The organism is Gordonia insulae (assembly GCF_003855095.1).
Classification (GTDB): Bacteria; Actinomycetota; Actinomycetes; order Mycobacteriales; family Mycobacteriaceae; genus Gordonia; species Gordonia insulae.
Genome location: NZ_CP033972.1, coordinates 5,168,324 through 5,283,666 on the forward strand (window position 1 = coordinate 5,168,324; position 115,343 = coordinate 5,283,666).

Sequence of the window (115,343 nt, forward strand, 5' to 3'; positions counted from 1 at the left end):
AGCGCCAGATAACGGGACAGGATCCCTGCGAACAAGCCGCCGTCGCCGCCGCCGGCGCCCGGGATCACGCCGTCGACGCACATCCGGGTCTCGACGGCGTGCAGCAGTCGGTCGATCCGCTCGGCGTGGATCGAGTCACCGGTGAGCCGCAGCAGTTCGACCTCGGTGCCCAGCACCACGCCCTGGCAATAGGTGTAGATCGCTGGCACGCGTTCCATCTCGCCGCCGCGCGCACCGGGTTTGACGCCGTCGATGATCAGATGCGAGTCAGCGTCGACGAGGACGCGATCCATCCAGTCCGCCATCGCCGCGGCCCGGTCCAGATGGCCGGTGCGGGCGACCAGGATCGCGGCCGGTCCGTTCGCCGGGGCATTGAAGAAGAGGTCCATGGTGCGCCACGGGATGCCGCCGCCGAGGTCGGGGACCCAGGCGTCGATCATCCGCCGGGACAGCGTGCGCAGCCCGGTGCGATGGTCGAGGCCCAGGTGGCGGTCGGCGCGTTCGATCGCCAGCCCCAGCCAGGCCATGTCGTCGTAATAGTTGTTGGTCCATCTGCCGAGGTTGCGCGCCCGGATTCCACGCAGAAGCCGGTTGACGTCGTCGGCGACGTCGGGGTCGAAGCTGCGCTCGTCCGGAGGGCGATGGATGGCGGCGTCGGTCAGCAGGTCCACCAGGTGCGCATGCCACCAGTAGTGCCACATCCCGAACCGGCTCGCGATCGTGCGTGTCGGCCACGCGACGGCCGCCAGCCGCGTGCCGGGGATGCACATCATCCTGCGCAGGTGGCGGCCGGTGACCGCCTCGGCTGCGGCTGCGGCCCGGTCGTTCGCCGACGTCGGTGCAGGTCCGCCGGTCGGCGATTTGGTTGCGTCCACCACGGTCGGGTAGCCTATCTCCTTGGTGTGACACGCATCCGTGTGTCGTATCGGTTCAACCAGAGACCGTCGGTCATCGGGCTTCGTCCCGATCGAAGGTCCTCACCCGAGGTCACAGCAGGTGGCAGCGAGATGAGGCGGCCCGCGCAGGGAGAACGAGGAAGAGTCGGCGCACATACGCGCCAGTTCACGCCCCGTGCCTCTGCGCGCCGGGGCGTTTGTCGTTTGTGCGACAGCTTCTCGCCTTCTCGGCTCCGGTTGGGCCCGACCCAACTCTAGTGATGAGAGAGGAGGCGAAGTATGGCCAAGTCCGAAAAGGTCGCCGCGGTTGCGGAGATCGCTGAGCAGTTCAAGGGAGCTACGGCGACGGTCGTCACGGAATACCGTGGCCTGTCCGTCAAGCAGATCTCCGATCTGCGTCGTTCCCTCGGTGAGGGTGCAACCTACTCCGTCGCCAAGAACACCCTGGTGAAGCGTGCCGCCGCCGAGGCGGGCGTGGAAGGGCTCGACGAGCTGTTCACCGGTCCGACCGCGATCGCCTTCATCGAAGGCGAGCCGGTGGTGGCCGCGAAGGCGATCAAGACGTTCGCCAAGGACAACAAGGCGCTGGTCATCAAGGGCGGCACCATGGACGGCCGTGCGCTGTCCGTGGCGGAGATCGAACAGATCGCCGACCTGGAGACCCGTGAGGTTCTGTTGGCCAAGCTCGCCGGTGCCATGAAGGGCAACTTGGCAAAGGCTGCCGGTCTGTTCAACCAGCCGGCTTCGCAGGTGGCGCGCCTCGCCGCGGCCCTGCAGGAGAAGAAAACCGAAGCCGGCGAGTAATTCGCCGCACCACAGCAATCCCCGAACCGTACGGGGATGAACCACAACCCCGTACGGGGACAACAGGAAGGACGCCACCATGGCGAAGCTCAGCGCTGACGAGCTCATCGATCAGTTCAAGGAACTGACCCTGCTGGAGCTCAGCGATTTCGTGAAGAAGTTCGAAGAGGTCTTCGAGGTCACCGCGGCCGCTCCGGTCGCCGTTGCCGCTGCCGGTGCTCCGGCTGCCGGTGGCGCCGAGGCCGCTGCCGAGCAGGACGAGTTCGACGTCGTGCTCGAGGGCGCAGGCGACAAGAAGATCCAGGTCATCAAGGTGGTCCGTGAGATCGTCTCGGGCCTGGGCCTGAAGGAAGCCAAGGACCTCGTCGAGGGTGCTCCGAAGGCGATCCTCGAGAAGGTCGACAAGGACGCCGCCGAGGCTGCCAAGACCAAGCTCGAAGAGGCCGGCGCTTCGGTGTCCGTCAAGTGACATTCGGTCCCCGACCGAACGTGTGAGACCCGTGATCTCGGTTCCCTGAGGCTCGTTCCCAGGGACCGACCAGCACGCAGCCGATGGCCCGTGGGTGAGATACCCCACGGGCCATTGTTGTGCCTGGACTGTGATGGCCGGCGCACTTTGCCAATCGCGTGGCATGGGCTACGCTCATCCCGCAGGGCAGGTTACCGGCGGGTAGGGAACCCGAAAAGCGCCCCGGAATCGGTTGGGGACCGAGGGGCGCGGACAGGTGTGGGGAGAAGCGGGCGTCCGCTACAGTGACCCCAACCACAAATGTCACCGGGCCGTGTGTGGTCGCACCGACCGCCGCAAGGGGCAGCGAATGTCTGGGAGGATGCAGTGGGCGTAGAGGTCAGTGTTGAGGGGCTCACGAAATCATTCGGTTCACAGAACATCTGGCGTGATGTGTCGTTGACCTTGCCGACGGGTGAGGTGTCGGCGTTGTTGGGGCCGTCGGGTACGGGCAAGTCGGTGTTCTTGAAGACGCTGATCGGGTTGCTGCATCCCGAGCAGGGGTCGGTGGTGATCGACGGTACCGATATCACGCAGTGTTCGGCCAAGGAGCTCTACGAGATCCGCAAGTTGTTCGGGGTGTTGTTCCAGGATGGTGCGTTGTTCGGGTCGATGAGCCTGTTCGACAACATCGCGTTCCCGCTTCGTGAGCACACGAAGAAGAAGGAAGACGAAGTCCGCGACATCGTGATGGAGAAGATCGACCTCGTCGGTCTGACCGGTGCCGAGGACAAACTCCCGGGTGAGATCTCCGGCGGTATGCGCAAGCGTGCCGGGCTGGCCCGTGCGCTGGTGCTCGATCCGCAGATCATCCTGTGCGACGAGCCGGACTCGGGTCTCGATCCCGTGCGCACCGCTTACATCTCGCAGTTGCTGATCGACATCAACGCCCAGATCGACGCGACGATCCTGATCGTCACGCACAACATCAACATCGCCCGCACCATCCCGGACAACATCGGCATGCTCTTCCGCAAGGAACTCGTCATGTTCGGCCCGCGCGAGCAGCTGCTGACCTCTGAGCAGCCCGTCGTCAAGCAGTTCCTCTCCGGTGACCGGTTCGGTCCGATCGGTATGTCGGAGGAGAAGGACTCGGCGGTGCAGGCTGCCGAGGAGGCGATGCAGGCCGCGGGTATCGGCGGCGGCGGCACCAAGGACGACTTCTCCGAGATCATCGCGCAGGTGCAGCCGAATCCGGGGATGCCCGAGCGCAAGGCGGTCGCGCGTCACCGTGAGCGGGTGCACGAGATGCTGCACACCCTGCCGCCGAACGCGCAGGAAGCCATCCGTCGCAGCATGGAGGAAGAAGACCGCATGCGCGCCGAGGCAGACGCCCATGCCGCCGACCAGAACGGCGACAACAACAACGTGCCCGTCGCGGCCGGTCAGCAGTCGGGCGAATGGACCTCCGCCGACGACTACGCGGGCAATGACGCACCGACCCAGAGCTGGTCGACTCCTCCGGGCGCCGGCGCTGCCGACAACACCACCACCCAGCCGATCGACACCGGCCGGCATGTCCAGCAGCCCACCGACGGTCGGAGTCAGTAAGGATGAGCAGTGCCACCACGCGTGGCGTTGATCGGATAGCTCAGGCCGGAACGGGCGCGCTCGCCCAGACCGGCAACATCGTGCAGCTCTTCGTCGATGTCGCGCGTCAAACATTTGTGCGCCCGTTCCAGTGGCGGGAGTTCATTCAGCAGGCGTGGTTCATCGCGAGCGTCACGATTCTGCCGACCGCGCTGATCGCCATCCCGTTCGGCGCGATCGTCTCCCTGCAGACCGGGTCGCTGATCAAGCAGCTCGGCGCCGAGTCCTACACGGGCGCGGCCAGCGTTCTGGTGGTGATCCAGCAGGGCTCACCCCTCGTGACGTCGCTGTTGATCGCCGGCGCCGCCGGGTCGGCGGTCGCCGCCGACCTCGGTTCGCGCACGATCCGCGAGGAGATCGACGCGATGGAGGTGCTGGGCATCAACCCGATCCAGCGTCTCGTCGTGCCGCGTGTGCTGGCCATGGTGCTCGTCGCCATGCTGCTCAACGGACTCGTCGCCGTCGTCGGCATCGGTGGTGGCTACTTCTTCAACGTCGTGGTGCAGGGCGGTACACCGGGCGCCTACCTCGCGTCCTTCGGTGCTCTCGCTCAGCTGCCCGACCTCTATGTCTCCACGCTGAAGGCAGCCATCTTCGGTGTGCTCGCCGGCGTCATCGCCGCGTACAAAGGTCTCAACCCCAAGGGCGGTCCGAAGGGCGTCGGTGACGCGGTCAACCAGAGCGTCGTCATCACGTTCCTGCTGCTTTTCCTGGCCAACCTGATCATCACTGCGGTCTACCTGCAGATCGTCCCGGCGAAGGGAAGCTAGCGATGGCCGGCGGTGTGACGATCGCGAAGTCGCGACCCGAGTACTACCTGTACGAGGCGCGCAAACAGCTGGGCCGACCACTCAAGATGCTCGACGGTGCCGGCGAGCAGATGTCCTTCTACGGGCGGACACTCGCCTGGATCCCGAAGACCCTGGTGCATTACACCCGTGAGGTGCTGCGCCTGCTCGCCGAGGTCGCGTTCGGTTCCGGCGGTCTCGCCGTGATCGGCGGCACGGTCGGCGTGATGGTGCTGATGTCGGGCTTCACCGGCGTCGTCGTCGGCCTGCAGGGCTATGCGGCCCTCGACCAGATCGGGTCGCAGGCACTGACCGGCTTCCTCTCCGCCTACGTGAACACCCGTGAGGTGGCGCCCCTGGTGGCGGGCCTCGCGCTGTCCGCGACGGTCGGTTGCGGGTTCACCGCGCAGCTGGGTGCCATGCGGATCTCCGAGGAGATCGACGCCCTGGAATCGATGGCCGTGCCGTCGATCCCGTTCCTGGTCAGCACCCGCGTCATCGCCGGATTCATCGCCGTCATCCCGCTCTACGTGCTCGGTCTGCTGTCCGCGTATCTCGCCTCCCGGGTGATCACCACCGTGTTCAACGGGCAGTCGGGCGGCTCCTATGACCACTACTTCAATCTCTTCCTGCCACCCGCCGACGTGCTCTGGTCGTTCGGCAAGGTGCTGGTCTTCGCGTTCGTGATCATCCTGGTGCACTGCTACTACGGCTACTACGCCACCGGCGGACCCGCCGGCGTCGGCGTGGCGGTGGGACACGCCGTGCGCGCGGCACTGGTGCTGATCGCCATCCTGGACTTCTTCCTGGGACTCGCCATCTGGGGGACCACCACGACTGTCAGAGTGGGAGGCTGATCGATGTCGATGATCCGTCGCCGGCTGCTCGGGCTGGCGTTCTTCCTCGTGGTCGCACTGTTCCTCGCAGTCACCATCATGAAGTTCAACGATGAGTTCACATCGTTCACCGACGTCACCCTCAAGACCGACTCCACCGGCAACGCCCTGCCCGCCAACGCCGACGTCAAGGCGCGCGGCGTCATCGTCGGCGAGGTCCGCGACGTCGAGCCCGCGCCCGACGGCACCGTCGCGGTCACGCTGGGGCTGAGCCCCGACATGGCGGACAAGTTGCCGGAGAACACTACCGCGCGCATCCTGCCGAAGACGTTGTTCGGTGAGCGCTATGTGGCCCTGCAGGTTCCGACCGACGATCCGTCGGGGGAGACGCTCGCGTCCGGCGGCACGATCTACACCGACCAGAGCGGCAACGCGAAAGAGGTCCAGGACCTCTTCGACAAGCTGCTGCCGGTGCTCGAGGCGATCCCGCCACAGGACCTCAATGTCACCCTGACCTCGTTGTCGCAGGCGCTGTCGGGTCGTGGCGACCAGCTCAACGTCACCTTCCGCGAGCTCAACACGATCTTCGGCCGGTTCAACGACAACATGCCGGAGCTGCAGGGGACGCTGCGCGGTCTGGCCAGCTTCTCGCAGACCTACTCCGAGGCGTTGCCCGACGTCATCGACGCTCTGGACAACCTGCGCACGACGAACAAGACCATCGTCGAGCGGCAGGGTGATCTGCGCACGCTGATCGCGACCGTCGGGGTCGCGGCCACCGACACCACCGCGTTCCTGAAGCAGAACCGGACCGACCTGATCGATCTCGCGGTCGATTCGGAGCCGTTCCTGGTGGGTCTGGCCAAGCAGTCGCCGACCTTCGTGTGCACCTTCCGCAACTTCGCCGGACTCATCCCCGAGTCCCGCAAGATCGTCGGCGAGGGCACCGCGAATCCCGGTGTGCGCGTGAACCTCCAGTTCGTCAACCCGCGTGGGCGTTACCTGCCCAACCAGGACGAGCCGCGACTGCTCGACACCGATCCGCCTGCCGTCTGCTACGAACCCGCCAAGAACGGGCGCCCGTTCCCGCAGTACCCGGGCGGTGGACTCGCCGACGGCTCGTATCAGCCGCCGTCGCGCAACCCCGGTCCGCGGACGATGCCGACCCTGCCGCAGCCGCAGTTCTCGGCCACCCCGGTGGGCTCGATCCAGGCGAATCCGTTCGACGATCCGGACTATGTGAAACAGCTCAAGGTCATCTACGGCGGTGCCAACGGCACCGACCCGGAGAAGGTGCCGACGTGGGTCACCACCATCGGCGGCGCATCGTTGCAGGGAGCGCAGGTCACCATCCGATGAAATCCCTCACCGGACCACTGATCAAGCTGATCATCTTCGCGGTGGTCACCGTGGTCGCGACCAGCCTGCTCGGGCTGACGATCGCCAACGCCGGCGGCGACGGCGACAGCGACTTCAAGGCGGTGTTCTCTGATGCCGCGCTGCTGAACAAGGGCGACGATGTCCGGATCGCGGGCGTCCGCGTCGGGCAGGTCTCCAATGTCGAGGTCTACAACCGGAATCAGGCGCTGGTCTCGTTCAACGTCAACCGTGACCGGCTGCCCGACGGCACCCAGATCTACATTCGCTACCGCAACCTGACCGGCCTGCGCTATCTCGCGCTGGAGAAGGGCGCCGGCGATCCCGATCAGACGGTGGGCACCGGACACACCTTCGGCACCGACCCGCAGAACCCGGACACCCACCCGGCGGTGAACCTGACCGAGTTGTTCAACGGCTTCAAGCCGCTGTTCCGCGAGTTGTCCGCGTCCGACGTGAACAAGCTGTCCGAGCAGATCATCAAGGTCTTCCAGGGCGAGAGCGGGACCATCTCGCAGCTGGTCAGCAGTACCGCCGACCTCACCAACGCGATCGCCGACAAGGACAAGGTGATCGGCACGCTGATCACCAACCTGACCACGGTGCTCGACACGGTCAACCGCAACGACGCGCAGTTCACCGCGCTTCTCGACAACACCGAGCAGTTGGTGACCGGACTTGCCGCGCAACGCGGTTCGGTGGGCTCGGCGATCAGCTCGGTGTCCAACCTGACCGCGGTGACCGCGTCGATCCTCGGACCGACCCGGCCCGCCATCCAGGGCGACATCGCCGGACTGAAGTCGCTGGCCGACCAGATCAACGCCCGCGACGACGACGTCACGAAGATCCTGACGAACCTGCCGGTCAAGCTGCAGAAGATCGGCCGCGCGGCGACGTTCGGTTCGTGGTTCCAGTTCTACCTGTGCGGCATCGACGTGGTCGCCGGCAACGGGAAGTCGACCATGCTGTCGCAGCCCCTGATCCCGTTGCCCGACATCAACCATGTGCTCTACACCAGCGCGGCAACCCGCTGCTGGAAAGACGAGAGGCCGGGGGGCTGACCTGTGGCTGACGAACAGAACCGGCACCAACAGCCGGACGGCGACGACGCCCGAACCGAACAGTTCTCCACCGAGGAGATCCGGAACGCCGCCCGCGCCGACCAGGGCAAGTCCGCGGAAGAGCCTGCGCCCCAGGCCAATCCGCACCGACGGTTCGGTGGACGCCGCAGCCCGGTGAGCATCGGCGCCATCGGCATCCTGGTGCTCCTGATGATGGCGGTGTCGGCGTTCTATCTGAACTCGCTGCCGCTCGTCGGGGCGGCCGCGCGCTACACCGCGAAGTTCACCGAGGCGGCCGGTCTCAAGCCGGGCGCCGAGGTCCGCGTCGCGGGCGTGAAGGTCGGTGAGGTCGACGGGGTGTCCCTCGACGGTAACCGCGTCGACGTCAAGTTCCGGGTCACCAACACCTGGATCGGTGACCAGACGCAGGCGTCCATCCAGATCAAGACGATCCTCGGCCAGAAGTACCTGGCGCTGAACCCGCGGGGCAGTGAGCCCGCCGACCCCGACGTCGCGCTGACCGACACGGTCTCGCCCTACGACGTCGTCGAGGCGTTCTCCGATGCCGCCGACCAGATCGACGATCTCAACACCGACCAGCTCGCGTCGTCGATGGAAACCCTGTCGGAGGCCTTCTCCGGCACCGCGGGTGACATCGGGCCGTCGTTGGACGGTTTGTCGCGACTGTCGGCGACCATCGCCAGCCGCGACCAGGAGGTGCAGCGACTCCTCGCGGCGACCAAGTCGACGTCGAAGATCCTGGCCGACCGCAACGAGGAGTTCGTCCGCCTCATCGCCGGTGCCGGTCAGTTGCTCGACGAACTGAACAACCGCCAGCAGGCCATCTCCACACTGCTCGCGAGCACCACGTCGCTCTCGAGCTCACTGTCGGGGATCGTGCGTGACAACCAGGCACAGATCGGGCCCGCTCTGGACTCGCTGCAGCAGGTCAACGAGCTGCTCACCGCGCAGAACCAGAATCTGCGGCAGACGATCACCTACATGGCGCCGTTCTATCGGCTCTACGCCAACGTGCTCGGTAACGGCCGCTGGTTCGAGTCGGTGGTGACCAACCTGCTGCCGCCCGCGTTGCCGCAGCAGAACACCACGCGTCCGCCCAACAAGCAGAAGCTCCAGAACAACGGTGGAACGGAGGCCGGCTGATGACCACAGCACCCGACCTCACCCGCACCTCCGGACCGGGCCGGTGGTTCACCCCGCGTCACATCGTGATGACCGTGATCGGGCTCATCCTCGCCCTGATCATCGGTGGCGTCCTGTGGTGGGCGTTCTCGTTGATGGGGACCACCAAGATCAACGCGACGTTCGGCCGCAGTGTCGGCATCTACCCGGGCTCCGACGTCCGGGTTCTCGGTGTGCCGGTGGGCAAGGTCGACTCGGTGACCCCGCAGGGGGAGACCGTCAAGGTGACCATGACCGTCGACCGCGGTATCGATCTGCCGGCCGATGTCCGTGCCGTGCAGATCATCCCGTCGGTCGTCGCCGACCGCTACGTGCAGCTGACCCCCGCCTACACCGGTGGCCCCAAGGCGCCGCGTGACATCAACCTCTCGCTGGACCAGACGATGGTCCCGGTGGAGGTCGACCAGATCTATTCGAGTGTGCAGAAGCTGTCCGAGTCGCTCGGGCCGGAGGGTGCCAACAAGAACGGTGCGGTCAGCGATGTCATCGCTACCGGCGCCGACAACCTCCGCGGCAACGGCGCCAAGCTGGGGGAGGCCATCGAGCAGCTCTCCAAGGCGACCACCACGCTGAGCGACTCGCGCAATAACATCGTCGACACCGTCAAGAACCTCGACGTGTTCGTCGGGGCGTTGCGGGAGAACGATTCCCAGGTGCGTCAGTTCAACACCCAGATGGCCTCGTTCAACCAGTTCCTCGCCGGCGAGCGGACGCAGCTGTCGGCGGCGCTGAACAAGTTGTCCATCGCGCTCGGTGACGTCGCGACCTTCGTCGAGGACAACCGCGACCAGCTCGGTCAGACCGTGAAGGATCTGCAGCCGACGACGAAGGCGCTGTTCGACACCAAGGATCATCTGAAGGAGATCCTCACCGTCCTGCCGGTCACCATCAACAACCTGATCAACGCCTACGATGCCGAGTCCGGCACGTTGGCCATGCGGTTGACGATCCCGGATCTGCAGGATCTGATCGGTGCGCAGTGTCGTCTGCTCGATCTCGGAACGCTGCTCCCGGGCAACCCGCAGGCCACCCAGTTCAGCACCACGCTGCGGCCGCTGATCAGCCAATGTGAGGACCTCGGCCAGCAGATCACCAAGGGTGTCCTCGAGCCACTGCTGCCGGTGCTGCCGTTCGGCATCATGAGCAACAACAAGCTCCAGCGGTACCCGTCGCCCGGCACCAGCCAGGGCAACCCGGACCCGGAGCTCGAGACCGGGCCGAGCTCGACGCCCAAGCGGCCGTCGACCACGCCCACCCGGCCTTCCGCACGACCTGGGACGGGTGGGAACTGATGATGCGAGAACTCATGTCCCGCAAGTCGATCCGAGCCATCGTCGGCGCGGCGACGGTGTCGGTGGTGCTCGTGCTCGCCGGCTGTGGCAACGGCATCCAGTCCATTCCGCTCCCCGGTGGGGTGGACACGGGGGAGAACGCCCGGACCTACCAGATCCAGTTCGACGACATCCTCGACCTGGTGCCACAGTCCGTGGTCAAGATGGACGGCATCCCGATCGGTCGGGTGGAGTCGGTCGAGGTCCCGGAGAACCAGTGGTACGCGCAGGTCAAGGTCAAGGTGAAGAACGAGATCGACCTGTCCGACAAGTCGACGGCGGCCGTGCAGCAGACGTCGCTGCTCGGTGAGAAGTTCGTCGCGCTGACCGAACCCAAGGACAGCGAGTCGCTGCCGCGGCAGAACCCGGCCCAGCCGATCCCGCTCGACCGCACCCGGACCGCGACCGACATCGAACAGGTACTCGGCGCGCTGTCGATGCTGCTGAACGGTGGCGGCATCAACCAGCTCCAGCCGATCGTCACCGAGCTCAACAAGGCGCTCGCGGGTTCGGTCAGCCAACCGTGTGAGGTGAGGCGAGCGGGCACCCGGAACACCTGTCCGGTCTTCACCAGCCTGCTCGAACAGACCGAGGGCCTGATCACCGGCCTCAACCGGCAGCGTGACGACATCATCAGCGCCATCGACGGTCTCGCCAAGTTGTCCACGCGGGCGGCGAACCAGAAGACGCAGATCGACCGCATCCTCAAGGAGCTGCCGGCCGGTGTCGCCGTGCTGGAGGAGCAGCGGCCACAGTTCGTCGACCTCCTGAAGAAGCTCGACGAGCTGGGACAGGTGGGCACGGACGTGCTCGGCAAGTCACGGACCGCGCTGATCAACGATCTGAAGGCGTTGCGCCCGGTGCTCACCGAACTGTCCAAGGCTGCCCCGGATCTGATCACGGCGGCGCCGCTGATGCTCACCCACCCGTTCCCCGACTGGCTGCTGCCCGGGGTCAAGGGTGACGCGACCAACCTGTTCATGACGCTCGACCTGCGGCTGCTCAACCAGCTCGAGGCGCTGGGCGTCGGACAGCCGACCCCCAAGTACTCGCCGCCGGCGCGGGTCAAGGTGCCGGTCAACCCGAGCAATCCCTACGTGGGCAGCAATGGCCCGCGGTACGGATGGCCGACGATCACGTTGCTGCCGCCCGGCCCGAACTGGCGGCCGGGGCCCAACACCCCGCCGTCGGGGGTACCTATCCGATGAATCCGGCGGCCGGATCGACTCGCGCGCCGTCGTCGACCACCAAGCCGCGCACCCAGCGCGACGATGATGGTCAGTACACGCTGATGCCGCCGGCGCAACCCGGCCAGCGATTCATCGACGGACCGCTCAGCATGATCGGAGCCGGACGATGAGGCCCGGTCAGGTTGTGGGTGGGGTCGAGGCTCACGATCTCTCTGCCTCACAGATCGGAGCTCGGTGATGTTGTCGAAGGCTGTGCGGATTCAGTTGATCGTCTTCGTCGTTGTCGGGCTGGTCGCCCTCGTCTATGTGGGCGCCAAGTACGCCCGACTCGACCGGCTGGCCGGCGTCGGCCAGTACACCGTGACGGCGTCGATGAAGGAGTCCGGTGGCATTTTCACCAATGCCGAGGTGACGTATCAGGGTGTGCCGGTGGGTCGGGTGGGTGCGTTGACGCTGACGAAGGATGGCGTTGATGTGGCGCTCGAGTTGAATTCGGGTGGTCCGGAGATTCCGGCGTCGGCGGTTGCGGTGGTGGCGAATCGGTCGGCGATCGGTGAGCAGTATGTGGATTTGCAGCCGACGTCGTCGGAGGGTCCGTTTTTGTCGGATGGGTCGGTGATCACGAAGACGTCGGTGCCGCCGCCGTTGGAGGATGTGGTGGCGTCGGCGATTGATTTCACGTCGTCGATTCCGATTGATGATCTGCATACGGTGATCACGGAGTTGGGTAAGGCGTTCAATGGTCAGGGTGAGAATGTGACCCGGCTGGTGGATTCGTTGTCGAAGTTGTCGCGGTCGGGGTATGACTCGTTGGATCAGACGATTTCGTTGATTCAGAATTCGAATGTGGTGTTGGCGACGCAGGCGGATCAGTCGGATGCGATTTTGTCGTGGTCGCGGAATCTGGATCTGATCACGGCGACGTTGGCGGCTTCGGATCCGGATTTGCGGCGGTTGTTGACGACGGGGACGGCGTCGGCGACGCAGATCTCGGCGTTGCTGCAGCAGTACGGCGGCGACATCTCGACCGTCGTCAAACAGCTCGCCGGCACACTGCGGACGATCGAACCCACCTCGTTCGCCACGGCCCCGACCTTCGCGATGCTCTCCGCACTGTCGGCGGGCAGCCACGCGCCGGCGCCCGGCGACGGGCAGATCCATTTCGGTGTGGTGCTGGAGACGAACAATCCGGCGGCCTGTACACGTGGCTATGAGAGTACGAACGCGATGATCCGGGAGATGAAGCGCAAGGACCCGTCGTTCGACATCCATTACGACGAGTTCCCGTTCAACACCAATGCGAAATGCTCGGTGCCCGTCGGCAACCCGACCGGCGTGCGCAGCGCAGACCGGGCGGCCTACGCGAACCCCGAGTTCAAGCAGCCCTGGGACAGCATCCCCAAGAAGGATCCGGACAGGCTCAACCTGAACCCCCTGGCGCAGCAGCTCGCGGCGTTGATGGGTGTCCACCCGCAGTGATCTCACCCGACAGGGGAGGCCGGCGCGAATCCGCGCTTGGCCTCTTCTCAGGTGCCAACAACTACAGTGACGGCCGATGACAAGCAGCAGCACATCCACCTCTTCGACTCCGGACCGCGACACCAAGAACATCGTCGCGCTCTCGCTGGCGGTGATCGCGGTGATCGTCGCCGCGATCTGCGCGGTCTGGTTCGGATACCAGGGCTATCAGGCCTACTTCGTGCAGAAGCCGATCCAGGACGCCCGCGACGGCGCGGTGAACGGCGCCGAACAGGCCATTATCAACGTCACGACCGTGGATCCCGAGGACACCGCGGACTGGAAGCGCCGGGTGGACGGCTCGCTGACCGGGAAGGCTCGTGAGCAGATCACCAGCCAGGACGTCAGCAATCTCAATTCGATGATCACGCAGGCGGGCCCGCAGGCCGCGACGCTGACGTCCCGGTTGATCCGGAGTGCGCCGTCCGAGGTCGACGCCGACGACGGGTCCGCGAAGGTGCTCGTCTACGTCGCCGCGACGTCCAAGCGTGAGAACGAGGCCGGGGTGACCCAGACGATGGGCTTCTCGGTGTCGATGACCAAGGACGGCGACAACTGGAAGGCGAGCGACATCGTGCCGCTGGACTCCCTCGCCTACCAGGATCCGGGGACGGCGGCAGCGGTGCCCGGCGGGGGCGGCGCGAGTTCGCCCGCGCCCTCGGCTCCTGCGCCGTCGACTCCCGGGGGAGGTAACTGATGCCGACCAATCCACGCCCGCCGCGTAAGCGCACCAGCCGGACCTCGACGCCGCGCGTCGCCGGACGTCGGCGACCGACCACCGGTCCGGAGGCCGACACCACGCCGGACACCGACACCACGCCGGACACCGACACCACGCCGGCCGACCGGGCCGCTGCTGCTGCGCCCGCCGACAGCAACCCGGTGCCCTCCGAGAGCGCCGTCGACCCTGCCGAGAGCACCACGGATTCCGCCGAGAGCGTCGTCGAACCCTCCGAGAGCCCGACGGATGCCGCCGAGACCGGCACGGAAGCCGTAGAGAGCGCCACGGATACCGCCGAGAGCACGACGGAGTCCGTCGAGAGCACCACCGAACCAGTCGACGGCACCGACGAGCCCACCGATAAGCCCAAACCCGCCGGCAAGACCCGACCCGTCTCCCGGGTCTCGACGCTCCGACCGGGCGACGGCTCGTCGTCGGCCGCCTCGACGTCGAAGTCGGGCGGCGCCGCATCTTCGAAGACCTCGTCCCGACGACCCGGCACGCGACGGTCCGGAACCATCGTGGCCCTGGTGGTCGCGGCGATCGTCCTCGGCGTGTTCGCGTTGATCGCCGGTTTCCACCCGGGTGCGACGATCGGTGCCAACAAGGCCTTCGTCGACCAGCCGGCCACCACCGAACTGACGTCGCAGGTGCAGAGCAAGGCCTGCGCGCTCACCGTGGACACCGTCGACGTCGACAAATGGGCCAACAAGGCCCGCTCGGTGCTCACCGGGACCGCGCTCGGCGACTTCGACAAGTACCTACCGCAACAGCGGCAGATCCTCGCCCAGACGAAGCAGGTCGCCGACTGTCGCGTCGAGTCGGTCGGCGTCGCCGACCTGTCCGGGGGCGACGACGGCGCCACCGCGCGCGTCGTGGTGAACATGATCGTCAGCCAGCAACAGGCCGGCATCGCCGGGCAGAGCGCCGCGCCGCGCTACCAGTTCGGCATGGTCCGCCGTGGCGACGACTGGCTGATCAGCGAAGTAGAAGCTTTCTGATCCAGAATGACATCTGGAATGTCTTCGATAAATTTCGCGCGTAGCGCTTGACGAACGGGCGTCGTCGGGCCACGCTGTCACCAGTGAATGACGTGCAGGCAGCCATCAGTGCGTACTCACTTTCAGACGTGGCTTGACAAAGTACGTCTATTTTCTGCTACAGTTGGACGTTGCGCTGGCTGCCTCCTGTCCACAACTCGATCCTTCCTCTAGCCACCTTTGCTGTGTGTGCTCGTGGTGATCGCCGAAATCAGGGTGTCACCAGCGAACGGCCCATCAAGCCAAGCACCGAGCTAGGTAGAACACTTCGTGTTGGAAGGACGTATCTTGGCACTCGACCGCCAGTCCACCTCAACCATCCCCGGCGCGCCGAGGCGCGCGTCGTTCGCAAAGATCAGTGAGCCACTGGAGGTACCGGGACTTCTCGACCTCCAGCTCGATTCCTTCGAGTGGCTCGTCGGCTCCCCCGAGTGGCGTGCGAAGGCAATCGCCCGGGGCGACGACAACCCGACAGGTGGCCTCGAGGACATCCTGCACGAACTGTCCCCCATCGAGGACTTCTCCGGCTCGATGTCGCTGTCTTTCTCCGACCCGCACTTCGACGAGGTCAAGGCCTCCGTCGAGGAGTGCAAGGACAAGGACATGACCTACGCGGCGCCGCTGTTCGTCACCGCGGAGTTCATCAACAACAACACCGGTGAGATCAAGTCGCAGACCGTCTTCATGGGCGACTTCCCGATCATGACCGACAAGGGCAGCTTCATCATCAACGGCACCGAGCGTGTCGTGGTGAGCCAGCTCGTCCGTAGTCCCGGCGTCTACTTCGACTCCAACATCGACAAGACCACCGAGAAGACCCTGCACACCGTCAAGGTCATCCCGGGTCGCGGTGCGTGGCTGGAGTTCGACGTCGACAAGCGCGACACCGTCGGCGTGCGTATCGACCGCAAGCGCCGTCAGCCGGTCACCGTGCTGCTCAAGGCCCTCGGCTGGACGAACGAGGAGATCACCGAGCGTTTCGGTTTCTCCGAGATCATGATGTCGACCCTGGAGAAGGACAACACCGCCAACCAGGACGAGGCGCTCCTCGAGGTCTACCGCAAGCTGCGCCCGGGCGAGCCGCCGACCAAGGAGTCCGCGGAGAACCTGCTGGAGAACCTGTTCTTCAAGGAGAAGCGCTACGACCTCGCCCGCGTCGGCCGCTACAAGGTCAACAAGAAGCTCGGTCTGACCGCCAACCCGATGGTCGGCGATTCGGTGCTCACCCGTGAGGACATCGTCGCGACCGTCGAATACCTGGTGCGACTGCACGAGGCCGATCCGCACGTGACCTCGTACATGACCGTCCCCGGCGGCGTCGAGGTGCCGGTCGAGGTGGACGACATCGACCACTTCGGCAACCGTCGTCTGCGTACCGTCGGCGAGCTCATCCAGAACCAGATCCGGGTGGGTCTGTCGCGGATGGAGCGCGTCGTGCGTGAGCGGATGACCACGCAGGACGTCGAGGCGATCACCCCGCAGACCCTGATCAACATCCGTCCCGTCGTGGCGGCGATCAAGGAGTTCTTCGGCACCAGCCAGCTGTCGCAGTTCATGGACCAGAACAACCCGCTGTCGGGTCTGACCCACAAGCGTCGCCTGTCGGCGCTGGGCCCCGGCGGTCTGTCCCGTGAGCGCGCCGGCCTCGAGGTGCGCGACGTCCACCCGTCGCACTACGGCCGTATGTGCCCGATCGAGACCCCGGAAGGCCCGAACATCGGCCTGATCGGTTCGCTGTCGGTGTACGCGCGGGTCAACCCGTTCGGCTTCATCGAGACCCCGTACCGCAAGGTGGTCGAGGGTGTCGTCACCGACGACGTCCAGTACCTGACCGCCGACGAGGAGGACCGCTACCTCGTCGCCCAGGCGAACACCAACTACGCCCTCGACGGTCGTATCACCGACGATCGCGTGCTGGTGCGTAAGAAGGGCTCCGAGGTCGAGTTCGTCGGCGCGAACGAGGTCGATTACCTCGACGTCTCGCCGCGCCAGATGGTGTCGGTCGCGACCGCGATGATCCCGTTCCTCGAGCACGACGACGCCAACCGCGCCCTGATGGGTGCGAACATGCAGCGTCAGGCCGTGCCGCTGGTGCGCAACGAGTCGCCGCTGGTCGGTACCGGCATGGAGCTGCGTGCCGCCGTCGACGCCGGTGACGTGGTCGTGTCCGGCAAGACCGGTGTGGTGGAGGAGGTCTCCGCCGACTACATCACCGTGATGGCCGACGACGGCACCCGCGACACCTACCGGATGCGCAAGTTCGCCCGCTCGAACCACGGCACGTGCGCCAACCAGCGCCCGATCGTGGACGAGGGCCAGCGCGTCGAGACCGGTCAGGTCCTCGCCGACGGTCCGTGCACCGAGAACGGTGAGATGGCCCTGGGCAAGAACCTGCTCGTGGCGATCATGCCGTGGGAGGGCCACAACTACGAGGACGCGATCATCCTGAGCCAGCGGCTCGTGGAGGAGGACGTGCTCACCTCGATCCACATCGAGGAGCACGAGATCGACGCCCGCGACACCAAGCTCGGTGCCGAGGAGATCACCCGGGACATCCCGAACGTCTCCGACGAGGTCCTCGCGGATCTCGACGAGCGCGGCATCGTGCGCATCGGTGCGGAGGTCCGCGACGGCGACATCCTGGTCGGCAAGGTCACCCCGAAGGGCGAGACCGAGCTGACCCCGGAAGAGCGTCTGCTGCGTGCCATCTTCGGTGAGAAGGCCCGCGAGGTGCGCGACACCTCGCTCAAGGTCCCGCACGGTGAGACCGGCAAGGTCATCGGCGTCCGCGTCTTCAGCCGCGACGACGACGACGATCTCGCACCCGGTGTCAACGAGCTGGTCCGCGTCTACGTGGCCCAGAAGCGCAAGATCCAGGACGGCGACAAGCTGGCCGGCCGCCACGGCAACAAGGGCGTCATCGGCAAGATCCTCCCCGCGGAGGACATGCCGTTCCTGCCCGATGGCACCCCGGTCGACATCATCCTGAACACCCACGGTGTGCCGCGTCGTATGAACATCGGCCAGATCCTGGAGACCCACCTCGGGTGGGTCGCCAAGGCCGGTTGGAACATCAACGTGGCCAGCGGTGTGCCGGACTGGGCGTCGAAGCTGCCCGAGGACATGTACTCGGCAGAGCCCAACACCAACACCGCGACCCCGGTGTTCGACGGTGCCCGCGAGGAGGAGCTGACCGGACTGCTGTCCTCGACGCTGCCGAACCGCGACGGCGACGTGATGGTGAACGGTGACGGCAAGGCGACGCTGTTCGACGGTCGTTCCGGCGAGCCGTTCCCGTACCCGGTCTCGGTCGGCTACATGTACATCATCAAGCTGCACCACCTGGTCGACGACAAGATCCACGCGCGTTCGACCGGGCCGTACTCGATGATCACGCAGCAGCCGCTCGGTGGTAAGGCGCAGTTCGGTGGTCAGCGCTTCGGTGAGATGGAGTGCTGGGCCATGCAGGCCTACGGCGCCGCCTACACCCTGCAGGAGTTGCTCACCATCAAGTCGGACGACGTGGTCGGCCGCGTGAAGGTGTACGAGGCGATCGTCAAGGGCGAGAACATCCCCGAGCCGGGTATCCCGGAGTCGTTCAAGGTTCTCCTCAAGGAACTGCAGTCGCTCTGTCTCAACGTCGAGGTGCTCAGCTCGGATGGCGCAGCCATCGAGATGCGCGACACCGACGACGAGGATCTCGAGCGTGCTGCGGCGAATCTGGGGATCAACCTGTCGCGGAACGAGTCCGCGACGGTCGACGACCTCGCCAACTGATCCGACCAAACCCGACGAACTGGGCCCGCTCGCTACCGCTCCCGGCGCCCGCCTGACTAGAAGAGCTCGAAAGGTAACAAGTGCTCGACGTCAACTATTTCGATGAACTGAAGATCGGCCTGGCCACGGCCGACGACATCCACAACTGGTCGTACGGCGAGGTCAAGAAGCCGGAGACGATCAACTACCGCACGCTCAAGCCCGAGAAGGACGGCCTGTTCTGCGAGAAGATCTTCGGACCCACTCGCGACTGGGAGTGCTACTGCGGCAAGTACAAGCGCGTGCGCTTCAAGGGCATCATCTGTGAGCGCTGCGGCGTCGAGGTGACCCGCGCCAAGGTGCGTCGTGAGCGGATGGGCCACATCGAGCTGGCCGCTCCGGTCACCCACATCTGGTACTTCAAGGGTGTGCCGAGCCGGCTGGGCTACCTGCTCGACCTGGCGCCGAAGGATCTCGAGAAGATCATCTACTTCGCCGCCTACGTCATCACCTCGGTGGACGACGAGCTGCGCCATGCGGAGCTGTCGACCCGTGAGGCGGAGATCGAGGTCGAGAAGAAGGCGCTCGCCGATCAGCGCGACGTGGACCTGAACGAGCGTCAGCAGAAGCTCGAGCAGGATCTCGCCGAGCTGGAGGCCGAGGGTGCCAAGGCCGACGTGCGCCGCAAGGTGCGCGACGGTGCCGAGCGCGAGATGCGTCGTATGCGCGATCACGCACAGCGTGCGCTCGACGATCTCGAGGAGATCTGGGACCGCTTCGTGAAGCTGAGCCCGGGCGAGCTGATCATCGACGAGAAGCTCTACCGCCAGCTCGACGAGCGCTTCGGTGAGTACTTCACCGGGGCGATGGGTGCCGAGGCGATCAAGAAGCTCCTGGAGAGCTTCGACATCGACGCCGAGGCCGACTCGCTGCGCGAGACCATCCGCAGTGGCAAGGGCCAGAAGAAGCTGCGCGCGCTGAAGCGACTCAAGGTCGTCGCGGCGTTCCAGCAGTCCGGCAACTCGCCGCTGGGCATGGTGCTCGACGCCGTGCCGGTGATCCCGCCGGAGCTTCGTCCGATGGTGCAGCTCGACGGTGGCCGCTTCGCGACCTCCGACCTCAACGATCTGTACCGCCGTGTCATCAACCGCAACAACCGACTCAAGCGACTGATCGACCTCGGCGCCCCCGAGATCATCGTCAACAACGAGAAGCGGATGCTGCAGGAGTCGGTCGACGCCCTGTTCGACAACGGTCGTCGTGGCCGTCCGGTCACCGGACCGGGCAACCGTCCGCTGAAGTCGCTGAGCGATCTGCTCAAGGGCAAGCAGGGCCGGTTCCGTCAGAACCTGCTCGGCAAGCGCGTCGACTACTCGGGCCGTTCGGTCATCGTCGTCGGTCCGCAGCTCAAGCTGCACCAGTGTGGTCTGCCGAAGCTGATGGCCCTCGAGCTGTTCAAGCCGTTCGTGATGAAGCGTCTGGTCGACCTGAACCAGGCACAGAACATCAAGTCGGCCAAGCGCATGGTCGAGCGTCAGCGCCCCGCGGTGTGGGACGTCCTCGAAGAGGTCATCGCCGAGCACCCGGTGTTGCTGAACCGTGCACCGACGCTGCACCGCCTCGGTATCCAGGCCTTCGAGCCGCAGCTGGTGGAGGGTAAGGCCATCCAGCTGCACCCGTTGGTGTGTGAGGCGTTCAACGCCGACTTCGACGGTGACCAGATGGCCGTGCACCTGCCGCTGTCGGCAGAGGCGCAGGCCGAGGCCCGCGTGCTGATGCTGTCGTCGAACAACATCCTGTCGCCGGCCTCGGGTCGTCCGCTGGCCATGCCGCGACTGGACATGGTGACCGGTCTGTACTACCTGACCACCCTCAAGGAGGGCGCGGCAGGCGAGTACACGAAGGCGAGCAACGACGACGTCGAGCGCGGTGTCTACTCGACCCCGGCCGAGGCCATCATGGCCGTCGACCGTGGTGCGCTCACCGTGCAGTCCGCCATCAAGGTGCGGCTGACCGATCAGCGTCCGCCCGCCGACATCGAGGGCGAGCAGTTCCCCGATGGTTGGAAGTACGGACAGCCGTGGGAGATCGAGACCACGCTGGGTCGCGTCCTGTTCAACGAGCTGCTCCCCGTGGAGTACCCGTTCGTCAACGAGCAGATGCCGAAGAAGCGTCAGGCCGTGATCATCAACGATCTGGCCGAGCGGTACCCGATGATCGTCGTGGCGCAGACCGTCGACAAGCTCAAGGACGTCGGCTTCCACTGGGCCACGCGTTCCGGTGTGACCGTGTCCATGGCCGACGTGCTGGTTCCGCCGGCCAAGGCGGAGATCCTCGACAAGTACGAGGAGCGGGCCGACGGCCTGGAGCGCAAGTTCCAGCGTGGTGCCCTCACCCCGGAGGAGCGTCGCGACGCTCTGGTCGAGATCTGGAAGCAGGCCACCGAAGAGGTCGGCCAGGCGATGGAGGCTCACTACCCGGATGACAACCCGATCCCGATGATCGTCAAGTCGGGTGCGGCGGGCAACATGACCCAGATCCGCTCGCTGGCGGGCATGAAGGGTCTGGTGACCAACCCGAAGGGTGAGTTCATCCCGCGTCCGATCAAGTCCTCGTTCCGCGAGGGCCTGACCGTTGCGGAGTACTTCATCAACACCCACGGTGCCCGTAAGGGTCTGGCCGACACCGCGCTGCGTACCGCCGACTCGGGTTACCTGACCCGTCGTCTGGTGGACGTGTCGCAGGACGTCATCGTCCGCGAGACCGATTGCGGTACCGAGCGGGGCATCCTCACGACCATCGCCGAGAAGCAGGCCGACGGCTCGCTGATCCGCGATGCGCACGTGGAGACCTCCACCTACGCCCGGACCCTGGCCCAGGATGCGGTCGACGAGAACGGTGCGGTGATCGTCGAGCGCGGACACGATCTCGGCGATCCCGCGATCGAGGCTCTGCTCGGCGCCGGCATCACGCACGTCAAGGTGCGGTCGGTGCTGACCTGTGGCACGGGCACCGGTGTGTGTGCGATGTGCTACGGCCGTTCGATGGCGACCGGCAAGCTCGTCGACATCGGCGAGGCCGTCGGTATCATCGCGGCCCAGTCGATCGGTGAGCCCGGTACCCAGCTGACGATGCGTACGTTCCACCAGGGTGGCGTCGGTGACGACATCACCGGTGGTCTGCCGCGAGTCCAGGAACTCTTCGAGGCGCGCGTGCCCAAGGGTGTCGCGCCCATCGCCGAGGTCTCCGGCCGCATCCGTCTCGAGGACGACGACCGCTTCTACAAGATCACGGTCATCCCCGATGACGGATCGGAAGAGGTCGTCTACGACAAGATCTCCAAGCGTCAGCGTCTGCGCGTGTTCAAGCACGACGACGGCAGCGAGCGTCTGCTCGCCGACGGCGACCACGTGGAGGTGGGCCAGCAGCTCATGGAGGGCTCGGCCAACCCGCACGAGGTGCTGCGCGTGATGGGACCCCGTCAGGTGCAGGTGCACCTGGTCAACGAGGTCCAGGAGGTCTACCGCAGCCAGGGTGTGTCGATCCACGACAAGCACATCGAGACCATCGTGCGTCAGATGCTGCGTCGCGTGACGATCATCGATTCGGGTTCGACCGAGTTCCTGCCCGGTTCGCTCACCGAGCGCGCGGACTTCGAGAACGCGAACCGTCGTGTGGTGACCGAAGGTGGCGAGCCCGCCGCCGGACGTCCCGTGCTCATGGGTATCACCAAGGCATCGCTGGCCACCGAGTCGTGGCTGTCGGCGGCGTCGTTCCAGGAGACCACTCGCGTGCTCACCGATGCGGCCATCAACAGCCGCAGCGACAAGCTGATCGGTCTCAAGGAGAACGTGATCATCGGTAAGTTGATCCCGGCCGGTACCGGTATCAACAAGTACCGCAACATCCAGGTTCAGCCGACCGAGGAAGCGCGTGCCGCGGCCTACGCGGTGCCGTCCTACGACGACACCTACTACAGCCCGGACGGCACCTTCGGTGCCCCTGCCGGCGCTGCGGTGCCGCTGGACGACTACGGGTTCTCCAACGATTACCGCTGACCGCTCACTGCTGATCGATCTCGATACGCCACTCACTCCGTTCGCGGCTACTCGATCCGAGGAGTAGTCCGAGGCGCTAGCCGGGGACGTATCGAGATCACGTAAGCCGCACGCGAACGGCCCCCGCACTCTCACGAGTGCGGGGGCCGTTGCAGTTTCTGGCCGCTGTTTCAGCTTCCGGCCTGGGGCGGTATCCGCGGCCAGACACTGGAGGCGCGGCCAGAACCCATGCCGGCCGGAACCCATGCCGGCCGGAAACTACGGTGCGGCTTCCGCCTCGATCCGGATCCCGTCCAGCAGCAGCTCGAGTCCGGCGCGGAACTGGTCGATGTCCTCGTGGCCGTCGAACTCGTCGACGATGTAATGCATGAACGGGTACTCGTCCCGGTCGAGCGCACGCCACTGGTCCGCGATCCCGTGCAGGTAGTCGGCTGCGGCGACCTCGCCGTCGACGACCTCCTTCGGTGGTTCCTGTCCGAGGTCTGCGGCGACCCCGATGACGTATCCGAGGACCGCCGACACCGCGTGAAAGGTCTTGCGGGGGGACAGTTGCAACCGCATCATCTGTTCCCCGAGCCGCTCGTAGAAGACGAGTCCGTTGGCCTGGATGGTCGTGTTCCGCATGAAGTAGGCGGCGAGCCAAGGTCGTTCGGCGACGGTGGTGAACAGTGACAGCGCGAGGGTGCGGACGTTGTCGAGTGGGTCGGCGTCGGTCTCGGCGGCGAGGTCGGCGGTGTCCTCCAGTACCGCGGCGATGACGTGGTCGGTCGCGAGGTTGAGGAGTTCGTCCTTGTTCGACACGTACCAGTAGATACTCCCGACGCCACCGCCGAGCCGGGCCGCCAGGGCCCGGAACGTCAGGGCCGGCTCGCCCGCCTCGTCGAGCAGCTCGACCGCTGCGTCCACGACGGCCTCGAGTGAATGGGAGACGCGCCGCCGAGTGCCGCGTCGTTCAGGTGCCATGCCGTCTATCCCATCACATCGGCACATCAGGCCTTGCGCCGGATCGAACGGCGTTCTATTCTCGAACCATGTTCGAAACTCGAACAACGTTCGATGAAAGGAGGTGCAGCGATGACCTCGATGACTGAATCGCTTCCCGGCCGGACCTATACGTCCCTGCGCGCCGCATGGATTCCTCTCGCTGCCCTGTGCTTGGCCTTCTTCGTGGAGATGGTCGACAACACACTGCTCACCATCGCCCTGCCGACGATCGGTCGCGATCTCGGCAGCGGCACGACTGCCCTGCAATGGGTGACCGGGGCCTACTCGCTCACCTTCGGCGGGCTGTTGCTCACGGCGGGATCGGCCGCCGACCGTCTCGGCCGACGGCGGGTACTACTCGTCGGCCTCGCCGCCTTCGGGCTGATCAGCCTGCTGGTGATCTGGGTTCACTCGCCTGGCGAGCTGATTGCCCTGCGTGCCGCTCTCGGTGTCGCCGCCGCGGCGATGGCACCGATCACGAACTCCCTGGTGTTCCGCCTGTTCGAGGCGGAGGAACTGCGCATGCGCGCGATGACACTGATGATCGTCGTCGGCATGAGCGGATTCATCCTGGGTCCGCTGCTCGGCGGAACCGCTCTCGCACATGTGAGTTGGGAGTGGCTGCTGGTCGTCAACGCGCCGATCGCGCTCATCGCATGGATCGGGGTGCGGATGGGCGTTGCCGCCGACCGCCCCGAGGATCTGACGGGTGATCGGCTCGACCTACCCGGCGCGGTTCTGAGTATCGCAACGATCGGGTTGGCCTGCTACACGCTGACCAGCGGTGTCGAACACGGCTGGGCGTCGATCCTCACCGTGGGATGTGCCCTGGGCGCCGTCCTCGCGCTGGTCGTCTTCGTCTGGCACGAGCGTCGGACCTCGCAGCCGATGCTGGATCTGACGATCTTCACCTCCGGCACGGTGCGTGGCGCCGCCATCGCCCAGGTCGGGACCTCGATCGCGATGGCCGGGGTGATGTTCGGGCTGATCCTGCATTTCCAGTACGCCTACGGGTGGAGTCCGGTGAAGGCCGGACTCGCCAACCTGCCGATGATCATCACGATGATCGCGGCGACGCCGATCTCGGAAGGCCTGGCGAAGAAGTTCGGTCACCGGATCGCGTGCCTCGTCGGTGCCGTGTTGCTCGCCGGCTCGTTGGCCGGCCTCGCCTGGGGCGTCGACCACGGTTACCTGGCGATCGCGGTGTTCATGGTCACCCTGACCATCGGCCTGCGGACGGTCATGACGATCTGCGCGGTCGCTCTCGTCGCTGCGATGCCCGAGAACCGGACCTCGATCGGCGCGGCGCTCAACGACACCGCACAGGAAGTGGGTACCAGTGTCGGCACGGCCGTGGTCGGGACCCTCATCGCCGCGCTGGTGACCGTCAGCCTGCCGGCCGGTGTGTGGAGCAGCGACCTGGTCACGTCGTTCTTCCACGGGGAGCGGATCACGTATGCCGCACTCGCGGTGGTCGTCGGGCTGATCGCCGGGTGGGGTGCGTTGACGCTCACCGACTCGCACTCGGCCGAAGAGCCCCACTGAGTCGAATCGGCCCGAGGCCGGACCGCCTGGTCCGTCGCCTCGGGCCGAATCGACGGCCCCGTCACCGCTCGACGGCGACTCGGACCACTGCCCGGAACTGTGCCGCCGCGGCAGCGCCCGCGCCGAGCGGCCAGCGGTTCATGACGTAATCCGCCGCCTGATCGACGGTCAGCTGCCGGGTGGAGTTGCCGGTGCGGACCCAGAACTCCGGAGAGGCGCTCTTGCCCGGCCGAAGGTAGACCGGACGCGGCGACGGCGCGCAGTTGATGCGACAGACGGGTAACGTGCGACCTCCGTCGGCGGTGGCGTCCTCGATGGTGACGCCCACGGCGGCCGCTGCGTTCTGGCCCAGCGTCGTCGTCAGCAGGTCCCGCAACCAGAGTTCGAATCGGTCGGCATCCGGAACCTTGAGGGTTGCGTAGTCACGGTCGAGGCCCAGCGGCGTCCCGTCGTCGTCCACACCGACGAGCAATGTCCCGCCGCTCGCGTTGAGGAACGCCGAGATCGTCTTCACGATCACGTGCTCCATGCGCGGATCCTTGTCTCCCGTACGCATGTTCACGCGTGCGGTCGACTTGAACTCGACCCGATCGGACTCGCCCGCGGCCAGCAGGTCGGTGAGGCCGACGTGCTGTTGGCGCTGGAAGTGTGCTGCCACCGCGCCGTAGACGGCGATGGTGACGATCGAGCTGATCAGCGTCACGGCCACCGTCAGCACACTCCACAGTCGCAGGTCCCGATCGATGGCGCCCGCGATGAACAGTCCGATCGCGGACCCCAGGATCGACAGCACGATGCACGTGGTGATGTCGAGCCGGGCGTACCTGCGGAGCAGCCACCGCGACACCGCACCGAAGACCAGCGCGACCAGCAGGACGACCAGCAACGCTCCGGCCGTCACCCACACGGGGACGCCGAACTCATACGCTCCGACGTCCACACCTGAACCCTCATCTCGCACGGGGACAGTATGGCGAACCTCCCCGTCTCAGACGACGGGTGCCTCCACCCTCAGCCCTGATACCGATACGGCAGATACTGCACGTTCCAGTGGTTCCCGTCCGGGTCGTCGAAGTAGACGAAGTGTCCCCACGCCTGCTCGTCGACCTCGCTGGCCTCGACGCCGACATCGATGAGTTGCTTTCGCGCGACGTTGATGTCGGAGACACACAGCATCAGGGTGCCGGGATTCGGCGGGCCTCCGTCGACGATGCCCTTGCCGAACGCGATCGAGCAGTTCGATCCCGGGGGAGTCATCTGCACGAACCGGATGTCGTCGGTCGGCGACTGATCGTGATCAGGGTTGAACCCGATCCTCGTGTAGAACTCCTTGGCCCGATCGACGTCGCTGACGGGGAGAAACGCGACCTCGAGTGTCCAGTCCATGATGCTGCCTCTCTGTGATGTGATGCGGTGATGTGATGCCGTACGAATCTCGACAGCACCCAGTGTGCTCCCCAATGCGGACAATTTCGGTCCGCAATGTCGATCGTGTTCGGATTCGCCGCGCCGTCGGAGAACCGGGCGGCGTTCGTCGTTCGGCAATACGCTGAGGCGATGCAGCCCGACCGGCCGGTGACCATCTTCGGTCCCGACTTCCCGTTCGCCTACGACGACTGGATCACCCATCCGGCCGGGATCGGTTCGGTGCCGACCGATGCGCTGGGCTCGGAGGTCGCCGTGATCGGCGCGGGAATGGCCGGGATGGTCGCCGCCTACGAGTTGATGAAGGTCGGTCTGCGTCCGGTCGTGTACGAGCCGGAGCGGATCGGGGGCCGACTCCGATCGGAACATTTCGTACCGGGTGAGCCCGAGGTCGCCGAGCTCGGTGGCATGCGGTTCCCGGCCTCGTCGTCGACGTTCTTCCATTACGTCGACACCTTCGGCCTGCGCAGCCGTCCGTTTCCCAACCCGCTCACCGAGGCGGCCGGCAGTACCGTCATCGACCTGGGCGGCGAGACGCTCTACGCACGCACGCTCGAGGACCTGCCGCCGATCTACACCGAGATCGAGACCGCCTGGGACAGTGCGCTCGAGCGGGTCGCCGGGTTCTCCGCCCTCCAGGACGCCATCCGCGACCGCGACATCGCGCACCTCAAGGCCCTGTGGAATCGGCTGGTCGTGGACTGGGATGACCGCAGCTTCTACGACTTCCTCGCCACCTCGGACGAGTTCGGATCGCTGTCGTTCCGTCATCGCGAACTGTTCGGTCAGGTCGGATTCGGCACCGGCGGTTGGGATTCCGACTTCGCGAACTCGATGCTGGAGATCCTTCGAGTGGTGGTGACCAATTGCGACACCGAGCAGCACCTCATCGTCGGTGGCGCCGAGCAGGTACCGCGCAAACTCTGGTCCGACAGCCCGGCGAACATCCGGTACTGGCCGGTCGGCACGAGCCTGTCGTCACTGCACAGCGGCGTGCCCCGCGCCGGCGTGGCCGCACTTCGTCGGCTGGGACCCAACCGTATCGAAGTCGTCGACCGGTGGGGTGACTCGCGCGAGTTCCCGGCCGTCGTGGCGACCTGTCAGGCGTGGCTGCTTTCCACCGAGATCGAGTGCGACGAGGCTCTGTTCAGCCAGGACCTGTGGATGGCGCTGGACCGGACCCGCTACATGCAGTCGTCGAAGACCTTCGTCATGGTCGACCGGCCGTTCTGGACCGACCGGGACCCGGTCACGGGTCGTGACGTGCTCAGCATGACGCTGACCGATCGGTTGACAAGGGGCACATACCTTTTCGACAACGGTCCAGATCGCCCGGGGGTCATCTGCCTCAGCTACACCTGGATGAGCGATGCGCTCAAGGTGTTGCCGCACTCGGTGGAGCGTCGAGTCTCGTTGGCGCTGGACGCATTACGCAAGATCTATCCCGACGTCGACATCGCTGAGCACATCGTCGGCCGGCCTCTGACGGTCTCCTGGGAGGCCGAACCGCATTTCCTCGGCGCGTTCAAGGGTGCGTTGCCCGGCCATTATCGTTACAACACCCGCATGTACGGGCACTTCCACGACCAGCACAAGCTGCCCGACGACGAACGCGGCATCTTCATCGCCGGCGACGACGTCTCGTTCATGCCGGCCTGGGTCGAGGGGGCGGTCCAGACCGCCCTCAATGCGGTGTGGGGCGTGATCGACCACTTCGGCGGCACCTCCCACCCCGATAACCCCGGCCCTGGCGATCGATACGCCGAACTCGGCCCCATCGACATCGGGCCGTGAACGAATTGTCTTCGGACGGTGGGCAACTCCGGGTGGCACTCTGGCAGTGCGAATCCGCGCCCGGTCGTGTCGAGGACAACCTCGCGCGGCTCGAGTCGGCGATCGCCGCCGCCGCCCGGCAGTCGGCGGATCTGCTGGTGACGCCGGAGATGATGATCACCGGCTATGACATCGGCGCCGAAGACGCGCGCCGCCTCGCCGATCCGGTGGGCGGACCGGTCGGCGTCAGGGTGGCCCGGATGGCGCGCCGGCACGATGTCGCGGTGCTGTACGGGTGCGCGGAGTCGACGCCCGACGGGCTGGTGTACAACGCCATCCGCCTCGTCGGGCGGGACGGGACGTCGCTGGCCACCCATCACAAGACCCATCTGTTCGGTGAACTGGACCGGCGGATGGTCGCGGCGGGCCAGACGGCACCACCTGTCATCGACTGTGCGGGCTGGCGGCTCGGTCTGCTGACGTGCTACGAGGTGGAGTTCCCCGAACTCGTCCGGGGCCTCGCGCTGCGCGGCGCCGATCTCGTGTGCGTGCCGACGGCGAACATGATCGAGTACGACGTCGTGCAGGATGTGCTAGTGCCCGCGCGCGCCCTGGAGAGCCAGGTCTATGTGGCTTACGCGAATTACTGTGGTGCCGAGGGCGACTTGGTGTATGGCGGCCGCAGCGAGATGGCCGCACCGACCGGGCTGGTCGTCGCCGCGGCCGGTCGCGGGCCGGAACTGATCGTCGTGGACATCGACCGCCGCACGCTCGATGAGACGCGGGAGCGCTATCCGTATCTTAACGATCGGCGGCCGGAGATTTACTGACACAACGGCGTTCGACCGAACGATCGATCACCACATGCCGCGGCAATTCCCGTGATTCACGTCTGGACAGGATGCGGCGCGTACCCTACGGTAGCGTTACGCGCCCGAAAGTTACCGGTCGGTAAGACGGCGCTGGGGGGTCGGTTGCACCTCGGTCGGTACCGTCCTGTACGGGATACCGGATCGAAGTGTCATCTCCGACAAGGGGTTTCAGAAGTACGACTTTGCGATCCCGGCCGGTAGGGAAGCCGGCGGGCTGGAACGTCATGCGTCACGTGTCGGGGGCGTAGGTCATGGCGCCAGATCTCACGCAGCCACTCGAGGGGGAACTCATGACCGACACACTCACCTTCCGTATGCGCACCCGGAGCGGCGACGCACTGAGGCGACCCATGGCGTTGCTCGAGGCCATCGAGGTCGAAGAACTCATCGTCATCCCCGGACTCGACGCGTTGCTCGACTCGCCTCAGGAGTTCTCGCTGAGCTTCGACGCCTCCATCTCGCTGTCCGGCATGTTGCGCAAACACGCACAACGGGTCGGTATCCTCAAGCAGATGGCCGCCGAGGCATTCGCTGAGAATGACTGTGGCCCTGAAGATCTCGACCACGTGCCGGCGGCGCTGCCGGTGCGTGCACTCCGCTTCATCGCGGGCCAACCCCGATGGGAGGGCGACGCCGGTGGGCTGGACGTCGTACGGGTCGCGTTCGCCTTCGTCGCGGTCCACGCGCTGACCGACCCGACCGATTGCCGGACGGCTTCGCGTGCACTGCATCTGCGACCCCGTCCGCTCCATGATGATCGGGCGCTGCTGCGCCGCGTCCTCGTCGATGCGATGCCCGGTCTCGATCCCAGCGCCGCCCAGCTCCTGCCGATCTACGTCAGCAAGGCGAGCGCCTATTTCGCCGACCCCGACGCGATCCGATGGTCGGTCCCGTTCGGCGGTGGCACGCGCGACGGAGCGACGCCGTCCTCATCGTTGCTCGCCTACAACCCGCACGCCTTGCACGAGGCGTGCCGGACGATCGGGCTGAACGATCGGGCTCTTCGGATCGCGCCGCGACATTAGGGATCGGGTCGGGCCGGCGGCCGCCGTACCAGCGAGTTCGTGCGATGGATCACATCAGCGAACAATCATGACCTAGACCACTGGACAACGCCAGAATCGTACTCTACGGTAGCTTACGCACCGGTAAGCTACTCCAGCGTAACCCGCCGGTGCGGCAGGTTTCGGCACGTCAGAGGGGTTGTGCGATGCGCAGAACGCACCGGATCGCGCCTCTTCGACGCATGTCACCAGGCCACGTCGACGCAGGGGAGGGCGTCGCTGCGGGGTCGGGTCGGATCGGTCGTCGGCGCAGCCGGCACGGCCGATCCGACCCGGGGGTCCGGGTGCCCTGCCAGCGTCGATCAACTCTGTCGGATCGCTCGACGCAGTACGCTGAGCTGCGTGGCAGACACACCACTTCGGTACCGGTGGCTGATTCACGTCGACCTGGATCAGTTCCAGGTGTCGGTCGAGCGGCTGCGCAGCCCGGAGCTCGTCGGGGTGCCGGTGATCGTCGGTGGAAACGGCGACCCGACCGAGGCGCGCAAGGTGGTCACGTGTGCCTCGTACGAGGCGAGAGACGTCGGCGTGCGCGCGGGGATGCCGTTGCGGGCCGCCTATCGGAAGATGCCCGACGCGGTGTATCTCCCGCTCGACGTCCCGGCGTACGACGTGGCATCGGCGGACGTGATGAACGCGCTTCGCAGCTTCGGACACCCCGTCGAGGTGTGGGGCTGGGATGAGGCCTACATCGGGGTGGAACCTCTTGACGGTTCCGGCGACGACGTCGTCGAGCCGGCGGAAGCCTTCGACCGCACGACAATCGGCCGATTCGCGGAGCGGATCCGCGCGAAGGTGTTCTCCCGAACCGGCCTGCATTGCTCGATCGGCATCTCCGACAACAAGCAGCGGGCAAAGATGGCGACCGGCTTCGCGAAGAAACCCGACCCGGAATCGGCGGCCCTGGCTCCGTTCCGGATCGAGAAGGTCTTCGAACTCGACGAGCAGAACTGGTTGCCGCTCATGGGAGATCGTCCCTGTCGCGACCTGTGGAGCGTCGGGCCGAGGACCGCGGCGAAACTCGCCGCTCATGGTGTCGACACCGTTCATCAGTTGATCGCGACGCCCCGCGACGATCTGATCGAGGTCTTCGGTCCGCATCAGGGCAACTGGCTGTATGTGTTGTGCCGCGGGGGTGGGGATTCGACGATCACCCCCGAGCCGTGGCTCGCCCGCTCGCATTCCAAATCGCGGACCTATCCGACCGACATGACCGATCGTGACGAGATGCGCTCGGCGGCATTCGAACTCACCGAGGAGCTGGTGAACCAGGTACTCGCCGAGGAGCGGGAGGTGTTCCGCGTCGCGGTCACCGTCCGCACCACCACCTTCTACACGCGGACCAAGTCCCGGAAGCTGCCGGCCCCGACGACGCGCTATGACGACATCGCTCCCGTCATCGGCGAACTCCTCGGCAACTTCGAGATCGACCGTCCCGTACGGCTGCTCGGGGTGCGCTGCGACCTGGTGACACCGGAGGACGAATGATGCGCGCAGTCCGGCGGGCCCTCGTCGCGCTGCTGGCCGCTGCGGCGGTTCTCGCCCTCGGCGCACCGGCCCTGGCCTCACCGACCCGACCGCTACCGGTCGTCTACGACTTCACCGAGGGCATCCGCGCCGAGCTCGCACATCCCGGCGGTTCGCTGCCCGGCACCAACGACTTCGCGTGCCGCCCGACCCGGCAGCATCCACGACCGGTGATCCTGGTCCACGGCAGTGGTGGTGGCCGCCAGACGAACTGGGCGACGCTTGCGCCGGTCCTCGCCAACGCCGGCTACTGCGTGTACGCGCCGACGTACGGGGCGTTGACGACGGTGTGGCCGGCGTCCGCGCTCGGCGGTCTCGGACCGAAGGTCGACAGTGCGTGGCAGATCAAGACCTTTGTCGACCGGGTCATGGCGGCCACCGGCGCGGCCAGGGTGGACATCGTCGGTCACTCGCTCGGCACCGAGATCCCCACGTACTGGATGAAGTACCTCGGCGGGCGCGGCAAGGTGGAGCACTACGTCTCACTCGCCCCGTACTGGCGGCAGGGACCCGACTCCGACGACGACCGGGGCGAGTCGATCGCGATGTTCCGTCATGCGCTCGGCATCCCCGAATCGCCCCGACCGCCGTGTCCTGAGTGCGTGCCCGCCCCGCGCGATCTGTCGTTCAACGAAGCGGTGCGCCAACCGACGCCATACCTGCCCGGCGTGGCCTACACCAACATCGTCACCCGCCACGACGAGATCGTCACCCCGTACTCGAGCGGCATCCTGGACGGCCCGCCCGGTACCGACGTACGCAACATCGTTGTGCAGGACGGCTGCCCGGCGGACCGGTCCGATCACGCATCGATCACGTCCAACCGACGGAGCGCGGCGCTGGTGCTCGGCGCACTCGACCCCGCACACGCGCCGCCGGTGCCGTGCGTCGCGGTGCCGCCCTACACCGGCGGTTGAGTCGGCGATCCGACCGGCTCCGCCCTTGTGATCCGGAGAGCGCGCGGAGTCACTCCCGCGGAATTCGGGTCCCGACCAACCGGGCGTCCGGATCGACGTCGAGCCCGAGCCGATCCCACGGGACGCCGACGGTCACCACCGCATAGGCGGAGGTGGGGAAGCGTTCGATGTGGCCGTCGGAGTCGAGGGTCAATGCCGTGGTCGGCATTCCCGGCGAGTGACCGACCACCATCACCGTGCCCGCGTCGGCGGGCGCGTGTACGCGCAGTGCCTCGAGGATCTCGTGGGGAGCGCCACCGTAGATGTCGTCGACGTAGACCGCGGGCGCATCGATGCCGGTGCGTTCCAGGGTCTCGCGCGTCCTGGTGGCGGTCGAGCACACCACGGCGTCGATGCGCAGACCCTCATCGGCCATCCATCGCCCGGCCAGGGCTGCCTCCCGACGGCCCCGATCGGCCAGTGGCCGACCGTGATCGCCGACGCCGGGCGGATAGCCCGACTTCCCGTGCCGCATCAGGACCAGGGTGCGGGTCACGCGGCTCCCGCCTGACGGCGTTCGTCGCGGGTGTCGGCCGCCATCAGGCGCAGTAGCGAGGCCGTCGCACGCCAGGCCGCGGCCTCCTGCCGGCAGAACGCCGCGTCGTCGCGGGCCTCGGATGCGAGATGGTCGTCGGCGAGTTCGTCGTACTCGATGCACTCGTCGACGGCGTCGTCGATGAGTTCGGTCAGGGCCGCCGGCGACGAACACACGTGGACGATCGTGTCGGCATCGAGGGTTGCGAGACGTTCGAGTTCGGACTGGAACCGCATGTACCCAACCTACGACGCCGATCGGACAAGATGGTGGATCCACACCGTGAGCACGGTGGATCCCGGCGCCGATGTCGGATTCGCGGCTTTCCGGGCCGAGGGTCTGTCCGCGCGGCCAGGTTGTCGTGCGCCCGGCAACCGATAGCCTGGAATGTGTGCACTCCTGGGTTCCCGCGCTGCTGTCGGTGCTGGCGGCGCTTCTGATCGCCGGCGGCACGGTGATGCGTCAGCGCGCATCCCATGCCAGCGGCGCGATAGCCCGGGGGTGGTGGATCGGCGCGATCATCGCGCTGTGCGGCTTTGCGTCCCAGGTCGCCGCGCTCGGCCTCGGGTCGATCCTGCTGGTGCAGCCGCTGGTGGTCCTGGCGATCCTGTTCGCGTTGCCGATGGAGGCGTGGGCCGATCGTCGTCGGCCACTCCGCATCGAGTGGGCGTGGGGCGCAGTGCTCGTGGTCTGCGTGACCCTCTTCCTGGCCATCTCACGACCCGAGCCGTCGCAGCGTCGACCGGAGAATCTGCTGATGGTCGCGACGATCGGCGTCGTGATCTTCGTGCTCGTCTGCTGTGTGATCGCGGCCGAACGCTCGAATCAGCACTACAAGGCGCTGCTCTACGGCGTCACCGCGGGCGCGTTGTTCGGGATGTCGGCACTGCTGGTGAAGTCCGTCGCGTACCAGGTGATCAACGATTTCGGGCGGACGTTCACGCAGCCCGAGATCTATCTGTTCGTCATCGTCGCGGGTAGCGGGATCATCGCGCAGCAGCGCGCCTTCGGTGCCGGCGAGCTGCAGACCTCGTTCCCGGCGCTGACCGTGGTGGAGCTGGCCGTGTCGATGGGACTCGGCGTTGCGCTGCTCGGCGAGAACCTCAGTGTCTCCGTGCCCACGGCCCTGTTCCTCGGTGTGGTGCTGGCGGTGATGGTGCGGGCGGTTCTCGAACTCGCCAAACTGGCTGCGGTGCGCGCGGAGGCGATCAGTTGTCACACACGGCAGTCGGTCGCGACCAGCGACGTCACTGCGCCCTGACGGCGATCAGCGTGCGTTGACCGGCACGATGACGCCGGCGATCCCCTCGGCCCATTCGGTGGCCTGCGTGGCCGGTTTGACCGGCGACGAGTTGTCGTGCCGGGCGTGCTCGCCCACCTGCACGGCTCCGCGCCCGGTCAGCTTCTCGGCGATGATCTCGCCGCCACGGTTGAAGGTCTCGCCGTACACGGTGTCGCCGAGTCCGAAGACTGCGAATCGCAATCGGGTGAGGTCGGGGGCGACCTCGTCGAGTTCCTCGGCGAACGGTTCGGCGCCGGTCGGCAGCTCGCCCTCGCCGTAGGTCGAGCACACCACCACCAGGAAGTCGGCGGGATCGAGATCCTCGACGGCGAACTCGCCCATGTCATAGATCGACGGATCGTGATCCACCGCCAGGACATCGGAGATGGCATCGGCGACCAGCTCACAGTTGCCGGTTTCCGTGCCGTACAGGATGACGACCGACATGACAGAACCCCTTTCGACGTCGCGCATCGGGTGCGTGACCGGACAGCGCGAGCAAGGCTACCCTAACTTCTGCGGTGGTGGCCACCTCGCTGGTGGGAGGGGGTTGCAAAAATACTTGCATGTCCTAGTATATGGGTAACGGAAGCCACACGACCGGCCCGTCCCCAACTGTGAATCAAGGTGATCTCCCCGTGTCCACTACCGACGCCGTCCGTTCCATCCCGCATTTCCTGAACGGTGCTGCGGTGACCCCCACCGAGGGCCGCTTCGCCGACGTCTTCAATCCGAGCACCGGTGCCGTCGCCGCCACGGTGCCGCTGGCCTCGACCGCCGAGGTCGACGCCGCGGTCGCCACCGCCGTCGAGGCGCAGCGTGAGTGGGCGGCATGGAATCCGCAGCGTCGCGCTCGCGTGCTGATGCGCTTCGTGGACCTCGTCAACCAGAACTCCGATGAGCTCGCCACCCTGCTGTCGCTCGAACACGGCAAGACCCACGCCGACGCGAAGGGCGACATCCAGCGCGGCATCGAGGTCATCGAGTTCGCGATCGGGATTCCCCACCTGCTCAAGGGCGAGTTCACCGAGGGCGCCGGCGGCGGCATCGACGTGCACTCCGTCCGTCAGCCGCTCGGCGTCGTCGCGGGCATCACCCCGTTCAACTTCCCCGCGATGATCCCTCTCTGGAAGGCGGGCCCGGCGCTCGCGTGCGGCAACGCGTTCATCCTCAAGCCCAGCGAGCGCGATCCCTCGGTGCCGGTCCGGCTGGCCGAGCTGTTCAGCCAGGCCGGTCTGCCCGACGGCGTCTTCCAGGTGGTGCACGGGGACAAGGAGTCGGTCGACGCGCTGCTGAACCACCCCGAGGTGAAGGCGCTCGGCTTCGTCGGCAGCTCCGACATCGCGCAGTACATCTACTCGACCGCGGCGGCCAACGGGAAGCGTTCACAGTGCTTCGGCGGCGCCAAGAACCACATGATCATCATGCCCGACGCGAACCTGGATCAGGCCGCTGACGCGCTCATCGGCGCGGGCTACGGTAGCGCCGGTGAGCGCTGCATGGCGATCAGTGTCGCCGTCCCGGTGGGGGAGCAGACCGCAGAACGCCTGCGCGCCAAGCTCGTCGACAAGGTCAACGCGCTGCGCGTCGGTCACAGCCTCGACCCGAAGGCGGACTACGGGCCGCTGGTGACCGCGGCGGCGCTCGAGCGCGTGAAGGGTTACATCGCCAAGGGCGTCGAAGAGGGTGCGGAACTGGTCATCGACGGCCGTGAGCGCACCAGTGACGAGCAGTCCTATGGCGACGAGGACATCTCCGGCGGGTTCTTCATCGGACCGACGCTGTTCGATCACGTGACCAAGGGCATGACGTCCTACACCGACGAGATCTTCGGCCCGGTGCTGCAGATCGTGCGGGCCGCCGACTACGAGGAGGCGCTCGCGCTGGCCTCGGATCACCAGTACGGCAACGGTGTCGCGATCTTCACCCAGGACGGCGACGCCGCCCGCGACTTCACCTCCCGGGTCAACGTCGGCATGGTCGGCGTGAATGTCCCGATCCCGGTTCCGGTGGCCTACTACACGTTTGGTGGTTGGAAGCGTTCCGGGTTCGGCGACCTCAATCAGCATGGGCCCGCGTCGATCCAGTTCTACACCAAGACCAAGACCATCACGTCGCGCTGGCCGTCGGGGATCAAGGACGGCGCCGAGTTCGTCATCCCGACGATGAACTGAACCCGGGACCGGCGAGCAGAGAGAGAACACCCCCGATGACCATCATCACCGACAGCGGTCTCGACGCGGACGAGCGCGTCATCGTCGAGACCGCGGCCGGTTCGCGGCCAAGAAGTTGGCACCCTTCGCGCTGGAATGGGATGAGAGCAAACATTTTCCGGTAGAGGAACTGCGCGAGGCGGCCGAACTCGGCATGGGTGCGATCTACTGCTCGGAGGATGTCGGCGGGAGCGGCCTGCGCCGACTCGACGGCGTGCGCATCTTCGAACAACTCGCCTATGCCGACCCCGCGGTGGCCGCCTTCCTCTCCATCCACAACATGTGTACCTGGATGGTGGATCACTACGGCACCGACGAACAGCGTGCCGAGTGGGTGCCCCGACTGGCGTCGATGGAGACGGTGGCCAGCTACTGCCTCACCGAGCCCGGTGCGGGCTCTGATGCGGCGGCGCTGTCCACCAAGGCGGTCCGTTCGGGCGACGACTACGTGCTGACCGGGGTGAAGCAGTTCATCTCCGGTGCGGGCTCCAGTGATCTGTACGTGCTGATGGCACGTACGGGCGACACCGGAGCGCGCGGCATCTCCACCTTTCTGGTGGAGAGGGACCGTCCGGGGCTGAGTTTCGGCGCACAGGAACGCAAGATGGGCTGGCATGCGCAACCCACCGCGCAAGTCATCCTCGACGAGGTCCGGGTGCCGGCGGCGAACCTGCTGGGCGCACAGGAGGGCATCGGTTTCGGCATCGCGATGAACGGTCTGAACGGCGGTCGGCTCAACATCGCCGCATCGTCGCTCGGCGGGGCGCAGGCGGCCTTCGATCGTGCGGCCTCGTATGTCGCGTCGCGGAAGGCGTTCGGCGGTGCGCTGATCGACGAGCCGACGATCCGCTTCACGCTCGCCGACATGGCGACGTCGTTGCAGGCGTCGCGGCTGATGCTGTGGCAAGCGGCCGCGGCGCTCGACGCCGACGCTCCGGACAAGGTGGAGCAGTGTGCGATGGCGAAACGATTCGTCACCGACAGCTGTTTCACGGTGGCCGACCAGGCGCTGCAATTACACGGCGGCTACGGCTATCTGAGCGAGTACGGTCTGGAGAAGATCGTCCGCGATCTCCGGGTGCATCGGATACTGGAGGGCACCAACGAGATCATGCGCGTGGTGGTCGGGCGGTCGATCGCGTCGCGTTACCGGGAGAGCTGACCGCCGCGTGATCACACGAGCTGTTCTGGGACAACTGAACTCACGACATCAGGAGATTCGACAATGACGACGATCGCCTTTCTGGGACTGGGCAACATGGGTGGCCCGATGGCCGCCAATCTGGTGCAGGCGGGTCATACCGTCCACGGGTTCGACCCGGTTCCCGAGGCGGTGAAAGCCGCCCAGCAGAACGGAGTGGAGACCTTCCCGACCGCCGTCGAGGCCGTCGCGGTCGCCGAAGTGGTGATCACGATGCTGCCCAGCGGTGCGATCGTGAAGAACCTCTATGCGGAGATCCTGCCGGCCTCGCGCACCGGGGCGCTCTTCATCGACAGCTCGACCATCTCCGTCGACGATGCCCGCGCCATCCATCAGCAGGCCGGCGAGCACGGGTTCGCCCAACTCGATGCGCCCGTGTCGGGTGGGGTCAAGGGTGCCGCGGCCGGGACGCTCGCGTTCATGGTCGGTGGCGACGACGACGCGTTCGCCGCCGCACGGTCGACATTGGATCCTATGGCGGGCAAGGTGATCCATTGTGGTGCCGCGGGTGCCGGGCAGGCGGCCAAGGTGTGCAACAACATGGTTCTCGCCGTCCAGCAGATCGCCGTGGGTGAGGCGTTCGTGCTCGCCGAGAAACTCGGATTGTCCGATCAGGCACTCTACGACGTGATCACCGGTGCGACCGGCAACTGCTGGGCCGTGCAGACCAACTGTCCGGTCCCGGGACCCGTCCCGACGTCGCCGGCGAACAACGAGTTCACGCCCGGCTTCGCCACCGCGCTGATGAACAAGGATCTGGGACTCGCGATGGATGCGGTCGCCAGCACCGGTTCACGCGCGCCGCTCGGCACCCATGCGGCACAGCTCTACAAGTCGTTCGCCGAACAGCACGCGGGCCTCGATTTCAGCGCAATCATCACCTCGTTGCACTGATCGCGCTGCACTGATCGGGTTGCACTGATCGGGTTGCACTGGCAGGGCTGATTATTCGGCGGTCAGACCCACACCGTCGCGAGCCATACGGTCACCGCGGCGACGGCGACCAGCCCCACGTTGAGTCCGATCTGTCGTGTCTCGCCCCGCGACAGGTGGAACCCGGCCGCCAGCACCTGCAGGATGACGAAACCGATTGCGGCCCAGAGCGCCAGTGCCGGCGCTATCCCGGTGATTGGAGGCAGGATCAGGCCGATCGCGCCGAGGACCTCGATGGCACCGATGGCGCGCACGCCCGGCATCGGGATCGTGGTTCCGGCCCAGGCCATCATCGGCTGCAGCTGTTCCGACGTGCGCAGGACCTTCATTCCGCCGGAGTAGAGGTAGAACACCGCGAGCACGGCGGCGACGATCCAATAGGCGACGGTCATGATTGTCCATCCGAGAAGTCGCCGGAGTTACGGCGAAGGGATTGAATCGCTTTCACCATGGAGGCCATCTCGTCGTCGTCCATGCCGACCTGGGAGAACACCTCCTGGTTGAGTGTCGCGGTCGCATCCTCGACCGTGGATCGACCGAGGTCGGTGATCTCCACCAGGGTGGTCCGTCCATCGGTCGGGTGCGGCACACGCCGCACCAGATCTGCCTCCTCGAGGCGCCGGATAGCGTGCGTCACACTGGTCACGTGCACCTGCAGGCGGTCGCTCGCCTTGGTGATCGGCAGTGCCCCTGGCGTGAGAATGCCAGCAGGCGAAGCAGTTCGAAGCGGGAGAAGGTGAGATCGTACGGGCGTAGCGCACCCTCGACCCGGGCAAGCAGGATCTGGTGTGCCCGCATGACCGAGGTGACCGCGACCATACCGTCGGCCACATCGCCCCAGCCCGCCTCCGACCAGTTCTGTCGCGCCTGCGCGATCGGGTCGAAACGCATACTCCGGCCTGCCATGCTGATCACCTTAGCGAGTGGTTCGGCCGCCGGGGTCGTCGTGGCGCGGGCGGTCGGATTCCCGCCGACTCCAGCGCCGATCGGCGCGAACCCCGATCACGCCCGCCAGCCGTCGATCACCGCCATCGCCGCGGCCACCGGATCGGCGGCCGCCGGAAAGTGACCCGACAGCAGCAGCATCGCCATCCCGTGCACCTGCGACCAGAGCGAGGCGACCACGGTGTCGACCTCGGCGACCCGGAACACGTTGGCCTCCATCGCCTGTGCGACACCCCGACGTAATGGTGCGATGGCACGCGCGGCGGCCGCCTCGGTCTCCGCGGTCGGCGCGAGGCCGGCCAGCGCTTCGCCGAACATGATCTCGTACAGGCGCGGATGCTCCAGGGCCCAGCCGACGTAGTGCACCCCGAGTCCGGCGAGGTCGGCATCTGTCGCCGACTCCTGCGCGGCCGCGAATGATTCGAATGCGCGGACGAGGACCCCGCGGGTCAGATCGTCCTTGCTACCGAACAGCGTGTAGACCGCGCTGGTGGACGTGCCGGCGGCCTTCGCGACGGCACGCACCGACAACGCGGCCAGTCCATCGGCCCCGACGATGCGCTCCGCTTCGTCGAGCAGGCGATCACGGAGGTCGTCGGTGTGCACCCTGGGTCTTGCCATAGCGGGCATTGTTTCATAACGTTGTTTCGTAACAACGTTACGAAACGATTCGGAGATCGGCCATGGCACGTCCCGACGCTCGGCGCATGACCAATGTGGCACCGCCGGAGGGCACCACGCTCTTCCTCATCGGTATGCGGGTGACCAAACCCTGGCGGGTGCGGGCGTGGGTGGGCGTGTTCGCCGCGATGGCCCGCATCCTCGGTCACCTCCGCGCGAACCGCGGTGCGGGCATGCTGAGCCACCGCCTCTATCTCGGGTCGTCGGCGATGGTGGTCTCGTACTGGAGTTCGGCCGACGATCTGCGACGGTTCGCCGCGGCCGCCGATGCCCCGCACCTGCCGGCCTGGCGGTGGTTCACCAGGAACTTCGCCGACACGAACTCGGTGGGCATCTGGCACGAGACGTACGTGATCGGCGAGCACGAGACGATCAGCAGCGGGATGGGCGCGTGGGGTCTCGCCGAGGCCGTCGGTGCGGAGCCGATCGGGTCCGGTCAGGCGACCGCCGCTGCGCGATTGGCGCACAACGGGTGTCCTGCGGCACGGCGCGTGCCGTAGACGACTCTGCGGCCGATCACCGGGTGGGCGTGTGCTCCAACAACATCTCGATCGCACCCACGATGGTGTCGACGAGGCCGGTGACGGTGTGGTCGCCGAGTTCGCCGCGCTGTTCGTCGGAGCGCATCATGATCACCGACTCGACGAGCCGGAACGGAAGGAGCCGTCGGGTGTCCGACGTGGCGCCCAGTACGTCCGCTGCGAGGGCGTCGTATGCGCCGGACAGTTCCAGGCGCGCCGCGCGGAACTCGGCGAACCGGTCGTCCGCGAGTTCCGGCAGCAGGTAGAGCGCTCCGAGGTTCCATCGGGCCGCGGCGAGTTGGGTGACGTCGTAGCGGGCGAGGTCGAGCAGGCGTTGCAGCGGCGGTCCGTCGGCGGCGAGCAATTCGCGCGCCCGATCCAGGGACGGGTCGACGGTGGTGGCCAGGAGGGCGGCCAGGATGTCGTCCTTGGTCGTGAAGTAGTGGTAGAGCGACGCCTGCCGCACACCCACCGCGTCCGCGATCATCCGCGTCGATGTGCCGGTGTAGCCGTGGCGGGTGAAGAGTTCGGCGGAGGCGTCGAGGATCTCGTCCCGGGCGGTCTCCCCGCGACGTCTCGGTTTGACGAGCCGTGGTCGTCCCGGAGAGGCGGCCCTGGGCTCGCTCGCCCCGCTCCCGGCGGCCGAGGCGGCCCGGGATGCGGACGGCCGAGTCGCCATGACAACCCCGATCCTCGTAGAAGTACTTGTCGCTGAACAGGTTCACCATAGCCCACCTCGGATGGCCACTTCGGCCGCTGACCTGCGCGGTGTAACACAGTTGTTGCCCGCGTTTCCGTACTCGAAACATTTCTGTCACTCGACAGAAATACCCACACGGTTATCTATCACTTGACAGATAAACCGCTCACCGTGGAGCCGTTACCCTCAGCAGAGAGAACCGACCATGACCTCCACCGCCATCAAGCCCTCCGCAGAAGAGCCGAAGCCCTCGGGCGACGCCGACGACCTGTCCGAGTTCGGGTACGACCAGCAGCTACACCGCTCGCTCGGCAAGTTCGCATCGTTCGCCGCGGGCTTCTCCTTCGTGTCCATCCTCACCACGATCTTCCAGCTGTTCGGCCTCGGTTTCGGGTTCGGCGGTCCGGCATTCTTCTGGACATGGCCGATCGTCTACGCCGGCCAGTTCCTGGTCGCCCTCTGTTTCGCGGAGATCGCCGCGCGCTACCCGATCTCGGGAGCCATCTATCAGTGGTCACGCCGCATGGGCGGCGAGGTGATCGGCTGGTTCGGTGGCTGGTTCATGATGATCGCGCAGATCGTCACCGCCTCGGCCGCGGCCATCGCACTGCAGGTGGTCCTGCCGTCGGTGTGGAGCGGTTTCCAGATCATCGGCGACGATCCGACGTTGACCAGCACCAGCGGTGCCGCCAACGCCGTGCTGCTCGGCTCGATCCTGCTGGTGATCGTCACCGCCATCAACTGTGTCGGCATCTCGTGGATGAGCCGCATCAACAACATCGGCGTCACCTGCGAACTCGTGGGTGTGGTCGCGGTGGTTCTCGCACTGTTCACCCACGCCCAGCGTGGACCCGACGTCGTGTTCGACACCGGCATCCCCGGCCAACAGCCCGGGTACATCTGGGCATTCATCGTCTCCGGTCTGATGGCCGCATACGTCATGGTCGGGTTCGGATCGGCCGGCGAGCTCGCCGAGGAGACCCGCAACCCGCGACGGGTCGCCCCTCGCACCATCCGACTCGCGCTGACCGTCTCCGCCATCGGCGGCGGACTCATGCTGCTCGGCGCGCTGATGGCCGCACCGACCCTCGACGAGCAACTCGCCACCGGTGGCCTGCCCTACGTCCTCGACTCCGTCCTGGGCAGCTTCTGGGGCAAGGTGCTGCTGTGCGATGTCGCGGTGGCGATCTTCATCTGCACGCTGGCGATCCAGACCGCCTGCTCGCGCCTGATGTTCTCGATGGCCCGCGACGGCCGCTTGCCGTTCTCCAAGACCCTCTCGCATGTCAATTCGCGCACCGGCACACCCATCGCGCCGGCCGTGCTGATCGGCGTGCTGTGCGTGGCGATCCTGGTGGTGAACGTCGGCAACTCGGCGATCTTCGCCACCCTCGCCAGCGTCTGCATCATCCTGATCTACCTCGCCTACCTCGCGGTCACCGGCCCGATGCTTTATCGCCGGTTCCAGGGCTGGCCCTCCGGTGGCGTCGCGGTCGACGCCGAGGGCAAGAAGCTGTTCTCGCTGGGCCGTCTCGGCATCGTCGTCAATATCCTGGCCGTGCTCTACGGCGCGCTCATGGTGGTCAACCTGTCGTGGCCGCGTGCCGAGGTCTTCGATCCCGCCGGTGAGATGCCGATCCTGCGCTGGGCAGGCCCGATCTGCATCGCCGTGACCGTGCTCGTCGGCATCGCCTGCTACCCGCGGGGCAAGGAACACCCCAAGCCGGTGACCGTCGGCGCGTAGGCGACCCCACCGTTCTCTGAACCGCTGATCGAGTAGCCACCGAGCGCCGCCGCGAGGCGACGTATCGAGATCACCCTCGACGCACATCCACCCTCCCAAGGAGTTTCCTCAGCATGTCCGCCACCGCCACCTCCACGACCACCGCGAACACCGCCGGTGCCCGCGAACACGCCCGGTCGCAGGCCGGCACCATCACCGATGCGATGCCGGTGGTGCCCGCCGCCGACTGGCCGCATCCACCCGCCGATGTCGACCCCACTCAATTGACCTGGGCTGAAACGATTCCCGGGGGTCGCTACTCCAGCAAGGTGCTGGCCCGCGGCACCCGGTTGCGTCTGCGCGACGTCACCGGCGACGCCTGCGCCCACCTGCTGCTCTGGCGCGCGGACGCACCGTGGGAGCGGCTCAACGTCGCCGACACGGTGAAGGTGCCGTGGCAGGCCTACGTGACCATCGGTCACCCGTTGCTCAGTGACCAGGGTCGCGTGCTGGCCACGGTCGTCGCCGACGACAGCAGTCACCATGACGCGCTCTGCGGCACCAGCACCCTGGCCCAGAACACCGCCAGATACGGTGCCGGAGCGGCTCATTCGGACAGCCCGGCGGGACGGGAGCTGTTCACCCTGGCCGCCGCGAAGAACGGCCTGGGAGTCGCCGACGTGGCGCCGTCACTCTCGTTCTTCCACGGTGTCGTCGTGGAAGAGGACGGCACGCTCACGTCCAAGGGGTCGGCCGGTCTCGACAAAGCGGTCGACCTGATCCTGCACCTGCCGTGCATCGTGGCCATCGTCAACACCGCGCATCCCCTCGACCCGGCACCGGTCTTCACGACCGGTCCGCTCGAGGTCCTCGCGTGGCGGGCCGGCGACGACCTCGACGATCTGTTGGCCGGAGTCGACGACCGCGATCCCGAGTACCGGCGTGCCGTCGCCAACAGTGAAGACGTCCACGGCGCCATCGCCTTCTGATCGACCCGTGACCCACCGCTGGTCGACCTGTGACCCCACCGCTGGTCGAACCCGCGACCCCACCGCTGACCGAACCCGCGACCCCACCGCTGACCGAGTCGCGATCCCACCGCTGACCGAGTCGCGATCCCACCGCTGACCGAGTAACGATCCCACCGTTGGTCGAACCCGCGACCCCACCGCTGACCGAGTAACGATCCCACCGCTGGTCGAGTAGCGCGAGCGAGCGTAGCGAGCCCGCGCGTATCGAGACCACCCACACGACAAGAGAAATCATGACCAACACACTCAGCGACCACACCACCACCCCGGCCGCCGATCTGGCCCTGGTGCCCGGACAGATCATCGACGACGCGATCATCGGCGAACGCGGCCCGTGGTCGGGCATCGTCGCCGCCGGCGATGTGCTGACCATCGTCGATCTGCACGGCAACCAGGCCGTCGACACCCTGTTCTACGGCGGGCACGACCACACCGTCCGCTACTCGGCACAGGCGACCATCGCGGCGGCCGGCAACATCTTCCTGACCACCGGCACGGTGATCCGCGACCAGGAGTCGAATCCGCTGATGACCATCGTCGGCGACGAGGTCGGCAACCACGACACCCTCGGCGGCGCCTGTTCGCAGGAGTCCAACACGCTGCGTTACGGCCACCACACCAAGCATCAGCACGCGTGTGTGGAGAACTTTCTGATCGGCGGGGCCAGGCACGGACTGGGCAAGCGCGATCTCGTCGGCAACGTGAACTTCTTCATGAACGTGCCGGTCGACGCGGACGGCTCACTGGGAATCGTCGACGGACTGTCCGCACCGGGCAAGCGCCTCGCCCTGCGGGCTGATGTCGACACGCTGGTGCTGATCTCTAACTGCCCGCAGATCAACAACCCCTGCAACGGTTTCGACCCGACCGCGGTCCGGGTCATCGTCACCCGTCCCGCCGGCTGACCCGGCCGCCACCAGACCATCTCGAGGAGCTTCGACACCATGGCCACGATCACCGTCCTCCGCGCGGGGCCGCTCACCACGATCCAGGACTGGCCCGGCCGGATCGGTTACTGGAAGGTCGGCGTGCCGCCGTCCGGTCCGATGGACGACCTGTCGTTCCGCCTGGCCAACAAGGCCGTCGGCAATCCGGCGCACGCCGCGGGCCTGGAGGCCACCATGATGGGGCCGTCCCTGCGTTTCGACGAACCCTCCGTCGTCGCGGTCACCGGCGCACCGGCAACGGTCACGGTGTCCGGAAAGACCGTGCCGCAATGGGTTCCGATCACCGTCGGTGCCGGCGACACCCTCGACGTCGCGGCCGCCGCCGACTTCGGCATGCGGATCTACATCGCGGTGTCCGGAGGTATCGAGGCCGAGGACTACCTGGGCAGTCGATCCACGTTCACCATGGGTCGTTTCGGCGGCCACGGCGGCCGCAAACTGACCGACGGTGATCAGCTCGCGACTGCGGGTGAGCGGGCGGGGACACCGCGGCGCATCCTCGGGGATGAGCAGCCCGCGTTCACCAGCGCATGGCAGCTCGGTGTGACTGTCGGCCCCCATTCCGCACCCGAGTTCTTCACCGACGAGGACATCGCGGACGTGTTCGGGACGGCCTACGAAGTGCATTTCAACTCCGACCGCACCGGCATCCGACTGATCGGCCCGCAGCCGCGGTGGGCCCGCAACGACGGTGGCGAGGCCGGACTGCATCCGTCCAACATCCACGACAACGCCTATTCGGTCGGTGCGCTGGACTTCACCGGCGACACCCCGATCCTCTTGGGGCCGGACGGCCCGAGCCTCGGCGGGTTCGTCTGCCCGGTCACGGTGGTCACCGCGCAGCGCTGGAAGCTCGGACAACTCAAGCCCGGCGACACCGTCCGGTTCGTCGCGGTGCGCAGCGATCAGACGGCGTCGCCATCGGAGACCGGATTGGGCAGGCGTGCCAGCTTCGTCGACGTCCTCTCCGGCGGCGGCGATCCAGACGACGGCATCCTGGGGGCCACCACCACCGCCGATGGCACCACCGCAGTCACCTATCGACGCAGCGGTGACGACAACATCCTGGTCGAATACGGCGACATGCGACTGGATCTGGCGCTTCGCGCTCGTGTCCACGCGCTGAGTGAACGGATCAACGCGGAGCTGCCTGCCGGGCTGATCGATCTCACCCCCGGTATCCGGTCGCTCCAGGTCAAAGCCGATCCGGATGTCTGGTCGCAGGGCCGGATGCTGTCCTGGCTCAACGAATGCGAGAGTCAGCTGCCGGCGGCGGAAGCGCTCGTCGTGCCGAGCCGCACAGTGCACCTGCCCCTCTCCTGGGACGACCCGGCCACCCGGGAGGCGATCGAACGCTACATGCTCGGGGTGCGCTCGGATGCACCGTGGTGCCCCTGGAACATCGAGTTCATCCGACGGATGAACGGCCTCGACTCGGTCGACGACGTGTTCCGGGTGGTCTTCGACGCGAGCTACCTCGTGCTCGGTCTCGGGGACGTCTACCTCGGTGCGCCGGTGGCGGTTCCACTCGATCCGCGACATCGGCTCGTGACCACCAAGTACAACCCGGCGCGGACATGGACCCCGGAGAACGCCGTCGGTATCGGCGGCGCCTACCTCTGCATCTACGGCATGGAAGGGCCGGGCGGATATCAGTTCGTCGGACGCACCACCCAGGTCTGGAATCATCGGCATCCGTTGCCTGCACCGGGTTTCGACCCGGAACACCCGTGGCTGCTGCGCTTCTTCGATCAGATCCGCTGGTATCCGGTGGAGGCGGAGGAACTACTCGACATGCGTGCCGACGTCGCGGCCGGACGCGGTGACAGCATGCGGATCACCGACGGGACCTTCTCCCTGGCCGAACACCAGCGGTTCCTCGACGAGAATGCCGCCGACATCGCGGTACGACGCGGGTTCATGGAGGCCGCGCGGGCCGAAGAACGTGAGCGCTGGTCGCAGCAGGGCGAATTCGCCGGTGCGTCTGCGACAGTCATGGATGATGAGATCGAGCAGGGGAGAGTCGCATGAACCGGATCGCCGACATCTACCGCCGGATCGAGGCCGCGGATCGTCCGGAGGTGTTCATCACGCTGCGTCCGCACGACGACGTCGAGGCCGACTATCGGAACTCGATCGCCGCCGGCGGGCCGCTGGCCGGGGTCGTGCTCGCGGTCAAGGACAACGTCGACGTCGCCGGGTTGCCGACGACCGCGGCGTGCCCGGGTTTCGCCTCCGTGCCGTCGGCGGACGCGGCGTCCGTCGCCGCGTTGCGCGCCGCCGGTGCGGTGGTGATCGGCAAGACCAACCTCGACCAGTTCGCGACCGGACTCGTCGGCACACGCAGTCCCTATGGTGCGGTGCGTGATTCACGACGTCCCGACCACATCTCCGGTGGCTCGAGTTCCGGCTCGGCGGTCGCGGTGGCGCTCGGCTTCGCCGACATCGCGATCGGCACCGACACCGCCGGCTCGGGCCGGGTGCCGGCCGGTCTGCAGGGCATCGTCGGGATCAAACCGACTCTCGGGGTGGTCTCCACCGACGGGGTGCTACCCGCGTGCGCGAGCTACGACGCCGTGACGATCTTCGCCGAATCACTCGAGATGGCCGACCGGGCCATGGCCGCGATGGCGCAGGCAGCCGGTCCCCGACCGTTCGGACCGGCGAGCCGACTCGGCGCGCCCGAACAGCCGACGGTGGCGATCCCCGCGGAGCTCCCCGAACTTGATGACTCCTGGCGCGCTGCCTTCGGTGCGGCGGTGGCGCAGGCCGAGGCGGCCGGGCTCCGGATCAAACCGATCGACATGTCGGCATTCCTGGCGGCGGCCAAGCTGCTCTACGAGGACGCCCTGGTCGCGGAGCGTCACGATGCGGTCGGTGAGTTCATCGCCGGTGCCGATCCGGCGGACGGTCTCGATCCGACGGTCGCCGGGATCATCGGTCCCGCCGGTCGATTCGGCGCCACGGAACTCCTGCGTGCCCGACGCCGACTCGAGGTGCTGCGGGCCGAGGCGATGGCCGAACTCGGCGACGCCGATGCGCTGATGGTGCCGACCGCGCCGTGTCATCCCACGCTGGCCGACGTCGCCACCGACCCGGTCGGCGTCAATTCCCGGATGGGGACCTACACGAACTTCTGCAACCTCTTCGATCTGAGCGCGGTCGCCGTACCGGCCGGTGAGGTCGTCGAGACAGACGACACGCGAGCACAATTCGGTGTCACGTTGCTGGGTCGCGGGCACGACGATGCGATGCTGGTCGACCTCGCCCGACGATTCACCGGCAGGAATGCCGGTCCGGCCCCGGCGTGGCCCGAGGCCGGTGCTGCGCCGTCGGTGGAGCTCGCCGTCTTCGGTGCGCACATGCAGGGCGGGCCGCTCACCCACGAACTCTCGGAGCGTGGCGCCCGGTGGGCCGGCGAGATCGCCACCGCCGCCACCTATCGGCTGGTCGCGCTGGACACGGTGCCGCCGAAGCCCGGACTGGTACGGGATCCCGCATCGGGACGGTCCATCGCCGGCGAACTCTGGGTGTTGTCGCCGAATGCCCTGGGCGAGTTCCTGGCCGCGCTGCCGTCGCCGATGATGCTCGGCAGTGTCGAGCTCGCGGACGGTCGGTGGGTCGTCGGTTTCGGGTGTGCCGCAGACGCGGCCGACCGGGGGGAGGCTCTCGACCGGGCCCGGTGGTGACCACCGCCATCCACCCACCGGCCACCCGCTCTGAACTGGGACGACCGCTCAACTTCACGCCATTTGACCATTTCTTTGAAATGTCACACAACGCCCCGACCACGTGATTCAATGAGCCCGCTTGAATCGGTGGGACAGGGGAGTGGGACGCATGACCGACGTGGGGCGCAACGCAATTCGGCGATCGCGAAAACAGGATCGACGCCTGAACCGGAAGCAGAAGCGCCACCGCGTCGCAGCCGGCGTGGCCGCGATGGCGACGGTCGCGGCCGTGGGAGCCGGGCAGGCGATGACCCCGCAGGCGGCCGAGGCGGCGTCCATCAGTGACATCCTCGCCGGCGTCACCAGTGGCGCGCTCGGTGGCAACAGTGGGCTGGGACAACTCGGCGCGTTGAAGGACGGCCTGATGGAGGTCGTCAACGGTGGCGGCGCCGACATCGCCGAGCAGTGGCGGATCCAGCTGTGCGGCTCCGGCGGATCCAACGGCGGTGCAGACTGTTCGAGGTCCACCGGCGTTGGTCTCGCGATCGTCGCGCCCGGGCGTATCGAACTCGTTCCGGTCGCCGCCTGGGACACCGCGGCCGGTGTGTACAACTTCTTCGATGCCATCGACAACGTGCTGCCCGAGAATTGGCAGATCATCCCCGACCTGCGCGATCCCGAAGAGCCCTTCGGCAATGCCACGATCATCGGGGACGGCTTTCAGTTCGCGTTCGCATCGACGGGCGGGCAGGCCACGGCGATCTCGTTCCTTCCGGTCAGCCTCGCCACCGCGGGCGCGAGTGACGGCCGTACCGCCTACGCCTTCGCCCTCGTCGGCATGGCCAATGCCTGGACCACGGACGACATCACCACCTCGCTGGTGGGCATCGACCTGCCGATCACCATTCCCGGGATCGAGCACGTCAGCTGCTACGGCGGGCTGACCGGCGCCTACGCCGAGGGAGTCGGTGCATGCGCAAACGTGTTGGGTACCTTCGACTTCCGATGGAAGGCGGCCAACGAGGTTCAGTTCGGTCTGACGGACCCGACGGGCGTGCTCTTCGATCCGCAGACCGTCCTGACCAACCTCATCACCGCGGTGCTGACGAATGTGACCGGCAACGGTGATCTGCCCATCACGCTCAGCAAGGATTTCGGACGACTGAGCTTCGGTGGCGACTACGACCTCCTCAGCGGAAACTTCGTCCGGTTCACCAGCGACTACGGTTCGCAGGCGCCCACCACCATCAAGTGGCTCGGGCAGCAGATCACGCTGAACCCGATGGTGACGGTCAACGGGCAACAGCGGCCGAACCACATCGGCGCCCCGGTCATCGTGTGGGGCGAACTCGACACCGGCGAGATCATCCCGATCTACTACAAGCCGGAGATCGACCTGCCGTTCGGTCTGGCACCGATCGGGCCGGTCACATTCCCGCCCGCGTCGTCGACGACGCTCACCACGTCGACGCTCCGAGCGGCGCCGGACGACGTCGATGAGAGCGCCCCGGCGGTGACCTCCGCGCGGACCGACGCGGCCACGAGCGACGACACATCGACTGAGCCCGAGGCGATCTCCGGCACGGACACGTCGACGTCCGGTGTGGAGGCGACCGGGTCCTACGTCGGCAAGCACCGCGCCGACGATTCGGCCGGCGGATATGTCGGCAAGCACCGCGACGACGACTCGGCGTCCGGCACCGGTGCGCAGGGATCGGGGAGCGGCGAGCCTGCCTCGGGCGGCTCTGCGACCGACTCGACCGATTCCGGCTCCAGTGATTCCGGCTCGAGTGATTCCGGCTCGAGTGATTCCGGCTCGAGTGACTCGAGCTCCAGCGATTCCGGCTCGAGCGACTCAAGTTCCGCCGACTCCTCGTCCAGCGCGACCGACTCGGGCGCCACCGACTCGGGCTCGACCTCGGGCTCGGGTTCCTCCGGATCGACCTCCACCGGATCGGGCTCGTCGTCGAGCACGTCCGGCTCGGACAGCGGCGACTGATCCGGGCACCGTCGCCCCGACACCCCGCGTGATCGCCTCCCGACGATCACGCGGGGTGTCCGTTTCTCTTGGCTACAGTGGAGACCACGATCAGTTGCATCCGTTCGACCTCGCCCGTTCAGTTCTCACCCCGAGGAGGAGTCATGGCGGTAGACAAGGCGAAGAGCAAGGCCGTGTCAGAAGTCGTCCGTCAACATCCGGGCATGAGTCTGGCCGCCGTCTCCCCGGGGATCGCGCTGTTCCTCATCGTCGGGGTCCTGGTGAACTGGCCGCTGGCCATCCTGTTGGGCCTGGTGGGTGCCGGCGCCGGCTATTACTTCCTGACCCGGCAGAAGTAGTAGCCAGCGGAGAGATGACCACGCGCGTCGACAGTTGGATCTGGGCGATCCGGCTCACCAAGACCCGGTCTGCGGCCGGTGCGGCATGCCGCGGTGGACACGTCCGTGTCAACGGCGTCACCGCGAAACCCGCGCAACCCGTCTCCGTCGGCGACGAGGTGCGGGTCCGGTTGCACGGGCACGAACGCATCGTCGAGGTCACCAAGCTCATCAGCAAGCGTGTGTCGGCGCCGATTGCGGCCGAATGTTTCATCGACAACAGCCCACCCCCGCCGCCGCGGGAAGTGCTCGCCAGTCAACCGCGTCGCGATCGCGGCGCAGGCCGGCCCACCAAACGCGAACGGCGCGAACTCGACCGACTCCGCATGCACGGCGGTCTGCTCATCGGCATGCTGGCGATGGTCGCCCTCGTCCTCACCGGTTGCGGTGGCGATGCCGACGACCCCGCCGCGCCGAAGACCCCCGAGGCGCCGGCCAACGCTGGAGCCGGACCGTTCTTCGGAGCGTGCGGTGGGCTGAGCACCGAGGAGGTCAGCTCGATCACCAAATTCGCAGGTCTGACCAACACGGTGAACAATGCCTCGGTCTGTGAATGGGACAGCAGCAACGACCGCACCGGACCGGTCGCGTCGTTCAACTGGTATCGCGGGTCCCCGATCGGACGCGAGCGCGCCACCGAACAGCTGTCGCGTGAGACCACCAAGGACATCGACATCGACGGGCACAAGGGCTTCATCGCGTCCGATGTGGGCATCTGCGAGATCGGCATCGCCTTCGGCGCCGACTTCTTCGAATGGTCGGTCAGCGCCGGGACCCAAGCGCTGACGGGTGAGCAGCCGCCCCCGACCGACCAGATCTGCGACGCGACCCGCGAGATGTCCCGACTCTCGATCGAGCGGTCGTCATGAGGCGGCTGATCTCGGTGATCGCGGTGATGATGCTGCTCGTCGGCGTCGGATCCGCCTGCGCGCGAAGTGTCGACGGCGAACCGGTCGCGGTCGGGGCCGCCGACAACGAGCAGGAGGGCAACGTCGACACCGACCAGTTCGACAAGTTGCTCCTGGAGTGCGAGGTGCTGTCGTCGGCGCAGATCGCCGAGGTCGTCGGCGGAACCGCCGCGCGCGGCACCTTCAACGGCGCCATCTGCCGCTGGATCGTCGAAGGGGCGACGACGGCCTCGGTCACCTTCAACTGGTTCGAATGGGGCAACCCGACCGTGGAGAAGGAGACCGCCAAGAAGCTCGGCTACGAGACCGAGAACATCAAGATCGCCAGTCAGGCCGCGTTCACCCAGCGCGACCCGAAGCGGCCGGCGGTCTGCGGGGTCACCGCCCGTGCACCCAGTCGCGGCGTCTACACCTGGTGGGTCGAGCCGCGTTCGAGCGCCGTCGCCGCCGACCCGTGTGCCGCCCCGATCAAACTGATGGAGCTGCTGCTCACCGGCGGTCAGTGATCAGGATGTCGGCAGTTTCGACACCGACACCGTCGCCGCGACCACCTGGTCGTCCCCGTCACCGGGGATCAACATCCAGACCAGCAGACGGTCCGCGTCCCGTACACGTCGCAGCGTGATCGGGACGCCGGGCACGATCGGGCGCAGATACTCGATGACCGCACGGTGTGGACCGGCGACCAGCTCCGGATGATCGACGAGCTCGTCCTCGATCGCCTCGAGGTAGGCGGCGTTGTTGAGGTGCTTGAACGGATCGAAGTCGGTGATCCGTAGAACGTGCTCCCGATCGGGGAGGGCGACCTCGGACAGTTCCGGCGCCTTGTCCGGGTTCATCGACTTCCAGCGCAGGCGGTGCTCGTCGGTCATCGACGAGAGCATCTCGAACATCTCGTCACTGATCCGCGACGGCATGCCCTGATCGTTCACGTTGATCCAGAAGGCCTCGGTCTCGATCAGTCCGGACTCCCGCTCGTCCGGGTTGAACCGATTGGTCTCGTGATCGGCGGTCAGTCGCACCCGCATGTTCGTCCAGCGTGTGGACAGCGCGCCGCACCACCGTTGCGCGGTGACCGCGGCCGGCCAGGAGAAGGGCCGGATCACGTCGATCACCGTTCGCCGGACGATCCAGAACGGGTCGCTGTGCCCGTAATCGGTGGCCTCGATGTTGTCGTTGGCCACGTCCTGCAGGTACCGCGCGACCGCGTCGAGCCGGACCCGCATCTCCTGGTCGACGTCACCGGTGCGTACCCGATAACCCGCTTCGAAGTACCGGGCACCCTCCTTGCGCTCGTGTAATGCTTCGGTCGACGTTCCCGCTGTTGGCGAGGTGCTCACTCAGTCCCTGCTTTCGGCCACCGGTACCTTTAGGAGTTAAGATACTCAGGACGACAAAACTAGAACACGTTCCACGTGTCGGATTTCGAGGAAACAGCAGATGGCGCATGTGATCACCCGACCATGTTGCAACGACGCCAGTTGTGTCAGCGTGTGTCCGGTCAATTGCATTCATCCCACTCCGGACGAGCCGGAGTTCTTCACGGCCGAGATGTTGTTCATCGACCCAGAGACATGCATCGACTGCGGCGCATGCATCGACGAGTGCCCGGTCGAGGCGATCCTCCCGGACGATCAGCTCGAGGAGCGCGACGAGCCGTATCTACAGATCAATGCGGACTATTACAAGGACCATGACGTCGAGGGTGGCCTGGTTCCGCCCAAGAAGGCGCCGCAGCTGCCCGAGGGCGAGCTGCACGTCGCGATCATCGGCGCCGGTCCGGCCGCGTTCTATGCCGCCGAGGAACTGGTGCGCAAGCCGCAGGTGAAGGTGGACATGTTCGACCGCCTGCCCACCCCGTACGGACTCGTCCGGGCCGGGGTCGCCCCCGACCACGCTCCCACCAAGGGCGTGGAGAAGACGTTCGCGGCGACCGCGGCCAAGCGCAATTTCCAGTACTTCCTCAATGTCGAGGTGGGTAAGCACATCACTCACGCCGAGCTCGTCGACCGCTACCAGGCGGTCGTCTACGCGGTCGGCGCCGCGACCGACAAACGGCTGGGCATCGAGGGCGAGGATCTGCCCGGTTCGATACCGGCCACCGAGTTCGTCGCCTGGTACAACGGGCACCCCGACTACGCGGATCTCGACTTCGACCTCACCGGTGAGCGCGCGGTGGTGGTCGGCAACGGCAACGTCGCGCTCGACGTGGCACGCATCCTGGTCAGCGACCCCGACGATCTGGCCACCACCGACATCGCCGACCATGCGCTGGCCCGCCTGCGTGAATCCAACATCACCGAGGTCGTGCTCCTGGCGCGGCGCGGCATCGCGCAGGCCGCATACACCAACAGCGAGTTCCTGGCGCTCGGCGACGTCGCCGGTGTCGACGTGGTCATCGACCCGGACGAACTGGCGCTCGATCCGGCCACCGAGTCCGCACTCGAGGACGACACCCTGGATTCGACGATCGCCACCAAGATCCGGCTGGCGCGGGAGTTCGCCGCACGCCCTGCCACGGATGGCAACCGGCGCATCGTGTTCCGCTTCCTGGTGTCCCCGGTCGAGCTCGCCGGCGACGGTCAGGTCGAGCGACTCACCTGCGTCCGCAACGCGTATGCCGCAGGCACCGAACGCATCGCGGTGACGCCGACCGACGACCGGTTCGAACTCGAGACCGGGCTGGTCCTGCGGGCCATCGGATACCGTGGCGTTCCGGTCATCGATCTGCCGTTCGACGACGTGAAGAGCGTGGTGCCGAACACCGACGGCCGGGTACAGGCCACGGCTGACGGCGATGTCATGCCGGGGCTCTATGTGACCGGATGGATCAAACGGGGTGCGACCGGGGGATCGGGATGAATCGAATATGTGGTCAGGAGACCGCCGAGGCGGTCCTGCGGGACTATGTGGACGGTGCGCTCACCGCGCCTGCCACGAGCCGCGATGATGTCGGCGCCATCGTGACCGATCGCGGCGCCCGCCGCATCGACCTCGACGGTTGGAAGGCCATCGACGCCGCCGAGAAGACCGCGGGCAAGAGTGCGGGTCGGCGCCGGGTCAAGTTCGTCTCGATCACCGAGTTCGAAGCGGCCGCCGGCATGGAATCGGTGCAATAGATGCGGGTGGCGCTGCTGTCGTATCGCAGCAAACCGCATTGTGGTGGCCAGGGTGTCTACGTCCGGCATCTGTCCCGGGAACTCGCACTCCTCGGTCACCAGGTCGAGATCTTCTCCGGCCAGCCATATCCCGAGCTCGACCAGGTCGCCATCGATGCCGGTGTGACGATCACCAAGGTGCCGAGCATGGGGCTCTACGACGAGCCCGACCCGTTCCGGACGCCGCGTCCGGGTGAGTACCGCGACTGGATCGACGTGCTCGAGGTCGGGTCCATGTGGACGGCGAGTTTCGGCGAGCCGCTGACGTTCAGTCTGCGCGTCGCCCGTCTGCTCAAAGAGCGTCGCGACGATTTCGACATCGTGCACGACAACCAGTGCCTCGGTTACGGTTTGCTCGACATCCAGAAGGCCGGGTTCCCGCTGATCGCGACGATCCATCATCCGATCACCCGCGATCGGACACTGGCGGTCAAGGCCGCCAAGGGATGGCGCAAGATCACCGCGTGGCGCTGGCATTCCTTCCTGCGTATGCAGGGTCGGGTGTCGCGTCGAATCCCGGAGCTCCTCACCGTGTCCCGGAGCAGCGAGGTCGACATCCGCAAGGCGTTCGACATCCCGTCGGGTCGCATCACGACGATTCCGCTCGGCGTGAACACCGAGGTGTTCCGGCCGGGCGTGGAGCGCGTCCCCGGCCGCGTGGTCTGCGTCGCGAGTGCCGACGCCCCCCTCAAGGGGGTCTCGTACCTGCTCGAAGCGGTTGCGAAGCTGAGTGCGGAACGTCAGGTCGAACTGGTTCTGGTGTCCAAGCTCGACCCGAACGGTCCGTCCGCCAAGATGATCGACGAGCTCGCCATCGGCGACAAGGTCCGGGTGGTCTCCGGACTCGAGGACGACGAGATGGCCGAGCTGCTCGCCTCGGCCGAGGTCGCTTGTGTGCCTTCGCTGTACGAGGGTTTCTCGTTGCCCGCAGTCGAGGCGATGAGCTGTGCGACCCCGCTGGTGGCCACACGAGCGGGGGCGATCCCCGAGGTCGTCGGCACCGAACAGGAGGCGGCACTGCTGGTTCCGCCGCGCGACTCGGAGAAACTCGCGCAGTCCATCGGGAGGCTTCTCGACGACGCGGAACTGCGCGGCCGTCTCGGCGAGGGTGGGCGACGTCGGGTCGAGGAGCGATACAGCTGGGCAGCCGTGGCGGCCAAGACCGCCGCGCATTACGAGACCGTGCTTGATCGGGTGGCTCGCGCAACCGCGAGCTGACCGGATGGATCGACGAAGGGAACACGCGTGCTGACAGTTGATTTCGACCGCCTGGGGGTGGGTCCGCAGACCAAGGCGATCGATATCGGGGCCGGGCAGGGGCGACACTCGTTCGAGATGTTCCGTCGGGGGGCCGACGTCATCGCCTTCGACCAGTCCGAGCAGGACATGGCCGACGTCGGCGAGATGTTCGACGCGATGATGGCCGAGGGGCACGTCCCGGCCGATGCCAAGGCCCGTGCGGAGGTCGGGGATGCGTTGCGACTTCCGTACGCCGACAACAGCTTCGACGTGGTCCTCATGTCCGAGATCCTGGAACACATCCCGGGTGACGAGGCGGCGATGGCCGAGATGGTCCGGATCCTCAAGCCGGGCGGGGTCGCCGCGGTCACCGTTCCGCGGTACTGGCCGGAGAAGGTCTGCTGGGCCCTGTCGGACGAGTATCACGAGGTCGAGGGCGGGCACGTACGCATCTACAAGGCGTCCGAACTCGCCGACAAGCTGACCCGGGCCGGCCTCGAGGTGACCGGTACCGATCACTCGCACGCCCTGCACGCCCCCTACTGGTGGCTGAAATGTGCTGTGGGCGTGGAGAACAACGACAATGTCCTGGTGAAGGGTTACCACCAGCTGCTGGTGTGGGACATGATGAGCAAGCCGTGGCTGACCCGGGTCGGGGAGCAGGCGCTCAACCCGTTCATCGGCAAGTCCGTGGCGCTCTACCTCCGTAAGCCGGCCGACGGCGTCAGCCCGGCTCCCGACACCGTGTCGGAGTGACGGTCGGTCCCGCGATCGCGGGGGTGCTGTCCGCTCAGCAGGTCGACGCGACCGGGGCCGCGATCGCCGCGATGCAAGAGGATTCCGGGGCGCTGCCATGGTTTCCGGGCGGGCAGACCGATCCGTGGGATCACGTCGAATCCGCGATGGCGCTGTCGGTGACCGGCCGGGTCGCCGAGGCGGAGGCCGCTTACGACTGGTCTCGACGCCACCAACGTGCGGACGGCTCCTGGCCCATCCGCACACTGGTGGGGCAGGTCAAGGATGCCAACGTGGACAGCAACTTCTGCGCATACATCGCGGTCGGCGTCTGGCATCACTTTCTGGTCACCGGCGACTCCGCGTTCTTGAACCGGATGTGGCCGACGGTCTGGTCGGCGATCGATCTGGTGATGAGATTCCGGCGTCCCGACGGCGCCTTCCGCTGGGGCGGTGACCACCACACCGGCGCGATGTTCGACCAGGCCCAGATCACCGGCAATGCGAGCATCTTCCAGGCGATCGACTGCGCCATCCGCCTCGCTGACGAGATGGGTCAGCCGGAGGACGAATGGATCCGCGCGCACGGTGCCCTCGGTGACGCGCTTCGCGAGCGTCCGGAGATCTTCGAACCGCCGTCGGATCACTCGATGGACTGGTACTACCCGATCCTCGGTGGGGCGGTCCGCGGGCGCGCCGGACAGGAACACATCGCGGAGCGCTGGGATGAATTCGTGGTGGAGGGCATGGGAATCCGTTGTGTCGACCACCGGCCGTGGGTCACCGGTGCGGAGACCTGTGAGCTCGCCCTTGCGGTGGACGCGCTCGGCGACACCGACGACGCGATCAGGCTCGTCGAATCCATTCAGCACCTGCGGGATCCGGACGGTTCGTACTGGACCGGACTGGTCTTCGAAGACGGCAAACGGTGGCCGGTGGAGAAGAGTTGCTGGACATCGGCGACGGTGGTCCTTGCGGCCGATGCCATCAGCCGGGCCACGGCGGGCAACGGGATCTTCCGCGACGTCCGGCAAACCCTGGCCCTGGGGCGCTGAATCACCTAGACTAGTGTCCAGTCAGTCGTCCAGAGTCGGGACGGCGGGATTCGCGACGTCGCGTTGGAGGGTTCATGGAGTTCGGAATCGTGCAGTTCACCAGTGACCGAGGGCTCAAACCCCACGTGCTGGCGCCGCTCATCGAAGAGGCCGGTTTCGCGTCGTATTTCGTGCCCGAACACGGGCACATCCCGACCCGTCGCGATGCCGCCCACCCGCAGACCGGCGATTCATCGCTGCCCGACGATCGCTACATGCGGACGCTGGACCCGTGGACGTCGCTGGCTGCCGCAGCCGCGGTGACCGAACGTATCCGCTTGGCGACCGCGGTCGCGCTGCCGGTGCAGTCGGACCCGATCACCCTGGCCAAGACGCTCGCGACCGTCGACCACATCTCAGCCGGGCGGGTCACGCTCGGCGTCGGATTCGGTTGGAATCTGGACGAATTGGCCGATCACTCGGTGCCGCCGAAGCGTCGTCGGACGATGCTTCGCGAGTACCTCGAGGCGATGCGTGCCCTGTGGACCCAGGAGGAGGCCGAGTACCACGGCGAGTTCGTCGACTTCGGTCCGAGCTGGGCGTGGCCGAAGTCGACTCAGGCGCACATCCCGGTACTGGTCGGCGCCGCCGGCAACGAGAAGAACTTCACGTGGATCGCCCGCAGTGCCGACGGGTGGATCACCACTCCCGGCGAGGAGGACATCGAGGGTTCGGTGTCGTTGCTGAAGCGGATCTGGGCCGACGCCGGGCGCGATGGTGCGCCGGAGATCGTCGTCCTCGATTTCAAGCCGGTCGCCGAGAAGCTGGACAGCTGGCGCGAGATCGGAGTGACGCAGGTGCTCTACGGTCTGCCCGACGACAGCGTCGAACGGGCGAGCGGCTACCTCGCCAAGCTGGCCGGAAAGCTCGGTCTGGCCCCCGCGGTGGTGTGAGGTACCGCCGGCGCAACCCTCAGGGGGCGGTGTGGGGTACCGGCGCCGTCCGTAACCCCGGCATCACATAGCGCTGCACGTGCCGCAGCACCGCATCGGCGTCGTCGGGATCGACCGTGTCGCCGGGTACGGTGCCCAGGCTGATCAATACGCGCGCAACCCATTCGGCGACCTCGCCGAGATCGTGCGCCGGGTGGATCTCGCCGCGCACCGCCGCGGCGTCGACAAACGGGCGCCAGAACAGCGCGAGGTCCGGGACGAGCCCGGTCACGCCCGCGCCGGCGCACGCCGCGAACTCGTCGGGTTCGGTGGTGCGTAACCGCATCAACAGCGTGCCGGGATCGTCGTAGGCTCCTCGGCCGATGCGCACGCCCGCGGCGACCTGCCGGTCGAAACCGTCGATGGCATCGAGTTCGCCGCGCGCATCACTCCAGAAGGCCTCGTTCAGTCGCACGATGGCGGCCCCGACGAGGGTCGATTTGTCCGGAAAGTGACGATAGAGCCACGCTCTGGACACGCCGGCGACCTCGGCGACCTCCTGCATCGTGGTTGCGCGGATCCCCTTGTCCGCGAGCAGCTTCTCGGTCGCGCCGAGCAGCCGGGCGGTGACAGTGCCGGTCGGCTGTCGATCGGTCGTTGCCTCACTCACGTCCGAACCCTAGCAAATCCGTAGACAAATCCCGGATTCTGTTTACCTCGCCGACGGATTGCGGTAGACAGAATGTGCAATCTGTCTACCGCCCGGGCTGCGGGCCAGTCGGTGAGGAACCATGAGCTCATATCTGCCGCGTACCGCGGTCATCGGGGCCGGCATCAGCGGCCTCACCTCCGGGAAGATGCTCGCCGACTACGGCGTGCCGTACACCTGCTTCGAGTCGTCGGATCGGATCGGGGGGAACTGGGCGTTCGGCAACCCGAACGGTCACAGCAGTGCCTACCGGTCGCTGCACATCGACACATCGAAGCATCAGCTGTCGTTCCGCGACTTCCCGATGCCGCCCGACTATCCGGACTTCCCGCATCACACGCAGATCAAGACCTACCTCGATTCCTATGCGGAGGCGTTCGGGCTCCTCGACAACATCGAGTTCCGCAACGGGATCACGCATGCCCGACGGCTCGACGGTGGGGGATGGGAGCTGCAGACGGAGCGCGGCGAGCGCCGTCTGTTCGACCTCCTGGTCGTGGCGAACGGACACCACTGGGATCCGCGCTTCCCCGATTTCCCCGGACAGTTCGACGGCATCACCATGCACGCCCACCACTACATCGACCCGAAGACGCCGCATGACTTCTCGGGAAAGCGAATCCTGGTGGTCGGACTCGGCAACAGCGCCGCCGACATCGCCGTCGAACTGTCTTCCAAGGCTCTCGACAACACGCTCACCCTGTCGACGCGGTCGGGCGCCTGGATCGTGCCGAAGTACTTCGCCGGCAAGCCCGCCGACAAGTACTACCGCACCTCGCCGCACATTCCGTATTCGTGGCAGCGCAAGTTCGTCCAGGTGCTCCAACCACTCTCGGCGGGACGTCCCGAGGACTACGGCCTGCCCACCCCGAATCACAAGTTCTTCGAAGCGCATCCGACGCAGTCCGTCGAACTCCCGCTGCGGCTCGGATCGGGGGACGTGATCCCCAAGCCGGACATCGAGCGGTTCGACGGATCGACCGTGCATTTCACCGACGGCACCGCTGATGACTTCGACATCATCATCTACGCAACGGGATACAACATCACCTTCCCGTTCTTCGACCCCGACTTCATCAGCGCGCCCGACAATCGCATCGACCTGTACAAGCGCATGTTCTATCCCGGCATCGACGATCTGGTCTTCGCCGGATTCGCACAGGCGACGCCCACGCTGTTCCCCTTCGTCGAATGCCAGGCGCGGCTGCTGGGCGCGTACGCGGTCGGCCGCTACCGGCTGCCGTCGGAGTCCGAGATGCACGAGACGATCGTCGCCGACCAGGAATTCTTCACCGGGCACATGCTCGATCGGCCGCGGCACACCCAGCAACTCGACCACTATCTGTACGAGCACAGGATGCGGACCGGTGAGCTCCCGGCCGGCGCGCGGCGCGCACGACAACAGGGCCCGCCGGTCTGGGCGCAGGTCGACGAGCGGACAGGCGATCTGGCCGTGGCGGTCTCGGGAACGCAGGAGTGACGATGAACAAGCAGAACGTGACCTTCGATTCGCACGGAACCGACTGTGATGCCTGGTTTTTCCCCGGCGCCGAGGGTTCGCCCTTCGACACCGCGGACGGTCGCCCGGTCGTGGTCATGGCGCATGGCTTCGCGGGTACCAAGGACTCCGGCCTCGCACCGTACGCACGGCGCTTCGCCGATGCGGGGATCGCAGTGCTGGCCTTCGACTATCGCGGTTTCGGTTTGTCCGGTGGGCAACCGCGGCAACGGATCTCGATGAAGGGTCAGGCCGACGACTACCGTGCCGCGATACGGGCGGCGCAACGGCAGCCCGGGGTCGACCCGCAGCGGGTGATCCTCTGGGGCATCTCCCAATCGGGTGGGCACGCGCTGATCGTCGCCGCGGAACGGACCGACATCTGTGCGGTGATCACCATGGTGCCGTTGGTGAACGGGCTCGCGGCGGGCGTCCATCACTACCCGCAGGTCGGTGCCGCGGCGATGGCCCGATCCACCGTTGTCGGGATCGGCAGCGCCTTGGCCGGTCGGGCCGGTCGTCCCGCGACGATGATGCCGGTCGTCGGTCGGCCGGGCGAGCGGGCCGCACTCACCTCGCCGGGGTTCTACGACGACTACCTCGCGATTGCGGGGCCGTCATGGCGCAACGAGGTGGACGCATCGGTCGGTCTGGAACTGGGTGGCTTCCGCGCCGACAAGGACGCCGACAAGATCTCCGCTCCCGTGTTGATGCAGATCGCCGATTTCGACCAGGGCGCGCCGCCGCAGGCAGCCGCCAAGGCGGCCTTCAAGGCGCGTGCGGAGGTACGGCATTACCCGTGTGATCACTTCGACGTCTTCGAGGGCAAGGAGTGGTTCGAACCCGCTGTCACGCACCAGCTCTCGTTTCTGACGAGGCACCTCGTCGGTGATCGCGCGGGCTCCGGATCAGCGGCGGCGGCACGATGACCGCGACGGCCGTCGTGGTGGGCGGGGCGTCGGGGATCGGTCTGGCAACCGCACATGCGCTCGCCGCCGACGGATACGACGTCGTGGTGGCCGACGTGAACGGCGACGCGGCGATCGCGGCCGCCGACGGCATCGGCGGTACGACGCGCGCCGTGACCATGGATGTGACCGACGAGGAGTCGGTCGCCGCGGGCTTCGCGTCCGTCGACAACCTGGCAGTGGTGGTCAGCTGTGCCGGACTGACGATTCCCGGTGCGATCGTCGACCTCGAACTCGAGCACTGGCAGACCACCATCGACGTGTGCCTGACCGGGTCCTTCCTGGTGCTCAAACATGCCGGCCGGCAGGTTGTGGACGGCGGGAGCATCATCGTCATCTCGTCGCTCAACGGGCGCCAGCCGGGTGCGGGCGTGGGCGCCTACTGCGCGTCGAAGGCCGGTGTCACCATGCTGGTCGAGGTGGCCGCTCTCGAGTTGGCGCCTCGCAGGATCCGGGTGAACTCGATTCAGCCGGGGCTCGTGGACACTCCGCTGACCGCCGGCACGTCGATGATCCCGGGGCTCACCGAGGAGTACCTCGAGAACACGCCGCTCGGGCGCAGCGGCCGTCCGGAGGAGATCGCCGACGTCGCGGTGTTCCTGGCCTCCGACAAGGCCTCCTGGGTCACCGGCGCCGCGTTCGACATCAACGGCGGCGCGCACCTGCAGCGCTACCCCGACGTCCTCGGCAAGGTCCGCGCCCTGATGGCCTGACGGTTCCTGTTGACCTGACCGGGGGAAGAATCCGGGGCTACCGAACCGGATCCGCACCCTGTGGATGGATTCGGGGCGCCGGGCGGTGTCGGCGGCATGATGTCGGGTCATGGACGACTTCGACATCGGCGCCGAACATCTCGTGTTCCGGGCCGACGCGGTGGGTAAGGGGATGTCCGACGCCGCGCTGCGTCGTGACGTCAGGACCGGGGCCAAGGAGCGGGTCTGGCACGGCGCCTACCTACCGACATCCCCACCCACGTCGGACGAACCCGGCGACAGCTACCCCGCCGAGCTCGAGCGGTACCGCGCGACGGTCGTCGCCGCGTCGCTCAACGGAGGACCCAAGCGCACCGCGAGCCATGTCTCGGCGGCCGCGATGCACCGCATCCCCCTGTTGCGGCCTGACCTCACGACTGTCCACTTCACCTCTGTCACAACGGGAAAGACCATCAAACGGGGAGTCGTTCACCAGGCGGCGCTGCGTGACTCCGACATCGAGATCGTCGGTGACATCCCGGTCACCTCGCGTGCCCGATCGATCTGCGACGTCGCCCGGACCGGCACGTTCGCCCAGGGTGTCTGCGTCCTTGATTCGGGTCTACACCTCGGCGTGCCGATGTACGAGATCGCCGAGCAGGTCGAACACCTCCGACGACATCACGGGATCGCGATGCTGCGCTCGGCCCTGGCGTCCGCGAACGGACTGTCGGAAAGCATCGGCGAGACCGTGAGCAGGCTCGTGCTCGGCGACAATCCGCTGATCCCGTCGCCCGATCTGCAGGTCGCGATCCCGCTTGACGTCGACGGGACACGGATGACGGCGCGAGGTGACTTCGGCTGGCGGGACGTCGACGGGGTGCTTCGGGTCGTCGGGGAGTTCGACGGGCGCATCAAATATCACCGATCGAATCCGTTCGGGGATCGGCTACCGGAGGAGGTGATCTACGAGGAGAAGGTGCGTGAGGATGCGATCCGCGCGACGGGACCGCTGGTCGTCCGATGGACGTGGTCGGATTCGATGCGTCCGAAAGTTCTCCACACCAAGGTGATCGCAGCCCTCCGGGCGGCGAACCTCCTCCGCTGACGGTTCTTCCCCCGGGTATCGCTTCGTCCCCCGCCTGCATGCGGAGGACAAAGCGATACCCGGGGGAAGAACCCTGGGGCCCGGAGGGCTGCCGGTGGGCCGGGTGGCCGGGGCCGGTCCGGAGGGCCTGGTCAGCCGAGGGGTGTGCCCACCTCACCGCCGTCGCGGCGCAGAACGCGTAGCGAGCCTTCGGCGCGCACCTCGGTGAACTGGCCGGTGGCCAGCGCCTGACAGTAGATCTCGTAGGGCGGGCGGCCACCGTCGGCCGGATCGGGGAACACGTCGTGGATGAGCAGCGCACCACCGATGCGCACCCAGGGCGCCCAGCCGTCGAGGTCGTTCTGCGCCGCCTGCATGCTGTGTCCACCGTCGATGAACACGAAGTCGGCGGGCTTGCCCCACACCTTCGCGGCGGTAGTCGAGCCCGCCAGCACGCCGACGACGGTGCCGTCGAGGGCAGCGTCGTACATGGTCCGGCGGAATCGCGCCGAGGTGTCGAGCTTGCCGGTGTGCGGGTCGACGAGCGTCTCGTCGTGGTACTCCCAGCCGGGTTGGTGCTCCTCGGATCCGCGATGATGATCGACCGTCACGATGGTCGCCCCGTACGGCTCGGCGGCCGCACCGAGGAAGACGGTGGACTTGCCGCAGTAGGTGCCGATCTCGATGCCGACCCGGGTCGAATTCGGCTGCGCCAGATACTCTCCCGCGATCTCGAACAGCGTCTGGGCCTCATCGAGTGGCATGAAACCGGGGGTTTCCTCGGCGACCTTGAGGCGCTCCGGCGATGGTGCGTTCGGCGTCCTTGCCGACGATGCAGTCATACCGCAGATCCTATCCGGTCGTCATCGGCGGCCGCGTAGGGTGAGCCGTATGAAAGCACAAGTGCTCACCGCCGAGACGGGCCCCGCTGGACTGGAACTGACCGACGTCGACGACCTCACGCCGGCCGACGGCCAGGTCCTCGTCGACATCAAGTCGTGTGGTGTGTGTTTCCCCGATCTCCTGATGAGTCAGGGCAAATATCAGCTGCGGATGCCCACTCCGTTCACGCCGGGTACCGAGGTGGCGGGGGTCGTCCGTCAGGCGCCGGAGGGTTCCTCGGTCAAGGCAGGCGACAAGGTGCTCGTCGCGTCGATCGTCGGCGGCTTCGCCGAGCAGGTCACCGCGGCCCCGGAGCAGTTGCTGCCGCTGCCCGACGGCCTGACCTTCGACGAAGGCGCGGCGATGGGGATCAACTATCAGACGGCGTTGTTCGCCCTGAAGCTCCGCGCGCAGACCGCCCCGGGTGAGATCGTCGGCGTCCTCGGCGCTGCAGGCGGTGTCGGGACGGCGTCGATCATGGTGGCAAAGGCCATGGGCGCGAAGGTGATCGCCATCGTCCACCGCAAGGGTGCAGAGGACCTGCTGCGCAGTGCCGGGGCGGACGAGATCGTGCAACTCGAGGACGGCTGGGGCGCCGAGCTCAAGAAGATCGCGCCCGAGGGTGTCGACGTGATGATCGATCCGTCCGGCGGCGACGTGTTCGACGAGGCGTTGCGGCAGGTCGCGCCCGACGGCCGCTATGTGGTGATCGGGTTCGCCGCCGGCGGCATCCCGACGGTGAAGCTGAACCGGGTGCTCTTCCGCAACATCGCCGTCGTCGGGGCCGCGTGGGGCGAGTACGTCCGCACCCACCCGGGCGTCCCGGAACTGCTGCACGACGAGCTGGGCGAGATGATCGCCGCAGGCATGCGACCGCTGGTCAACGTCACCTATTCCCTCGACGAACTGCCCCAGGCGTTGACCGACCTGGCCGAAGGGCGGATCCTGGGGAAAGCGGTCGTCAAGATCGCCGACTGAGCGATTCCTCCGCTGGTTGAGTGGTCGACGAGCGGAGCGAGGAGACGTATCGAAACCGAGGGAGCACCATGTGCCGCAACATCACCGAACTGCGCGGTCTCGAGCCCGCGGCCACCGATGAGGAGATCGAGGCCGCGGCCCGTCAATATGTCCGCAAGGTGAGTGGGGTCCGCCATCCTTCCGCCGCCAACGTCGAGGCATTCGAGGAGGCGGTGCGCAAGGTCACCGAGGCCACGCATGTCCTTCTCGACGCCCTGCCGGAGCGTCGGCAGCCACCCAAGACCGTGCCTCCGCTGCGGCGTCCCGAGGTGCGGGCCCGCATCGCGGCGCGGGGCTGACAGATCGCGGCGCGGGGCCGACAGATCGGAACTTACGCGCACCGGTGAGGGAAACGTTTGGCTGTCCGGTGGCGGTGCTCGATAGTGTGCTGAGGTGACCGCACCCAGATCGATCCGTCTCCTGGTGCTCGCGGTGGTCGCCGCGATGCTCGGCATGGTGGCCCTCTTCGGCGCCCCGATGCCGCGGGCGAACGCCGCCCCGGCCGACAGTTGCGCGCCCGCCGGAGTCGAATCGGCGTCCGCGGCGCCGGTCAATCTGGCGGCCGCCGAACAGGGCGGCGAGGACCGCTACACCACCGCCACCACCACGCCGATCGATCAGATCGACGTCACCAGGCTCGGGCTGCTCAAGCCGGGGACGATCTCCGTCGGCACCCTGTCGGATGCCGGTCCCAGCATCTGTGTGAACAGCCAGGGCGACTTCACCGGGTTCGACAACGAACTGCTCAAGGCGGTCGCCGCAAAACTCGGCCTGCAGATCGAGTTCTCCGGAACCGAGTTCGCCGGGCTGCTCTCGCAGGTGGCCAACAACCGTTTCGACGTCGGGTCGTCGTCGATCACCACCACCGACGAACGACGCCAGACCGTCGACTTCACCAACGGCTACGACTTCGGTTACTTCTCGCTGGTCGCGCCGACCGACGGCCCGATCAAGGGGTTTTCGAACCTGAGTGCCGACACCCGGATCGGTGTCGTGCAGGGCACCGTCCAGGACGACTATGTCGTCAACACCCTCAAGCTCGATCCGGTGAAGTTCCCCGACTACGCGACCGCGTACGCCAACCTCAAGAGCGGCCAGATCGACGCCTGGGTCGCGCCGTCCCAGCAGGCCGAGGGAGCGGTGCGCGACGGCGACGGCACCGCCATCGTCGAGAACACCTTCAGCGTCAACAACTTCGTCGCCTGGGCGGTCGGCAAGAACAAGCCGGCGCTCGTCGGTGCGCTGAACTCCGGCCTCGACGCCATCATCGCCGACGGCACGTACGCGAAGCTCTACTCCGACTGGGTGCCGCGTGAGCTGCCGGACGGATGGAAGCCGGGCAGCAAGGCCGCGCCGGAACCGGAACTGCCCGACTTCGCCGCGATCGCCGAGGAGAACGCCGCGAAGGACACCGACGCAGCGACGGACACACAGCCCAAGGGCACCTTCGCCCAACTGGGCAGCACCTTCTTCAACTGGGATCTCTACAAGGAGTCGTTCCCCGACCTCATCAAGACGGGACTGGTCAACACACTGATCCTGTCCCTGGTGTCGGGTGTGCTGGGCACCATCCTCGGCATGGTGCTGGCGGTCGCCGGTATCTCCCGGTCGCGGTGGCTGCGCTGGCCGGCCCGCGTGTACACCGACATCTTCCGCGGTCTGCCCGCCGTCGTGGTGATCCTGATCGTCGGGCTCGGGGTGGGCCCGATCGTGAAGAACCTGACCGGCAACAATCCGTACTGGCTGGGTGCCGTCGCGCTGGCGTTGCTCGCGGCCGCCTACATCGGCGAGATCTTCCGATCGGGCATCCAGAGCGTCGACGACGGCCAGATGGAGGCGTCGCGGGCGATCGGGTTCAGCTATCGGCAGTCGATGCGGCTGGTCGTGGTCCCGCAGGGTGTACGCCGCGTGCTGCCCGCGCTGATGAATCAGTTCATCAGCCTGATCAAGGACAGTTCGCTGGTCTACTTCCTCGGTCTCCTCGCCAGTCAGCGGGAGCTGTTCGCGGTCGGTCGAGACCTCAACGCGCAGACCGGTAATCTCTCGCCGCTGGTGGCCGCGGGCATCGTGTACCTCATTCTGACCATCCCGCTGACACACCTCGTGAACTACATCGACAACCGTCTGCGCAGGGGCCGCCCGGCCGACGTCGAGGATGATCCGTTGCCCGTGACCGCCGTCGAGAAGGGATGAGGGACGTGGCCGACACCATCACCGCACGCGAGGCGGTCTCCTTGACCGGCACCGATCTGCACCTGTCGTTCGGCAAGAACCACGTACTGCGTGGCGTCGACATCCAGGTCGACGCCGGGACCACGACGACCGTGATCGGTCCGTCCGGGTCGGGCAAGTCGACGCTGCTCCGGGTGCTCAACCGGCTCCACGAACCCGATCAGGGAGACATCCTGCTCGATGGTCGGTCCGTCCTGCAGGACAATCCCGATGAACTCCGGCGCCGTATCGGCATGGTGTTCCAGCATTTCAACCTGTTCCCGCACAAGACGGTCGCCGACAACATCGCGCTCGGGCCGCGAAAACTGCGTGGCCTGGACAAGGACGAGGCGCGCGCCGTCGCGATGCGCCAGCTCGAGATCGTCGGGCTGACGAACAAGGCCGACGCCCGGCCCGGCAGCCTGTCCGGCGGACAGCAGCAACGCGTGGCGATCGCTCGGGCGCTGGCGATGGAACCGCAGGTGATGTTCTTCGACGAGGCGACGTCGGCGCTCGACCCCGAACTCGTGAAGGGGGTGCTGGCACTGATGGCCGACCTCGCGCAGGAGGGGATGACGATGGTCGTCGTCACCCACGAGATGGGCTACGCCCGCAACGTGTCCGACAACGTGCTGTTCATGGACCACGGCGTCGTCGTCGAGACCGGCAAGCCGGAACAGATCTTCGACTCGGCCGAGTCCGAGCGGCTGCGCGCGTTCCTGTCCCAGGTGTTGTGAGGCCGGCCGGATCTCAGCCGACGCCGAACAACCGGGAGGCGTTGCCGTACAGCACGCCGCGTACCCAGTCGTCGCCGAGGTCGAGGCGTTCGATGGCCTCGAGGGCGTGTGCGTAGGGGTGGGGGATGTTGGGGAAATCGCTGCCGAACAGAATGCGGTCGCCGAGGTCGCGCAACCGCGGCAGCGCATCTTTCGGGTACGGGGCGTCTGCCTCGGCGAAGTCGGTGAACGACATGGTGGTGTCGAGGCGGACGTTCGGGTAGCGGTCCGCGAGATCGAGGAACTCGACGTATTCGGGCGTACCCATGTGCGCGACGATCAGCGGCAACGACGGAAACCGGTGCAGGAGTGCGGCGATCGGCTCGGGTCCGGTGTGCGTGCCGGGGGCCGGACCGGAACCGCAGTGGATGATGACCGGGACCTGGCTGTCGGCGATCTGGGACCAGACGCCGTCGAGTAGTGAGTCCATCGGTGAGAAGTCGCCGACCTGGATGTGGCACTTGAACACCCGTGTCCCACGCTGGATCGCCGTCGAGACGTAGTCGGTGGCCGACTCCTCCGGGTAGAACGTCGCGGTGTGCAGGCAGTCCGGGTGAGAGGCCGCGAAGTCCGCCGCCCAGCCGTTCAGCCACTCCGCCATGTCCGGCTTGTGCGGATAGACCAGCGAGGAATACGCGCGCACCCCGAAATCCTGCAGTGCCGCCGCCCGGACATCCTCGTCGGCGCGGTAGGTGATCGGCCACTCCCGGCCGATCAACGGTCCGGCCGAGTCGAAGTAGGCCCACACCTTGTCCATCACCGGCTTCGGCATGAAGTGGGTGTGCACGTCGATCAGACCGGGCAAGCCGAGACCTTGCCACAGTGCTCGTACCCGCTCGGCCTCGTCCGAACTGAAGGGGTCGGGCAGAACGGTTGCCGGGTCAGGCCCGTCGGGAACATCGCTGCTCACCTTCGCCACGCTACTCCGGCCGATTCTCGTCGGAGTTGTCGCCCGGTCTCTCGAGAGACCCACCCGGCGGCCACGCGTCCCGGAGGTGGCCCACCGGCGGCCGGGACGACACGGACGCGGGCACAGCGGCCGCCTAAACATGTTGGGCGAGTGTCCAACTTGGTCGACTTGGCCACTGTGTCGGGTTTCTCCAATGCGTGTAGATCGGCAACTGGAACGCGTTACAGTTCTGCCGGAAGCGGCGTGCGAGCGCGAGCTTCGGCCGGCGGCTCCACCTGCGGCTTGTGAACCGTCCGGGTTCGTCGTTCACCTCTGAAGGGACCAGCAGTGAAACCATCGCATTCGGTCAAGCATGCCCTGCGCACGGCGGCGACGGTCGGCGCCGTCGCGGTACTCGCCGTCGGGGGGCTGTCGGCATGCGCCGACGACAGTTCGTCGGGATCTGGCGATTCGGCCGGTGCCACTTCGGCTTTGCCGTCGAATGCGGCTACCGGGGACCCGATCAAGGTCGGCTTCATCACTCCGGAGGGTGGTCCGATCACCGTGCCGATGGTCCGCGAAGGTGGTGAGGCCGCCACCGAATACCTGAACAACAACGGCGGCGGGATCGGCGGCCACAAGATCGACCTGGTCGTCTGCAAAGAGCAGGAGGACCCCGCGTCGGCCACGAGTTGCGCCAACCAGATGGTCGAACAGAAGGTGTCCGTCGTCGTGGCGCCGTTCGGCTCACAGGGTGCGGTCATGTTGCCGATCGTCGCGGGCGCGGGCATTCCCTATGTCGCTCAGGCGCCCGTCTCGATGGTCGAGATGATGACTCCGGGCGCGTTCATGCTCTCCGGCGGCATCCTCGCCGTATTCGCAGGTCAGGCTGCCACTGCAGCCAAAGAAGGGGTCAAGAAGGTGGCCGTCGTGATCTCGGATGCGGGCGACGCCGCCTCCTCGGTCAAGGCGATCGGAGAGCCGACATTCAAGGCGGCGGGCGTGGAGATGGACGTCATCACCATCCCGGCGTCGGCCGCGGATCCGACCCCGCAGATCACTGCCGGTCTGGCCGACAATCCAGGCGCGGTCACCGTACTGGGCGAGACCAGTCAGTGCATCTCGACGATCAAGGCGTTGCAGACCGCGGCGCCGACGGTGAAGAAGTACCTCATCGCCAGTTGCCTGGACAAGCAGGTCATCGACAGCGTGGGGGCCGACGCGGTGACTGGCGCCAAGGCGTTCACCACGGTCAAACTCGACTCGGACGACCCGTCTTCCGAGCTGTACCGCAGTGTTATGGCCACCTATGCCCCCGATACCGATCCGGCGGGCCTTGCCTACCTCGGCTATCAGGTGATGATGTCGCTCGGCGAGGTCGGCAAATCGCTGACCGGCCCGGTGACCCCGCAGGACTTCATGACGGCGTTGTCGTCGGCCAAGGATGTCCCGCTGCCCGCCGCTCCCGGCCTCACCTTCACCTGTGACGGCTCGGCCGTTCCGCAGCTGAAGACGCTGTGCAGCAAGTCGATTCTGGTCAGTGACGTCAACGCTGATACCAAACTCGAGAACACCGTCGCAGTCAACAACTAGTTGGAGAGATCGGGGGCCGCTGCGCCGGCCCCCGATCGGGGGCGTACATGACTCAACATATCGCTTTCCTGGCGCTGGGCCTCGGCAACGGTGCGGTCTACGCCGCACTCGGACTCGCTCTGGTGATGACATTCAAGAGTTCGGGCGTCGTCAATTTCGCGACCGGTGCGGTCGCGCTGTATGCCGCTTACACCTATGGATTTCTTCGGCACGGTGAGTTGCTGAACCCGATTCCGGGTTTCCCGGCGACGATCGACGTCGGAGGCGATTGGGCGATCCTGCCGGCGATGGTTGTCTCCGTGCTGATCTCGGCGGTCCTGGGTGTCGTTCTCTACCTGCTGGTCTTCCGTCAGATGCGAACCGCTCCGGCCCTGGCCAAGGCCGTTGCGTCGATCGGGTTGATGCTCGTGATCCAGGCCCTCATCGCGCTGCGGGTCGGAACCGAGACCCCTACGGTGAGTGCGATCTTCACCCCGAACGTCATCCGGATCGGCGACAGTGCGGTGTCCACAGATCGACTCTGGCTCGCGGCCGTGGTCGTCGGATTGGCCGTCTGCGCGGGACTCGTGTTGCGCTACACGCGGTTCGGGATCGCCACCGAGGCAGCGGCAGAATCCGAGAAGGGTGCGTTGGTCACCGGTCTGTCGCCGGAGCGGATCGCGGTGAGCAACTGGGCCCTGTCGTCGGCGACCGCCGGCCTGGGCGGGATCGTCATCGCGCCCATCGTCCCCCTCAACCCGGTGGCCTACACCATGTTCATCGTGCCCGCCCTGGCCGCGGCCTTGGTGGGCAACTTCTCCGCCATCGCGTTGACGGTCGGTGCCGGACTCGTGATCGGGATGCTCCAATCCGAGGCCACGAACCTGCAGTCCACCTTGGATTGGTTCCCGGATGCTGGTGTGGCAGAGGCTGTGCCCCTCCTGCTCATCGTGGCCTTCCTGCTCGTGCGGGGGCAGGCCATTCCGGGTCGAGGTGCGATCACTCGACAGGATCTCGGCCGGTCCCCGCGTCCCCGTCACGTGGCGGTCCCCGGACTGATCGGGTGCATGGTGGCAGTCGCCGCTCTGTTCGGCACCTCGGGCAGCCTGCGCCTGGCTGTCATCGCCTCGATGATCTTTGCCGTCATCGCGCTGTCGCAGGTGGTGGTGACCGGCTACGCCGGTCAGGTCTCGCTTGCTCAGCTCACGCTGGCGGGCGTGGGCGCCTTCGGCATGAGCCGACTTAGTTCAGATCTCGGCATCCCCTTCCCGATCGCGCCCATCCTGGCAGCGTGTACGGCGATGGTGATCGGAGTGGTGATCGGGCTCCCGGCGCTGCGGGTGCGTGGCTTGCCGCTGATGGTCGCGACATTGGCACTCGCGGTCTTCTTGGAGGCCTTCTGGTTCCGGAATCCGAGCCTGAACGGCGGCATGCAGGGCGCCCCGATCGAATCACCGACGCTGTTCGGCCTCGATCTCGGGATCGGTTCCGGTGAGGGATATCCGAGGGTGGCGTTCGGGCTGGTCTGTCTGGTGGTGCTCGCGGTGGTCGCGTGGTGTGTGGCCCGGTTGCGGGGCAGCGCACTCGGCGCCTCGATGCTGGCAGTGCGCGCCAACGAGCGCTCCGCAGCGGCCGCGGGTGTCAACGTGGGCGTGACCAAGCTGATGGCCTTCGGCATCGCATCGTTCGTCGCGGGACTCGGCGGCGCCCTGCTCGCATATCAGCAGACGATCGCCACCGCGAGTTCCTACACCGTGTTCGCCGGCATCGGGCTGTTCGCTGTGTTCTTCGTGGCCGGCGTGACGTCGGTGTCCGGTGGACTCCTGGCAGGTTTGCTGGCCCCCGGTGGTGTCCTCTACTTCATCTCCGATCGGTACCTCAGCTTCGGCGACTACTACATGCTCGCCAGCGGAATCCTGTTGGTGCTCACGGTGGTCACCAGTCCGGATGGACTTGCCGGTTACCTGCACCGGATCCGCGTTCCGGCTGTCGCCAGGAGGCGTACGGTGCCCGACGCGGCACCCGATCCGGAGCCGCTGGTGATGGAACCGGCGCACGTGACGGGCGAGAAGACGGTCCTCTCGGTCGAGGGGGCCAGCGTGAACTACGGTCCGGTGGTCGCCGTGGACGAGGTGAGCTTCGAGCTCCAGCAGGGCGAGATCATCGGTCTGATCGGACCGAACGGAGCCGGCAAGACGACTCTCATCGACGCGATCTCCGGATTCGCGCCATCGCGGGGGCGAGTTGTTCTGGACGGCAAAGAGATCAGCGGTCTGGCCCCCTATCGCCGCGGCCGACTGGGACTTGGCCGCACGTTCCAGGACATCGAGCTCTACGACGAGCTGTCGGTGGCGGAGAACGTGACCGTCGGTGCGACGCGCCTGTCGGGCGACACCTCGGCGATCGCGGACAGGGTCTTGACGTTGTTGGATATTCGGCATCTGGCCGATGTCGTGGCCGCAGACCTGTCCCAGGGGCAGCGGCAATTGGTATCAGTGGCCCGCGTCCTGGCGGGTCGGCCCCAGGTCGCGTTGCTCGACGAGCCCGCCGCCGGACTCGACACCACCGAGAGCAGGTGGCTGGGGGAGCGCCTGCGGGCGGCACGGGCCTTCGGCGTCTCCATGTTGCTTGTCGACCACGACATGGATCTGGTGCTGAGCATCTGCGATCGCGTGATCGTGCTCGATCTCGGGGCGGTGATCGCCACCGGGACACCGGAAGAGATTCGCTCGAACGACGCGGTGATCGGTGCCTATCTGGGTGCCCCGGTCGCCACGACCGACACTGTCGCGGAGAGGGACATGGACACTACGCCTGCGGCGACCGAGGAGGTGCCGTCATGACGTTGTTGGCGTGCACGGACTTCGACGCCGGCTATGCTCGCTCGGCCCCCTGCGTCCGCGGCCTCAACATCGGGGTCGAGGAAGGCGAAGTGGTCGCACTGCTCGGGCCGAACGGCGCAGGCAAGACCACGCTGCTGATGTCGATGTCGGGATTGTTGCCGAGCCTGGGTGGTTCGGTATCGGTGGCCGGTAAGACGCTGACCTCGGGTAAGCCACGCGCCGCGGTCCGCGCAGGTGTGGTCCTGGTGCCCGACGATCGTGCGCTGTTCCGGCGACTGACCACCGAGAAGAATCTGCGACTCGCGATCAGAGAGCGGGGCCGCAGCTCCGCGCGGAAGTCACTGGAGCACGTGCTGCAGTACTTTCCGGCGCTGACGCCGCGACTCGGCGTGGCTGCAGGGCAGTTGTCCGGTGGCGAACAGCAGATGCTGGCCATCGCGCGAGCGCTGCTGCAGCAGCCGCGGGTGCTGTTGATCGATGAACTCAGTATGGGGCTCGCCCCGGTTGTGGTGCAGTCGATTCTACCGGTCCTGCGTGACGTTGCCGCGTCCAACGGCACCGCTGTGGTGCTGGTGGAACAACACGTCCGGCTCGCCCTCGAGGTCTCTGATCGAGCCATCGTCCTGGTGCACGGCCAGGTGAGGTTGACCGATGACTCCTCAGCACTGGCCCGCGACGTGGGGCGGATCGAGCGTGCGTACCTCGGTGGCGCCGAGTGACGACGGTGTGGCTGACAACTGTGTTCACGGGGTAGGCCGTCAGGTCGGCATCGGCCGGCTCATCGGGGAGGAATGCGCGCAGACTCCGGCATGACTCCCGCCCAATCCTTCGGCACGATGAAGACACCTTCAGCGGTCACCGTCTCGCCGTCCGCGTCGGAGATCGCTCCGCGCACGATCTTCTTACGCCCCTCGCGTTCGGTGATGATCGCCTCCGCGTGGAGCGGCCCCAACCGGGTCGGGCGCAGATACCGCATCTTGAGAGTGCCGGTGTAGCAGGGGACGTCGTCGGCGCTACCTGCCTGGCCGAGGACGTGGTCGAGGAGCATGGCGCACACCCCGCCGTGCACACAACCGGGGGGACCTTCGTAGGCGGCGCCGAGCGTGAAGTCGGCGGTGACCAGGCCGTCCGGGTGCTTGAGAACCTGCAGAGGTGGTGCGATCGCGTTGCGCAAACCGATCACTGCGTTGCCCCACGGCATGCCGATGCCCTCGGCGGTGTGACGCACCCCGAAGGCGCCATCGATCTGGTTGGCGCGCAACGACTCTACCACCGCCGTGAGCCGTGCATTCGCCTCCGTGACCACTGTCTCGTCGACCTCGGTGCGGATCACCGCATCGATCAGATCCCGGACGGTGTCGGCGAGCGGGCCGTACACCGCCATCCGTCGTTCGACCTCGTCGGCGGTGATGTCCTCCAGGGTGAACTGCATCTTTCCTCTTCCTGCCGGGTCAGTCGGGGATCAGGTCGGGCCGGGCGTCGGCGAGTGCCTCAGCGCGGTCGGCCGGCAGGATGAATCCGCCCTCGATGGCGGAGTCCGTCGCCGCGCGGTAGCGCCGGTCGTAGTCGTCGCGGTCCCCGTAATGCGCGGCGAGGCGCTCGGCGGGGATCGGGGTGGTCGATCCGAACAGGATGCAGATGCGTGGCACATCGGCGTCGACGATGCCGCTGAGCACCTCGGTCGGCGCGTCGACGCAGGGCGTGCGGACGCCGCCGCGCACATTGCCGAGGGTGTCGACTGCGAAACGTGGTGGTGCCAAGGTGGTGTCGAGTTCCAGGGGCATGGCGGTGGGCGGGGGAGCGGGCGCACCACCCTCGGCCCAGGTGCGCAGGTGTGCGATGGCGGCCCGGAGCACGAGGCGTTGCTGGCCGCGATTGACCGGGGTAGGGCAGCCGAGCATGTGCTCGTAGGGGCCGATCTGGTGCAGGTCGGCGTGGGCGGTGCCGGCGATCTCCCACGTCCGCAGTCGATCCGTATCGGGTTGGCGCGCACGATGGAAGCCGAAGTTGGTGAGCACATCGGTCTCCGTCTGCACGATGAACACCGGGATCGAGAGGTCGGTCCGAATGGTGACGGGTTCCCGGGCGAACACCGCGTCCACATCCAGGGCGGTACCGACCTCGCCGAGTGGGAGGGCGCCGGCGGCGCGACTGTGGATCAGCAGGCCGTCGAACACCTTGTGGCGGTCGGCGAACAGATTGGCATAGGTGGTCAACGCCATCGCCGACTGGGACTCGCCGACTCCGAGGAGGCGCCGTACCGACAAACCGTGAAGCGGATGCGAATCGTCTGGTGAACGCAGGGCGGCGCCGATCGAGGCGAAGATGTCGTAGCAGTACGCATCGCCCGGGTGATACATCCCTGCATAGCGTTGGGCGTCGTGGCCGGACAGGCCGGGTGCACCGGCAGTATCGAGGCCGTCTACCGACCCCGCTCCGCCCATCACCCCGGTGTACTGCGCCGAAACACCCACCCAGGCATAGCCGCCGCGGATGAGTTCCTCGGCCAGATAGGTGTATTCGGGTGCCGCATCACCACCGCTACTGACATTGAGCCATTCGACGACGACTGTGCCGGTGAAGTCGACGTCTTGCTGCGGTCTGCGGACCAGGATGCGCGTGGTGTACTCGTCCTTGCCGCTTGGGTCGACCGCGTGCATTCCGGAGAGCGTGAATCGGGTTGCGACACCGGTGGCCGCGTACTCGATCTCCTGAAAGCCGTTGGCGGCCAGATTCGGACCCGGGGTGGCGCTGACGATGTTGCAGCCACCACCCCCGGTCAGCTCGACGAATTCGACCGCACCGGTCATTTCTGCTGTGTCTTCTCGTGTTTGGAGATGACGTTCCCGAACATGAAGTGCATCTTCGTACCCAGTGGCCAGCCGACGTAATAACAGAGGAACAGGCTGATCTCCTCGAGCTGTTCCGGGGTGAGCTCCCCGTTGCTCAGGGCCGCGCCCGCCTGGATCTCGGCGACGTCGATCTGGCCCGCCTGGGCGAGCGCGCCGAGCAGGATCAGACGGCGGTCGCGGACCGAGAGTCCCTCCCGCGTCCAGACCTCGCCGAACACCTGGTCTGCGGTGTGCGCGAAGAAGTCCCCCGGACCGTCGGACATCTCCCAGCCATAGACCTTGGACATCATGTCCAGGCCCTTCTGACGTTGTGGGCTGGTGGTCTCATCAGCTGATGTCATGCGTCGTCTCCTTCTCGATGTGGCACACCCAGTCCGATCGCGAAGTCGCGGAGGGCGATCTCGCCGAGCGGCAGGTCGACGCCGAGCTCTCGACCGAGTGCCAGTGCCAACGACAGGTCCTTCTCTCCGAGCCCGCGAACCGGTGTCAGTACGTCATACCAAAAATCATCGGGCTCGATCTCCGCGGTGGTGTCCCGCAGGATGATCGACCCGGCGCCACCGGTGATCGCGTCCGTGTGGCGGACGACCTTGCCCAGCTTGGTGATACTGATCCCGGCCGCCTCGGCGAGCTTCGACGCCTCGGCCGCTGCGGTGAACGAGATGAAGTGCAACAGGTTACGCGCGAGCTTCATCCTGGTGCCGGCACCGACGTCGTCGCCCGCGTGCACCAGCATGCCGGCGACGAGGCCGAACGGTTCCTTCAGTTTCTCGTAGGAGGCGCGGTCCCCGCCGACCATGATGGCCAGCCGGCCCTGCTCGGCGCCCGCCGCCCCACCCGATATCGGCGCATCGAGAAGAGTCACACCGTGTTCCGCGCACGTCTCAGCCAGTTCTACGGCGGTCTGCGGACCGATGGTGGAGTGAACGGTGATGATCGTGCCGGGAGCGGCGGCGCCGAGCAGACCGCCCTTGCCCGCGACGACCGTGCGAACCTGGTCATCGTCGAGGACGCAGATGCCGATGACGTCGCACGTCGCCGCCACGTCGGCCAGCGATTCGGCGGCGGTCGCGCCCTGGTCGACGACTTTGGCGACAGCCTCGCTGGACAGATCGAAGACGGTCAGGCCGCCTTCCCACTTGGCCAGTCGGCCCGCCATCGGACCGCCGATGTTGCCCAAGCCGACGTATCCGAGGCGCACCGTCGAACCTCCCGTCGCCTCGCTCATGACCGGATGACCTGTCCGCCGTCGACGTTGAAGATCTGTCCGGTGACCCAGCCTGCCTCGTCGGACAGCAGGAACAGGCACATGCCGACGAGATCCTCAGGTGTGCCGAACCGCTTGAGCGGCAGGCGGTTGACGATGTCGGCGACCATCTCCTTGGGTGTGGTGCTCCGGGTGGCCTCGGTGTCGATCGGTCCGGGGGCGATCGCGTTCACGCGGATGTTCTGGCCGCCCAGTTCGGTGGCCAACTGCTGGGTCAGGCCGTTCACGCCGACCTTCGCCAGACCGTAGAAGCCGCTGTACAGCCAAGCGGCAGTCGAGGACTGGTTGACGATGGCGCCGCCGTCCGCCATGTGCGGGTAGACCGCGCGGGTGACGTTGAGTGCGCCGTCGAGGTTCACGCTCATGAACTTCTTGTAGTAGTCCCAGGGCACCGTGATCAGGAAGTCGAGTTTCATCCCCCCATAGATCGCAGCATTGTTCACGAGGCCGTCGATCCGTCCGTACGCGTCGACCGTCGCGGCCGCGAGCGCCTGCGCCGACTGCTCGTCGGCGACGTCGGTGCTGACGTACAGGCCCCCGATGTCGGCGGCGACCTGCTTGCCCTGCTCGTCGTTGAGATCGGCGACCACGACGTTGGCACCCTCGCCGGCGAGCGCGCGGGCGTAGGCCTCACCGATACCGCCGGCGGCGCCGGTCACGATGATGGTCTTGCCGGCAAAGCGCTGATTGCGATTCTCGGAACTCATTGTCCTGCTCTCTGTTTGTTGGATGGTGTGGTGGTCTCGAAGTACTCGCCCTGCGGCTCGGACTCACTCGATCAGCGGTTCCGGCGACAGCGGAAGCTCCTAAGCCGGCGTCGCGACGGCCTTGGACTCGAGGTATTCCTCGAAGCCCGCGACGCCCATCTCGCGACCGATTCCGGAATGCTTGTAACCGCCGAACGGCACGTCGGCGGAGTACCAGATGCCCCCGTTGATACCCATGGTTCCGGTGCGAACCCCGTTGACCACCTTGTCGATCCGCGCAGTGTCGGAGCCCCACACGGCTCCGGAGAGGCCGTAGGGAGAGTCGTTGGCGATGCGAATGGCGTCGTCGTCGCCGTCATGCGGCAGGATCACCAGGACCGGACCGAAGATCTCCTCCTGCGCGACCCGTGCCGAGTTGTCGAGCCCCGAGATCAGGGTCGGCTCGACGAAGAATCCGCTGTTCTTGTCCGCCGGGCGTCCGCCACCGATCTCGATGGTCCCGCCCTCGGTCTTCGCCAGCTCGATGTAGGCCTCCACCCGATCGCGCTGGACCGCGGAGATCAGTGGGCCGCAGATGGTCCCGGCGTCGGTAGGATCGCCTGCCGCCAGCCCGGACAGCGAGTCGCGGGTTGCGGCGATGGCCTCGTCGAGCTTCTCGCGGGGTACCAGCAGCCGGGTGGTGATGGCGCACCCCTGCCCGGCGTGGGTGACCACGTTGAAGGCGGCCATCGCGCAGGCCGATGCCAGGTCCGCGTCGTCGAGGACGATGAACGCCGACTTCCCGCCCAGCTCCAGGAAGACCTTCTTCAGCGATTCCGCGGCGCCTGCCATGACCTTCTTGCCGGTCGCCGTGGACCCGGTGAACGAGACCAGGTCGACGCGCGGGTCGGTGGACAATTGCGCGCCCAACGAATGATCGCTCGAGGTGACGATATTGACGACGCCCGGCGGGAAGTCGGTCTCCTCGGCGATGACCTTGCCCACCAATGCCGCACACCACGGCGTGTCCGGAGCCGGCTTCAGCACGACCGTGCAGCCTGCGGCGAGGGCGGGGCCGATCTTCGCGAAGTTGATCTGGTGTGGGAAGTTCCACGGGGTGATCGCGCCGACGACGCCGGCCGCCTCCTTACGGATCTCCCGGACGTTCTTGATGCCCATCGGTTTCGCGCGGCCGAGGTCGGTGGTCCACTCGTAGCTCTCGGCGAGGTCGGCGAAGTAGCCGAGATCGTTGACCGGGCCCTCGAACTGCGGTCCGTGGGTGAGGAACACCGGGCAACCGACCTCGGCGACGGTCAGCTCGCGAAGTTCGTCTGCGTGGGCGAGCAGGGCGTCGCGCAACTGTCGGAGGCAGCGGGCCCGCAACGCCGGGTCGCGCGACCAGTCGGTGGTGTCGAAGGCGAGGCGGGCGGCGGCGATGGCGGCGTCCATGTCGGCGGCGGTGGCGTCGGCCGCCTGACCGAGCACCTCCTCGGTGGCCGGGTTGACGACGTCGAAAGTACCGCCGCCACCTGGGGTGAGTTTGCCGTCGATCAACAGGTCGGACGACGACGCGGGGCGTAAGGACATTGGCTGGAACTCCATCTGGACAGGTGTCTGGACTCAAGTTCAAACCTAGTGTAGCCTCGCTCACATGTCCAGTCCCGTATCCAGCTCGATGTCGCAGGAGTCCACGCGCCGGAGGCTGACGCAACAACAGGCCGAGACGGTATCGAGGCTGACCGTTGCCGCAGTCGAGGTCCTCAACGAGGAGGGGTTCGACGGGCTCACGGTCCGCACGGTGGCGAAGTTGGCCGGTGTCGCACCCGCCACGGCGTACACCTACTTCTCGTCGAAGAGTCATCTGGTGGCCGAGGTCTTCTGGCGCCGTCTCAATGCCGGTGTCGGAGAGCCGGATCTGTCGACCCCACCCGCCGAGCGGGTGGCCCAGGTGCTCCGTGAGGTCTCCATGGTGGTGGCGGGGGAGGGTCAACTCGGTGGCGCGGTCACCATGGCCCTGCTCGGGACCGATCCCGATGTGGAACACCTCCGGTTGCGGATCGGTGGATTCATCCGGCGACGTCTCGCCGAAGCCCTCGAGGTGGAACCGGAGAATCCCGGACCGCTGCTCGATGCACTGGAGATGATCTACGCCGGCGGTCTCGTGCACGCGGGAATGGGCCACATGTCCTATGAGCAGACCTCGGAACGTCTCGTCGCAGCCGCACACTTACTGATGGAGAAGTGATGACCGAAACCGCCACGGGAACGGGGATGGAACACCTCGTCCCGTTCGACCCGTATGCGTATGACTTCCACGAGGATCCGTACCCGACGTATCTGAGGTTGCGTCGCGAGGCTCCCGTGTACCACAACTCGGCGATGGACTTCTGGGCGTTGGCCCGGCACGAGGATGTCCGAGCGGGATTCCGGGACAGTGTGAAACTGTCCAACAGCTGGGGCGTGTCGATGGACCCGTCGTCGTACGGGCCGGATGCGCACAAGTCGATGTCCTTCCTGGCCATGGACGACCCCAAGCACATGCGGATCCGCAAGCTCGTGTCGAAGGGTTTCACCCCGCGGCGCGTCGGCGACCTCTCCGGTCGGATCACCGCACTGACGCATCAGCATTGGAGTCGATGCCTGGATATGGGCGAGTTCGACTACATCGCCGACTTCGCCGGCCTGCTGCCGATGGATGTGGTGTCCGAACTGCTGGGGGTGCCCGAGGCGGATCGCGCGCACCTGCGTCATCAGTCGGATCTGCTGCTACACCGCGAGGAGGGCGTGCTCGACATCCCCGAGGCGGCGATCTACGCGTATATCGAACTGCACAAGTACTATTCGGCGCTCATCGCCGACCGTCGCAAGAACCTGGGCGAGGATCTGGTGTCGGCGCTCATCGAGGCGGAGGTCGACGACGACACGACCGGGGAGAAGATGCGGCTCACCGAGGACGAGATCGTCGGCTTCATGGTGCTGATGGTCGTCGCCGGCAACGAGACCACCACCAAATTGCTTGCCAATGCCCTCTATTGGGGCTGGCGGAACCCGGACGAATTGGCCAAGCCGCTGGCCGACCCGGACTGTGTCGCCGACTGGACCGAGGAGACGCTGCGATACGACAACTCGACGCAGATGGTGTTGCGCCGCGTGCTGTCCGACGTCGAATACGGCGGAGTCACCATCCCCGAGGGCGAAAGGGTGCTGCTGCTGGTCGGTTCGGCCAACCGTGACGAGGACGTGTTCGGCGCCGATGCCGATCGGTATCAGATCGGGCGGGACTGCAGTCAGACGATGATGAGCTTCGGATTGGGAACGCATTTCTGCCTCGGCGCGCATCTGGCGCGATTGGAGTCCAACATCGGGCTGGGCGAGGTGGCCCGATCGATCCGCAGTCTCGACATCGACATCGACAACGCCGTTCGGGTGCACTCGGTGAACGTGCGCGGTTTCGCCGAGCTCCCGGTGAAAGTGCAGGTGCGCTGATGGCCTTCATCCCACATCCGCAGCGCCGGCCGGTGCTGGTCGCCGGTGCGTCGTCGGGAATCGGTGCGGCGACGGCCGAGATCCTCTCCGCCGCAGGGTATCCGGTCGCGCTTGCGGCACGCCGGGTCGACAAGCTGCAGGAACTCACCGACCGGATCACGGCTGCAGGCGGCGAGGCGGTCGCCGTGCCGCTGGACATCACCGACGAGTCGTCGGTGCTCGAATGTGTCGCCAAGGCCCAGGCGGCACTGGGCGATCTGGAGATCGTGGTCAGCGGGGCCGGCGATCTGGCCGTGGGGCTGTCCTACGAGGTCAGTCCCGCCGACTTCGCCGCGCAGATCGACATCCATCTGGTGGGTGCGCACCGTCTGTATCGCGCGGTGGTGCCGGGGATGATCGAGCGCGGCCGGGGCGACTATGTCTTCATCGGCTCCGACGTGGTCCTGCATCCGCGGCCGTGGTCGTCGGCCTACGTCGCCGCGAAGGCCGGGATCGACGGACTGGTCGCCACCGCCCAACTCGAGTTGGAGGGAACGGGTGTGCGCGCCAGCGTGATCCGGCCCGGCCAGGTCTTGACCGGGATGGGAATGTACCTCGATCAGAAGACCACCGAACTGATGCTCAACGACTGGATCAAGCACGGCTTGGCCCGGCACGGCAACTTCCTCGAGCCCGGGCACATCGCCCAGGCGGTCACCGCGATCGTCACCATGCCGCGCGGTGCGCACATGCGGGTCGTCGAGGTGGAGGCCGAGGGCGCCATCCAACGCACCGAACGCCCCGAAGGAGAACACTGATGACCGCATTGACCAAGCCCAAGCGTGTATCCGGTGGAAAGGGCGAACACGGCCACCTCGATGAACTGGCCACCGATCCGATCTCCCTGTTCTGGCGGGTGCGGGAGGAGTGCGGCGACGTCGGCCAGTTCCAGCTCGCCGACCGCGAGGTGGTGCTGGTGTCCGGTGCCGCCGCCAACGAGGAGTTCTTCCGCGCACCCGAGGAAGACCTGGATCAGGCGGCCGCGTACCCCTTCATGACGCCGGTGTTCGGCGAGGGTGTCGTGTTCGACGCCAGTCCGGAGGAACGCTCGAAGGCGATCCACAACTCGGCGCTCAAGGGCGCGCACATGAAGCAGCACGCGATCACCATCCCCAACGAGGCCGAACGCATCATCGCGAACTGGGGTGACGAGGGCGAGATCGATCTGCTCGAGTTCTTCGCCGAGCTGACGCTCTACACCTCGTCGGCGTGCTTGATCGGTCGCAAGTTCCGGGAACGGCTCACCGGCCACGTCGCGCACCTCTTCCACGACCTGGAGAAGGGCACCGACCCGATCGCCTACGTCGACTACAACGCCGACATCGAGAGCTTCCGCAAGCGTGACGAGGCGCGTGCGGAGCTGGTCGAGTTCATCCAGGGCGTGATGGACGAGCGCATCGCGAATCCGACCGAGGACAAAGAAGACCGCGACCTGATGGACGTCCTGGTCCAGGTGGGGTTCGACGCGAACACCATCACCGGCATGTTCATCTCGATGATGTTCGCGGGGCATCACACCACGTCCGGAACGGCCGCGTGGACGCTCATCGAGTTGTTGCGCAACCCGGAGTACATGGCGCGGGTGTACGGCGAACTCGATGAGATCTACGGCGACACGCCGCCGGGAGAACGCCCGGAGTACACGTTCGCGCACACCCGGCAGATGCCTCAGCTGGAGAATGCATTGAAGGAAGCGCTACGTCTGCATCCTCCGCTGATCATCCTGATGCGGGTGGTGCAGAAGGACTTCCATGTGGAGGATTTCGAGGTGAAGGCCGGTCAGTCGATCGCGGTGTCGCCGGCGATCTCCAATCGTCTACCGGAGGACTACCCGAATCCGGACGCATTCGACCCCGATCGCTACGAGAAGCCGCGTCAGGAGGATCTCGCGAATCGGTGGACGTGGATCCCGTTCGGCGCCGGGCGGCACCGATGCGTCGGCGCGCAGTTCGCCATCATGCAGCTGAAGGCGATCTTCTCGGTGCTGTTCCAGAACTACGAGTTCGAGATGCTGCAGCCCTCGGAGACCTATCGCAACGACCACTCGAAGATGGTCGTGCAGCTGCAGCAGCCGTGCCGGGTGAAGTACCGGAAGCGGTGACGGCCGATGCGTGTCGAAGTGGATCTGGATCTGTGCCAGGGGCACGGGATGTGCGAGATGGAGGCGCCCGACGTCTTCCGCGCGCACGTTGATCACGTGGAGATCCTCGACAAGGAACCCGACGAGTCCCGCCGCGCCGAGGTCGAGGCCGCGGTGATGTATTGCCCGACACAGGCTCTGAGAATCATCGAAGACGACGAGTGAAGTGGAGTGACATGTCTTTTGATCGTGCCGAACTGGAAGAGATGAAGCAGCGGTGGCTCGATGCGAACGTCGAGGCAGAGAAGGCCGGTGACTGGAAGCCGTTGGCCGAGTTCTACACCGAGGACGCCACCTATGGCTGGAACTACGGACCGGAGAAGGACTTCATGGCCGTTGGTCGTGACGAGATCCGTGACCTCGCTCTCGGCCAGGAGATGGAAGGCCTCGAAGGCTGGGTGTACCCCTACCAGGCGTGGGTCATCGACGATCAGACCGGCGACATGATCGGCCTGTGGAAGCAGATCTACGAGCGGACCCGCGAGGACGGCACGAACTATGCGCTGGAAGGCATTCAGGGCAGCTGGTTCAAGTACGGCGGGAACTTCCAGTTCTCCTGGCAGCGTGACTTCTTCGACTTCGGCAACGTGTCGGCGTTGTTCATCGAGATGCTGAAGAACAATGCGATGAGCGACGGCATGCTCAAGCGGATCGAGAAGTCGGCGCCGGGTGACCTGCCCGGGTGGTATCCGTTCGGCAAAGCCCCCGTCGAGTTCTGGTGAACTGATCGATGACTCGACCAGCCCCGGCCTATCAAGGCCTGAGTCAGGATCAGTTGGCCATCCTCGTCCCGGAGTTGCTCCTCTCCGGTCAGTTGATCGACCGCAGCGGAATGGCCCATCTGATCAGCGCCTTCGGGCGTGAGGTGATGGGACAGGTGGCCATCGAGGAGTGGATGGCCGCCAGCCCGGTCTACACCCACCGCATGCGGGCCGCGCTCGGTATCGACGGTGACGGTGTCGAGGACATGTTCAAATGTCTGCAGCTCGACATCGGTGCGCCGCCGCAGTTCATGGACTTCCGCTATGAGGTGACCGACAAGTACCACGGCTCTTTCTTCCTGCAGCACTGCGGCGCGCTGATGGATGTGGAGCCGATGGGCGACGACTACGTGACCACCATGTGTCATGACATCGAGGACCCGACCTTCGACGCGACGGCCATCGCCACCAACCGCCGCGCACGGATCCGACCCGTACACCGGCCACCTCGTCGGCCGGAAGGCCGCATGCCGCACTGTGAGTGGACGGTGACGATCGAACCCGATCGGGACGAGTTGCCACTGCCCGCCGATGCCGCCGAGATATTCGGCACCCGGGCAGGTCAATTGGTTCTCACGCCGATCGACCCGTCTGACGATGACGGACTGAGTGACTACCGGGGGCCCCTGCTCGCCGATCTGCAGTTCCGGGAATGGTCGGCATCGGCCCTCGCCCGGATCGCCGAAGAGGTTGCGCTGCAACATCAGTTGCTGTCCCTCGGCTTTCTACGGTCGGTGCGGAGGCAGGCGGAGAGCGAAGACCAGGCCCGGGAGATCTTCCGCAAACAGTTGACCGGGATCGCCGGTCTGTCCGCGGATCGTCTGCGGCACGCCTTGGATCTGAGCGTCGACGCCGACGGCCTGGTCACGGTGATCAATCTCCACCCCGTGCTGGGGCCGTCTCAGTACACCGGGGTGAGCGCCGAGGTCCGCGGAACGGATGTGGTGGTGCGGGTTCCGAAGTCGTCCGATGCCGTGGCCGACGGCGGTTGGATCACCCTCCTCGACGTGCACCGGTACGAGCCGTTGCAGGCCATCGGCACCGCGGTGGACTCGCACTGGACGGTGTCCTCGTCGTCTGAGGACGACGAGGTGCTTGAGTTCGTGCTCGCCCGTGGTGCGGAATCCGCGAAGGAGTCGGGGGAGGTCGCGATCGCACGGTTCAGTTCCGGCGCGACCTTCGAATTCGCGGACCGCGGACGCTCCATCCCGATCACGCCGGTGGGTATCGGCGTCTGATGGATGACGAGCCGGGCACGGCGCCCGCGGCCCCGCCCGACCTGAGCCTGTCCGGCCGGGTCGCCGTGGTCGCGGGCGCCACACGCGGCATCGGCCTGGCGGTGTCGTACGCGTTGTCAGGGCGCGGCGTGTCGATCGTGGTGAATGGTCGGGATCCTGTGGCCGTCGACGAGACCGTCACCGAGATCCGCGGCGGCGGGGGATATGCGGTGGGTGTCGTCGGTTCGGCGGGCGATGACGGCGTCGCGCAGAAGATGGTCGACACCGCGCTTGAGGAGTTCGGCGCGCTGGACATCGCGGTCAACTGTGCGGGCATCGCCGAGCCCCCGGGGTCGACGGTCCTCTCCATCACTGCCGATGAGTTCCGTTCGCAGGTGGACGCGCATCTGATGAGCGCGTTCCACCTGATGCAGGCCGCCGGACGGGTCTTCGTGGAGCAGGCGACCGGGTCGATCGTGCTGACCGGATCGGCCGCCTCGCTCGGTATGTTCGGGGGCAGTGGCTATCCCGCGGCGAAGGGCGGCGTCAACGCGTTGGCCCTTGCCGGCGGTGCCGACCTCGCTGATCACGGTGTGCGGGTCAATGTGGTGATGCCGGGGGCGAAGTCGCGGTTGTCCACCGGTGATGACTACGTCGCCCATATCGAGAACCTGCACCGTCGAGGAATCCTCGACGACTTCACACGGGATGCGGCACTCGATCCGGCGCCGCCGGAGTATGTCGCCGCGCTCTACGTGTTCCTGGCCAGTGATGCGGCCAAGTCGATCACCGGCCAGATCTACACCGCGGCTGGTGGGTTCATCGGGCGGTACGAGCCACAGCAGGCATCATTCATCGCGTATCGCGAACATCAATCGACCGCTCCCTACACGATGATGGAGCTGGCCGACCTCCTGACCTAACCCGCCCCTGCGCCCCCGGCGCCCCCCGGCGCCCCCGCGCCCCCCGCCCCCCCGCCCGGTTCTTCCCCCGGGTATCGCTTCGTCCTCCGTATGCAGGCGGGGGACGAAGCGATACCCGGGGGAAGAACGGTCAGGGGCGGTCGGCGTGGCCGAGCCCAACACCGGCGGCGCGTCGGCGCGCGACACGGTCGACCCAGAACCGGGCGCCCTCGGCGACCGCCTCAGGAACCGGTTTCGGCTGCCATCCGAGCTCGCGCTCGGCCTTGCCATGGTCCATCGCCGACATGTAGTGCATCAGTCGTACGGACGTGAGGGTCAGCTGCCGGGGCCGACCGGTGAGCGCGGCCATCGCGGATCCGACTGCGCCACAGACATACAGCGCAGGGCGGTGTAGCACCACCCGAGGCGGTCGGCGACCGGCGGCGCCCGCGGCGGTGCTGATGATCTCGCCGAGGTCGATGCACCGCTCCGACACGATGTACCGGTGCCCCGGTCGACCGTGATCGGCGGCGAGGATCAGCGCCCGCGCTGCATCGTCGATCCCCACCGACTCGGCGCGACAACCACGCACCGTGAACGGCAACTTCCCGAGCGCCGCACCCGCGACGAATCCGCCGTGCGGCGTGGGCTGCCAGTCCCCGGCGCCATATGTGTTGGACACACACATCGCGACCGCGGGCAGCCCGTGGTCGCGGACGTACTCCATCACCAGATTCTCGGCTGCGACACGGGTTCTGACGTACTCCGGGGCCTTGTCGCGCCAGTTGAACGCGTCGTCCTCGGTGGCCGGCCGTCCGTCGACGTGGCCGATGGTCGCGAGGGTACTGGTGAACACGAAGGCTCGCAGGTCGGTGTGGACCGCGACGTCGAGGACTGCACGTAGCGCCTCCACATTCGTGCGATAGAGGGGAGCGGCATCGGTGAGCCAGGCGCGCGTGTCGACCGCGCAGTAGAACACGACGTCGCACCCGGCGAGCGCGGACCGGACCAACGGCTCATCGGTCAGCTCGCCGACGACGCGGTCCAGCGGCAAGTCGTCGATCGCCCGGGTCTCGCTGGTGGAGCGGATCAACACCCTGACCTGTTCGCCCGCCGCGACCAGCTGACGCACCACGTGACTGCCGAGGAAACCGGTTGCTCCGATGACCAGTTTCATCGCAGCGCCGTGGGATTCAGATCGTCGATGGCCGCCGCCGCGCGCTCCAGCATGGTCGTGAACATCCGGTCGCCGCGCTCCGTGGGCATCGCTGCGCCACAACCGAAGACGATGATCATCGGTGCCTGGATCAGCGAGTCGACATAGTCCGACCAGCAATCGTCGAACGTGTAGTCGGTCACGCCGAGTGCGCCGAGCCGGCGGTGATAGGCGAGGAGGATGTCGCGTTCGTGCGCACGACGATCGTCGACGGTCAGGCTGGTGGAGAGCAGGAAGGCGATGTCGCGCAGCGGGTTCCCGACCGTGATCGTCTGCCAGTCGATGATCGTGACCGAGCCGTCGGGGCCGAACAGGAGGTTGTCGACACGCAGGTCTCCGTGGATCAACGCGAACCGCGACGGTCGCCGTTCCAGCCATTCGCCGCCGGTTGCGACGAGCCAGTCGACGGCGGCGGCCGGTCGTCCGGACAGCTGGAATCGCGCGCGGAACGTCTCGGCCATCGGCTCGAGGACCGAATCCATCAGGACGCGGTCGTCGTGCGTCGGCAACGAGAGACCCGGCAGGTCGAGGAGTGTGGTGTCGCACCAGCGCGGTGCATGCATCCCCGCCGCCGCGATGGCCGCCGCCAGCGCCTGCTCCGGACTGCACCCGGCGATCTGATCGCCCTGCACGGCAGGTGCCATGTCCTCGAGCAGCAGGACGAACTCGGTGCTGTCGACCGACAGCGCCGACGCATGGCACCGCGGAACCGGCGCCGAGAGTGTCGGGGCGAGGCGTCGATAGAAGAGCACCTCGTTGCGGAACACCCCTGAGGCGAACTCGCGTTGTGACCGGTCTCCGATGGCGATCTTCGCGACCAGCGTCGGCGGGAGGTCGACGGGTCGGGCGTAGGTCGGGATCAGCCGAAACGACCCGGCCATCTGGCCGGAACCGACGGGTTCGACTCCGAGGGAGACGATCTCGACATCGTGCCCCTCCGATCGCAGCAGCTCCGACAGCCACGACGCGGTCAGGTCGTCGACGGCGGTCGGAATCCCGGGACGCCCGACGTCGCCGTCGGCCGCGCGTGTCACCGACACATCACACCGTCGCAGCAGGAGCGTCGGTCACCGAGCGATAGTCGGTCGACCGCGCATCCCGCACCCACAACGTGCCGTCGGCGGCGATCGGCCCCTGCTTCTTCAGTTCCCGTTTGAGGATCTTGTTGGTCGCGGTGGTCGGCAGGTCATCGGCGATGCGGACGTACCGCGGCCAGGCCTTCGGCGATAGGTCGGCTTGCGCGGAGAGCTGCGCGGTCAACGACTCGGTCGTCAGGGTGGCATCGTCCTGCAGCACGACGGCTGCCATGACGGCGTCCCCGACGTGCTCATCCGGTACGGCGTAGACGGCGACCCGATTGATCTCCGGAAGCCGCAACAGGATTCGCTCGATGGGGCCCGCGGCGAGATTCTCACCATCGACGCGCATCCAGTCGCCGGTGCGACCGGCCAGGTAGATCCAGTCGTCGACGTCCTTGTAGGCGAGGTCGCCGGACCAGTACATCCCGTCGCGCAGACGCTCGCTGGTGGCGGACTCGTCGTTGTAGTAGCCCATGAACATGCCCGCGCCGTCGACGTTCACCAGTTCGCCGATCGCCTGATCGGCGTTGGTCAGCGCGCCGGTCTCGTCGAACTCCGCCCGTGGGCACTCGGTGTGGGTCTCCGAGTTGTATACGGCGACATTGGGAAACCCCCGGCCGATCGAACCCTCGGGGGTCCCGGGTTCGCGCGTGATGATGATCGCGAGCTCGGTGGAACCGAAGCCGTCCCACACCGTGCAGTCGAATCTCCGCGAGAACTCGTCGATGTCGCGATCGGTGGCCTCGTTGCCGAAGGCGACCCGCAACGGGTTGTCGCTGTCGTCGGGCAGCTCGTGGGTGGCGAGGATGTACGCGAGTGGCTTGCCCACGTAGTTCATGTAGGTCGCGTTGTAGCGGCGGATGTCACTCAGGAACGTCGAGGCGGAGAACTTGGCCGGCGCGATGGCCGCACCACCACAGAGTGCCACGCAGTAGCCGCCCATGAGTGCGGCAGAATGGAACAGCGGCATCGACAGGTAGCAGACGTCGCCGGGGCCGATGCTGTACTTGTCCGCCAGGACCGGCCCGGCGAACGGGATCATCATGTGCGCGAAACGAACCGGCTTCGGATTGCCGCTCGTGCCGGATGTGAAGATCAGCATGAACGTGTCGGTGGCAGCAGGGTCGGAGTGGGGTACCAGGTCGCCGGCGTCCGCCAGGAGCTCGTCCCATTCCGACGACGACGTGTCCAGCACGGTGACGCCGGGTAGGTCGAGGCCATCCAGGAGGGTGCGGTGCTCGGCGTCGGTGATCAGGATCTGGCAGTCGGCGCGGCGAATATCGGCGGCGAGCCCGTCCCCGCGGCGGGTGTTGTTCACGCCGACGGTGATGTAGCCGCCCAGCGCGCCCGCGGCGAGCGCCCGCAGCATGTCGGGGGTGTTGCCGAGCAACGTCCCGACATGCATCGGTCGGGCCGGGTCGGCCAGCCCGAGGACTGCCGCCGCCATGCGTTCGGAGTCGGCGATGTACTCCCGCCAGGACCACTCTCGGCCCTCATGGGTGATCGCCAGGTTGTCGTCGTTCTCGCGCTCGCGGAGGAGCTGGGTCACTGTCTCGGCCACGCGACCACTGTAGAACGTGTTCTCGTTTCGTGTGGACAGATTTCAGAAAATGTCTACTCGGTGGGCGGCAGAGCACGCACCCACCCCGCTCAGCGGTAGAACCACCCCGTGCCGGGTACCACGGTGAACGCCTGGTCGGTGCGGCCGATGATCGTCGTGGTGAACGAGATGCGGCCCACGCCGGTCGCGACGTCGGGGCCGGGGGCCGGCTTCCCGTTGCGGCAGACGGGGAAGACGGCATCGTCGGTCCGGTTGGTCTGTTCGTTGCGCCAGGTGACGGCCGCGCGAGCGTTGGCGAGGTTGCCGCGGCAGGCCGTTTCCCAGGGCAGGATGGTCAGGCGCGCGGTGCCCGGCGTCGTCGCGGTGGCCGCGAGGTTCGCGACGAACCCGCCCGAGATGCCGTTGTCGTTGACGGTGATGCCCACATTCGGCACCTGCTCCACGCGCAGGGATCTGCCCGGGGCCGCGTCCGCCGGTGCGGCGGACAGCGCGGCGGTCACCGCGGCGATGCCGACGACGGTCATGCATGCGGCCGCGCGAGAGATTCGACGGGTCACGATCATCAGGTTGCCTCCGACTCGATCCAACAACACGTCCCGCCTGTCAGGGTGTCCGAATCGCCGGCTGCGGTGAGGTTCGTCACTCGTTCTGTTATCGATCCGCAATCGGGCGACCGCGGGGCTTCGCCGAGTTCGTCATCGTGGGTCGCCGATGTTTGACTGGACCGATGAGTGTTGCCGGGGAACAGGAGAATGTGTCGCACACGATCGTCGAGTCGGGTGTGGCCGATCGCGATCGGCCGCGGGACCCGGTCACCGCCTTCGGCATCGGGAACGTCGCGACCGGCGAGGGCGGCCTCGTCACGGCAGAACAGCAACTCGGCCCGAAGTTCGCCGACCATCGCGGACGGATCGACCTACCGGCGATCGCGGTGCTGTTCGATCACCTCGGCGGCCTGCCGTTCTTCGCCTCGGGTCCGGGTGGATCGCCCTGTGTGCAGGCTCGACTCTCCATGGCGATGCAGGGACACGTCGACGTGTCCGACCGCGTGACCGGGAGCGCCCGGCTACTGATGCGCGACGACGGTTTCGGGAGCACCCGGGTCGACATCGCGACATCGACCGGCCATCTGTGTTGCTCCGGCGGTGCGCGCAACGTCGCGGTCGGCCGGACGTTCGACGCCGATCCCACCCGCGAACGCGGTGTGGGGGTACCCCCGTCCGGCGCGCACGACGGCATCCACCTTCCGCCCGCGATCGAACCCGGGCTCACCGGCCGGCAGATCGTCGAAGAGATCGCCGCTGGTGTCCGTCCGCCCGGCCCGATCGCAGAACTCCTCAACGGCAGCGTGGCGCTCGTCGAACACGAGCGAGGCGCCGGTGTCCGGTTCACCGCCCGGACCGAGCCCTGGATGGGCAACGTGTTCGGCACCATGCACGGGGGAGTGATCGCCGCGATCGCCTCGCTGGCGTGCTCGTTCGCCGGGCAGGCCAACGCCGTCGCGGGCGCGGACTATCAACTCGGTGATCTCGCGATCGGGTTCCTGCGGTCACCGGCTGTCTCCGGCGGCGACGTCGTCGTCGAGGTCGTGCCGGTGAAGATCGGCCGCCGGATCGCGTCGGTCGAGGCGACCATGCACGGATCCGACGGGGTGCTGCTCAGCCGTGCCGCCGCGGACGTTCTCTATCGCTGACCACAATCCGCTGACCGCCGTCCGCTGACTGCGCCGACGGGGCGGCTCTCCGGCAAGAAAACAATCATGCGTGATTGATTTTTCCGTCACCCTGTGTGACGCTGGTCGCATGTCGCTCGTGGAGGGGGTCGTCGCCGACCTGGCTGCGCAGTCAGCCGAACTCGATGAACTGGTCGCCGGGCTCGACGACACCGACTGGGCGCGCCCGACGCCCGCGCCGGGGTGGACGATCGCTCATCAGATCGCCCACCTCGCCTGGACCGATCAGATGGCGGCGATCGCGGCCACCGACCTCGACAGGTTCGGCGAGGTCCTCGCCGAGGCCGCCGGCAACCCGACCGGGTTCGTCGACGATGCCGCCGAACACGCCGCCGCCGCTCCACCCGACCAGATCCTCGAGGGGTGGCGCACCGCGCGCGCGGACCTCGCCGACGCGCTGCGCGCGGTGCCCGACGGCGTCAAGATCCCGTGGTTCGGACCGCCGATGTCGGCGGCCTCGATGGCGACCGCCCGACTGATGGAGACGTGGGCGCACGGCCTCGACGTCGCCGACACGCTGGGTGTCGCGCCGGTACCGACGGACCGCATCAAGGCGGTCGTCCACATCGGCGTCCGCACCCGCGACTTCGCCTACCTGATCAACGGTGTGGACGCGCCCACCGGACCGTTCCGCTTCGAGATCACCGCGCCGTCGGGCGACCTGTGGGTGTGGGGGCCCGACGACGCGGCCGACATCGTGCGCGGACCAGCAGTCGACTTCTGTGAGCTCGTGACCCAGCGGCGTGCGATCGCCGACCTGGATCTGCAGATCGTCGGCGACAACGCCCGGCAATGGGCCGCCATCGCCCAGTGCTTCGCCGGACCACCGGGGGCCGGACGTCCGGCGGCCACCGCGACCACGGAGGTGCGATGACCATGCCCGACAACACCATTCCCGACAGCACCATTCCCAACAACACCATGCCCGACAACATCATCCGGATCGGCAACGCATCTGGCTTCTACGGCGACCGGTTCTCCGCGGTGCGGGAGATGCTCGACGGCGGCGACCTCGACTTCCTCACCGGCGACTACCTCGCCGAGCTGACCATGCTGATCCTCGGACGCGACCGGATGAAGGACCCGAAATCGGGCTACGCGAAGACCTTTCTCCGGCAGATGGAGGAGTGCCTCGGGCTCGCCATCGACAAGGGTGTCCGGATCGTCACCAACGCAGGTGGTCTCAATCCGCACGGCCTCGCCGTCGCACTACGTGAGCTGGCCGAGAACCTGGGTGTCAGCGCCGACATCGCGTTCGTCGACGGCGACGACCTCCTCGACCGTGCCGGCGACCTCGGGCTCGGCACACCGCTGACCGCGAACGCGTACCTCGGCGCGTTCGGCATCAAGACCGCGCTCGATGCGGGCGCCGAGATCGTCGTCACCGGCCGGGTGACCGACGCATCCCTCACCGTCGGACCCGCCGCCAGCGTATTCGGTTGGGGCTATGACGATCTCGACGAGCTCGCCGGGGCCGTGGTGGCCGGTCACGTCATCGAATGCGGAGCGCAGGCCACCGGCGGCAACTACGCGTTCTTCGGCGAGCTGCCGCGGATGGGTCATCTCGGCTTCCCGATCGCCGAGGTCGCCGCCGACGGAACGTCGGTGATCACCAAGCATCCCGGTACGGGCGGTGCGGTCACCGTCGGTACGGTCACCGCGCAACTGCTCTACGAGGTCGGCGGGCCCCGCTACCTGGGTCCCGACGTCACCACGCGGCTCGACACCATCGACCTCGCACAGGCCGGCGACGATCGGGTGGCGATCAGCGGCGTTCGCGGTGAGGCCCCACCGGCCACCACCAAGGTGTCCCTGAATCACCTTGCCGGAGTGCGCAACGAGATCACCCTGATCCTCACCGGACTCGACATCGAGGCCAAGGCCGAGCTGTTCAAGTCCCAGTTCACGGCGGCGCTCCCGACCGAGCCCGCCGAGATCGACTGGGAACTGTCCCGGCTCGATCGCCCGGACGCGGAGACCGAGGAGCAGGCGAGTGCGCTGTTGCGCTGCGTGGTCCGGGATCCGGATGCGAAGAAGGTCGGCCGCGCGTTCTCGTCGACCGCCGTCGAACTCGCACTCGCCAGCTATCCAGGATTCGCCGCCACGGCTCCCCCGGTCACGGCACGCCCTACGGAGTGTTCGAGCCGGGTTATGTGGATGCCGAGGCAGTCGATCATCGGGTGGCCCTGCAAACCGGTGTGGTCGAACGGATCTCGCCGAGTCCACTGCGCACCGAGGTGCCGGAGGATCTCGACGACGAGCCCCGGGAGACGTCGGCCGACTGGGGCCCGACGGCGTTGCTCCCGCTGGGCACCATTGCCGGTGCGCGCAGCGGCGACAAGGGCGGCAGCGCGAACATCGGTGTGTGGGTGCGGCGCCCGGAGCATTTCGCCTGGCTCGACAGCACCCTCGACGTCGACCTGCTCCGTCAGTTGTTGCCCGAAGTCGCCGACCTCCCGGTCCGCCGCCACCGACTGCCGAACCTCAACGCCGTCAACTTCGTGATCGACGGCGTGCTCGGTCGCGGTGTCGCGGAGAACGTCCGTTTCGATCCGCAGGCCAAGGGCATGGGCGAGTGGCTGCGCTCGCGTCCGGTGCCGATCCCCGTCTCCTTCACGAAAAGCTAGCCCTCGCAAGACCTCAGCTTCTTCGAACAGTCAGCCTTCACGAACACTCAGGGAGAGCCAGTGCCGATCATCAGCCCGGTGTGGGACACACCGGAGCGCCTCCAATTACGGTCGACGGTCCGCGGATTCGTCGACCGCCACGTTCTGCCGCACCAGGACTCCTGGGAGGCCGAGGGCCAGATCCCGCGCGAGTTGCACCGCGAGGCGGCCAAGCTGGGACTCTTCGGACTCGGAGTGTCCGAGGACGTCGGAGGTTCCGGCGGCGATCTGATCGACTCGTCCATCCTGGCCGAGGAGTTCCACTATGCCGGCGCCGCGGGCGGGGTGTTCGCATCGCTGTTCACCCACGGCATCGCGCTGCCCCACCTCATCGGGGCCGGTGACCCGGATCAGATCGACCGCTGGGTGCGACCCACCCTCGCCGGCGAGAAGATCGGCAGCCTGGCGATCACCGAGCCGGGTGGCGGCAGCGACGTCGGGCATCTGAGCACCTCGGCGGTCCGCGATGGCGACCATTTCATCGTCTACGGAGCCAAGACCTACATCACCTCCGCCGTTCGCGCCGACTTCGTCGTGACCGCGGTCCGCACCGGCGGCCCCGGCGCATCGGGTGTCTCGCTGCTGGTGATCGAGAAGGACACACCGGGATTCACCGTCACCCGCAAGCTCGACAAGATGGGCTGGCGCAGTTCCGACACCGCCGAGCTCTCCTTTGTCGATGCCCGTGTGCCGGTCACCAATCTGGTGGGTGCGGAGAACTCGGGATTCGCGCAGATCGCGACGGCATTCGTCACCGAACGATCGGGTCTGGCGGTGCAGGCGTACGCGAGCGCACAGCGGTGCCTGGATCTGACACTGGCCTGGGTGCGCGACCGTGAGACGTTCGGCAAGCCGCTGATCGCGCGTCAGTCGGTGCAGGACAGTCTGACCGAGATGGCCCGCCGGATCGACGTCGCCCGGATCTACACCCGGGCCGTGGTCGAGCGCAAGATCTCCTCCGACGACGATCTCATCGCCGAGGTGTGCTTCGCCAAGAACACCGCGGTCGAGGCCGGTGAGTGGGTGGCGAACAAGGCCGTTCAACTCTTCGGCGGTATGGGATACATGACCGGCACCGAGGTCGAGCGGCAGTATCGCGACATGCGCATCATCGGCATCGGCGGCGGCACCACCGAGATCCTCTCGGGTCTCGCGGCAAAACGATTGGGGTATCAACGATGACGGGGGTTCTGGCATGACGGCGATCCGATCCACCCTCGACGCGACGGGCGAGGACTTCCGGGTGGCGAGCACCTCGATGACCGACAAGCTGGTCGAGATCCAGACCGAGTTCGACAAGGCGCTGGCCGGCGGCGGTGAGAAGTACGTCGCCCGGCACCGTAAGCGCGGCAAGCTGACCGCCCGCGAACGTATCGAGATGCTCATCGACGAGGATTCGGCATTCCTCGAACTGTGTCCGCTGGCCGCCTACGGCTCGGACTTCCAGGTCGGCGCGTCCGCGGTCACCGGCATCGGCGTGGTCGAGGGTGTCGAATGCATGATCGTGGCCAACGACCCGACCGTGAAGGGCGGCACGTCGAATCCGTGGACGTTGCGGAAGATACTCCGCAGCAACGACATCGCGCTCGCCAATCGGTTGCCGGTGATCTCGCTCGTCGAGTCCGGCGGCGCCGACCTCCCCACACAGAAGGAGGTGTTCGTCCCGGGTGGCCGCATGTTCCGCGACCTCACGAGGTTGTCGGCGGCGGGCATACCGACCATCGCCCTGGTCTTCGGCAACTCCACCGCGGGCGGCGCGTATGTCCCGGGGATGAGCGATCACGTCGTGATGATCGAGAACGCGTCGAAGGTCTTCCTCGGCGGTCCGCCGCTGGTGAAGATGGCGACCGGCGAGGACAGCGACGACGAGTCCCTCGGCGGCGCCCAGATGCATGCCCGGCAGTCGGGTCTGGCCGACTACTTCGCCGCCGACGAGCAGGACGCGATCCGGGTGGGCCGGCGCATCGTGTCCCGGCTGAACTGGCGCAAGCAGGGGCCGGGCCCGGTGGCCGAGGTGCTCGAACCGCGGTACGAGACAGAGGAACTGCTCGGCATCGTGCCGTCGGATCTGAAGATCCCGTTCAACCCGCGTGACGTGATCGCACGGGTCGTCGACGACAGCGACTTCGACGAGTTCAAACCCGATTACGGTACTTCGCTGTGCACCGGGTGGGCCCGCATCCACGGCTATCCCATCGGCATCCTGGCCAACGCGCAAGGCGTGCTGTTCAGTCAGGAGTCGCAGAAGGCGACCCAGTTCATCCAGCTGGCCAACCGCAGCAACACGCCACTCTTGTTCCTGCACAACACCACCGGCTACATGGTCGGCAAAGAGTACGAGCAGAACGGCATCATCAAACACGGTTCGATGATGATCAACGCGGTGTCCAACTCGACGGTGCCGCATATCTCGGTGCTCATGGGAGCGAGCTACGGGGCCGGTCACTACGGCATGTGCGGCCGCGCCTACGACCCGCGGTTCCTGTTCGCCTGGCCGAGCGCGAAATCCGCGGTGATGGGTGCGGCCCAGCTTGCCGGCGTCATCTCCATCGTGTCGCGTGCCGCCACCGAGGCGCGGGGCGGAACCGTCGACGAGTCCGCGGATGCGGCGATGAAGCAGATGATCGAGGCGCAGATCGAGGCCGAGTCCGTACCGGCGTTCCTGTCCGGCATGCTCTACGACGACGGCGTCATCGACCCTCGGGACACCAGAACTATTCTCGGGCTGTGCCTCTCGGCCATCGACAGCGGGCCGGTCGAGGGTACGTCCAACTTCGGCGTCTTCCGGATGTGAGGCGGACATGACAACAACCATCACCTCTGTACTCGTCGCCAACCGCGGTGAGATCGCCTGCCGGGTGTTCACCACCGCCCGTGCGATGGGCCTGCGCACGGTCGCCGTGTTCTCCGATCCCGACGAGCACGCGCCACACGTGCGGATGGCCGACACCGCCGTCGCGCTGCCCGGTTCGACGTCGGCCGAGACCTATCTGCGTGGTGACCTGGTCATCGCGGCAGCACATGCGGCGGGCGCGGACGCCATCCACCCCGGCTACGGGTTCCTCTCGGAGAACGCCGAGTTCGCGCAGGCGGTGATCGACGCGGGACTCACCTGGATCGGTCCACCGCCGGCGGCGATCGCGGCGATGGGTTCCAAGGTCAACGCGAAGAAGTTGATGGCCGATGCCGGTGTACCCGTGCTGGGTGACATCGATCCGGCCGCCGTGACCGACGACGACCTGCCGTTGCTGATCAAGGCATCCGCCGGCGGCGGCGGCCGCGGCATGCGGGTGGTGCGTTCGCTCGATGAACTGGGCGATGCGGTCACCGGCGCCGCGCGAGAGGCGGAGTCCGCCTTCGGCGATCCGACCGTTTTCTGTGAAACCTATGTCGAGCGTGGGCATCACATCGAGGTCCAGGTGATGGCCGACGAGTACGGGGCCGTGTGGGCCGTCGGCGAACGCGAGTGCTCCATCCAGCGACGCCACCAGAAGGTGATCGAGGAAGCGCCGGCGCCACTGGTGGAACGCATCGGTGGTGACCTGCGGGAGCGTCTCTACGCGGCCGCGCGCACCGCAGCCGCGACGATCGGTTACACCGGCGCCGGCACAGTGGAGTTCCTCGCCGACGAGACCGGGCGATTCTTCTTCCTGGAGACCAATACCCGGCTGCAGGTCGAGCACCCCGTGACCGAGCTGACCACCGGCACCGACCTGGTGGCGTGGCAGCTGCGCGTCGCGTCGGGTGAACATCTCGACCCGGAACCGCCCACCGCGTCCGGGCATGCCATCGAGGTCCGTCTCTACGCCGAAGACCCCGGCGCGGACTGGCAACCGCAGTCGGGGACCGTGCACGCGATCGAGATCACCGACGACGCGCGGTTCGGTCCACTCGACCGCCCGGGTATCCGGGTCGACTCGGGGATCGAGGCGGGAAGCGAGATCTCCACCTTCTACGACCCGATGCTGGCCAAGGTGATCAGCTGGGCGCCGGATCGGCGTCGGGCGGCGGCGATGCTGTCCCATGCGCTGGCCGGTGCACGCATCCATGGCCCGGTCACCAACCGCGACATGCTCGTCAACACTCTGCGCAGCGACGAGTTCCTGTCCGGCCACACCGACACGGGATTCATCGACAGCGTCGGACTCGACGTCCTGTCCGCCCCGCTCGCCGGCGGAGACGATGTGCGGGTCGCGGCCGCGGCGGCGGCGCTCGCCGACGCCGCCCGGGTGCGCGGCCGGGCGCGGGTGCAGGCCGGATTGCCCGCCGGATGGCGGAATCTCACGTCGGGGTACCAGACCAAGCGCTACGTCGACACACGCGTCGACGACAACGAGATCGAGGTCCGCTACCGCCACGGCCGAGATGGTGTCGAGCTGCCGGATCTGCCGGGCGTCTCGGTGGTCGAGACATCCCCGGATCGCGTCGTCGTCTCCGTCGCCGGTGTCCGTCGTACGCTGACCGTCGCGCTCTACGACGACCTGGCCTTCGTCGACGGTCCGGGTGTTGCGGTGGCATTGCGGCGGGTGCCGCGGTTCATCGACCCGTCCGCGGTCGCCCGCCCGGGCTCCTTGCTCGCGCCGATGCCGGGCGCGGTCATCCGGGTCGCGGTGACCGAGGGGGAGCGGGTGGTCGCGGGCCAGCCGCTGCTCTGGCTCGAGGCGATGAAGATGGAACACACCGTCAGTGCCCCCGCCGACGGGATCGTCGCCACCCTGTCGGTTCAACCCGGACAACAGCTTTCCGTCGGTGACGTACTGGCGGTGATCAGTGCCGACGACGCCGCCGATGACAGCGGCGCCGCCGCAGACCACTCGGACAACCTGAAGCAAGAGGAGACAGTCGGATGACCGCACAACTGGATGATGTTGCCAACCCGTTCGTCGAGACCCCGAGCGTGCCGGTCTGCGCGCGTCGGTTGCCGCGTTCGCCGCCAAGTACGGCCAGGAATACTTCCGCGAATGCGCACGTGAGGGCCGCAAGACCGACGAGATGTGGTCCGAGGCGGGCAAGCTCGGATTCATCGGGGTCAATCTGCCGGAGGAGTACGGCGGCGGTGGCGCCGGGATGTACGAGCTCTCCATCGTGATGGAGGAGATCGCCGCGGCCGGTACCGGGCTGCTGATGCTCGTCGTCTCACCGGCCATCTGCGGCAACATCATCGCCCGTTTCGGGACCGATGCCCAGAAGCAGCAATGGATTCCGGGCCTGGCCGACGGGACTATCACGATGGCGTTCGGCATCACCGAACCCGACGCCGGATCGAACTCGCACCAGATCACCACCACCGCCCGTCGCGATGGCGAAGAGTGGCTGCTGAACGGGCGCAAGGTCTTCATCTCCGGTGTCGACCAGGCGGAGGCCGTACTCATCGTCGCCCGCACCGAGGACGCCAAGACCGGCAAGCTCAAGCCGGCGCTGTTCATCGTGCCCACCGATGCCGCCGGATTCGAGTGGACGATGATCGACATGGAACTGCAGAACCCGGAGAAGCAGTTCCAGCTCTTCCTCGACGACGTCCGGCTGCCGGCCGACGCGCTGGTCGGTTCCGAGGACGCGGCGTTGAGCCAGTTGTTCGCCGGGCTCAACCCGGAGCGGATCATGGCGGCGGCGTCGGCGGTCGGCATGGGCCGGTTCGCCTTGAACAAGGCCGTCGCGTATGTGAACGATCGAACGGTCTGGAAGACGCCGATCGGTGCGCATCAGGCGATCGCGCATCCGCTGGCCGAGGGCAAGGTGCAGATCGAGATGGCCAAGCTGATGATGCAGAAGGCCGCGACCCTCTACGACGCCGGCGACGACTGGGGCGCCGCCGAACCCGCGAACATGGCCAAGTACGCGGCCGCCGAGGCGTGCGTGAAGCTCGTCGACCATGCCGTGCATTCGATGGGTGGCAACGGTTTGACCAGTGAGTACGGTCTGGCGCCGATGCTCAGCCTGGCGCGGATCGCGCGGATCGCGCCGGTCAGCCGGGAGATGATCCTGAACTTCGTCGCGCAGACCAGCCTCGGGCTGCCCAAGTCGTACTGAGTGGGGGACTTGTCATGAGCGAAGTCGTCCACGTCGGCGTCGACGACGGGATCGCCACTCTGGAACTGGATTCGCCTGGGAATCGCAACGCGCTCGGTGCCACGCTCGTCGAGCAGTTCGGCTCTGCGCTGCGCCGGGTGGCCGACGATCCCGGCGTGCGCGGTGTCGTCCTCACCCACACGGGTGGAACCTTCTGTGCAGGAGCCGATCTCAGCGAGGCACTGAAGTCGGGGATGTCGGTGGAAGATGCGTCCGCACACGGAACCCGATCGATGATCGACCTGATGCGGACGATCCTGGAGATGCCCAAACCGGTGATCGCCCGGATCGACGGGCATGTCCGGGCCGGTGGGCTCGGCCTGATCGGTGCGGCCGACATCGTGCTCGCCGGGCCGTCGTGCACCTTCGCGCTGACCGAGGCGCGGCTGGGACTGGCTCCGTCGGTGATCTCGCTGGTGCTGCTGCCCCGACTGACCGCGCGAGCATCCGGGCGGTACTTCCTGTCCGGGGAGACCTTCGACTCCGCGACCGCCGTCCGACTCGGTCTCGTCACGGAGTCGTTCGCCACCTCCGACGATCTCGCCGCCGGGCAGGAGACCGTCCTCGCCGGCATCCGCAGGTCGTCACCGCAGGGATTGGCGGCGTCGAAGGCGCTGACCACTGCTGCGGTCCTCGCTCAATTCGAGGAATCGGCCGCGGCCCGTGCCGAGGAATCGGCGTCGCTGTTCTCCTCGGAAGAGGCCCGCGCGGGGATGGCCGCGTTCCTGTCGAAGCAGCGCCCGCCCTGGGATCTGACCGCGGACCCGGCATGACCTCCGGCACCCGCACCCCGGCGCCTCGCGAACCGCAGCAGGAACGCTCGCGGCTCACGCGAGAACGCCTGCTGCGGTCCGCGATCGAGGCGCTCGCACAGGATGGTTGGGCGTCCGCGACCGTGGCAGCCGTCGCCGAGCGCGCCGGGGTGTCGCGCGGTGCGGCCCAACACCATTTCCCGACCCGCGAGGCGCTGATCACCGCCGTCCTCGAGCAGGTCTTCGACGACATGACCTCGACCGCGTCGGCAGCGATCGCGACCATGCCCGACGACGACGCAGGCCGGATCGCCGCCGCCGTCGACCGGGCTGTCGCCATCTACACCGGCACCGAGTTCAAGGCCGCCCTGCAGGTGTGGGCCGCCGCCGCGTCGGACTCCGCGCTACGCGAGCTGATCCTGCCGATGGAGGGCAAGTTCGCGCATGCCGCGCACCAGATGACCGTCACGGCCCTGGATCCGGAAGGGCGATATCCCGATTCCCGCCGGATCGCACAGGTGACCCTGGACCTCGCGCGCGGACTCGGCCTCGCCGACACCCTGTCGGACGACTCCCGGCGTCGTGCACAGGTCGTCGCGACGTGGACGGAACTGATCCGGATCGCCCTGACTCACACCGCCTGACCCAACCCGCGGAGCGGTGCGACTCCTACGACTGTTCAGACGTGTCTGCTGGTGTCGTGGGGGTCGGCCAGGCACGCGTCACGCGTACGTCCCGTAATCCGCGGTGACACCGAGGCGCGCCAGGAACTCCGTGCGGTCGAATCCGGTGGCTGCGACGTCGGCAGCCACCACGCTCCCTGCCTTGCGGAGGGATTCGTGTGATTCCCAGGTCACCGCGGTCACCACGTTGTAGGCGCTGTCGCCGTCGACCAGGCTGATGACGTCGTTGCGGATGATGCCGGGCTGCCGGCCGAGGATCTCGTGGATGTGTTGGATCCGGGCGAGGAACTCGTCCATCGCCGGTGCGGGAACGGAGAACTTGTCGATGCGATGCAGAGGTGTTGTCATGCGCACACTCTCATACCTCACGTCCACTTGAGGTCAAGCCCTCCCGAGCCTCGACGGCCCGCGCGATCCTGACGGACCCGCGTCGACACATCGGACCCGCGTCGCGCCCTGGCAGCATGGGCACATGCTCATCATCGCGGCAGTGGTCGTCCTGCTGGTGCTCAGCGGCGTCATCAGCGCCTGGCGTGACCCGCGCCGACTGCGGCCCGGCGTCTATCTCGGGCTCGCCACCGTTCTGCTTGCGCTCGTCGTGGTGGAGGTGGTCGTCGCGGTGGCGGGCAGTACGTTCACCGGTGCGGTCATCGTTCTCGCGCTGAGCTTCTGCGGGCTGCTGGTGATCGGCGTTCTCGGTGTGTTCCTGATCGTCAACGGTGTCACCTTGGTCCGTCGGGAAGGAGTTCGACCCGCAACCCTGCTGTCCGGTGCGCTCGGTGCGGTGCTCGTGATCTATGTGATCGCAGTGGCGGTCGGTCTCACCGTCGGCTGGTTCGACGTGACCACGTCGAACTCGATACTGCTGATCCTGCTCGCCGGTGGTCTGCCGGCCGGCTATCTCGGATTCGTCTTCGTGACGTTCCTGGGGTGGTCGCTGGTGTACGCACTCTGGGGACGGCGGCGTGCCTCGCGGGATCCGGTAGGTGCGGTTGTCGTGTTGGGAGCCGGATTGCTCGGTGGGGATCGGGTCAGTCCATTGCTCGCCGGCCGTCTCGACCGCGGGCGGACGCTGTATGAGTTCGCGCGTCACGCCGGGCGGCGTCCCATCCTGATCTGCTCCGGAGGCAAGGGCACCGACGAGCAGATCTCCGAGGCCGAGGCCATGGCGCGATACCTCGTCGAGCGAGGGGTCGACGAGAGCGACGTCGTGCTCGAGAACTCGTCCACCGACACGGAGGAGAACCTGGTGTACTCCGCGCGGCTGTTGACCGAGAGGAAGATCCGCGGTCCGGTCGCGGTCGTCACCAGCGACTACCACGCCTTTCGGGCCGCAACCCTCATGCGCAACGCGGGAATCGACGGGTTCAGCACGGGCGCGCACACCGCGTCGTACTTCTTTCCCAATGCGCAGACCCGCGAGTACATCGCCATTCTCCGAGATCACCTGTGGCTCAATGTCGCCATCGTGGTCTGCCTCTCGGTGCCGTGGATCGCTGGGTTGGTGCGAGCCCTGTGAGATCCGGGACCCGGACATGGACCGGCCCGGACGCGGCTGGGAGTCTCGCGTCCGGGCCGGAGTGTGTCGCGGCAGATCAGTTGTCGTGGATGATCACACCGCGAATGTTCTTGCCGTCCCGCAGATCCTGGTAGCCGTCGTTGACCTGGTCGAGGGTGTAGTTCTTGGTCACCAACTCATCGAGTTTGAGCTGGCCGGCATCGTAGAGGCGCAGCAGGCGGACGATGTCGTACTGCGGATTCATCGAACCGAACAGCGAGCCCTTGATGGTCTTCTGGTTCAGCGTCAGGTCGGTGCCCGACACCTGAACCGTCAGCTTCGTGGGGTCGGCCAGACCGGTGATGACCACCGTGCCGCCCTTGCCGATCACCGCGGTTGCGGCCGAGACGACCTCGGTGTCGACGGTGCCCACCAGGATGAGCGCGGCATCGGCACCCTGTCCCCAGGTCAGTTCGTTGACCTTGGCCGCGGCTTCCTCGGCGGAGGCGAATGCGTGGGTGGCGCCCATCTTCAGCGCTGTCTCCCGTTTGAGGGCAACGGGGTCCACCACGACGACGTACTTGCAGCCCGCACCCACGGCACCCTGCACCGCATTGATGCCCAGTCCGCCGATGCCGTAGATGACCGCGGTGTCGCCGGCACGCAGATTGCCGGCGTTGACGGCGGTGCCCCAGCCCGACGGGACGCCGCAGCCGACCAGGACGGCGGTCTCCAGTGGGAGCCAGTCATCGACCTTGACCACCGAGTGCTGACTGATGGTGGCGCGCTCGGCGAAGGTGCCCAACATGCACATTGCGCCGAAATCGTCTCCGCCGGAATGGAAGCGGAACGAACCGTCGGGCATCGAACCCTCGAGGATGGTGGCGCCCATGTCGCACAGGTTCTGCCGACCCGTCGAACAGTAGCGGCAGGTACCGCAATTGGGGATGAAGCTGCAGACGACGTGATCGCCCGGCTTCACCTTGGTGACACCTTCGCCGACCGCCTCGATGACGCCCGACCCCTCGTGCCCGCCGACGATCGGAAAACGCGGCGGCAGATCGCCGTCGGTGAGGTGCAGATCGGAATGACACAGCCCGGCGGCCGTGTACTTGATCAGGACTTCGCCCGCCCTCGGCTCGTCGAGGTCGAGTTCGATGATCTCGAAGGGCTTTCCGGGGGCGGTGAGGACCGCGGCCTTGGTGGTCATGGACATGTCATGTGCTCCTTGGGTTCTCGTGAAGATGGTTCGGGTTGTCCGGCAGGTGTGCTCAGAGCGCGACGTTGACGGCCTTGGTCTGGGTGTAGAGGTCGATGGCGGCGCCGCCGAGTTCGCGTCCCCAGCCCGACTGCTTGTAGCCGCCGAAGGGCATGGCGGTATCGAAGCCGTTGTACTGGTTGACCCACACCGAACCGGCCTTGATCTGGCGGGCGGTCTTGTGGGCCTTGGACAGGTCCTGGGTCCAGATGCCCGCGGCCAGACCGTAGATGGAGTCGTTGGCCGCGGCGGCCACACCGGTGTCGGCGTCGAACGGCAAGGCGGCCACCACCGGGCCGAAGATCTCCTCCTGCACGATCGAGAAGCTCGGCTCGACATCGACGAAGACCGTCGGCTCGATGAAGAATCCTTCATCGCCCCAACGCTTTCCGCCGGTCAGTGCGCGAGCGCCGTCGGCCAGTCCGGCGGACAGGTAGCCCGATACGCGGTCGAACTGCTCCTGGCTGACCAACGGGCCGAGCTCGGTCGCAGGATCGAGCCCGGGGCCGATCTTGGCCTGCGAGGCGGCCTCCGCGACGGCGGCGGTGAAATCGTCGAAGATGGGGCGTTCCACATAGAGCCGGGTGCCGGCGACGCAGCACTGACCGTGATTGAACATCCATGCGGCCACCGATCCGGCGACGGCCTTCTCGAAGTCGGCGTCGGCGAACACGATGTTGGGGCTCTTGCCGCCGAGTTCCAGCGAGACCTTCTTCAGATTGCCCTTCGCGGCCTCGACGATCTTCTTGCCGACCTCGGTGGAACCGGTGAAGGCGATCTTGTCGACATCCTCATGTGCGGCCAGCGCGGCACCGGCCTCGCCGTAACCGGTGACGATGTTGACCACGCCGGGCGGGAATCCGGCCTCGGTGAAGATCTCGCCGAGCAACAACGCGGTCAGCGGGGTCTGTTCGGCCGGCTTGAGGATGACGGTGTTGCCCGCGGCGAGCGCCGGAGCCAGCTTGAACGCCGCCATCAGCAGCGGGAAGTTCCACGGCACGATCAGGCCACACACGCCGACGGGTTCACGCAGGGTGTAGGCGTGGAACTCACCGCCCGGGACGAACGGCATCGACACATTGACCGTCGAGCCGGTGATCTTGGTCGCCAGGCCCGCGTTGTAGCGGAAGATGTCGGCCGACCAGGCGGTGTCCACGGCGGTCGCGATGGTGGCGGCCTTGCCGTTGTCGAGGGCCTCGAGTTGCCCGAACTCGGCCGCGCGCTCGGTCAGCAGATCGCCGACCCGCCAGATCAGTCGCTCACGTTCGTTGGGCTTCATCCGCGACCACGGACCGTCGTCGAACGCCTGACGGGCGGCGCGGACCGCTCGGTCGACGTCGGCGGCATCGCCGTGCGCGACCGAGGTGATCGGCCGTGCGGTGGCCGGGTCGATGGTCTCGAACGTGCGGCCGGATTCGGCCCACACCCACTCACCGCCGATGAGCATCGGACGGTCGCCGGCGATGAAGTCGCGAACCCGCGGGAGCAGGTCGGTGGCGACAGCGGTCATGAAATCCTCCTGGTCAGGCAGCGAGATCAACAGTGATCTGGGTCATATGTGTGACCTGCTTCATTTCTGCCACCTTTTCGTCGGGTCGCCCTGTCCAGAATCTGAACACCGCACCGAACACCTGACGGGACTCGGCGACACCTGACTGTGGGCGCCCATGACTGCGGGCACCCTGACTGCGGTCACCTGACTGCGGGCGCCGCGGAGTTGGGCACCGCGGGTTGCCGGCCACGGACCTGATCGCGGCATCGGCCCGTCAGACCATGCGCGCCTGATCAGATACCGAGCGACCGCATCCGCGCGTAGAGAGTGGTGCGGCTGATCCCCAGCTCCCGGGCGGCGTGCACCTTGTTGCCGCCGGCACGGTCGAGGGCATCGACGATGGCCGTCCGTTCCGCCTGTTCACGGCCGGACAGATGGGCGGCGCGACTGGTGGTGCGGTGGTCGGCCGGCAGGTCGGCGAGCTCGACGACCCGCGCCGAGCGGTCCGAACAGGTCGTGGCGGCCTGCCGCAGTACGGCGATCAGTTCGGAGAAATTGCCGGGCCAGTCCTGGCACAGCAGCGCGTCGGCGGCCTGACCGGACAGCGTCAGGGTGTCGTCGATGCCGGTCAGCACGCCACTCGCGAGGGCGGCCAGCTCAGACGTCCGGTGACGCAGTGGTGGCAGGTCGACCCGGGTCCCGCAACGGGAGAGCAACGCGGCGACGCCCGCTCCGGTCTGCTCGCGCGGCCCGGCGACCACGATCAGCGGTGCGTCTGCCGTGGCCTGCACCGACGCCTTGCCCAGGAGCGCGACCGAGCGTTCGTCGAGGAGGTCGGCACCGTCGACGACGAGTGGGGCACCTGCGGCGCGTGCCCGGGTGATCGCGCCGAGGACGTCGGGGAGGCGCCCGGAGATGAGGTCGTCGGCGACGTCGACGACCACCGCGGGCACGTCCGCGTCGGCCGCCGTCGCCAGGGCACGGGTGGACCGACCGCTGCCCGGCTCACCGGTGATGGCGACGCTCCCGGATGCCGCGCGGGCGACGGGTGTCGGCGTCGACGGTGTGGGCGCGGCCGGCCGGAATCGGAAGAGGGCCGCGCCACGGGTACCCGCGACGGGCTCGACGCGCACCTCGACGTCCAGGCCGGAGACAAGGGTGAGCGGCATCGTGATCTCCCGCAGTCCGGGATCGGCCGCGACGATCCGCAGCGCGCCGATATCGGTGGGGGACAGCAGTTCTGCCGCCATCGCATTCGTCAGCTGCAGGTCGTCGCCGATCGCGGCGACTGCGATGTCCCGCCGCGGCGCGGCGCGCTGGAACGCGTCGAGGACGCGTCGTTGATGGACGCGGGAACGATCGAGCAGGCGATCGGCGATGTCGGCGACGATGCTGTTGACGAAGGGAACCGCCAACGGGTTGATGCGGTCGGCGATCTCGGACATGCAGATGATCCCGGCGAGACGTCGCGTGGTCGGGTGGACGATCGGCTGACCGAAACAGCTGATGGATTTGAACTGCTCGAGATAGTGCTCGGAGCTGTTGACCGTGATCCCGCCGCGGATCTCTGCCGGCGTGCCGAGCGCCGTGGTGCCGACCGTGTCCTCGCCGAACGGCACTCCCGGCGTCGCGCCGAGCTCGTCGAGTGTGCGTTCCACCGCGGTGCCGAAAGCCACCCGCGACACCATCCGGCATTCGTGGTCCACCAAGAGCAGGGACACCTCGGTGTTCGCCAGCCGGTCGGCCGCGTCGTCGAGAACCGGACGGGCGGCGTCGAGTAGTGGGTCCGCCGACGCGATGTCGACGAATGCGGTGGGTGGGGCACCGTCGGGCCGGACGCCGGACAGCGCCGACCGTCGCCACGAGTGTTCGATGACGGGACGTCGGGGCGCGTGGTCGGAGACGAGGAGAAGTGAGTCGATGTCCATAACGTGACACACATCACCCGGGAAGGGAAGTCCGGTCGTCGTCGACGACCACGACGGTTTCGCCGGTCGTCTGCTGTCGCCATCGACCCAGTAGGCCGACGACGGCGGCCACCACCGCGACGCCGATCAGCACCCCGAGCATCGCTCGCAGCGCCCACGCGTAACCGTTCGGGCCGGGGTCGAGGAACGGATACGGGTACCAACCGACGATCGCACCCCGGATGAGGGTGTATGCGCCGAAGGCCACCACCGGGGCGAGCCAGGTCAGCCAGCTCCGCGCCGGTAGCCGGCCCGGACGGAAGACCACCCAGTCGATCAGCAGATACACCGGCAGGATGCGGTGCATCGTCGCGTTGATCCAATCGGTGTAGAGGCTGACGTCGTGGTCGGAGAGCAGCAGTGCATAGAAGATCCCGGTGCTGATCATCGCTGTTGTGGTGGCCCCGCGAAGCCACGTCCACGCCGTTCCCCGCGCACCGGAGACCGCGCCCGCCACCAGCACGACGACCGCGGCGATGTTCGACACCACCGTGAAGTAGCTCAGGTAGTCGGCGAGGGAGAAGCCCGGTCCGCGGGACTGCTGTATCGGTTGGGTGATCAACGCGGCGATGCCGAGCCCGGCGAACGCGAGCCGGACCAGTCGCGCCCACCGTCGCCGCTCGTCCATGGCGGCGATTGTGTCACCTCGCCGGCCGGGCGGCCGTGACCTGACGCACGTCCTCGCGACTGGTGCGAGTCGGTCGGGCGCGGCGCCGAGGCACCGTTGTTCGCCGACTACGGTTGACGTCATGCGCGTCGCGACCTGGAACGTGAACTCGGTCAAGCAGCGGATCCCGCGGCTGTTGCCGTGGCTCGATCAGCGACGTCCCGATGTGGTGTGTCTGCAGGAGACCAAGCTCTCCGACGAAGCGTTCCACGAGGCGCTCGGAGCAGACCTGGCCGACCGTGGCTACGAGACAGCCCATGTGGGACAAGGGCAATGGAACGGGGTTGCGCTGCTGTCGCGGGTCGGCCTCGACGATGTCCGCGCCGGATTCGACGCCGTCCCGGGCTACCCCGAGTCGGCGGCCCCGCCCGAGGCCCGTGCGGTGTCGGCGCTGTGCGGGGGCGTGCGGATCTTCTCGCTCTACGTGCCCAACGGGCGCGTGCCCGACTCGGATCACTATCACTACAAACTGGAATGGCTTGCCCGCCTGCGGGACAGCGTCGGGAATGCGTCGGGCGACGACGCTGCGGCCAACACGATGTTGTGCGGGGACATGAACATCGCACCGGCCGACGCCGACGTCTTCGATCCCGCGGCGTACGAGGGCCACACACATGTGACCGCGCCGGAGCGCGACGCGCTCGCCGCGCTAGAGGACCTGGGTCTGCGTGATGTCGTCCGGGAGCGGTGGCCCGACGACCGGGTGTTCAGCTACTGGGACTACCGGGCGGGCATGTTCCACAAGGATCTCGGCATGCGGATCGACCTGATCCTGGCCGGCCATCCGATCGCGGATCGGGTGGCCGCCGCCTGGATCGATCGTCAGGCGCGCAAGGGCAGCAAGCCGAGCGACCATGCGCCGGTGATCGTGGATCTCGACGACGCACCCGACGGTGATGTCGGGCCGGTGGTACCGCCGCCGTCGAACCCGGCCAAGCGGGGTGCCACCAAGGTCGTCCTGCCCCAGTCGACCGAATAGCACTGTCCCCGAACCGGACCTGTCGGACACTCCGGCTACTGTTCAGGCGTCTCTCAGCATTCCGTCTGAGGGCTTGTCACGGTTCACATGAGGTTGGGGTCATGAAGCACATTCATCGAATTCTCCTGGCGATCGCCGCGTTCACCGCGGTCGCGCTGGTCATCCCGTCGGCGACCGCGCACGCGACGCCGGCCCGCGTCGGCGGTACACCGTTCGTCGAGGCCGGATTCACCGCAGACGGCACGGCGATCGTCGCGAAACTGCGTGACGGCGTCTTCGCGCCGAACGCGGCGGGCTCCGAGTTGCAGGTGCTGGGCCGCGACGGTCGCGTCGTCGACGCGATGCCGCGGGAAGGAACGATGGACGGCTTCCGGGTGCCGTTGCGATGGACGGTCGGCGCCGATCGATCGACCGCGACCTTCACGCCGATCATCAGTCCCGAGTACCGCGCGGCCCTGGACGCGGCGGCCACTGATGCGGCGAAGAAGCCGCGCGGGAAGCGCATCTCGAAGGCGCAGCGCTACGACATGATGTGGACCGAGCTGAACAAGGGATGGACGGGCAACACACCCCTGTACACGCTGATCGGTGGCCTGATCGGATTCCTCATCTGGACCATCCCGGGTGCCGCGATCGGCGCGGCCATCGGTGCCTACATCGGATACCAGACCTCCAACCCGAAGGCGTGGCCGTCGGTCATCGCGTGGTGGAACACGCCGTAGTGCGATGTGCTGCGCACCTTCCTGCCGGATCGGGAAGGTGCGCAGCACAGCTCGCGGACGGACGCCGAGGGGGCAGTGGTGCCCGATCCGGCCGAAAGCGGGAACGACACCCGGATCCGGCCGTCTAATGGGGTATGGGCCTGTGCGATCGCATGGAGCAGCGGATCGGCCGCTTTGCCGAGCGCATCACACCCCGTCGACGCGGCGACGTCATCGACACCTATCGCAACATCCGACTGGGCATGGTGTCGCTCATCGCGATGCTGGCCTTCGCCGTGTTCGGCGACTCGATCGCCTCGCACGACATCAGGTTCTCGATCAGTGACTACTACGACTCCTCGGCGCGGGCGGTGTTCATCGCAACCCTCTGCGCGATGGGGGCGATGCTCATGGCCTACAAGGGCCGCACCGAGATCGAGGACGTGCTGCTGAACTTCGCGGGCTTTCTCGCGTTCCTGGTCGCGTTCATCCCTACGAACACACCTGACCGGCAACCGGATCCGCCGCTCGACTGGATCGTGAAGAACGCCTGGACCGCCGTCTTCGGCGGGTTGTTCGCGATGACTGTCTGGGCGCTGTTGAGCGGGGCCGGCCGGTTCGCGACGCCACCCCGGCCCACTCTCGCCGGGCTGGTGGTCCGTGTGCTGGCGCTGGCACCGGTCGTCGTGGTGGTGGCGCAGGTGACCTGGTTCGACACCGCAACGCGGGTGTCACCGCACGGCGTCGCCGCCGTGTCGATGTTCGTGATGTTGACCGGGGTCGTCGTCCTCAACGGTTTGGTGGTGATGGCGGGAGACGTCCCCGTGAAGTACGCGCGGTGGTACTTCGGGACCGCCCTGGTCATGCTCGTGACCATCGTCGTCGCGATCGTGGCCACCCTGTCCGGCTGGGGAGCGGGCGTGAACCTGATCTTCTGGGTCGAGTGGGTACTCCTCGCCGCGTTCGGCGCGTTCTGGATCGTGCAGACCTTCGAGCGCTGGGACGAGGAAAAGCAGCTCGGGGAGTTCGAGAAGGTCGCCGCCCCGGGGCCGCCGAGCGGGGAACAAACCGGCCGATGACGAGGTTGAGCATCGACGAGAGGTCGGCCGGCGTTCACCCGGGCGTTGATCCCCGATGAACTGCTGGATCCGTTTTTTGACCTGTGCAAACTCGATCGGTAGAGTGGATCGCCGGTGCCCGGCACATGCTGGGCCAGTCCGCATGCCCGGTATCCGGGATCGCACCGGACTGACAGGCGAGACCGCAGTCGAGTGTATGACACACCCGACCTCGGGGTATCGATAAATGTACTGACCAGCGCTGATGTGCTGGTGGGGCGAGTTGTGGAAGCAACGGGAATCTGTTGAGGGTTCTCGGAGCTTGCCCGGAGCACAAACCGCGACGAGACAACTACAGACCGCCGACCGCGTTCACGAGACGCCGGCGGGAACTGCCGACAAAAGGAAGAAACACCTAGTGCCAACGATCAATCAGCTGGTCCGCAAGGGCCGTCACGACAAGCCTGCCAAGACGAAGACGGCAGCCCTCAAGGGCAGCCCGCAGCGTCGTGGCGTGTGCACGCGTGTGTACACCACCACCCCGAAGAAGCCGAACTCCGCGCTGCGAAAGGTCGCCCGTGTGCGCCTGACCAGTTCCGTCGAGGTCACCGCTTACATCCCGGGTGAAGGACACAACCTGCAGGAGCACTCGATGGTGCTCGTCCGCGGTGGTCGTGTGAAGGACCTCCCCGGTGTGCGTTACAAGGTCATCCGCGGCTCGCTCGACACCCAGGGTGTCAAGGACCGCAAGCAGGCCCGCAGCCGTTACGGCGCGAAGAAGGGGAACTGATAAGTCATGCCACGTAAAGGACCCGCACCCAAGCGCCCCCTGATCAACGATCCGGTCTACGGTTCGCCGCTGGTCACCCAGCTGGTCAACAAGATCCTGCTCGACGGCAAGAAGTCGACCGCGGAACGCATCGTCTACCAGGCTCTCGAGCAGGCCCGTGACAAGACCGGCACCGATCCGGTCGTCACCCTCAAGCGCGCCCTGGACAACGTCAAGCCGACCCTCGAGGTCAAGAGCCGCCGCGTCGGTGGCGCCACCTACCAGGTGCCGATCGAGGTCAAGCCGGGCCGCGCCAACACGCTCGCGCTGCGTTGGCTGGTGACCTTCAGCCGCCAGCGTCGTGAGAAGACCATGGTCGAGCGCCTCGCCAACGAGCTGCTCGACGCGTCCAACGGTCTCGGCGCTTCGGTCAAGCGTCGCGAGGACACCCACAAGATGGCCGAAGCCAACCGGGCGTTCGCGCACTACCGCTGGTGAGTCCGTGCCACGCGTGACCGGATACCGGTCACGTGTGGCGCACAGTTTTTGTTCAACAGCAATTCCCGAAGGGAAACCAAGTGGCACAGGAAGTGCTCAGCGACCTGAACAAGGTTCGCAACATCGGCATCATGGCCCACATCGATGCCGGTAAGACCACCGCGACCGAGCGAATCCTCTACTACACCGGTGTGAACTACAAGATCGGTGAAACCCACGACGGTGCCTCGACCACCGACTGGATGGAGCAGGAGAAGGAGCGGGGTATCACGATCACCTCCGCCGCCGTCACCTGTTTCTGGAACAAGAACCAGATCAACATCATCGACACCCCCGGGCACGTCGACTTCACCGTCGAGGTGGAGCGCAGCCTGCGTGTGCTCGACGGTGCGGTCGCCGTGTTCGACGGCAAAGAAGGTGTCGAGCCGCAGTCCGAGCAGGTCTGGCGGCAGGCCGAGAAGTACGACGTCCCGCGTATCTGCTTCGTCAACAAGATGGACAAGCTGGGTGCGGACTTCTTCTTCACCGTGCGCACCATCGAGGAGCGCCTCGGCGCCAAGCCGCTCGTCCTGCAGCTGCCGATCGGTGCCGAGGACAACTTCGACGGCGTCGTCGA

General features: G+C 66.8%; 100 protein-coding genes and 5 pseudogenes (2 of these 105 running past the window's edge). 75 read left to right on the forward strand and 30 right to left on the reverse strand.

Annotation, left to right across the window (positions count from 1 at the left end; translation table 11 throughout):
* Positions 1 to 878 carry the 5' portion of a glycoside hydrolase family 76 protein gene (locus D7316_RS23630; RefSeq protein ID WP_232017048.1) on the reverse strand. 322 nt of this gene lie to the left of the window's left edge, so 878 of the gene's 1,200 nt are visible here — the first part of the coding sequence; its start codon is at positions 876 to 878; its stop codon lies beyond the left edge, outside the window.
* Positions 879 to 1,175: 297 nt separating this feature from the next.
* On the opposite strand from D7316_RS23630, the gene rplJ reads away from it, so the two are divergent.
* The 15 genes and pseudogenes from rplJ to D7316_RS23705 all read left to right on the forward strand — a co-directional run bounded on the left by rplJ (position 1,176) and on the right by D7316_RS23705 (position 22,677).
* Entirely contained in the window at positions 1,176 to 1,700 is a 525-nt protein-coding gene (rplJ, locus tag D7316_RS23635) for a 50S ribosomal protein L10 (RefSeq protein ID WP_124710428.1), read from the forward strand.
* Between the two features lie 79 nt (positions 1,701 to 1,779).
* Positions 1,780 to 2,169: a 50S ribosomal protein L7/L12 gene (rplL, locus tag D7316_RS23640; RefSeq protein ID WP_124710429.1), complete on the forward strand. Its 390-nt coding sequence runs from the start codon at positions 1,780 to 1,782 to the stop codon at positions 2,167 to 2,169.
* A gap of 366 nt (positions 2,170 to 2,535) precedes the next feature.
* Entirely contained in the window at positions 2,536 to 3,759 is a 1,224-nt protein-coding gene (locus D7316_RS23645) for an ABC transporter ATP-binding protein (RefSeq protein ID WP_124710430.1), read from the forward strand.
* A 2-nt stretch (positions 3,760 to 3,761) separates the two neighbouring features.
* Positions 3,762 to 4,568 (forward strand): MlaE family ABC transporter permease, encoded by an 807-nt coding sequence (locus D7316_RS23650; RefSeq protein WP_124710431.1) that lies wholly within the window; start codon positions 3,762 to 3,764, stop codon positions 4,566 to 4,568.
* Positions 4,569 to 4,570: 2 nt separating this feature from the next.
* Positions 4,571 to 5,443, forward strand: coding sequence for an MlaE family ABC transporter permease (locus D7316_RS23655; RefSeq protein ID WP_124710432.1), 873 nt, complete (start codon positions 4,571 to 4,573; stop codon positions 5,441 to 5,443).
* Between the two features lie 3 nt (positions 5,444 to 5,446).
* Positions 5,447 to 6,781: an MCE family protein gene (locus D7316_RS23660; RefSeq protein WP_124710433.1), complete on the forward strand. Its 1,335-nt coding sequence runs from the start codon at positions 5,447 to 5,449 to the stop codon at positions 6,779 to 6,781.
* On the forward strand, positions 6,778 to 7,860 hold the full coding sequence (locus D7316_RS23665) for an MCE family protein (RefSeq protein ID WP_124710434.1): 1,083 nt from the start codon (positions 6,778 to 6,780) through the stop codon (positions 7,858 to 7,860). Before D7316_RS23660 ends, D7316_RS23665 begins: the two co-directional genes overlap by 4 nt.
* A 78-nt stretch (positions 7,861 to 7,938) precedes the next feature.
* Positions 7,939 to 9,024 (forward strand): MCE family protein, encoded by a 1,086-nt coding sequence (locus D7316_RS23670; RefSeq protein ID WP_124711541.1) that lies wholly within the window; start codon positions 7,939 to 7,941, stop codon positions 9,022 to 9,024.
* Entirely contained in the window at positions 9,024 to 10,355 is a 1,332-nt protein-coding gene (locus D7316_RS23675; protein ID WP_124710435.1) for an MCE family protein, read from the forward strand. Before D7316_RS23670 ends, D7316_RS23675 begins: the two co-directional genes overlap by 1 nt.
* A 14-nt stretch (positions 10,356 to 10,369) precedes the next feature.
* Positions 10,370 to 11,754, forward strand: a pseudogene (locus tag D7316_RS23680) (MCE family protein).
* A 67-nt stretch (positions 11,755 to 11,821) separates the two neighbouring features.
* Positions 11,822 to 13,063, forward strand: coding sequence for an MCE family protein (locus D7316_RS23685; protein ID WP_124710436.1), 1,242 nt, complete (start codon positions 11,822 to 11,824; stop codon positions 13,061 to 13,063).
* A 76-nt stretch (positions 13,064 to 13,139) separates the two neighbouring features.
* Positions 13,140 to 13,799: a conjugal transfer protein gene (locus tag D7316_RS23690; protein WP_232017049.1), complete on the forward strand. Its 660-nt coding sequence runs from the start codon at positions 13,140 to 13,142 to the stop codon at positions 13,797 to 13,799.
* Positions 13,799 to 14,824, forward strand: a complete 1,026-nt coding sequence (locus tag D7316_RS23695; protein ID WP_124710437.1) for a hypothetical protein — start codon at positions 13,799 to 13,801, stop codon at positions 14,822 to 14,824. Before D7316_RS23690 ends, D7316_RS23695 begins: the two co-directional genes overlap by 1 nt.
* A 327-nt stretch (positions 14,825 to 15,151) precedes the next feature.
* Complete coding sequence (rpoB, locus tag D7316_RS23700) at positions 15,152 to 18,640, forward strand: DNA-directed RNA polymerase subunit beta (protein ID WP_124710438.1); 3,489 nt, start codon at positions 15,152 to 15,154, stop codon at positions 18,638 to 18,640.
* Between the two features lie 80 nt (positions 18,641 to 18,720).
* Entirely contained in the window at positions 18,721 to 22,677 is a 3,957-nt protein-coding gene (locus tag D7316_RS23705) for a DNA-directed RNA polymerase subunit beta' (protein WP_124710439.1), read from the forward strand.
* Between the two features lie 258 nt (positions 22,678 to 22,935).
* Here the strand turns inward: D7316_RS23705 and D7316_RS23710 are convergent, their stop codons facing one another.
* Entirely contained in the window at positions 22,936 to 23,640 is a 705-nt protein-coding gene (locus D7316_RS23710; protein ID WP_124710440.1) for a TetR/AcrR family transcriptional regulator, read from the reverse strand.
* Positions 23,641 to 23,751: 111 nt separating this feature from the next.
* Between D7316_RS23710 and D7316_RS23715 the strand changes: the two genes are divergently transcribed.
* Positions 23,752 to 25,206, forward strand: coding sequence for an MFS transporter (locus tag D7316_RS23715; RefSeq protein ID WP_124710441.1), 1,455 nt, complete (start codon positions 23,752 to 23,754; stop codon positions 25,204 to 25,206).
* Positions 25,207 to 25,267: 61 nt separating this feature from the next.
* Here the strand turns inward: D7316_RS23715 and D7316_RS23720 are convergent, their stop codons facing one another.
* The gene (locus tag D7316_RS23720) at positions 25,268 to 26,146 is read right to left on the reverse strand and encodes an AlbA family DNA-binding domain-containing protein (protein WP_124710442.1); all 879 of its coding nucleotides are present in this window, start codon (positions 26,144 to 26,146) and stop codon (positions 25,268 to 25,270) included.
* 71 nt (positions 26,147 to 26,217) lie between these two features.
* Entirely contained in the window at positions 26,218 to 26,592 is a 375-nt protein-coding gene (locus D7316_RS23725; RefSeq protein WP_124710443.1) for a VOC family protein, read from the reverse strand.
* Positions 26,593 to 26,763: 171 nt separating this feature from the next.
* Here D7316_RS23725 and D7316_RS23730 point away from each other — a divergent pair, with 171 nt between their 5' ends.
* The 5 genes from D7316_RS23730 (at position 26,764) to D7316_RS23750 (ending at position 32,784) form a co-directional block, all read left to right on the forward strand.
* A complete protein-coding gene (locus D7316_RS23730; protein WP_124711542.1) occupies positions 26,764 to 28,425 on the forward strand; it encodes a flavin monoamine oxidase family protein in 1,662 nt (553 codons plus the stop codon).
* Complete coding sequence (locus tag D7316_RS23735) at positions 28,422 to 29,234, forward strand: carbon-nitrogen hydrolase family protein (RefSeq protein ID WP_232017050.1); 813 nt, start codon at positions 28,422 to 28,424, stop codon at positions 29,232 to 29,234. Before D7316_RS23730 ends, D7316_RS23735 begins: the two co-directional genes overlap by 4 nt.
* Positions 29,235 to 29,566: 332 nt before the next feature.
* A complete protein-coding gene (locus D7316_RS23740; RefSeq protein WP_124710444.1) occupies positions 29,567 to 30,301 on the forward strand; it encodes a hypothetical protein in 735 nt (244 codons plus the stop codon).
* 381 nt (positions 30,302 to 30,682) lie between these two features.
* The gene (locus D7316_RS23745) at positions 30,683 to 31,828 is read left to right on the forward strand and encodes a DNA polymerase IV (protein ID WP_124710445.1); all 1,146 of its coding nucleotides are present in this window, start codon (positions 30,683 to 30,685) and stop codon (positions 31,826 to 31,828) included.
* On the forward strand, positions 31,828 to 32,784 hold the full coding sequence (locus tag D7316_RS23750) for an esterase/lipase family protein (protein ID WP_408610080.1): 957 nt from the start codon (positions 31,828 to 31,830) through the stop codon (positions 32,782 to 32,784). The genes D7316_RS23745 and D7316_RS23750 overlap by 1 nt, the downstream gene beginning before the upstream one ends.
* A 49-nt stretch (positions 32,785 to 32,833) precedes the next feature.
* Here D7316_RS23750 and D7316_RS23755 read toward each other — a convergent pair whose 3' ends face one another.
* Both D7316_RS23755 and D7316_RS23760 read right to left on the reverse strand, forming a co-directional pair.
* Entirely contained in the window at positions 32,834 to 33,298 is a 465-nt protein-coding gene (locus D7316_RS23755) for a SixA phosphatase family protein (protein WP_124711544.1), read from the reverse strand.
* A 17-nt stretch (positions 33,299 to 33,315) separates the two neighbouring features.
* The gene (locus D7316_RS23760; RefSeq protein WP_124710447.1) at positions 33,316 to 33,594 is read right to left on the reverse strand and encodes a hypothetical protein; all 279 of its coding nucleotides are present in this window, start codon (positions 33,592 to 33,594) and stop codon (positions 33,316 to 33,318) included.
* A 155-nt stretch (positions 33,595 to 33,749) separates the two neighbouring features.
* Between D7316_RS23760 and D7316_RS23765 the strand changes: the two genes are divergently transcribed.
* Positions 33,750 to 34,619: a DMT family transporter gene (locus D7316_RS23765; protein ID WP_124710448.1), complete on the forward strand. Its 870-nt coding sequence runs from the start codon at positions 33,750 to 33,752 to the stop codon at positions 34,617 to 34,619.
* Positions 34,620 to 34,625: 6 nt separating this feature from the next.
* Here D7316_RS23765 and D7316_RS23770 read toward each other — a convergent pair whose 3' ends face one another.
* Positions 34,626 to 35,087: a flavodoxin domain-containing protein gene (locus tag D7316_RS23770; protein WP_124710449.1), complete on the reverse strand. Its 462-nt coding sequence runs from the start codon at positions 35,085 to 35,087 to the stop codon at positions 34,626 to 34,628.
* A 191-nt stretch (positions 35,088 to 35,278) separates the two neighbouring features.
* On the opposite strand from D7316_RS23770, the gene D7316_RS23775 reads away from it, so the two are divergent.
* The 3 genes and pseudogenes from D7316_RS23775 (at position 35,279) to mmsB (ending at position 38,948) form a co-directional block, all read left to right on the forward strand.
* A complete protein-coding gene (locus D7316_RS23775) occupies positions 35,279 to 36,814 on the forward strand; it encodes a CoA-acylating methylmalonate-semialdehyde dehydrogenase (protein WP_124710450.1) in 1,536 nt (511 codons plus the stop codon).
* Positions 36,815 to 36,849: 35 nt separating this feature from the next.
* A pseudogene (locus D7316_RS23780) lies at positions 36,850 to 38,015 on the forward strand (acyl-CoA dehydrogenase family protein).
* Between the two features lie 63 nt (positions 38,016 to 38,078).
* Positions 38,079 to 38,948 (forward strand): 3-hydroxyisobutyrate dehydrogenase, encoded by an 870-nt coding sequence (gene mmsB / locus D7316_RS23785; RefSeq protein ID WP_124710451.1) that lies wholly within the window; start codon positions 38,079 to 38,081, stop codon positions 38,946 to 38,948.
* 62 nt (positions 38,949 to 39,010) lie between these two features.
* Here the strand turns inward: mmsB and D7316_RS23790 are convergent, their stop codons facing one another.
* The 3 genes and pseudogenes from D7316_RS23790 to D7316_RS23800 form a co-directional block, all read right to left on the reverse strand.
* Positions 39,011 to 39,379 carry a DoxX family protein gene (locus D7316_RS23790; protein ID WP_124710452.1) on the reverse strand — a complete coding sequence of 123 codons (369 nt, stop codon included), beginning with the start codon at positions 39,377 to 39,379 and terminating at the stop codon, positions 39,011 to 39,013.
* Positions 39,376 to 39,893, reverse strand: a pseudogene (locus tag D7316_RS23795) (MarR family transcriptional regulator). Before D7316_RS23795 ends, D7316_RS23790 begins: the two are co-directional and overlap by 4 nt.
* A 96-nt stretch (positions 39,894 to 39,989) precedes the next feature.
* Positions 39,990 to 40,562 (reverse strand): TetR/AcrR family transcriptional regulator, encoded by a 573-nt coding sequence (locus tag D7316_RS23800; RefSeq protein ID WP_124710453.1) that lies wholly within the window; start codon positions 40,560 to 40,562, stop codon positions 39,990 to 39,992.
* A gap of 77 nt (positions 40,563 to 40,639) precedes the next feature.
* On the opposite strand from D7316_RS23800, the gene D7316_RS23805 reads away from it, so the two are divergent.
* Positions 40,640 to 41,113 carry a DUF4188 domain-containing protein gene (locus tag D7316_RS23805; RefSeq protein ID WP_331852584.1) on the forward strand — a complete coding sequence of 158 codons (474 nt, stop codon included), beginning with the start codon at positions 40,640 to 40,642 and terminating at the stop codon, positions 41,111 to 41,113.
* 16 nt (positions 41,114 to 41,129) lie between these two features.
* Here D7316_RS23805 and D7316_RS23810 read toward each other — a convergent pair whose 3' ends face one another.
* Positions 41,130 to 41,813, reverse strand: coding sequence for a TetR/AcrR family transcriptional regulator (locus D7316_RS23810; RefSeq protein WP_124710455.1), 684 nt, complete (start codon positions 41,811 to 41,813; stop codon positions 41,130 to 41,132).
* 226 nt (positions 41,814 to 42,039) lie between these two features.
* Between D7316_RS23810 and D7316_RS23815 the strand changes: the two genes are divergently transcribed.
* From D7316_RS23815 to D7316_RS23855, 9 genes are all read left to right on the forward strand, one after another.
* Positions 42,040 to 43,578, forward strand: a complete 1,539-nt coding sequence (locus D7316_RS23815; RefSeq protein WP_124710456.1) for an amino acid permease — start codon at positions 42,040 to 42,042, stop codon at positions 43,576 to 43,578.
* A 113-nt stretch (positions 43,579 to 43,691) separates the two neighbouring features.
* Positions 43,692 to 44,546: an urea amidolyase associated protein UAAP1 gene (locus tag D7316_RS23820; RefSeq protein WP_124710457.1), complete on the forward strand. Its 855-nt coding sequence runs from the start codon at positions 43,692 to 43,694 to the stop codon at positions 44,544 to 44,546.
* A 275-nt stretch (positions 44,547 to 44,821) separates the two neighbouring features.
* Entirely contained in the window at positions 44,822 to 45,493 is a 672-nt protein-coding gene (locus D7316_RS23825) for an urea amidolyase associated protein UAAP2 (protein WP_124710458.1), read from the forward strand.
* A gap of 39 nt (positions 45,494 to 45,532) precedes the next feature.
* On the forward strand, positions 45,533 to 47,566 hold the full coding sequence (locus tag D7316_RS23830) for a 5-oxoprolinase/urea amidolyase family protein (RefSeq protein WP_124710459.1): 2,034 nt from the start codon (positions 45,533 to 45,535) through the stop codon (positions 47,564 to 47,566).
* A complete protein-coding gene (atzF, locus tag D7316_RS23835; protein WP_124710460.1) occupies positions 47,563 to 49,224 on the forward strand; it encodes an allophanate hydrolase in 1,662 nt (553 codons plus the stop codon). The genes D7316_RS23830 and atzF overlap by 4 nt, the downstream gene beginning before the upstream one ends.
* A gap of 151 nt (positions 49,225 to 49,375) precedes the next feature.
* The gene (locus D7316_RS23840) at positions 49,376 to 51,205 is read left to right on the forward strand and encodes a hypothetical protein (RefSeq protein ID WP_232017051.1); all 1,830 of its coding nucleotides are present in this window, start codon (positions 49,376 to 49,378) and stop codon (positions 51,203 to 51,205) included.
* Between the two features lie 143 nt (positions 51,206 to 51,348).
* Positions 51,349 to 51,543 (forward strand): hypothetical protein, encoded by a 195-nt coding sequence (locus D7316_RS23845; protein WP_124710461.1) that lies wholly within the window; start codon positions 51,349 to 51,351, stop codon positions 51,541 to 51,543.
* Between the two features lie 14 nt (positions 51,544 to 51,557).
* Positions 51,558 to 52,451, forward strand: a complete 894-nt coding sequence (locus D7316_RS23850; RefSeq protein ID WP_124710462.1) for a DUF3558 family protein — start codon at positions 51,558 to 51,560, stop codon at positions 52,449 to 52,451.
* Positions 52,448 to 52,996, forward strand: a complete 549-nt coding sequence (locus D7316_RS23855) for a DUF3558 domain-containing protein (RefSeq protein WP_124710463.1) — start codon at positions 52,448 to 52,450, stop codon at positions 52,994 to 52,996. The genes D7316_RS23850 and D7316_RS23855 overlap by 4 nt, the downstream gene beginning before the upstream one ends.
* Here D7316_RS23855 and D7316_RS23860 read toward each other — a convergent pair whose 3' ends face one another.
* Positions 52,997 to 53,830, reverse strand: a complete 834-nt coding sequence (locus D7316_RS23860; protein WP_124710464.1) for an acyl-[acyl-carrier-protein] thioesterase — start codon at positions 53,828 to 53,830, stop codon at positions 52,997 to 52,999.
* Between the two features lie 100 nt (positions 53,831 to 53,930).
* Between D7316_RS23860 and D7316_RS23865 the strand changes: the two are divergent.
* From D7316_RS23865 to D7316_RS23885, 5 genes and pseudogenes are all read left to right on the forward strand, one after another.
* Positions 53,931 to 55,609, forward strand: a pseudogene (locus tag D7316_RS23865) (FAD-dependent oxidoreductase).
* Positions 55,610 to 56,866, forward strand: a complete 1,257-nt coding sequence (locus tag D7316_RS23870; protein ID WP_124710465.1) for a glycosyltransferase family 4 protein — start codon at positions 55,610 to 55,612, stop codon at positions 56,864 to 56,866.
* A 27-nt stretch (positions 56,867 to 56,893) separates the two neighbouring features.
* Entirely contained in the window at positions 56,894 to 57,643 is a 750-nt protein-coding gene (locus tag D7316_RS23875) for a class I SAM-dependent methyltransferase (RefSeq protein WP_124710466.1), read from the forward strand.
* Complete coding sequence (locus D7316_RS23880) at positions 57,640 to 58,677, forward strand: prenyltransferase (protein WP_124710467.1); 1,038 nt, start codon at positions 57,640 to 57,642, stop codon at positions 58,675 to 58,677. Before D7316_RS23875 ends, D7316_RS23880 begins: the two co-directional genes overlap by 4 nt.
* 74 nt (positions 58,678 to 58,751) lie before the next feature.
* Positions 58,752 to 59,609, forward strand: coding sequence for an LLM class F420-dependent oxidoreductase (locus D7316_RS23885; protein ID WP_124710468.1), 858 nt, complete (start codon positions 58,752 to 58,754; stop codon positions 59,607 to 59,609).
* A gap of 19 nt (positions 59,610 to 59,628) precedes the next feature.
* Here D7316_RS23885 and D7316_RS23890 read toward each other — a convergent pair whose 3' ends face one another.
* A complete protein-coding gene (locus tag D7316_RS23890; protein ID WP_124710469.1) occupies positions 59,629 to 60,258 on the reverse strand; it encodes a TetR/AcrR family transcriptional regulator in 630 nt (209 codons plus the stop codon).
* Between the two features lie 121 nt (positions 60,259 to 60,379).
* On the opposite strand from D7316_RS23890, the gene D7316_RS23895 reads away from it, so the two are divergent.
* The 4 genes from D7316_RS23895 (at position 60,380) to D7316_RS23910 (ending at position 64,563) form a co-directional block, all read left to right on the forward strand.
* The gene (locus D7316_RS23895) at positions 60,380 to 61,777 is read left to right on the forward strand and encodes a flavin-containing monooxygenase (protein WP_124710470.1); all 1,398 of its coding nucleotides are present in this window, start codon (positions 60,380 to 60,382) and stop codon (positions 61,775 to 61,777) included.
* A 2-nt stretch (positions 61,778 to 61,779) separates the two neighbouring features.
* Positions 61,780 to 62,724, forward strand: a complete 945-nt coding sequence (locus D7316_RS23900) for an alpha/beta hydrolase (RefSeq protein ID WP_124710471.1) — start codon at positions 61,780 to 61,782, stop codon at positions 62,722 to 62,724.
* A complete protein-coding gene (locus tag D7316_RS23905) occupies positions 62,721 to 63,476 on the forward strand; it encodes an SDR family NAD(P)-dependent oxidoreductase (protein WP_124710472.1) in 756 nt (251 codons plus the stop codon). The genes D7316_RS23900 and D7316_RS23905 overlap by 4 nt, the downstream gene beginning before the upstream one ends.
* A gap of 109 nt (positions 63,477 to 63,585) precedes the next feature.
* A complete protein-coding gene (locus tag D7316_RS23910) occupies positions 63,586 to 64,563 on the forward strand; it encodes a hypothetical protein (protein ID WP_124710473.1) in 978 nt (325 codons plus the stop codon).
* Positions 64,564 to 64,694: 131 nt separating this feature from the next.
* Here the strand turns inward: D7316_RS23910 and D7316_RS23915 are convergent, their stop codons facing one another.
* A complete protein-coding gene (locus D7316_RS23915; RefSeq protein ID WP_124710474.1) occupies positions 64,695 to 65,384 on the reverse strand; it encodes a class I SAM-dependent methyltransferase in 690 nt (229 codons plus the stop codon).
* Between the two features lie 49 nt (positions 65,385 to 65,433).
* Here D7316_RS23915 and D7316_RS23920 point away from each other — a divergent pair, with 49 nt between their 5' ends.
* The 4 genes from D7316_RS23920 to D7316_RS23935 all read left to right on the forward strand — a co-directional run bounded on the left by D7316_RS23920 (position 65,434) and on the right by D7316_RS23935 (position 69,389).
* Positions 65,434 to 66,402 (forward strand): NADPH:quinone oxidoreductase family protein, encoded by a 969-nt coding sequence (locus D7316_RS23920; protein WP_124710475.1) that lies wholly within the window; start codon positions 65,434 to 65,436, stop codon positions 66,400 to 66,402.
* A gap of 68 nt (positions 66,403 to 66,470) precedes the next feature.
* Positions 66,471 to 66,740: a DUF2277 domain-containing protein gene (locus D7316_RS23925; RefSeq protein ID WP_124710476.1), complete on the forward strand. Its 270-nt coding sequence runs from the start codon at positions 66,471 to 66,473 to the stop codon at positions 66,738 to 66,740.
* Between the two features lie 145 nt (positions 66,741 to 66,885).
* The gene (locus D7316_RS23930) at positions 66,886 to 68,634 is read left to right on the forward strand and encodes an ABC transporter substrate-binding protein/permease (RefSeq protein ID WP_124711546.1); all 1,749 of its coding nucleotides are present in this window, start codon (positions 66,886 to 66,888) and stop codon (positions 68,632 to 68,634) included.
* Entirely contained in the window at positions 68,631 to 69,389 is a 759-nt protein-coding gene (locus tag D7316_RS23935) for an amino acid ABC transporter ATP-binding protein (RefSeq protein ID WP_124710477.1), read from the forward strand. The genes D7316_RS23930 and D7316_RS23935 overlap by 4 nt, the downstream gene beginning before the upstream one ends.
* 13 nt (positions 69,390 to 69,402) lie before the next feature.
* Here D7316_RS23935 and D7316_RS23940 read toward each other — a convergent pair whose 3' ends face one another.
* Entirely contained in the window at positions 69,403 to 70,338 is a 936-nt protein-coding gene (locus D7316_RS23940; protein ID WP_124710478.1) for an amidohydrolase family protein, read from the reverse strand.
* A 327-nt stretch (positions 70,339 to 70,665) separates the two neighbouring features.
* Between D7316_RS23940 and D7316_RS23945 the strand changes: the two genes are divergently transcribed.
* Genes D7316_RS23945 through D7316_RS23955 form a run of 3 tightly spaced genes read left to right on the forward strand, consistent with a single transcriptional unit; the run spans position 70,666 to position 75,451 of the window.
* Positions 70,666 to 71,910 (forward strand): ABC transporter substrate-binding protein, encoded by a 1,245-nt coding sequence (locus D7316_RS23945; RefSeq protein ID WP_124710479.1) that lies wholly within the window; start codon positions 70,666 to 70,668, stop codon positions 71,908 to 71,910.
* Positions 71,911 to 71,957: 47 nt separating this feature from the next.
* Complete coding sequence (locus tag D7316_RS23950; protein WP_124710480.1) at positions 71,958 to 74,732, forward strand: branched-chain amino acid ABC transporter permease/ATP-binding protein; 2,775 nt, start codon at positions 71,958 to 71,960, stop codon at positions 74,730 to 74,732.
* The gene (locus tag D7316_RS23955) at positions 74,729 to 75,451 is read left to right on the forward strand and encodes an ABC transporter ATP-binding protein (protein WP_124710481.1); all 723 of its coding nucleotides are present in this window, start codon (positions 74,729 to 74,731) and stop codon (positions 75,449 to 75,451) included. The genes D7316_RS23950 and D7316_RS23955 overlap by 4 nt, the downstream gene beginning before the upstream one ends.
* A 59-nt stretch (positions 75,452 to 75,510) precedes the next feature.
* Here D7316_RS23955 and D7316_RS23960 read toward each other — a convergent pair whose 3' ends face one another.
* The 6 genes from D7316_RS23960 to D7316_RS23985 all read right to left on the reverse strand — a co-directional run bounded on the left by D7316_RS23960 (position 75,511) and on the right by D7316_RS23985 (position 81,124).
* Positions 75,511 to 76,164 carry a PaaI family thioesterase gene (locus tag D7316_RS23960; RefSeq protein ID WP_124710482.1) on the reverse strand — a complete coding sequence of 218 codons (654 nt, stop codon included), beginning with the start codon at positions 76,162 to 76,164 and terminating at the stop codon, positions 75,511 to 75,513.
* A 19-nt stretch (positions 76,165 to 76,183) separates the two neighbouring features.
* The gene (locus D7316_RS23965) at positions 76,184 to 77,542 is read right to left on the reverse strand and encodes an alpha/beta hydrolase domain-containing protein (protein ID WP_124710483.1); all 1,359 of its coding nucleotides are present in this window, start codon (positions 77,540 to 77,542) and stop codon (positions 76,184 to 76,186) included.
* Entirely contained in the window at positions 77,539 to 77,925 is a 387-nt protein-coding gene (locus D7316_RS23970) for a carboxymuconolactone decarboxylase family protein (RefSeq protein ID WP_124710484.1), read from the reverse strand. Before D7316_RS23970 ends, D7316_RS23965 begins: the two co-directional genes overlap by 4 nt.
* Complete coding sequence (locus D7316_RS23975) at positions 77,922 to 78,812, reverse strand: NAD(P)-dependent oxidoreductase (protein ID WP_124710485.1); 891 nt, start codon at positions 78,810 to 78,812, stop codon at positions 77,922 to 77,924. Before D7316_RS23975 ends, D7316_RS23970 begins: the two co-directional genes overlap by 4 nt.
* Positions 78,809 to 79,558, reverse strand: coding sequence for an SDR family oxidoreductase (locus tag D7316_RS23980; protein WP_124710486.1), 750 nt, complete (start codon positions 79,556 to 79,558; stop codon positions 78,809 to 78,811). Before D7316_RS23980 ends, D7316_RS23975 begins: the two co-directional genes overlap by 4 nt.
* Before the next feature lie 99 nt (positions 79,559 to 79,657).
* Positions 79,658 to 81,124 carry an aldehyde dehydrogenase gene (locus tag D7316_RS23985; RefSeq protein WP_124710487.1) on the reverse strand — a complete coding sequence of 489 codons (1,467 nt, stop codon included), beginning with the start codon at positions 81,122 to 81,124 and terminating at the stop codon, positions 79,658 to 79,660.
* 64 nt (positions 81,125 to 81,188) lie between these two features.
* On the opposite strand from D7316_RS23985, the gene D7316_RS23990 reads away from it, so the two are divergent.
* The 8 genes from D7316_RS23990 to D7316_RS24025 are packed head-to-tail and all read left to right on the forward strand — an operon-like array spanning position 81,189 to position 88,103.
* Positions 81,189 to 81,782: a TetR/AcrR family transcriptional regulator gene (locus D7316_RS23990; RefSeq protein ID WP_124710488.1), complete on the forward strand. Its 594-nt coding sequence runs from the start codon at positions 81,189 to 81,191 to the stop codon at positions 81,780 to 81,782.
* A complete protein-coding gene (locus D7316_RS23995) occupies positions 81,782 to 83,023 on the forward strand; it encodes a cytochrome P450 (RefSeq protein WP_124710489.1) in 1,242 nt (413 codons plus the stop codon). The genes D7316_RS23990 and D7316_RS23995 overlap by 1 nt, the downstream gene beginning before the upstream one ends.
* On the forward strand, positions 83,023 to 83,820 hold the full coding sequence (locus D7316_RS24000; protein ID WP_124710490.1) for an SDR family oxidoreductase: 798 nt from the start codon (positions 83,023 to 83,025) through the stop codon (positions 83,818 to 83,820). The genes D7316_RS23995 and D7316_RS24000 overlap by 1 nt, the downstream gene beginning before the upstream one ends.
* The gene (locus tag D7316_RS24005; protein ID WP_124710491.1) at positions 83,820 to 85,163 is read left to right on the forward strand and encodes a cytochrome P450; all 1,344 of its coding nucleotides are present in this window, start codon (positions 83,820 to 83,822) and stop codon (positions 85,161 to 85,163) included. Before D7316_RS24000 ends, D7316_RS24005 begins: the two co-directional genes overlap by 1 nt.
* A 6-nt stretch (positions 85,164 to 85,169) precedes the next feature.
* Positions 85,170 to 85,367: a ferredoxin gene (locus D7316_RS24010; protein ID WP_124710492.1), complete on the forward strand. Its 198-nt coding sequence runs from the start codon at positions 85,170 to 85,172 to the stop codon at positions 85,365 to 85,367.
* Between the two features lie 11 nt (positions 85,368 to 85,378).
* The gene (locus tag D7316_RS24015) at positions 85,379 to 85,924 is read left to right on the forward strand and encodes a Cif family virulence factor (RefSeq protein WP_124710493.1); all 546 of its coding nucleotides are present in this window, start codon (positions 85,379 to 85,381) and stop codon (positions 85,922 to 85,924) included.
* Between the two features lie 8 nt (positions 85,925 to 85,932).
* Positions 85,933 to 87,201, forward strand: a complete 1,269-nt coding sequence (locus D7316_RS24020; protein ID WP_124710494.1) for a hypothetical protein — start codon at positions 85,933 to 85,935, stop codon at positions 87,199 to 87,201.
* Positions 87,201 to 88,103 carry an SDR family NAD(P)-dependent oxidoreductase gene (locus D7316_RS24025; RefSeq protein WP_124710495.1) on the forward strand — a complete coding sequence of 301 codons (903 nt, stop codon included), beginning with the start codon at positions 87,201 to 87,203 and terminating at the stop codon, positions 88,101 to 88,103. Before D7316_RS24020 ends, D7316_RS24025 begins: the two co-directional genes overlap by 1 nt.
* A 130-nt stretch (positions 88,104 to 88,233) precedes the next feature.
* On the opposite strand, the gene D7316_RS24030 is transcribed toward D7316_RS24025, so the two are convergent.
* The 4 genes from D7316_RS24030 to D7316_RS24045 all read right to left on the reverse strand — a co-directional run bounded on the left by D7316_RS24030 (position 88,234) and on the right by D7316_RS24045 (position 92,495).
* A complete protein-coding gene (locus D7316_RS24030) occupies positions 88,234 to 89,259 on the reverse strand; it encodes an NAD-dependent epimerase/dehydratase family protein (RefSeq protein WP_124710496.1) in 1,026 nt (341 codons plus the stop codon).
* On the reverse strand, positions 89,256 to 90,338 hold the full coding sequence (locus tag D7316_RS24035) for an ecdysteroid 22-kinase family protein (RefSeq protein WP_232017052.1): 1,083 nt from the start codon (positions 90,336 to 90,338) through the stop codon (positions 89,256 to 89,258). Before D7316_RS24035 ends, D7316_RS24030 begins: the two co-directional genes overlap by 4 nt.
* Position 90,339: 1 nt before the next feature.
* Positions 90,340 to 91,938: a fatty-acid--CoA ligase FadD1 gene (fadD1, locus tag D7316_RS24040; protein WP_124710497.1), complete on the reverse strand. Its 1,599-nt coding sequence runs from the start codon at positions 91,936 to 91,938 to the stop codon at positions 90,340 to 90,342.
* Between the two features lie 89 nt (positions 91,939 to 92,027).
* Positions 92,028 to 92,495 carry a hypothetical protein gene (locus tag D7316_RS24045; protein ID WP_232017053.1) on the reverse strand — a complete coding sequence of 156 codons (468 nt, stop codon included), beginning with the start codon at positions 92,493 to 92,495 and terminating at the stop codon, positions 92,028 to 92,030.
* Positions 92,496 to 92,665: 170 nt separating this feature from the next.
* On the opposite strand from D7316_RS24045, the gene D7316_RS24050 reads away from it, so the two are divergent.
* The 9 genes and pseudogenes from D7316_RS24050 to D7316_RS24090 all read left to right on the forward strand — a co-directional run bounded on the left by D7316_RS24050 (position 92,666) and on the right by D7316_RS24090 (position 103,801).
* Positions 92,666 to 93,631 carry a PaaI family thioesterase gene (locus D7316_RS24050; RefSeq protein ID WP_124710498.1) on the forward strand — a complete coding sequence of 322 codons (966 nt, stop codon included), beginning with the start codon at positions 92,666 to 92,668 and terminating at the stop codon, positions 93,629 to 93,631.
* Between the two features lie 109 nt (positions 93,632 to 93,740).
* Complete coding sequence (locus D7316_RS24055; RefSeq protein WP_124710499.1) at positions 93,741 to 94,544, forward strand: TIGR03084 family metal-binding protein; 804 nt, start codon at positions 93,741 to 93,743, stop codon at positions 94,542 to 94,544.
* A 47-nt stretch (positions 94,545 to 94,591) separates the two neighbouring features.
* Positions 94,592 to 96,297, forward strand: a pseudogene (locus D7316_RS24060) (acyclic terpene utilization AtuA family protein).
* A gap of 60 nt (positions 96,298 to 96,357) precedes the next feature.
* Entirely contained in the window at positions 96,358 to 97,518 is a 1,161-nt protein-coding gene (locus D7316_RS24065; RefSeq protein WP_124710500.1) for an acyl-CoA dehydrogenase family protein, read from the forward strand.
* A 13-nt stretch (positions 97,519 to 97,531) separates the two neighbouring features.
* Positions 97,532 to 99,130: an acyl-CoA carboxylase subunit beta gene (locus tag D7316_RS24070; RefSeq protein ID WP_124710501.1), complete on the forward strand. Its 1,599-nt coding sequence runs from the start codon at positions 97,532 to 97,534 to the stop codon at positions 99,128 to 99,130.
* Positions 99,131 to 99,137: 7 nt separating this feature from the next.
* Positions 99,138 to 101,186, forward strand: coding sequence for an ATP-binding protein (locus tag D7316_RS24075; RefSeq protein ID WP_124710502.1), 2,049 nt, complete (start codon positions 99,138 to 99,140; stop codon positions 101,184 to 101,186).
* Positions 101,187 to 101,241: 55 nt separating this feature from the next.
* A complete protein-coding gene (locus D7316_RS24080; RefSeq protein ID WP_124710503.1) occupies positions 101,242 to 102,366 on the forward strand; it encodes an acyl-CoA dehydrogenase family protein in 1,125 nt (374 codons plus the stop codon).
* A 14-nt stretch (positions 102,367 to 102,380) separates the two neighbouring features.
* Positions 102,381 to 103,178: an enoyl-CoA hydratase family protein gene (locus D7316_RS24085; protein WP_124710504.1), complete on the forward strand. Its 798-nt coding sequence runs from the start codon at positions 102,381 to 102,383 to the stop codon at positions 103,176 to 103,178.
* Positions 103,175 to 103,801: a TetR/AcrR family transcriptional regulator gene (locus D7316_RS24090; RefSeq protein ID WP_124710505.1), complete on the forward strand. Its 627-nt coding sequence runs from the start codon at positions 103,175 to 103,177 to the stop codon at positions 103,799 to 103,801. The genes D7316_RS24085 and D7316_RS24090 overlap by 4 nt, the downstream gene beginning before the upstream one ends.
* A gap of 78 nt (positions 103,802 to 103,879) precedes the next feature.
* On the opposite strand, the gene D7316_RS24095 is transcribed toward D7316_RS24090, so the two are convergent.
* Positions 103,880 to 104,188: an antibiotic biosynthesis monooxygenase family protein gene (locus D7316_RS24095; RefSeq protein ID WP_124710506.1), complete on the reverse strand. Its 309-nt coding sequence runs from the start codon at positions 104,186 to 104,188 to the stop codon at positions 103,880 to 103,882.
* A gap of 124 nt (positions 104,189 to 104,312) precedes the next feature.
* Here D7316_RS24095 and D7316_RS24100 point away from each other — a divergent pair, with 124 nt between their 5' ends.
* Positions 104,313 to 105,359 carry a YdcF family protein gene (locus D7316_RS24100; protein ID WP_124710507.1) on the forward strand — a complete coding sequence of 349 codons (1,047 nt, stop codon included), beginning with the start codon at positions 104,313 to 104,315 and terminating at the stop codon, positions 105,357 to 105,359.
* Positions 105,360 to 105,435: 76 nt separating this feature from the next.
* Here D7316_RS24100 and D7316_RS24105 read toward each other — a convergent pair whose 3' ends face one another.
* The 4 genes from D7316_RS24105 to D7316_RS24120 form a co-directional block, all read right to left on the reverse strand.
* Positions 105,436 to 106,554 carry an NDMA-dependent alcohol dehydrogenase gene (locus D7316_RS24105; protein WP_124710508.1) on the reverse strand — a complete coding sequence of 373 codons (1,119 nt, stop codon included), beginning with the start codon at positions 106,552 to 106,554 and terminating at the stop codon, positions 105,436 to 105,438.
* Between the two features lie 55 nt (positions 106,555 to 106,609).
* On the reverse strand, positions 106,610 to 108,106 hold the full coding sequence (locus D7316_RS24110; RefSeq protein ID WP_124710509.1) for an aldehyde dehydrogenase family protein: 1,497 nt from the start codon (positions 108,104 to 108,106) through the stop codon (positions 106,610 to 106,612).
* A gap of 275 nt (positions 108,107 to 108,381) precedes the next feature.
* Positions 108,382 to 110,016: a sigma-54-dependent Fis family transcriptional regulator gene (locus D7316_RS24115; RefSeq protein ID WP_124710510.1), complete on the reverse strand. Its 1,635-nt coding sequence runs from the start codon at positions 110,014 to 110,016 to the stop codon at positions 108,382 to 108,384.
* Between the two features lie 13 nt (positions 110,017 to 110,029).
* A complete protein-coding gene (locus tag D7316_RS24120) occupies positions 110,030 to 110,683 on the reverse strand; it encodes a Pr6Pr family membrane protein (RefSeq protein WP_124710511.1) in 654 nt (217 codons plus the stop codon).
* A 121-nt stretch (positions 110,684 to 110,804) separates the two neighbouring features.
* Between D7316_RS24120 and D7316_RS24125 the strand changes: the two genes are divergently transcribed.
* From D7316_RS24125 to fusA, 6 genes are all read left to right on the forward strand, one after another.
* A complete protein-coding gene (locus D7316_RS24125) occupies positions 110,805 to 111,701 on the forward strand; it encodes an exodeoxyribonuclease III (protein ID WP_124710512.1) in 897 nt (298 codons plus the stop codon).
* Positions 111,702 to 111,802: 101 nt separating this feature from the next.
* Positions 111,803 to 112,423, forward strand: coding sequence for a hypothetical protein (locus tag D7316_RS24130; RefSeq protein ID WP_124710513.1), 621 nt, complete (start codon positions 111,803 to 111,805; stop codon positions 112,421 to 112,423).
* A gap of 152 nt (positions 112,424 to 112,575) precedes the next feature.
* On the forward strand, positions 112,576 to 113,481 hold the full coding sequence (locus D7316_RS24135) for a hypothetical protein (RefSeq protein ID WP_124710514.1): 906 nt from the start codon (positions 112,576 to 112,578) through the stop codon (positions 113,479 to 113,481).
* A gap of 397 nt (positions 113,482 to 113,878) precedes the next feature.
* Entirely contained in the window at positions 113,879 to 114,250 is a 372-nt protein-coding gene (rpsL, locus tag D7316_RS24140; RefSeq protein ID WP_124710515.1) for a 30S ribosomal protein S12, read from the forward strand.
* A gap of 6 nt (positions 114,251 to 114,256) precedes the next feature.
* Positions 114,257 to 114,727: a 30S ribosomal protein S7 gene (gene rpsG, locus D7316_RS24145; RefSeq protein ID WP_124710516.1), complete on the forward strand. Its 471-nt coding sequence runs from the start codon at positions 114,257 to 114,259 to the stop codon at positions 114,725 to 114,727.
* A gap of 80 nt (positions 114,728 to 114,807) precedes the next feature.
* On the forward strand, positions 114,808 to 115,343 hold the start of the coding sequence (gene fusA, locus D7316_RS24150) for an elongation factor G (RefSeq protein WP_124710517.1). It continues 1,570 nt past the right edge of the window; the window shows 536 of its 2,106 coding nt (coding positions 1-536); the start codon lies at positions 114,808 to 114,810; its stop codon lies beyond the right edge, outside the window.

Bases quoted from the DNA above. Each gene is read 5' to 3' on its own strand.
- D7316_RS23820 (WP_124710457.1), top strand. From the start codon at position 43,692: ATGTCCGCCACCGCCACCTCCACGACCACCGCGAACACCGCCGGTGCC.
- D7316_RS23840 (WP_232017051.1), top strand. From the start codon at position 49,376: ATGACCGACGTGGGGCGCAACGCAATTCGGCGATCGCGAAAACAGGAT.
- D7316_RS23985 (WP_124710487.1), bottom strand. From the start codon at position 81,124: ATGTCCTTACGCCCCGCGTCGTCGTCCGACCTGTTGATCGACGGCAAA.
- D7316_RS23760 (WP_124710447.1), bottom strand. From the start codon at position 33,594: ATGCGGTTCCAGTCCGAACTCGAACGTCTCGCAACCCTCGATGCCGAC.
- D7316_RS23885 (WP_124710468.1), top strand. From the start codon at position 58,752: ATGGAGTTCGGAATCGTGCAGTTCACCAGTGACCGAGGGCTCAAACCC.
- D7316_RS23935 (WP_124710477.1), top strand. From the start codon at position 68,631: ATGAGGGACGTGGCCGACACCATCACCGCACGCGAGGCGGTCTCCTTG.
- D7316_RS23755 (WP_124711544.1), bottom strand. From the start codon at position 33,298: ATGCGGCACGGGAAGTCGGGCTATCCGCCCGGCGTCGGCGATCACGGT.
- D7316_RS24105 (WP_124710508.1), bottom strand. From the start codon at position 106,554: ATGTCCATGACCACCAAGGCCGCGGTCCTCACCGCCCCCGGAAAGCCC.
- D7316_RS23965 (WP_124710483.1), bottom strand. From the start codon at position 77,542: ATGACCGGTGCGGTCGAATTCGTCGAGCTGACCGGGGGTGGTGGCTGC.
- D7316_RS23805 (WP_331852584.1), top strand. From the start codon at position 40,640: ATGACCAATGTGGCACCGCCGGAGGGCACCACGCTCTTCCTCATCGGT.
- D7316_RS23960 (WP_124710482.1), bottom strand. From the start codon at position 76,164: ATGCAGTTCACCCTGGAGGACATCACCGCCGACGAGGTCGAACGACGG.
- D7316_RS23800 (WP_124710453.1), bottom strand. From the start codon at position 40,562: ATGCCCGCTATGGCAAGACCCAGGGTGCACACCGACGACCTCCGTGAT.
- D7316_RS24005 (WP_124710491.1), top strand. From the start codon at position 83,820: ATGACCGCATTGACCAAGCCCAAGCGTGTATCCGGTGGAAAGGGCGAA.
- D7316_RS23750 (WP_408610080.1), top strand. From the start codon at position 31,828: ATGCGCGCAGTCCGGCGGGCCCTCGTCGCGCTGCTGGCCGCTGCGGCG.
- D7316_RS23665 (WP_124710434.1), top strand. From the start codon at position 6,778: ATGAAATCCCTCACCGGACCACTGATCAAGCTGATCATCTTCGCGGTG.
- atzF (WP_124710460.1), top strand. From the start codon at position 47,563: ATGAACCGGATCGCCGACATCTACCGCCGGATCGAGGCCGCGGATCGT.
- D7316_RS23815 (WP_124710456.1), top strand. From the start codon at position 42,040: ATGACCTCCACCGCCATCAAGCCCTCCGCAGAAGAGCCGAAGCCCTCG.
- D7316_RS23855 (WP_124710463.1), top strand. From the start codon at position 52,448: ATGAGGCGGCTGATCTCGGTGATCGCGGTGATGATGCTGCTCGTCGGC.
- D7316_RS23870 (WP_124710465.1), top strand. From the start codon at position 55,610: ATGCGGGTGGCGCTGCTGTCGTATCGCAGCAAACCGCATTGTGGTGGC.
- rplJ (WP_124710428.1), top strand. From the start codon at position 1,176: ATGGCCAAGTCCGAAAAGGTCGCCGCGGTTGCGGAGATCGCTGAGCAG.
- D7316_RS23730 (WP_124711542.1), top strand. From the start codon at position 26,764: ATGCAGCCCGACCGGCCGGTGACCATCTTCGGTCCCGACTTCCCGTTC.
- D7316_RS24135 (WP_124710514.1), top strand. From the start codon at position 112,576: ATGGAGCAGCGGATCGGCCGCTTTGCCGAGCGCATCACACCCCGTCGA.
- D7316_RS24115 (WP_124710510.1), bottom strand. From the start codon at position 110,016: ATGGACATCGACTCACTTCTCCTCGTCTCCGACCACGCGCCCCGACGT.
- D7316_RS24020 (WP_124710494.1), top strand. From the start codon at position 85,933: ATGACTCGACCAGCCCCGGCCTATCAAGGCCTGAGTCAGGATCAGTTG.
- D7316_RS23925 (WP_124710476.1), top strand. From the start codon at position 66,471: ATGTGCCGCAACATCACCGAACTGCGCGGTCTCGAGCCCGCGGCCACC.
- D7316_RS24055 (WP_124710499.1), top strand. From the start codon at position 93,741: ATGTCGCTCGTGGAGGGGGTCGTCGCCGACCTGGCTGCGCAGTCAGCC.
- rpsG (WP_124710516.1), top strand. From the start codon at position 114,257: ATGCCACGTAAAGGACCCGCACCCAAGCGCCCCCTGATCAACGATCCG.
- D7316_RS24075 (WP_124710502.1), top strand. From the start codon at position 99,138: ATGACAACAACCATCACCTCTGTACTCGTCGCCAACCGCGGTGAGATC.
- D7316_RS23950 (WP_124710480.1), top strand. From the start codon at position 71,958: ATGACTCAACATATCGCTTTCCTGGCGCTGGGCCTCGGCAACGGTGCG.
- D7316_RS23850 (WP_124710462.1), top strand. From the start codon at position 51,558: ATGACCACGCGCGTCGACAGTTGGATCTGGGCGATCCGGCTCACCAAG.
- D7316_RS23845 (WP_124710461.1), top strand. From the start codon at position 51,349: ATGGCGGTAGACAAGGCGAAGAGCAAGGCCGTGTCAGAAGTCGTCCGT.
- D7316_RS23770 (WP_124710449.1), bottom strand. From the start codon at position 35,087: ATGTCGGTCGTCATCCTGTACGGCACGGAAACCGGCAACTGTGAGCTG.
- D7316_RS23975 (WP_124710485.1), bottom strand. From the start codon at position 78,812: ATGAGCGAGGCGACGGGAGGTTCGACGGTGCGCCTCGGATACGTCGGC.
- D7316_RS24050 (WP_124710498.1), top strand. From the start codon at position 92,666: ATGAGTGTTGCCGGGGAACAGGAGAATGTGTCGCACACGATCGTCGAG.
- D7316_RS23740 (WP_124710444.1), top strand. From the start codon at position 29,567: ATGACCGACACACTCACCTTCCGTATGCGCACCCGGAGCGGCGACGCA.
- D7316_RS23650 (WP_124710431.1), top strand. From the start codon at position 3,762: ATGAGCAGTGCCACCACGCGTGGCGTTGATCGGATAGCTCAGGCCGGA.
- D7316_RS23810 (WP_124710455.1), bottom strand. From the start codon at position 41,813: ATGGCGACTCGGCCGTCCGCATCCCGGGCCGCCTCGGCCGCCGGGAGC.
- D7316_RS24015 (WP_124710493.1), top strand. From the start codon at position 85,379: ATGTCTTTTGATCGTGCCGAACTGGAAGAGATGAAGCAGCGGTGGCTC.
- D7316_RS23905 (WP_124710472.1), top strand. From the start codon at position 62,721: ATGACCGCGACGGCCGTCGTGGTGGGCGGGGCGTCGGGGATCGGTCTG.
- D7316_RS24095 (WP_124710506.1), bottom strand. From the start codon at position 104,188: ATGACAACACCTCTGCATCGCATCGACAAGTTCTCCGTTCCCGCACCG.
- D7316_RS24090 (WP_124710505.1), top strand. From the start codon at position 103,175: ATGACCTCCGGCACCCGCACCCCGGCGCCTCGCGAACCGCAGCAGGAA.
- D7316_RS23830 (WP_124710459.1), top strand. From the start codon at position 45,533: ATGGCCACGATCACCGTCCTCCGCGCGGGGCCGCTCACCACGATCCAG.
- D7316_RS24125 (WP_124710512.1), top strand. From the start codon at position 110,805: ATGCGCGTCGCGACCTGGAACGTGAACTCGGTCAAGCAGCGGATCCCG.
- D7316_RS23685 (WP_124710436.1), top strand. From the start codon at position 11,822: ATGTTGTCGAAGGCTGTGCGGATTCAGTTGATCGTCTTCGTCGTTGTC.
- D7316_RS23930 (WP_124711546.1), top strand. From the start codon at position 66,886: ATGCTCGGCATGGTGGCCCTCTTCGGCGCCCCGATGCCGCGGGCGAAC.
- D7316_RS23690 (WP_232017049.1), top strand. From the start codon at position 13,140: ATGACAAGCAGCAGCACATCCACCTCTTCGACTCCGGACCGCGACACC.
- D7316_RS24110 (WP_124710509.1), bottom strand. From the start codon at position 108,106: ATGACCGCTGTCGCCACCGACCTGCTCCCGCGGGTTCGCGACTTCATC.
- D7316_RS23895 (WP_124710470.1), top strand. From the start codon at position 60,380: ATGAGCTCATATCTGCCGCGTACCGCGGTCATCGGGGCCGGCATCAGC.
- D7316_RS24070 (WP_124710501.1), top strand. From the start codon at position 97,532: ATGACGGCGATCCGATCCACCCTCGACGCGACGGGCGAGGACTTCCGG.
- D7316_RS24130 (WP_124710513.1), top strand. From the start codon at position 111,803: ATGAAGCACATTCATCGAATTCTCCTGGCGATCGCCGCGTTCACCGCG.
- D7316_RS23995 (WP_124710489.1), top strand. From the start codon at position 81,782: ATGACCGAAACCGCCACGGGAACGGGGATGGAACACCTCGTCCCGTTC.
- D7316_RS24120 (WP_124710511.1), bottom strand. From the start codon at position 110,683: ATGGACGAGCGGCGACGGTGGGCGCGACTGGTCCGGCTCGCGTTCGCC.
- D7316_RS24030 (WP_124710496.1), bottom strand. From the start codon at position 89,259: ATGAAACTGGTCATCGGAGCAACCGGTTTCCTCGGCAGTCACGTGGTG.
- D7316_RS23710 (WP_124710440.1), bottom strand. From the start codon at position 23,640: ATGGCACCTGAACGACGCGGCACTCGGCGGCGCGTCTCCCATTCACTC.
- D7316_RS23970 (WP_124710484.1), bottom strand. From the start codon at position 77,925: ATGACATCAGCTGATGAGACCACCAGCCCACAACGTCAGAAGGGCCTG.
- D7316_RS23725 (WP_124710443.1), bottom strand. From the start codon at position 26,592: ATGGACTGGACACTCGAGGTCGCGTTTCTCCCCGTCAGCGACGTCGAT.
- D7316_RS23920 (WP_124710475.1), top strand. From the start codon at position 65,434: ATGAAAGCACAAGTGCTCACCGCCGAGACGGGCCCCGCTGGACTGGAA.
- rplL (WP_124710429.1), top strand. From the start codon at position 1,780: ATGGCGAAGCTCAGCGCTGACGAGCTCATCGATCAGTTCAAGGAACTG.
- D7316_RS24010 (WP_124710492.1), top strand. From the start codon at position 85,170: ATGCGTGTCGAAGTGGATCTGGATCTGTGCCAGGGGCACGGGATGTGC.
- mmsB (WP_124710451.1), top strand. From the start codon at position 38,079: ATGACGACGATCGCCTTTCTGGGACTGGGCAACATGGGTGGCCCGATG.
- D7316_RS23715 (WP_124710441.1), top strand. From the start codon at position 23,752: ATGACCTCGATGACTGAATCGCTTCCCGGCCGGACCTATACGTCCCTG.
- D7316_RS23910 (WP_124710473.1), top strand. From the start codon at position 63,586: ATGGACGACTTCGACATCGGCGCCGAACATCTCGTGTTCCGGGCCGAC.
- D7316_RS23900 (WP_124710471.1), top strand. From the start codon at position 61,780: ATGAACAAGCAGAACGTGACCTTCGATTCGCACGGAACCGACTGTGAT.
- D7316_RS24000 (WP_124710490.1), top strand. From the start codon at position 83,023: ATGGCCTTCATCCCACATCCGCAGCGCCGGCCGGTGCTGGTCGCCGGT.
- D7316_RS23990 (WP_124710488.1), top strand. From the start codon at position 81,189: ATGTCCAGTCCCGTATCCAGCTCGATGTCGCAGGAGTCCACGCGCCGG.
- D7316_RS23655 (WP_124710432.1), top strand. From the start codon at position 4,571: ATGGCCGGCGGTGTGACGATCGCGAAGTCGCGACCCGAGTACTACCTG.
- D7316_RS23695 (WP_124710437.1), top strand. From the start codon at position 13,799: ATGCCGACCAATCCACGCCCGCCGCGTAAGCGCACCAGCCGGACCTCG.
- D7316_RS24025 (WP_124710495.1), top strand. From the start codon at position 87,201: ATGGATGACGAGCCGGGCACGGCGCCCGCGGCCCCGCCCGACCTGAGC.
- D7316_RS23980 (WP_124710486.1), bottom strand. From the start codon at position 79,558: ATGAGTTCCGAGAATCGCAATCAGCGCTTTGCCGGCAAGACCATCATC.
- D7316_RS23675 (WP_124710435.1), top strand. From the start codon at position 9,024: ATGACCACAGCACCCGACCTCACCCGCACCTCCGGACCGGGCCGGTGG.
- D7316_RS23825 (WP_124710458.1), top strand. From the start codon at position 44,822: ATGACCAACACACTCAGCGACCACACCACCACCCCGGCCGCCGATCTG.
- D7316_RS23955 (WP_124710481.1), top strand. From the start codon at position 74,729: ATGACGTTGTTGGCGTGCACGGACTTCGACGCCGGCTATGCTCGCTCG.
- D7316_RS24100 (WP_124710507.1), top strand. From the start codon at position 104,313: ATGCTCATCATCGCGGCAGTGGTCGTCCTGCTGGTGCTCAGCGGCGTC.
- D7316_RS23660 (WP_124710433.1), top strand. From the start codon at position 5,447: ATGTCGATGATCCGTCGCCGGCTGCTCGGGCTGGCGTTCTTCCTCGTG.
- D7316_RS23915 (WP_124710474.1), bottom strand. From the start codon at position 65,384: ATGACTGCATCGTCGGCAAGGACGCCGAACGCACCATCGCCGGAGCGC.
- D7316_RS24085 (WP_124710504.1), top strand. From the start codon at position 102,381: ATGAGCGAAGTCGTCCACGTCGGCGTCGACGACGGGATCGCCACTCTG.
- D7316_RS23790 (WP_124710452.1), bottom strand. From the start codon at position 39,379: ATGACCGTCGCCTATTGGATCGTCGCCGCCGTGCTCGCGGTGTTCTAC.